The 84,089-nt window shown below is 67.8% G+C and carries 89 protein-coding genes, 1 tRNA gene and 2 pseudogenes (1 of these 92 running past the window's edge); 52 read left to right on the top strand and 40 right to left on the bottom strand.

Annotated elements, in window-relative coordinates; translation table 11 throughout:
* The 3 genes from ruvX to ACYQ8K_RS01095 all read right to left on the bottom strand — a co-directional run.
* A partial coding sequence (gene ruvX, locus ACYQ8K_RS01105) for a Holliday junction resolvase RuvX (RefSeq protein ID WP_459966507.1) occupies positions 1-439 on the bottom strand: 439 nt, incomplete at its 3' end.
* A complete protein-coding gene (alaS, locus tag ACYQ8K_RS01100; protein WP_459966506.1) occupies positions 440-3,154 on the bottom strand; it encodes an alanine--tRNA ligase in 2,715 nt (904 codons plus the stop codon).
* A gap of 129 nt (positions 3,155-3,283) precedes the next feature.
* Complete coding sequence (locus tag ACYQ8K_RS01095; RefSeq protein ID WP_459966611.1) at positions 3,284-3,673, bottom strand: secondary thiamine-phosphate synthase enzyme YjbQ; 390 nt, start codon at positions 3,671-3,673, stop codon at positions 3,284-3,286.
* Positions 3,674-3,838: 165 nt separating this feature from the next.
* On the opposite strand from ACYQ8K_RS01095, the gene ACYQ8K_RS01090 reads away from it, so the two are divergent.
* Positions 3,839-4,462 carry a hypothetical protein gene (locus tag ACYQ8K_RS01090; protein WP_459966505.1) on the top strand — a complete coding sequence of 208 codons (624 nt, stop codon included), beginning with the start codon at positions 3,839-3,841 and terminating at the stop codon, positions 4,460-4,462.
* Here ACYQ8K_RS01090 and ACYQ8K_RS01085 read toward each other — a convergent pair.
* Positions 4,459-5,820, bottom strand: coding sequence for a replication-associated recombination protein A (locus ACYQ8K_RS01085; RefSeq protein WP_459966503.1), 1,362 nt, complete (start codon positions 5,818-5,820; stop codon positions 4,459-4,461). The two genes, ACYQ8K_RS01090 and ACYQ8K_RS01085, sit on opposite strands and share 4 nt — an antisense overlap.
* Before the next feature lie 157 nt (positions 5,821-5,977).
* On the opposite strand from ACYQ8K_RS01085, the gene ACYQ8K_RS01080 reads away from it, so the two are divergent.
* The 3 genes from ACYQ8K_RS01080 to ACYQ8K_RS01070 all read left to right on the top strand — a co-directional run bounded on the left by ACYQ8K_RS01080 (position 5,978) and on the right by ACYQ8K_RS01070 (position 13,026).
* Positions 5,978-6,946: a hypothetical protein gene (locus ACYQ8K_RS01080; protein WP_459966502.1), complete on the top strand. Its 969-nt coding sequence runs from the start codon at positions 5,978-5,980 to the stop codon at positions 6,944-6,946.
* Between the two features lie 90 nt (positions 6,947-7,036).
* Entirely contained in the window at positions 7,037-10,366 is a 3,330-nt protein-coding gene (locus tag ACYQ8K_RS01075; protein WP_459966500.1) for a transglutaminase family protein, read from the top strand.
* Between the two features lie 53 nt (positions 10,367-10,419).
* The gene (locus ACYQ8K_RS01070) at positions 10,420-13,026 is read left to right on the top strand and encodes a circularly permuted type 2 ATP-grasp protein (protein ID WP_459966610.1); all 2,607 of its coding nucleotides are present in this window, start codon (positions 10,420-10,422) and stop codon (positions 13,024-13,026) included.
* 34 nt (positions 13,027-13,060) lie between these two features.
* Here the strand turns inward: ACYQ8K_RS01070 and ACYQ8K_RS01065 are convergent, their stop codons facing one another.
* Together ACYQ8K_RS01065 and ACYQ8K_RS01060 are read right to left on the bottom strand one after the other, a co-directional pair.
* The gene (locus tag ACYQ8K_RS01065) at positions 13,061-14,116 is read right to left on the bottom strand and encodes a zinc-binding metallopeptidase family protein (RefSeq protein WP_459966499.1); all 1,056 of its coding nucleotides are present in this window, start codon (positions 14,114-14,116) and stop codon (positions 13,061-13,063) included.
* Positions 14,109-15,068 carry a transglutaminase family protein gene (locus ACYQ8K_RS01060; protein ID WP_459966498.1) on the bottom strand — a complete coding sequence of 320 codons (960 nt, stop codon included), beginning with the start codon at positions 15,066-15,068 and terminating at the stop codon, positions 14,109-14,111. The genes ACYQ8K_RS01065 and ACYQ8K_RS01060 overlap by 8 nt, the downstream gene beginning before the upstream one ends.
* 110 nt (positions 15,069-15,178) lie before the next feature.
* Between ACYQ8K_RS01060 and ACYQ8K_RS01055 the strand changes: the two genes are divergently transcribed.
* On the top strand, positions 15,179-15,571 hold the full coding sequence (locus ACYQ8K_RS01055; RefSeq protein WP_459966497.1) for an MmcQ/YjbR family DNA-binding protein: 393 nt from the start codon (positions 15,179-15,181) through the stop codon (positions 15,569-15,571).
* 5 nt (positions 15,572-15,576) lie between these two features.
* On the opposite strand, the gene ACYQ8K_RS01050 is transcribed toward ACYQ8K_RS01055, so the two are convergent.
* From ACYQ8K_RS01050 to aspS, 3 genes are read right to left on the bottom strand one after another with little or no spacing between them, the layout of a single operon-like run.
* Positions 15,577-16,656: an FUSC family protein gene (locus ACYQ8K_RS01050; RefSeq protein WP_459966496.1), complete on the bottom strand. Its 1,080-nt coding sequence runs from the start codon at positions 16,654-16,656 to the stop codon at positions 15,577-15,579.
* A gap of 3 nt (positions 16,657-16,659) precedes the next feature.
* A complete protein-coding gene (locus ACYQ8K_RS01045) occupies positions 16,660-17,097 on the bottom strand; it encodes a nitroreductase family deazaflavin-dependent oxidoreductase (RefSeq protein WP_459966495.1) in 438 nt (145 codons plus the stop codon).
* Complete coding sequence (aspS, locus tag ACYQ8K_RS01040; protein WP_459966494.1) at positions 17,094-18,869, bottom strand: aspartate--tRNA ligase; 1,776 nt, start codon at positions 18,867-18,869, stop codon at positions 17,094-17,096. Before aspS ends, ACYQ8K_RS01045 begins: the two co-directional genes overlap by 4 nt.
* Positions 18,870-18,945: 76 nt before the next feature.
* Between aspS and ACYQ8K_RS01035 the strand changes: the two genes are divergently transcribed.
* From ACYQ8K_RS01035 to ypfJ, 3 genes are read left to right on the top strand one after another with little or no spacing between them, the layout of a single operon-like run.
* A complete protein-coding gene (locus ACYQ8K_RS01035; RefSeq protein WP_459966609.1) occupies positions 18,946-19,845 on the top strand; it encodes an oxidoreductase in 900 nt (299 codons plus the stop codon).
* A gap of 9 nt (positions 19,846-19,854) precedes the next feature.
* Entirely contained in the window at positions 19,855-20,352 is a 498-nt protein-coding gene (locus tag ACYQ8K_RS01030; protein ID WP_459966493.1) for an SRPBCC family protein, read from the top strand.
* A gap of 9 nt (positions 20,353-20,361) precedes the next feature.
* Positions 20,362-21,240: a KPN_02809 family neutral zinc metallopeptidase gene (ypfJ, locus tag ACYQ8K_RS01025; RefSeq protein ID WP_459966492.1), complete on the top strand. Its 879-nt coding sequence runs from the start codon at positions 20,362-20,364 to the stop codon at positions 21,238-21,240.
* On the opposite strand, the gene ACYQ8K_RS01020 is transcribed toward ypfJ, so the two are convergent.
* Both ACYQ8K_RS01020 and ACYQ8K_RS01015 read right to left on the bottom strand, forming a co-directional pair.
* Positions 21,237-22,124, bottom strand: coding sequence for a dihydrodipicolinate synthase family protein (locus ACYQ8K_RS01020; RefSeq protein ID WP_459966491.1), 888 nt, complete (start codon positions 22,122-22,124; stop codon positions 21,237-21,239). The two genes, ypfJ and ACYQ8K_RS01020, sit on opposite strands and share 4 nt — an antisense overlap.
* 36 nt (positions 22,125-22,160) lie before the next feature.
* Positions 22,161-22,946 (bottom strand): aldolase, encoded by a 786-nt coding sequence (locus tag ACYQ8K_RS01015; RefSeq protein ID WP_459966490.1) that lies wholly within the window; start codon positions 22,944-22,946, stop codon positions 22,161-22,163.
* Positions 22,947-23,022: 76 nt separating this feature from the next.
* Between ACYQ8K_RS01015 and ACYQ8K_RS01010 the strand changes: the two genes are divergently transcribed.
* The 3 genes from ACYQ8K_RS01010 to ACYQ8K_RS01000 are packed head-to-tail and all read left to right on the top strand — an operon-like array spanning position 23,023 to position 25,563.
* The gene (locus ACYQ8K_RS01010; RefSeq protein WP_459966489.1) at positions 23,023-23,574 is read left to right on the top strand and encodes a helix-turn-helix domain-containing protein; all 552 of its coding nucleotides are present in this window, start codon (positions 23,023-23,025) and stop codon (positions 23,572-23,574) included.
* Between the two features lie 49 nt (positions 23,575-23,623).
* The gene (locus ACYQ8K_RS01005; RefSeq protein WP_459966487.1) at positions 23,624-25,228 is read left to right on the top strand and encodes an MFS transporter; all 1,605 of its coding nucleotides are present in this window, start codon (positions 23,624-23,626) and stop codon (positions 25,226-25,228) included.
* A complete protein-coding gene (locus ACYQ8K_RS01000) occupies positions 25,225-25,563 on the top strand; it encodes a gamma-glutamylcyclotransferase family protein (RefSeq protein ID WP_459966486.1) in 339 nt (112 codons plus the stop codon). Before ACYQ8K_RS01005 ends, ACYQ8K_RS01000 begins: the two co-directional genes overlap by 4 nt.
* Here the strand turns inward: ACYQ8K_RS01000 and ACYQ8K_RS00995 are convergent, their stop codons facing one another.
* Positions 25,564-25,992 carry a hypothetical protein gene (locus ACYQ8K_RS00995; RefSeq protein WP_459966484.1) on the bottom strand — a complete coding sequence of 143 codons (429 nt, stop codon included), beginning with the start codon at positions 25,990-25,992 and terminating at the stop codon, positions 25,564-25,566.
* 88 nt (positions 25,993-26,080) lie between these two features.
* Between ACYQ8K_RS00995 and ACYQ8K_RS00990 the strand changes: the two genes are divergently transcribed.
* Together ACYQ8K_RS00990 and ACYQ8K_RS00985 are read left to right on the top strand one after the other, a co-directional pair.
* On the top strand, positions 26,081-27,682 hold the full coding sequence (locus ACYQ8K_RS00990; RefSeq protein ID WP_459966483.1) for a purple acid phosphatase family protein: 1,602 nt from the start codon (positions 26,081-26,083) through the stop codon (positions 27,680-27,682).
* Between the two features lie 54 nt (positions 27,683-27,736).
* Positions 27,737-29,368: a chloride channel protein gene (locus tag ACYQ8K_RS00985; RefSeq protein ID WP_459966481.1), complete on the top strand. Its 1,632-nt coding sequence runs from the start codon at positions 27,737-27,739 to the stop codon at positions 29,366-29,368.
* A gap of 1 nt (position 29,369) precedes the next feature.
* Here the strand turns inward: ACYQ8K_RS00985 and ACYQ8K_RS00980 are convergent, their stop codons facing one another.
* Together ACYQ8K_RS00980 and ACYQ8K_RS00975 are read right to left on the bottom strand one after the other, a co-directional pair.
* The gene (locus ACYQ8K_RS00980) at positions 29,370-30,398 is read right to left on the bottom strand and encodes an Rv2578c family radical SAM protein (RefSeq protein ID WP_459966480.1); all 1,029 of its coding nucleotides are present in this window, start codon (positions 30,396-30,398) and stop codon (positions 29,370-29,372) included.
* Between the two features lie 91 nt (positions 30,399-30,489).
* Positions 30,490-31,296, bottom strand: a complete 807-nt coding sequence (locus ACYQ8K_RS00975) for a class I SAM-dependent methyltransferase (protein ID WP_459966479.1) — start codon at positions 31,294-31,296, stop codon at positions 30,490-30,492.
* A 202-nt stretch (positions 31,297-31,498) separates the two neighbouring features.
* Between ACYQ8K_RS00975 and ACYQ8K_RS00970 the strand changes: the two genes are divergently transcribed.
* Both ACYQ8K_RS00970 and ACYQ8K_RS00965 read left to right on the top strand, forming a co-directional pair.
* On the top strand, positions 31,499-31,984 hold the full coding sequence (locus ACYQ8K_RS00970) for an SRPBCC family protein (protein ID WP_459966477.1): 486 nt from the start codon (positions 31,499-31,501) through the stop codon (positions 31,982-31,984).
* A gap of 128 nt (positions 31,985-32,112) precedes the next feature.
* Positions 32,113-32,337 carry a deoxyribodipyrimidine photolyase gene (locus ACYQ8K_RS00965; RefSeq protein WP_065026686.1) on the top strand — a complete coding sequence of 75 codons (225 nt, stop codon included), beginning with the start codon at positions 32,113-32,115 and terminating at the stop codon, positions 32,335-32,337.
* A 161-nt stretch (positions 32,338-32,498) separates the two neighbouring features.
* Here ACYQ8K_RS00965 and ACYQ8K_RS00960 read toward each other — a convergent pair whose 3' ends face one another.
* The gene (locus ACYQ8K_RS00960) at positions 32,499-33,011 is read right to left on the bottom strand and encodes a hypothetical protein (protein WP_459966476.1); all 513 of its coding nucleotides are present in this window, start codon (positions 33,009-33,011) and stop codon (positions 32,499-32,501) included.
* 841 nt (positions 33,012-33,852) lie between these two features.
* On the opposite strand from ACYQ8K_RS00960, the gene ACYQ8K_RS00955 reads away from it, so the two are divergent.
* Entirely contained in the window at positions 33,853-34,230 is a 378-nt protein-coding gene (locus ACYQ8K_RS00955) for a hypothetical protein (RefSeq protein WP_459966475.1), read from the top strand.
* Positions 34,231-34,292: 62 nt separating this feature from the next.
* Here the strand turns inward: ACYQ8K_RS00955 and ACYQ8K_RS00950 are convergent, their stop codons facing one another.
* The 6 genes from ACYQ8K_RS00950 to ACYQ8K_RS00925 form a co-directional block, all read right to left on the bottom strand.
* Positions 34,293-34,589 (bottom strand): hypothetical protein, encoded by a 297-nt coding sequence (locus ACYQ8K_RS00950; RefSeq protein WP_459966473.1) that lies wholly within the window; start codon positions 34,587-34,589, stop codon positions 34,293-34,295.
* 69 nt (positions 34,590-34,658) lie between these two features.
* Positions 34,659-36,158 carry a putative alpha/beta hydrolase gene (locus ACYQ8K_RS00945; protein WP_459966472.1) on the bottom strand — a complete coding sequence of 500 codons (1,500 nt, stop codon included), beginning with the start codon at positions 36,156-36,158 and terminating at the stop codon, positions 34,659-34,661.
* Positions 36,159-36,439: 281 nt separating this feature from the next.
* The gene (locus ACYQ8K_RS00940; RefSeq protein WP_459966471.1) at positions 36,440-36,676 is read right to left on the bottom strand and encodes a hypothetical protein; all 237 of its coding nucleotides are present in this window, start codon (positions 36,674-36,676) and stop codon (positions 36,440-36,442) included.
* A gap of 12 nt (positions 36,677-36,688) precedes the next feature.
* Positions 36,689-37,225: a hypothetical protein gene (locus tag ACYQ8K_RS00935; protein WP_459966470.1), complete on the bottom strand. Its 537-nt coding sequence runs from the start codon at positions 37,223-37,225 to the stop codon at positions 36,689-36,691.
* A 657-nt stretch (positions 37,226-37,882) separates the two neighbouring features.
* A complete protein-coding gene (gene hisS, locus ACYQ8K_RS00930) occupies positions 37,883-39,154 on the bottom strand; it encodes a histidine--tRNA ligase (protein ID WP_459966469.1) in 1,272 nt (423 codons plus the stop codon).
* Positions 39,155-39,157: 3 nt separating this feature from the next.
* Complete coding sequence (locus ACYQ8K_RS00925; RefSeq protein ID WP_459966467.1) at positions 39,158-39,823, bottom strand: MBL fold metallo-hydrolase; 666 nt, start codon at positions 39,821-39,823, stop codon at positions 39,158-39,160.
* Positions 39,824-39,939: 116 nt separating this feature from the next.
* On the opposite strand from ACYQ8K_RS00925, the gene ACYQ8K_RS00920 reads away from it, so the two are divergent.
* Positions 39,940-40,836 carry a peptidylprolyl isomerase gene (locus tag ACYQ8K_RS00920; protein ID WP_459966466.1) on the top strand — a complete coding sequence of 299 codons (897 nt, stop codon included), beginning with the start codon at positions 39,940-39,942 and terminating at the stop codon, positions 40,834-40,836.
* A gap of 134 nt (positions 40,837-40,970) precedes the next feature.
* The gene (locus ACYQ8K_RS00915; protein WP_459966465.1) at positions 40,971-42,713 is read left to right on the top strand and encodes a protein kinase domain-containing protein; all 1,743 of its coding nucleotides are present in this window, start codon (positions 40,971-40,973) and stop codon (positions 42,711-42,713) included.
* 7 nt (positions 42,714-42,720) lie between these two features.
* Here ACYQ8K_RS00915 and ACYQ8K_RS00910 read toward each other — a convergent pair whose 3' ends face one another.
* From ACYQ8K_RS00910 to ACYQ8K_RS00900, 3 genes are read right to left on the bottom strand one after another with little or no spacing between them, the layout of a single operon-like run.
* Complete coding sequence (locus ACYQ8K_RS00910; RefSeq protein ID WP_459966463.1) at positions 42,721-45,099, bottom strand: RelA/SpoT family protein; 2,379 nt, start codon at positions 45,097-45,099, stop codon at positions 42,721-42,723.
* A gap of 43 nt (positions 45,100-45,142) precedes the next feature.
* Entirely contained in the window at positions 45,143-45,673 is a 531-nt protein-coding gene (locus tag ACYQ8K_RS00905) for an adenine phosphoribosyltransferase (RefSeq protein WP_459966461.1), read from the bottom strand.
* A gap of 7 nt (positions 45,674-45,680) precedes the next feature.
* Entirely contained in the window at positions 45,681-47,375 is a 1,695-nt protein-coding gene (locus ACYQ8K_RS00900) for an ABC transporter substrate-binding protein (RefSeq protein WP_459966459.1), read from the bottom strand.
* 197 nt (positions 47,376-47,572) lie between these two features.
* On the opposite strand from ACYQ8K_RS00900, the pseudogene ACYQ8K_RS00895 reads away from it, so the two are divergent.
* The 11 genes and pseudogenes from ACYQ8K_RS00895 to xerD form a co-directional block, all read left to right on the top strand.
* Positions 47,573-48,127, top strand: a pseudogene (locus ACYQ8K_RS00895) (tetratricopeptide repeat protein); the annotation flags it as partial.
* Positions 48,127-49,149: an HAD-IIA family hydrolase gene (locus tag ACYQ8K_RS00890; RefSeq protein WP_459966458.1), complete on the top strand. Its 1,023-nt coding sequence runs from the start codon at positions 48,127-48,129 to the stop codon at positions 49,147-49,149. The pseudogene ACYQ8K_RS00895 and the gene ACYQ8K_RS00890, both read left to right, overlap by 1 nt.
* 23 nt (positions 49,150-49,172) lie before the next feature.
* The gene (locus tag ACYQ8K_RS00885) at positions 49,173-49,358 is read left to right on the top strand and encodes a hypothetical protein (RefSeq protein WP_459966457.1); all 186 of its coding nucleotides are present in this window, start codon (positions 49,173-49,175) and stop codon (positions 49,356-49,358) included.
* Between the two features lie 8 nt (positions 49,359-49,366).
* Positions 49,367-50,176: a TlyA family RNA methyltransferase gene (locus ACYQ8K_RS00880; protein WP_459966455.1), complete on the top strand. Its 810-nt coding sequence runs from the start codon at positions 49,367-49,369 to the stop codon at positions 50,174-50,176.
* On the top strand, positions 50,173-51,093 hold the full coding sequence (locus ACYQ8K_RS00875) for an NAD kinase (RefSeq protein ID WP_459966454.1): 921 nt from the start codon (positions 50,173-50,175) through the stop codon (positions 51,091-51,093). The genes ACYQ8K_RS00880 and ACYQ8K_RS00875 overlap by 4 nt, the downstream gene beginning before the upstream one ends.
* Positions 51,094-51,118: 25 nt before the next feature.
* Positions 51,119-52,879: a DNA repair protein RecN gene (recN, locus tag ACYQ8K_RS00870; RefSeq protein ID WP_459966453.1), complete on the top strand. Its 1,761-nt coding sequence runs from the start codon at positions 51,119-51,121 to the stop codon at positions 52,877-52,879.
* A 184-nt stretch (positions 52,880-53,063) separates the two neighbouring features.
* Entirely contained in the window at positions 53,064-54,245 is a 1,182-nt protein-coding gene (steA, locus tag ACYQ8K_RS00865) for a putative cytokinetic ring protein SteA (RefSeq protein WP_459966451.1), read from the top strand.
* Positions 54,246-55,190, top strand: a complete 945-nt coding sequence (locus ACYQ8K_RS00860; RefSeq protein ID WP_459966450.1) for a copper transporter — start codon at positions 54,246-54,248, stop codon at positions 55,188-55,190.
* Positions 55,191-55,312: 122 nt separating this feature from the next.
* Positions 55,313-57,064 (top strand): CTP synthase, encoded by a 1,752-nt coding sequence (locus tag ACYQ8K_RS00855; protein ID WP_459966449.1) that lies wholly within the window; start codon positions 55,313-55,315, stop codon positions 57,062-57,064.
* A complete protein-coding gene (locus ACYQ8K_RS00850; protein WP_459966448.1) occupies positions 57,057-57,680 on the top strand; it encodes an NUDIX domain-containing protein in 624 nt (207 codons plus the stop codon). The genes ACYQ8K_RS00855 and ACYQ8K_RS00850 overlap by 8 nt, the downstream gene beginning before the upstream one ends.
* Positions 57,677-58,618, top strand: coding sequence for a site-specific tyrosine recombinase XerD (gene xerD, locus ACYQ8K_RS00845; RefSeq protein WP_064953328.1), 942 nt, complete (start codon positions 57,677-57,679; stop codon positions 58,616-58,618). The genes ACYQ8K_RS00850 and xerD overlap by 4 nt, the downstream gene beginning before the upstream one ends.
* Positions 58,619-58,623: 5 nt before the next feature.
* Here the strand turns inward: xerD and ACYQ8K_RS00840 are convergent, their stop codons facing one another.
* Entirely contained in the window at positions 58,624-59,379 is a 756-nt protein-coding gene (locus tag ACYQ8K_RS00840; protein WP_459966447.1) for an O-methyltransferase, read from the bottom strand.
* A 221-nt stretch (positions 59,380-59,600) separates the two neighbouring features.
* Between ACYQ8K_RS00840 and ACYQ8K_RS00835 the strand changes: the two genes are divergently transcribed.
* From ACYQ8K_RS00835 to ACYQ8K_RS00805, 7 genes are all read left to right on the top strand, one after another.
* Positions 59,601-60,464: a ParA family protein gene (locus tag ACYQ8K_RS00835; protein WP_007775939.1), complete on the top strand. Its 864-nt coding sequence runs from the start codon at positions 59,601-59,603 to the stop codon at positions 60,462-60,464.
* Positions 60,461-61,288, top strand: coding sequence for a segregation/condensation protein A (locus tag ACYQ8K_RS00830; protein ID WP_459966446.1), 828 nt, complete (start codon positions 60,461-60,463; stop codon positions 61,286-61,288). Before ACYQ8K_RS00835 ends, ACYQ8K_RS00830 begins: the two co-directional genes overlap by 4 nt.
* Positions 61,285-61,980, top strand: a complete 696-nt coding sequence (gene scpB / locus ACYQ8K_RS00825) for an SMC-Scp complex subunit ScpB (protein WP_459966444.1) — start codon at positions 61,285-61,287, stop codon at positions 61,978-61,980. The genes ACYQ8K_RS00830 and scpB overlap by 4 nt, the downstream gene beginning before the upstream one ends.
* Complete coding sequence (locus ACYQ8K_RS00820) at positions 61,980-62,723, top strand: pseudouridine synthase (protein ID WP_459966443.1); 744 nt, start codon at positions 61,980-61,982, stop codon at positions 62,721-62,723. Before scpB ends, ACYQ8K_RS00820 begins: the two co-directional genes overlap by 1 nt.
* Before the next feature lie 56 nt (positions 62,724-62,779).
* Positions 62,780-63,463, top strand: coding sequence for a (d)CMP kinase (gene cmk, locus ACYQ8K_RS00815; protein ID WP_459966442.1), 684 nt, complete (start codon positions 62,780-62,782; stop codon positions 63,461-63,463).
* Positions 63,460-64,860, top strand: a complete 1,401-nt coding sequence (gene der, locus ACYQ8K_RS00810) for a ribosome biogenesis GTPase Der (protein WP_459966441.1) — start codon at positions 63,460-63,462, stop codon at positions 64,858-64,860. Before cmk ends, der begins: the two co-directional genes overlap by 4 nt.
* 190 nt (positions 64,861-65,050) lie before the next feature.
* Positions 65,051-65,127: transfer RNA gene (locus tag ACYQ8K_RS00805), tRNA-Pro, on the top strand.
* A gap of 95 nt (positions 65,128-65,222) precedes the next feature.
* Here the strand turns inward: ACYQ8K_RS00805 and ACYQ8K_RS00800 are convergent.
* Together ACYQ8K_RS00800 and ACYQ8K_RS00795 are read right to left on the bottom strand one after the other, a co-directional pair.
* The gene (locus tag ACYQ8K_RS00800; RefSeq protein WP_459966440.1) at positions 65,223-66,497 is read right to left on the bottom strand and encodes a tyrosine-type recombinase/integrase; all 1,275 of its coding nucleotides are present in this window, start codon (positions 66,495-66,497) and stop codon (positions 65,223-65,225) included.
* Positions 66,448-67,023 (bottom strand): DUF6214 family protein, encoded by a 576-nt coding sequence (locus ACYQ8K_RS00795; protein WP_459966439.1) that lies wholly within the window; start codon positions 67,021-67,023, stop codon positions 66,448-66,450. Before ACYQ8K_RS00795 ends, ACYQ8K_RS00800 begins: the two co-directional genes overlap by 50 nt.
* Positions 67,024-67,148: 125 nt before the next feature.
* On the opposite strand from ACYQ8K_RS00795, the gene ACYQ8K_RS00790 reads away from it, so the two are divergent.
* The 12 genes and pseudogenes from ACYQ8K_RS00790 to ACYQ8K_RS00735 form a co-directional block, all read left to right on the top strand.
* A complete protein-coding gene (locus tag ACYQ8K_RS00790; RefSeq protein WP_459966438.1) occupies positions 67,149-67,421 on the top strand; it encodes a helix-turn-helix domain-containing protein in 273 nt (90 codons plus the stop codon).
* Between the two features lie 426 nt (positions 67,422-67,847).
* Positions 67,848-68,882, top strand: a complete 1,035-nt coding sequence (locus tag ACYQ8K_RS00785) for an AAA family ATPase (protein WP_459966437.1) — start codon at positions 67,848-67,850, stop codon at positions 68,880-68,882.
* A gap of 305 nt (positions 68,883-69,187) precedes the next feature.
* A complete protein-coding gene (locus ACYQ8K_RS00780; protein ID WP_459966436.1) occupies positions 69,188-69,625 on the top strand; it encodes a hypothetical protein in 438 nt (145 codons plus the stop codon).
* 37 nt (positions 69,626-69,662) lie between these two features.
* Positions 69,663-69,962 (top strand): WhiB family transcriptional regulator, encoded by a 300-nt coding sequence (locus ACYQ8K_RS00775; protein WP_459966435.1) that lies wholly within the window; start codon positions 69,663-69,665, stop codon positions 69,960-69,962.
* A gap of 1 nt (position 69,963) precedes the next feature.
* A complete protein-coding gene (locus tag ACYQ8K_RS00770; RefSeq protein ID WP_459966434.1) occupies positions 69,964-70,314 on the top strand; it encodes a helix-turn-helix domain-containing protein in 351 nt (116 codons plus the stop codon).
* Positions 70,301-70,786, top strand: a complete 486-nt coding sequence (locus tag ACYQ8K_RS00765) for a hypothetical protein (protein ID WP_459966432.1) — start codon at positions 70,301-70,303, stop codon at positions 70,784-70,786. Before ACYQ8K_RS00770 ends, ACYQ8K_RS00765 begins: the two co-directional genes overlap by 14 nt.
* A gap of 13 nt (positions 70,787-70,799) precedes the next feature.
* A complete protein-coding gene (locus tag ACYQ8K_RS00760; protein ID WP_459966431.1) occupies positions 70,800-71,717 on the top strand; it encodes a hypothetical protein in 918 nt (305 codons plus the stop codon).
* Positions 71,718-71,750: 33 nt separating this feature from the next.
* Positions 71,751-71,951, top strand: coding sequence for a hypothetical protein (locus ACYQ8K_RS00755; RefSeq protein WP_459966430.1), 201 nt, complete (start codon positions 71,751-71,753; stop codon positions 71,949-71,951).
* Positions 71,952-72,244: 293 nt separating this feature from the next.
* The gene (locus tag ACYQ8K_RS00750; protein WP_459966429.1) at positions 72,245-72,466 is read left to right on the top strand and encodes a hypothetical protein; all 222 of its coding nucleotides are present in this window, start codon (positions 72,245-72,247) and stop codon (positions 72,464-72,466) included.
* A gap of 250 nt (positions 72,467-72,716) precedes the next feature.
* Positions 72,717-73,028, top strand: a complete 312-nt coding sequence (locus ACYQ8K_RS00745) for a hypothetical protein (RefSeq protein ID WP_459966427.1) — start codon at positions 72,717-72,719, stop codon at positions 73,026-73,028.
* The gene (locus ACYQ8K_RS00740; protein ID WP_459966425.1) at positions 73,028-73,354 is read left to right on the top strand and encodes a hypothetical protein; all 327 of its coding nucleotides are present in this window, start codon (positions 73,028-73,030) and stop codon (positions 73,352-73,354) included. Before ACYQ8K_RS00745 ends, ACYQ8K_RS00740 begins: the two co-directional genes overlap by 1 nt.
* A gap of 370 nt (positions 73,355-73,724) precedes the next feature.
* A pseudogene (locus tag ACYQ8K_RS00735) lies at positions 73,725-74,057 on the top strand (NUDIX domain-containing protein); the annotation flags it as partial.
* A gap of 21 nt (positions 74,058-74,078) precedes the next feature.
* Here the strand turns inward: ACYQ8K_RS00735 and ACYQ8K_RS00730 are convergent.
* Positions 74,079-75,251 (bottom strand): S1 family peptidase, encoded by a 1,173-nt coding sequence (locus tag ACYQ8K_RS00730; RefSeq protein WP_459966424.1) that lies wholly within the window; start codon positions 75,249-75,251, stop codon positions 74,079-74,081.
* Between the two features lie 115 nt (positions 75,252-75,366).
* Here ACYQ8K_RS00730 and ACYQ8K_RS00725 point away from each other — a divergent pair, with 115 nt between their 5' ends.
* Positions 75,367-76,110, top strand: a complete 744-nt coding sequence (locus tag ACYQ8K_RS00725) for a hypothetical protein (protein WP_459966423.1) — start codon at positions 75,367-75,369, stop codon at positions 76,108-76,110.
* Between the two features lie 38 nt (positions 76,111-76,148).
* On the opposite strand, the gene ACYQ8K_RS00720 is transcribed toward ACYQ8K_RS00725, so the two are convergent.
* Positions 76,149-76,598 carry a hypothetical protein gene (locus ACYQ8K_RS00720; protein ID WP_459966422.1) on the bottom strand — a complete coding sequence of 150 codons (450 nt, stop codon included), beginning with the start codon at positions 76,596-76,598 and terminating at the stop codon, positions 76,149-76,151.
* Positions 76,599-76,753: 155 nt separating this feature from the next.
* Between ACYQ8K_RS00720 and ACYQ8K_RS00715 the strand changes: the two genes are divergently transcribed.
* Positions 76,754-77,053 carry a hypothetical protein gene (locus tag ACYQ8K_RS00715; protein WP_459966420.1) on the top strand — a complete coding sequence of 100 codons (300 nt, stop codon included), beginning with the start codon at positions 76,754-76,756 and terminating at the stop codon, positions 77,051-77,053.
* Here ACYQ8K_RS00715 and ACYQ8K_RS00710 read toward each other — a convergent pair.
* The 5 genes from ACYQ8K_RS00710 to ACYQ8K_RS00690 all read right to left on the bottom strand — a co-directional run bounded on the left by ACYQ8K_RS00710 (position 77,050) and on the right by ACYQ8K_RS00690 (position 78,651).
* Entirely contained in the window at positions 77,050-77,232 is a 183-nt protein-coding gene (locus ACYQ8K_RS00710; protein WP_459966419.1) for a hypothetical protein, read from the bottom strand. The genes ACYQ8K_RS00715 and ACYQ8K_RS00710 overlap by 4 nt on opposite strands.
* Positions 77,229-77,351, bottom strand: coding sequence for a hypothetical protein (locus ACYQ8K_RS00705; protein ID WP_459966418.1), 123 nt, complete (start codon positions 77,349-77,351; stop codon positions 77,229-77,231). Before ACYQ8K_RS00705 ends, ACYQ8K_RS00710 begins: the two co-directional genes overlap by 4 nt.
* 328 nt (positions 77,352-77,679) lie before the next feature.
* The gene (locus ACYQ8K_RS00700) at positions 77,680-77,910 is read right to left on the bottom strand and encodes a hypothetical protein (RefSeq protein WP_459966417.1); all 231 of its coding nucleotides are present in this window, start codon (positions 77,908-77,910) and stop codon (positions 77,680-77,682) included.
* On the bottom strand, positions 77,907-78,332 hold the full coding sequence (locus tag ACYQ8K_RS00695) for a hypothetical protein (RefSeq protein ID WP_459966416.1): 426 nt from the start codon (positions 78,330-78,332) through the stop codon (positions 77,907-77,909). Before ACYQ8K_RS00695 ends, ACYQ8K_RS00700 begins: the two co-directional genes overlap by 4 nt.
* Positions 78,325-78,651 (bottom strand): hypothetical protein, encoded by a 327-nt coding sequence (locus ACYQ8K_RS00690; protein WP_459966415.1) that lies wholly within the window; start codon positions 78,649-78,651, stop codon positions 78,325-78,327. The genes ACYQ8K_RS00695 and ACYQ8K_RS00690 overlap by 8 nt, the downstream gene beginning before the upstream one ends.
* A gap of 800 nt (positions 78,652-79,451) precedes the next feature.
* On the opposite strand from ACYQ8K_RS00690, the gene ACYQ8K_RS00685 reads away from it, so the two are divergent.
* Positions 79,452-79,778 carry a hypothetical protein gene (locus tag ACYQ8K_RS00685; protein WP_459966414.1) on the top strand — a complete coding sequence of 109 codons (327 nt, stop codon included), beginning with the start codon at positions 79,452-79,454 and terminating at the stop codon, positions 79,776-79,778.
* Between the two features lie 9 nt (positions 79,779-79,787).
* On the opposite strand, the gene ACYQ8K_RS00680 is transcribed toward ACYQ8K_RS00685, so the two are convergent.
* Together ACYQ8K_RS00680 and ACYQ8K_RS00675 are read right to left on the bottom strand one after the other, a co-directional pair.
* On the bottom strand, positions 79,788-80,462 hold the full coding sequence (locus ACYQ8K_RS00680) for a DUF2510 domain-containing protein (RefSeq protein WP_459966413.1): 675 nt from the start codon (positions 80,460-80,462) through the stop codon (positions 79,788-79,790).
* Positions 80,463-80,529: 67 nt separating this feature from the next.
* Positions 80,530-80,667: a hypothetical protein gene (locus tag ACYQ8K_RS00675; RefSeq protein WP_459966411.1), complete on the bottom strand. Its 138-nt coding sequence runs from the start codon at positions 80,665-80,667 to the stop codon at positions 80,530-80,532.
* Between the two features lie 155 nt (positions 80,668-80,822).
* Between ACYQ8K_RS00675 and ACYQ8K_RS00670 the strand changes: the two genes are divergently transcribed.
* Positions 80,823-81,122, top strand: coding sequence for a hypothetical protein (locus ACYQ8K_RS00670; RefSeq protein WP_459966410.1), 300 nt, complete (start codon positions 80,823-80,825; stop codon positions 81,120-81,122).
* Positions 81,123-81,144: 22 nt separating this feature from the next.
* Here ACYQ8K_RS00670 and ACYQ8K_RS00665 read toward each other — a convergent pair whose 3' ends face one another.
* The 4 genes from ACYQ8K_RS00665 to ACYQ8K_RS00650 form a co-directional block, all read right to left on the bottom strand.
* A complete protein-coding gene (locus ACYQ8K_RS00665) occupies positions 81,145-81,579 on the bottom strand; it encodes a DUF4383 domain-containing protein (protein ID WP_459966409.1) in 435 nt (144 codons plus the stop codon).
* A gap of 76 nt (positions 81,580-81,655) precedes the next feature.
* Positions 81,656-82,234 (bottom strand): Crp/Fnr family transcriptional regulator, encoded by a 579-nt coding sequence (locus tag ACYQ8K_RS00660; RefSeq protein ID WP_459966408.1) that lies wholly within the window; start codon positions 82,232-82,234, stop codon positions 81,656-81,658.
* Between the two features lie 76 nt (positions 82,235-82,310).
* Positions 82,311-83,867: a succinic semialdehyde dehydrogenase gene (locus ACYQ8K_RS00655; RefSeq protein ID WP_459966407.1), complete on the bottom strand. Its 1,557-nt coding sequence runs from the start codon at positions 83,865-83,867 to the stop codon at positions 82,311-82,313.
* Positions 83,868-84,006: 139 nt separating this feature from the next.
* Positions 84,007-84,089, bottom strand: partial view of a GAP family protein gene (locus ACYQ8K_RS00650; protein WP_459966406.1) — the 3' end only. Its footprint extends 718 nt past the window's final position; only the last 83 of its 801 coding nucleotides appear in the window; its start codon lies beyond the right edge, outside the window; the stop codon is at positions 84,007-84,009.

Genomic DNA, 84,089 nt, shown 5'->3' with positions numbered 1-84,089 from the left:
CCCCCGCCCCCTCACCACCCCCCCCTGGTTCCTCCGGGCCCCCCCCCCGGGCCGCCCCCCCCCCCCGCGCCGCCGCCACCGTGGTGAGCCGCTCGTCGGCCAGCCGCACCGGAGTGGGCGCGATCCGCTGGGCCAGCGCGTCGGCCACCTCGATCGCGTCGATCGCCGACGGGCCGGTGCGATCGGCCAGCGTGCGCGGCAGCCCGACGACCACCTCGACGACCTCGAGTTCGGCGGCCAGCGCGGCCAGCCGCCGCAGGTGTTTGCCGTTGCGGTCGCGGCGGACGGTCTCGACCGGGGTGGCCAGGATGGCGTCCGGGTCGCTGCAGGCCACACCGATGCGGACGCTGCCCACGTCGATGCCGAGCCGTCGTCCCCGGCCAGGGTCCTGATGGGGATCGCCGGGCCGATCAGGCAAGCGGTGCTGTGCGGCGACCACTCAGTCGACCCGCGCTATCGCGGCGATCTCGGAACGGAACGCGTCGAGCGCTGTGTCGATGCCCGCCGGATCCTTGCCGGAGCCCTGCGCCAGGTCCGGCTTGCCGCCCCCGCGCCCGTCGACGGCCGCGGCGAGCCGCTTGACCAGGTCGTTGGCGCGAAGCCCGAGGTCCTGGGCGGCCGGGTTGGCGGCGACCGCATACGGCACCGTTACGCCGCCGTCGTCCGCAGAAAGCACAGAGATCAGCGCGACCACCGCGGGATCGCCGCCCAGCTTGCCGCGGATGTCGCCGACCAGGGACCGCAGATCGCCCGCCGTCATCCCGCCCGACATCCGCTGCGCCACCACCCGCACGTTACCGATGCGCTCCGCGCCCGCCGCGGCGTTGGTGGCGGCGGCCCGCGCGCCGGCGAGCCGGGCGCGTTCGAGTTCCTTCTCCGCCGCCTTGAGCCGCTCCACCAGGTTGGCCACCCGGGCGGGCACCTCGTCGGACGGCACCTTCAGCGACGACGCCAGCCCCGCCATCAGCGCGCGTTCCTTGGCCAGGTGCCGGAACGATTCCAGCCCGACGTAGGCCTCCACCCGGCGCACCCCGGAACCGACCGAGGATTCGCCCAGGATGGTCACCGGCCCGATCTGCGCCGAGTTGTGCACGTGGGTGCCGCCGCAGAGCTCCAGCGAGAACGGGCCGCCGATCTCCACCACCCGGACCTCGTCGGGGTAGGCCTCACCGAACATGGCCATCGCGCCCATCGCCTTGGCCCGCTCCAGCTGCTCGGTGAACGTGTGCACCTCGAAGTCGGCCTGCACGGCCTGGTTGGTCACCTCTTCGACCTGGGTGCGCTGCTCCTCGGACAGCGGCCCCTGCCAGTTGAAGTCGAACCGCAGGTAGCCCGGCCGGTTCAGCGACCCGGCCTGAACGGCGTTGGGCCCCAACACCTGTCGCAGCGCCGCGTGCACCATGTGGGTGCCCGAGTGCCCCTGGGTGGCGCCCCGGCGCCACTGCGGGTCGACCGCCGCGACGACGGTGTCGCCCTCCACGAATTCGCCGGACTCGACGTTAACCCGGTGCACCCACAGGGTTTTGGCGATCTTCTGCACATCGGTGACCGCGGCGCGGGCGCTCTGTCCGGCGCCCGTCCCGCTGATCGTGCCCTCGTCGGCGATCTGGCCGCCGGCCTCCGCGTACAGCGGGGTGCGGTCAAGCACGAGTTCGACGCGGTCGGCCCCCTCGGCGCCGTGAGTGACCACCGGAACCCGCTTGCCGTCCACGAAAATACCCAGAATCTTTGCCTCGGAGGTCAGTTCGTCGAAGCCGGTGAACTCGGTTGGCCCGGCGTCGACCAGCTCCCGGTAGGCGGTCAGGTCGGCGTGCGCGTGCTTGCGCGCGGCGGCGTCGGCCTTGGCGCGGCGGCGCTGCTCGGCCATCAATTCGCGGAAACCGACCTCGTCCACCTGCAGGCCGGCCTCGGACGCCATCTCCAGCGTCAGCTCGATCGGGAAGCCGTAGGTGTCGTGCAGTGTGAAGGCGTCCGAACCCGAGATCGCTTTCGCGCCAGAGGCTTTGGTGGTCCCGGCCACCTCGTCGAACAGCTTCGAGCCCGCCGTCAGCGTGCGATTGAACGCGGTCTCCTCGGCGACGGCGATGCGCCGGATGCGGTCGAAGTCGGCGACCAGCTCCGGATACGACGGGCCCATCGCGTCGCGCACGGTGGCCATCAGGTCGCCGACGATGGGGCCCTCGATGTCGAGCAGCCTGGCCGAGCGGATCACCCGGCGCAGCAGCCGGCGCAACACGTAGCCGCGGCCGTCGTTGCCGGGCGTGACGCCGTCGCCGATCAGGATGGCCGCGGTGCGGCTGTGGTCGGCGATGACCCGGTAGCGCACGTCGTCGTCGTGGTTGCCGACGTCGTAGCCGCGCGGCGCCCGCGCGGCCGCGGTGTCGATGACCGGCCGCAGCAGGTCGGTCTCGTAGACGTTGTGCACGCCCTGCAGGATGAAGGCGACCCGCTCCACACCCATGCCGGTGTCAATGTTCTTGCGGGGCAACGGCCCCAGGATCTCGAAGTCGGCCTTGCCGGTGCCCTCGCCGCGCTCGTTCTGCATGAACACGAGATTCCAGATCTCGATGTAGCGGTCCTCGTTGGCGATCGGGCCGCCCTCGACGCCGAACTCCGGCCCGCGGTCGTAGTAGATCTCCGAGGACGGGCCGCACGGGCCGGGGATGCCCATCGACCAGTAGTTGTCCTCCATGCCGCGGCGCTGGATGCGGTCCTCGGGCAGCCCGGCGATCTCCTGCCACAGCTGCACGGCCTCGTCGTCGTCGAAAAAGACCGTCGTCCAGATGCGTTCGGGATCCAGGCCGTAACCGCCCTGCTCGACGCCGTTGGTCAGCAGGGTCCAGGCCAGTTCGATGGCGCGGCGCTTGAAATAGTCGCCGAACGAGAAGTTGCCGGCCATCTGAAAGAACGTGTTGTGCCGGGTGGTGATGCCGACCTCGTCGATATCCGGGGTGCGGATGCACTTCTGGATGCTGGTGGCGGTCGAGAACTCCGGGGTGCGCGCGCCCAGGAAGTAGGGCACGAACTGGACCATGCCCGCGTTGACGAACAGCAGGTTGGGGTCGTCGAGGATCACCGATGCGCTCGGCACCTCGGTGTGGCCCGCCTTCACGAAATGATCAAGAAACCGCTTCCTGATCTCGTGTGTCTGCACTTTCGAGTCCGCTTCTTTCCGTTACTTCGAGGTCTGGCTCCCAGCCTATTCGCCGGGGCACGGCAAGCCCGTCTCACGACGCATTTCGACCGCTCACAGTACCTGCCCCGGCGCGCCGGCCCGGGGCCGCTAGCCCTCAAGAAAGCTCAGCCGGACCGAGCGTTGCGGGTTGTCCCGGTTCAGGTCGACCAGGACGATGCTCTGCCACGTCCCCAGCATCGGCTCACCCCCCGAGACCGGAACCGTCACCGACGGGGCGACGAGCGCCGGCATCACGTGGTCGGCGCCGTGGCCTTCCGAGCCGTGGGAATGCCGGTAGCGATCGTCGCGCGGCAACAGCCGTTCCAGCGCGTCGACCAGGTCGTCGTCGGAACCGGCACCCGTCTCGATGATGGCGACCCCCGCCGTGGCGTGCGGGACGAACACGTTGCACAGGCCGTCCCCCCGCGACCAGCAGAACCCGCGCACCGCCTCGGTGAGATCGACGATGCGGCGGCGGGAGGTGTCCACGTCCAACACATCGGTATGCATCCGGTCAAGCCTACGGCGCCGGCCTCGCGACCAGCCAATCCATTGTGAGCGCTGCCACAGTTGGGCATTGCGGCGAGCAACCGGCAGGAGGAAGGTAGCGAGTGGGACCGGTGGCGCCACCGGGGCGCCGCCCCGACATAGGAGGGGTCGACCGTGTACGCACGCTCCACCACCATCCAGGCGCAACCCCTGTCGGTCGACATCGGCATTGCGCACGTTCGCGATGTCGTCATGCCCGCGCTCAAAGAGATCGACGGGTGTGTCGGACTGTCGCTGCTGGTTGACCGGCAATCGGGCACCTGCATCGCCACCAGCTCGTGGGACACCATCGAGGCGATGCGCGGCAGCGCCGAGCGGGTCGCGCCCATCCGCGACCGGGCCTCACTGATGTTCGACGGCAGTGCGCGGGTCGAGGAATGGGACATCCCGTTGCTGCACCGCGACCACCCGTCCCGCCCGGGCGCGTGCGTGCGCGCGACCTGGCTCAAGGTGGTGCCGGATCAGCTCGACCGGTCGCTGGACTTCTACCGGATGGCGGTGCTGCCCGAGATGCAACGCCTCGACGGGTTCTGCAGCGCCAGCCTGATGGTCGATCACCCCGCCTGCCGCCGCGCCGTCACCTGCTCCACGTTCGACTCGATGGAGGCGATGGCCCGCAACCGCGACCGCGCCAGCGAGCTGCGCAGCCGGCGCGTGCGCGAGCTCGGCGCCGAGGTGATCGACGTGGCCGAGTTCGAGCTGGCGATCGCTCACCTGCGGGTGCCCGAGCTGGTCTAGCGCCTCTTGCGGATGATCGCGCGCAGCCGGTCCAGCCGGCCGGCCATCTCGCGTTCACCGCCGCGTCCGGTGGGCCGGTAGTAGTCGACCCCTGCCAGCTCGTCCGGCGGATATTGTTGTGCGACAACCCCATCCGGGTGGTCGTGGGAACACTTGTAGCCCTGCGCGTTGCCCAGCCCGGCCGCGCCCGAATAGTGGCCGTCGCGCAGGTGGGGCGGAACCAGGCCGGCCTTGCCGGCCCTGATGTCGGCCGTCGCCGCGGCCAGCGCGGTGGTGACCGCGTTCGACTTCGGCGCGGTGGCCAGATAAATCGTGCAGTGCGCCAGGGTGAGCTGCGCCTCGGGCATGCCGATCAGCGCCACCGTCTGAGCGGCCGCCACCGCGACCTGCAGCGCGTTCGGGTCGGCCATGCCGATGTCCTCGCTGGCCAGGATCATCAGCCGGCGCGCGACAAACCGGGGGTCCTCGCCGGCGACGAGCATGCGGGCCAGGTAGTGCAGCGCGGCGTCGACGTCCGAGCCGCGCACCGACTTGATGAAGGCGCTGATGACGTCGTAATGCTGGTCGCCGTCGCGGTCGTAGCGCACCGCGGCCTCGTCCAGGGACTGCTCGACGGCGCCGACGGTCAGCTCCCCACCGGGCTCGACCGCCCAGACGGTCTCAGAGGCGACCTCCAGCGCCGTCAGCGCGCGCCGGGCGTCGCCCGCGGCCAGCCGCACCAGCAGGTCGACGGCCTCGGGCGCGACGGCGATCTGGCCGCCCAGCCCGCGCGGGTCGTCGATCGCGCGCTGCACCACGGTGCGGATGTCGTCGGCGCTCAGCGGCCGCAACTGCAGGATCAGCGAGCGCGACAGCAGCGGCGCCACCACCGAGAACGACGGATTCTCCGTCGTCGCCGCCACCAGCAGCACCACCCGGTTTTCCACGGCGGACAACAGCGCGTCCTGCTGGGTCTTGGAGAACCGGTGCACCTCGTCGATGAACAGCACCGTCTGCTCGCCGGACAGCAGCGCGCGGCGCGCGGTGTCGATCACCGCCCGCACGTCTTTGACACCGGCCGACAGGGCCGACAGCGCCTCGAACCGGCGGCCGGTCGCCTGCGAGATCAGCGCGGCCAGCGTCGTCTTGCCGCTGCCGGGCGGGCCGTACAGGATGGCCGACGCCACGCCCGAGCCCTCGACCAGCCGGCGCAGCGGAGATCCCGATGCCAGCAGATGGTCCTGCCCGACCACCTCGTCCAGCGATGCCGGACGCATCCGGACCGCCAGGGGCGCCCCGCCCGACACGCCCAGCCCGTGATCGCTCGGCTGCGGCGCACCGGGGAGGTCAAACAGACCGTCGGACACGGTTTCAGGCATACCACGGCGGGCGGACGCCCGCGCCGCCACAGGCGTGCGGGCCGGCAATCCGCGCGCCCGGGCCGCATCTTTGCTAAGTTCGGCGTTTGCCAAGTTCTGCGCGCGTTGCCTCCTAGGAAACTTCGCCACCTGAGGAAATCCGACAGCAAGGACGAACATGAGCCAACCTCCCGAGTATCCGGGCATCCCGGCAGACCCCCAGGGCAGCAACCCTCCGGGCTACCCGCCGCCGGGCTACGGCGCACCGCCGCCTCCTCCGGGTTATGGCACGCCTCCCCCGCCGCCGGGTTACGGCGCACCCCCACCTCCGGGATACGGACCGCCCCCGGGATATGGCGCACCCCCTCCCGGCTACGGACCGCCACCCGGCTACGGGGGGCAGCCAGTGTTCAGCATCGGGGACGCGTTCGGCTGGGCCTGGAACACGTTCACCAAAAACGCTGTGGCGCTTATTGTTCCAACCCTGGTGTACGCGGTGTTGTTTGCCGTCGCCTCCACGCTGATCGGCCTGAGCCAGGACATGGGCACCACGACGAGCAACTCCGACGACGACTACTTCACCTTCACCGCGAACCTCAACGGCGGCGGTACGGCGCTGCTGATCCTGGGCTACCTCGTCGCCTACCTCGTTGGAGCGTTCGCCCAGTCCGCGTTCCTGTCCGGCTGCCTGGATCTGGCCGACGGCCGCCCGGTGACCATCGGGTCCTTTTTCCGGCCGCGCAACTTCGGCATGGTGTTCCTGGCGGCGCTGCTGGTCGGGATTCTCACCTCGATCGCCTCGGTGCTGTGCTTCCTGCCCGGCCTGATCCTGGGGATCTTTGCTCAGTTCACCATCCCGTACGCGATCGATCGGTCCGAGCAGCCCATCAAGGCGCTCACGTCCAGCTTCTCCACCGTCACGTCGAACTTCGGCAATGCCCTGCTGGTGTGGCTGGTCGAGGTCGCCGCCGTCGTGGTGGGTTTCCTGGCCTGTGGAGTGGGCGTGTTGGTCGGGGTCCCGGTCGCCGCCCTGGTCGGGATCTACGCGTACCGCAAGTTTTCCGGCGGCCAGGTCGCCGCGCCGCATCAGGCGGGATACCAGGCCGGCCCGCCGCCTGGCCCACCGCCGGGACCCGCACCGGCCTGACACTGCGCGCAGCTTTCTCGTATTACGGCGCGGTAAGCCGCAATTGCGGCGCGCTGCGCCGCACACGCGCGTGTGGTGGGATCAGCGACTATGAGCATCAAAGTTGCGCTGGAGCACCGCACCAGCTACACCTTTGACCGGCTGGTCCGGGTCTATCCGCACATCGTGCGGCTGCGCCCGGCGCCCCACACCCGCACGCCCATCGAGGCGTACTCATTACGCATCGAGCCCGACGAACACTTCATCAACTGGCAGCAGGACGCGTTGGGCAATTTCCTTGCCCGGCTGGTGTTTCCGAATCCGATGCAGCAGCTCAGCATCACCGTCGGGCTGATCGCCGACCTCAAGGTGATCAACCCGTTCGACTTCTTCATCGAGGACTGGGCCGAACGGTGGGTCCCCGCCGACGGGCGGCCCGGGCTGACCTACCCCAGGGAGCTGGCCGAGGACCTGGAGCCCTACCTGCGGCCGGTCGACGAAGCGGGCGACGGCTCGGGCCCCGGCGAGCTGGTGCGGGCCTGGCTGAACAATTTCTCGGTGCGCGTCGGCACGCGCACCATCGACATGCTGGTCGAACTCAACCGTGCGATCAACGCCGACGTCGCCTACAGCCTGCGGATGGAACCCGGTGTGCAGACACCGGATTACACGCTGCGCGCCGGGGTCGGCTCGTGTCGTGACTCGGCCTGGCTGCTGGTGTCGATCCTGCGCCAGCTGGGGCTGGCCGCCCGCTTCGTGTCCGGCTACCTGGTGCAGCTGGCCTCCGACGTCGAGGCCCTCGACGGGCCGTCGGGACCCGCGGCGGACTTCACCGACTTGCACGCCTGGACCGAGGTGTACATCCCGGGCGCGGGCTGGATCGGGCTCGATCCGACGTCCGGGCTGTTCGCGGGCGAGGGCCACATCCCGCTGGCGGCCACGCCGCACCCGACGTCGGCGGCACCGATCAGCGGCGGCACCGAACCCTGCACCTCGGTGCTGGAGTTCGCCAACACCGTCACCCGGGTGCACGAAGATCCGCGCGTCACGCTGCCGTACACCGACGACGCGTGGCGCACGATCCGCGACGTCGGCCGGCGCGTCGACGAGCGGCTGGCCGCGGCCGACGTCCGGCTCACGATCGGCGGTGAGCCGACGTTCGTGTCGGTGGACAACCAGGTCGCCAAGGAGTGGACGACGGCCGCCGACGGCCCGCACAAGCGGCAGCGCGCCTCCGATCTGGCCGCCCGGCTGAAGGCCGTATGGGCGCCGGGCGGCGTGATCCAGCGCGGACAGGGCCGGTGGTATCCCGGAGAACCGTTGCCCCGCTGGCAGATTGCGCTGCATTGGCGCACCGACGGGCGTCCGCTGTGGACCGACGAGACGCTGCTGGCCGACCCATGGAGCGGCAAGGCGCATCGCCCCGTCGACAACGAGGCGGCCGCCCAGGTGCTGGCCGGGATCGCCGACGGCCTGGGCCTGCCGGCCTCGCAGGTGCGGCCGGCCTACGAGGACCCGCTGCATCGGCTGGCGGTCAAAGTCCGTGAGCCCGAAGGGGATCCGGTGGACGCCGCCGACGACCTGGAAGCCGACTCCCCCGCCGGCCGCGCGGCGCTGCTGGCCCGTCTGGACGAATCCATCACGGCCCCGGCGGCATTCGTGCTGCCCCTGCACCGGCGCGACGATGACCTCGGGTGGGCCAGCGCCGACTGGCGGCTGCGCCGCGGCCGCGTCGTGTTGCTGCCCGGGGATTCTCCGGCGGGGCTGCGGCTGCCGCTGGATTCGGTCAGCTGGACACCGCCGCGCCCGTCGTTCGAGGCCGATCCCCTGACCGTCGGTGCCGGACTGTCGACGGAGTCGACCGGCGCCGCGCAGGTGGTCGACGCCGACGGCGCGCCACCCACCGCGTTGGTCACCGAGATTCGGGACGGGCTGCTCTATGTGTTCCTGCCGCCCACCGAAGGGCTCGAGCACTACGTCGATCTGATCGCCCGGGTCGAGGCGGCGGCGGCGAAGGCCGACTGCCCGGTGGTGATCGAGGGTTACGATCCCCCGCCCGACCCGCGGCTGCGCTCGACCACCATCACCCCGGACCCCGGTGTCATCGAGGTCAACGTCGCGCCCACCGCCAGCTTCGACGAACAGAACCAGCAGCTGGAGACGCTGTACGCGCAGGCCCGGCTGGCCCGCCTGTCCACCGAGTCCTTCGATGTGGACGGCACGCACGGCGGCACCGGCGGCGGCAACCACATCACCCTGGGCGGTGTGACGCCCGCGGACTCACCGCTGCTGCGCCGGCCCGACCTGCTGGTGTCGCTGCTGACGTACTGGCAGCGCCACCCGTCGCTGTCCTACCTGTTCGCCGGCCGGTTCGTGGGCACCACGTCGCAGGCGCCGCGGGTGGACGAGGGCCGCGCCGAGGCCCTCTACGAACTCGAGATCGCGTTCGCCGAGATCGCCCGGCTGGGCGGCGGCGGCGCCACCAAGCCGTGGGTGATCGACCGCGCGCTGCGCCACCTGCTCACCGACATCACCGGCAACACCCACCGCGCCGAATTCTGCATCGACAAGCTCTACAGCCCCGACAGCGCCCGCGGCCGGCTCGGCCTGCTGGAGTTGCGCGGCTTCGAGATGCCCCCGCACCTGCGCATGGCCATGGTGCAGTCGCTGCTGGTGCGCTCACTGGTCGCGTGGTTCTGGGACGAGCCGCTGCGCGCGCCGCTGATCCGCCACGGCGCCAACCTGCACGGCCGATACCTGTTGCCGCACTTCCTGATTCATGACATCGCCGAGGTCGCGGCGGACCTGCGTGCGCACGGCATCGCGTTCGAGACCAGCTGGCTGGATCCGTTCACCGAGTTCCGCTTCCCGCGCATCGGGACCGCGGTGTTCGACGGCGTGGAGATCGAACTGCGCGGCGCCATCGAGCCGTGGACCACGCTGGGCGAGGAATCCACCGCCACCGGCACGGCGCGCTACGTCGACTCCTCGGTCGAGCGCATCCAGGTCCGCATCATCGGGGCCGACCGGCATCGTTATGTGTTGACGGCCAACGGCTATCCGGTGCCGCTGCTGGCCACCGACAATCCGGACATCCACGTGGCCGGCGTGCGGTTCAAGGCCTGGCAGCCGCCCAGCGCGCTGCACTCCACCATCTCGGCCGACGGGCCATTGCGGTTCGAGCTGATCGATCTCACCACCGGCACCTCGCGCGGGGGCTGCACGTACCACGTCGCGCACCCGGGCGGGCGGGCCTACGACACACCACCGGTCAACGCCGTGGAGGCCGAGGCACGCCGCGCCCGCCGCTTCGAGGCGACCGGCTTCACCCCCGGCAAACTCGACCTGTCCGGCATCCGGGAGAAGCAGGCCCGGATCTTCACCGATGTCGGCGCGCCGGGCATCCTCGACCTGCGCCGCGTGCGTACCGTTGCGCAGTAATGACGTTTGCGGACATGACATTCGGCACCGGCGCAACGGCTGGGCCCGGCTCGATGGCCGGCGCCGCGCGCTACGACGCCGATCGCCTGCTGGCCGGATACCGCGCCGCGCGGGCCCAGGAGGCGCTCTTCGATCTGCGGCACGGCCCGGCGAGCGGCTATGACGAGTTCGTCGACCAGGACGGCAACGTGCGCCCGGCGTGGGCGGAGCTGGCCGACACCATCGCCGAGCGCGGCCGCACCGGGTTGGACCGGCTGCGCTCGGTGGTGCACGACCTCATCGACAACGACGGCATCACCTACACCGACGTCGAGCCCGGCGGCCGCGGCCAGGAACCCCGGCCCTGGCAGCTGGACACCCTGCCGATCGTGCTGTCCGCGGCCGACTGGGAGGTGCTCGAGGCCGGCCTGCTGCAACGGTCGCGGGTGCTCGACGCCGTGCTGACCGACCTGTACGGCCCGCGCAGCCTGCTCACCGAAGGCGTCCTGCCCCCCGAGCTGCTGTTCGGCCACCCCGGGTACGTGCGCGCGGCCAATGGCATCGAAATCCCGGGCCGCCACCAGCTTTTCATGCACGCCTGCGATGTCAGCCGACGACCGGACGGCGAGTTCGTCGTCAACGGCGACCGCACCCAGGCGCCCTCGGGAGCCGGGTACGCGCTGGCCGACCGGCGGGTCGTCGCGCACTCGATTCCCGACCTCTACGAGCGCATCGCACCGCGGCCGACGACGCCGTTCGCCCAGGCGCTGCGGCTGGCGCTGATCGACGCGGCACCCGATGACGCCCAGGACCCGGTGGTGGTGGTGCTGTCCCCGGGCATCTACTCCGAGACCGCGTTCGACCAGGCGTATCTGGCTACCCTGCTGGGTTTTCCGATGGTGGAAAGCGCCGACCTGGTGGTGCGCGACGGCATGTTGTGGATGCGCTCGCTGGGCACGCTGAAGCGCGTCGACGTCGTGCTGCGCCGGGTCGACGCCGACTACACCGACCCGCTGGACCTGCGCGCCGACTCGCGGCTCGGCGTCGCCGGATTGGTGGAGGCCCAGCACCGTGGGACGGTGACCGTGGTCAACACGCTGGGCAGCGGAATCCTGGAAAACCCTGGGCTGCTGCGTTTCCTGCCCGCGATGGCCGAGCACCTGCTGTCGGAGACGCTGCAGCTGCCCACCGCCCAGGTCTACTGGGGCGGCATCGCCGGCGAACGCTCACACCTGCTGGCGAACCTGTCGTCGCTGTTGGTGAAGTCTACCGTCGGCGAGAAAACCCTTGTCGGGCCCACTCTTTCGGCTCAGCAGCTGACACGGTTGGCGGCCCGTATCGAGCGGATGCCCTGGCAGTGGATCGGCCAGGAGCTGCCGCAATTCTCGTCCGCGCCCACCGACCATGCCGGCGTGCTGTCGTCGGCGGGCGTCGGCATCCGGTTGTTTACCGTCGCCCAGCGCGGCGGCTACGCGCCGATGATCGGCGGCATCGGCTATGTGCTGGCACCCGGGTCCGCCGCATATACACTGAAAACCATTGCGGCGAAGGATGTCTGGGTGCGGCCCACCGAGCGCGCCCGCGCCGAGGCGATCAGCCTGCCGACGCCGGAGCCGCCGGCGAAGACGGCGGCGGGCACCTGGGGCATCAGCTCGCCGCGTGTGCTGTCCGACCTGTTCTGGATCGGCCGCTACGGCGAGCGCGCGGAAAGCATGGCGCGGCTGCTGATCGTCACCCGCGACCGGTTCCACGTCTACCGCCACCACCAGCACAGCGAGGAAAGCGAATGCGTGCCGGTGCTGATGACCGCGCTGGGCCGCATCACCGGAACGCCCGACACCGGCGGCGACCACGCCGAGATGATCGCGACCGCGCCCTCCACGCTGTGGTCGCTCACCGTCGATCCGCACCGGCCCGGTTCCCTGGTGCAATCGGTGGAGGGCCTGGCGCTGGCCGCAAGGGCGGTGCGCGACCAGATGTCGAACGACACCTGGATGGTGCTGGCCGCGGTGGAACGCGCGCTCGCACTGGAAAGCGAACCGCCGGAATCGCTTTCCGAGGCCGACGCCCTGCTCACCGGGGCGCAGGCCCAAACTTTGGCCGGCATGCTCACCCTGTCCGGGGTGGCCAGCGAGTCGATGGTGCGCGACGTCGGCTGGACGATGATGGACATCGGCAAACGGATCGAACGCGGGCTGTGGCTGACGGCGTTGCTGCAGGCCACCCTGACGGTCGGCCGCGGCGCCGCGGCCGAGCAGACCGTCATCGAGTCCACCCTGGTGGCGTGCGAGTCGTCGGTCATCTACCGGCGCCGCACGGTGGGCAAGATCAGCGTGGCCGCCATGGCCGAGCTGATGCTGTTCGACGCGCAGAACCCGCGGTCGCTGCTGTACCAGCTGGAGCGGCTGCGGATCAACCTGCGGGACCTGCCCGGCTCGTCGGGGTCGTCACGCCCCGAACGGCTGGTGGACGAGATCGGCACCCTGCTGCGGCGCTCCCACCCCGCCGAGCTCGAACGGGTCGGCGGCGACGGCCGGCGCGCGGAGCTGGCGGAGCTGCTCGCCGCGGTGCACGGCGAGCTGCGCGACCTGGCCGAGGTCATCACCACCACCCAGCTGGCGTTGCCCGGTGGCATGCAACCGATTTGGGGTCCCGACGAGCGACGGGTGATGCCGGCCTAGCCGGGTGCGTTCGATGTCGCCCGCGAAGCGGCCCCTAGCCGGCCACCGAGGCGCGACCGCGGGCCTCCGACGTCACCTCATCGACCACGGTGTAGATGAACCGCATCTTCTCCAGCACCGCGACCGGCAGCACGAACGGGTACAAGTCGTCGTGGCCCATCGACCGGTTCACCATGTTCAGTGACCACGACAGGGGCAGCCACATGTCGATGATCGTCTGAAAAGCGCTGGGGCCCAAGGCGGGCCGGTCGAACGTGGCCGACGCCGGCGCCAGTCCGCACCACGCCGAGGTGTCCAGCGTGTCGCGGATGTGCAGATAGTGGGCGAACGTCTCGGCCCAGTCCTCGGCGGGATGCATGGTGGCGTAGGACGACACGAAGTCCTCCTGCCAGCCCTCGGGAGCGCCCTCGTTGTAGTGGCGGTCGAGCGCCTCCTGATAGTCGGCTTCGTGGTCACCGAACAGCTCGTTGAACCGCTGCACGTAGTCGGTGAACGGAGCGATCAGCCGGTAGTAGTAGTAATGCCCGATCTCGTGGCGGAAGTGCCCGAGCAGGGTCCGGTAGGGCTCGTCCATCTCGACGCGCAGCTGCTCGCGGTGGGCGTCATCACCCTCGGCCAAATCGATAGTGATGACCCCGTTTTCGTGTCCGGTCATCACCTTCTCGTGCGCGCTGGACAGCAGCCGGAACGCCAGGCCGTAGTCGGGATCCCGGTCCCGTCCGACGATCGGCAGCTTGAGCTCGCTCAGCTCGGCGATCAACCTGCGTTTGGCCGCCTCGGCACGGGCGAACTCGGCCATCCCGACGGTGTCGGCGTCGTTGGGCCGCTCGATCGTCAGCGCGCACGAGGGGCACAGCAGCCGGGGGGTATTGACGGGAACCAGCCAATTACATTCGGCGAGAAGTAGATTCGCGCACAGCTGATACTCGCTGGCGTGCACGAAGCCGGCGTGCTCGCCGGTGTCGTCCTCCGAAATCACCAGCAGCGCCATCTGGTCGAGTGAAAACCCCAGCGCGCTCCCGCAATTCAGGCAGGTGGAGTTCTCGAAGGTCAGTCGCTGACCGCAGTTGGGGCAGGTGAAGTCACGCATGCAGCACTTCGCCTTCGTAGGGCACCACGTCGACGGCGACGTCGATCACGCTGTGCTCCGAGTTGGTGTAGATGATGCCCCGCAGCGGCGGGACGTCCGCGTAGTCACGGCCCCGGCCCACGACGATGTAGCGCTCGTCGACCATCTGGTCGTTGGTGGGATCGAGTCCCAGCCATTCGAATTGGCCGGGCCGCTGCGCAGTCCACACCGCGGCCCAGGCGTGGGTGGCGTCGATGCCGATCATCCGATCCTTTCCGGGTGGCGGATCGGTGGCCAGATACCCGGATACGTAACTGGCCGCCAACCCGTTGGCTCGCAGGCAGGCGATCGCCAGCCTGGCGAAGTCTTGGCATACCCCTTCGCGGGCGGCCAGAACCTCATTGACCCCGGTGGAAATCGTCGTCGACCCCGACTTGTAGGTGAAATCGGTGAAAATGCGCGACGTCAGGTCTCCCAGCACCTCGATCAGCGGGCGACCCGGGGTGAAGCTGGGCGCCGCGTAGTCGCGGACGTCGTCGGTGATCTCGGGCGGATTGAGGTCCAGGGTGAACTCGGTCGCGAGCGCTCCGGCGGGCCCGGCCGGCCGGGCCGCCTCCCACGGCTGCGCCGCCGGCCCGCCGGTGTAGAGGTCCGCGCTGGGCGGATAGACGTCGACGATCGAGTCGCTGGTCACCTTCAGGACACCGTGCGGCTCGGTCACGTGGAAATAGGAGCTGATGTTGCCGTAGCTGTCCTCGCTGGTGGAGCTGTCGGCGGGCGCCGGGTCGATGATCAGCCGATGCGCGACACAGCGCTGCCGCAGCGAGTCGCGCGGAGTGAGAAATCCGCGGCCGTAAGAGCTGGTCACGACGTCGGAGTAGCGGTACTCGGTGCGGTGGGTCACCCGGTGACGGCGTGCGACCCCGGTTCCCGGTTCGCCTGGTTCTGCTGGCAAGCGCTTCCTCCTCCTCATCGCTGATCTCATCACATGCCGGACGGTTGCGTGGGGTCCGCCGGAAGCCCCGCCGCGTACCGTTTGCCGATCCGACGGCACTCGCGCCGAAACGGGAGCACAATCGTGTTGTGGCCACGTGGGGCGAGGTCGCCCGCATCGTTGGTGAGCTGGCACTCACCTCCGAGCCGTCACCGCATGACTGGCGGGTCGGCAAGAAACTGCTGGCCTGGGAGCGGCCGCTGCGGCCCTCCGAGCGCGAGGCGCTGGAGCGCGACGGTCCGCCGCCGCCGCCGCAGGGCGACATCCTCGGCGTTCGGGTGTCCGATGAGGGCGTCAAGTTCGCGCTGATCGACGACGAGCCCGGGACCTACTTCACCACACCGCATTTCGACGGCTATCCCGCGGTGCTGGTCAACCTGGCCAAAATTTCGGTGCGTGATCTCGAGGACCTGATCACCGAGGCGTGGCTGACCCAGGCGCCGCGAAAGTTGGTGCAGGAGTTCCTGGCCGACTCGCGCTGAAGTGCTCACGCGTGCCGAAGATCGATGACCCGTTGCAGGTCGTCCACGCATGCGCTGACGACGTCGGCGAGGATCACGTGCGTCTTCTCGCGCGCGCCGGACTGCAACTCCGCCGCGTGGTGACGCGCCGAGGCGGTGTATGCGCAGGCGCCGGCGGGATCGGTGTCGGCGAGCGCGGTCGCGGCCGCCAGCACCACCAGCACGGTGGGCACCGGCTGGGGAAGGCGCTCGCGGCCGCCGGCTGAGGTGGGCTCGGGGCCGGGCGAGACGGCGCGGGCCAGTTGCAGCACCGAGCCGGCCAGCAGAGCCACGTGCACGGCCTGATGGTCGGCGGCCTGAATGGCGGCCCGCAGGCCCCATCGTCGCGGCGCGATGGTGACGACGTGGCGCGCGGTGGTGCGCGCCTCGAGCAGCTCGCTGAGCTGTTCGTGCACCCGGTCGACGGCAGTCAGCGGCCAGTCCGGCGGCGGTTCCTTGCGGCCGACGGCGACGTCCGCGGCCCGGGACAGCACGTCGTGCAGCACCCCGAGCACGCCGGCGCGGGCGCTGCGCAGCACCGCCAGCGGGTCGGCGGGAAACAGCAGGACGGCGAAGACGATGGCCACCGCGCCGCCGATCAGCGCGTCGAAGATGCGTTCCAGCCCGACGCCGCCGCGGTAGAGCGCCAGCACCAGGATCGCCGACACCACGGTCTGGTTGGCGAACATCATGCCGTGACCGATGAAGCCGCCCCCGATGAACACCGCGGCGCCCAGCGCCACCAGCGCGGCCACCGCGATGGGCACCTCGCCGGGACCGAGCAGGCCCTGCACCAGCGAGCCCACCCCGATGCCCAGGGTCACCCCGATCATCATCTGGACGGCGCGTTGCGCGCGCAGCACGTTGCTGGTCGACAACGACACCGCGGCGGCGATCGGCGCGAAGAACGGCTGCGGGTGGTCCAGCACATCGTGCGCCAGGTACCAGGACAGGCCCGCGGCCACCGCGGTCTGCACCAGGTTGAACCAGACCAGCCGCAGCCGTTTGCTGCCCGCGCGCGCGGCGGCGAGAACCAGCGATGGGATCGCCCGCCGCGAAGCGCCCACCGGTTAGGTCCGGTTTAACTCGAAGAGCGGAATCACCCGGGTGGTCTTGGCCTGGTACTCGGCGAAGCCGGGCGCGGCGGCGGTGACCTTGTCGAAGAGCGCGCCCCGCTCGTCGGCGGGCAGCTCGTGGGCGGCGACGTCGAACGTGTCGGTGCCGATCTCCACCCGCGCCCGCGGGTTGGCCCGCAGGTTGTGCACCCAGGCCGGGCTGACCGGGGCGCCGGCGAAGGAGCCGATGATGATCAGCTTGCCGTCGATGCGGAAGTAGGCCAGCGGCGACACTCGGGGGCGGCCGGTTTTGGCCCCGGTCGTGTGGAGCAGCAGCAGGTCGGCGTTGGCGAACTGGCCGCCGACCTTGCCGTCGTTGGCGCGGAACTCCGCGATGATCTTCTCGTTGAAATCGTTGACGAATGCGGGGTCAAGGCTCTGTTGCTCAGTCATGCCCTGTCAACCTTCTCGGGCTTGGCGTCTATTCCGGACTCCTTGCGCTGCTGGGCGGTGATGGGCGCCGGCGCTTCGGTGAGCGGGTCGACGCCGCCGCCGGTCTTCGGGAAGGCGATCACCTCGCGGATGGAGTCGACCCCGGACAGCAGCGCGTTGATCCGGTCCCAGCCGAACGCGATCCCGCCGTGCGGCGGCGCGCCAAAGGTGAACGCCTCCAACAGGAATCCGAATTTCTCGTCGGCCTCGGCATGGTCCAGGCCCATCACCGCGAACACCCGCTCCTGGACGTCGCGGCGGTGGATACGGATCGATCCGCCGCCGATCTCGTTGCCGTTGCAGACGATGTCGTAGGCGTCGGCGAGCACGTTGCCGGTGTCGGTCTCGATCGCGTCTTCGTGGCCCGGCTTGGGTGAGGTGAACGCGTGGTGCACCGCGGTCCACGCCCCCGACCCGACGGCGACGTCGCCGGCGGCGGTCGCGTCGTCGGCGGGCTCGAACAGCGGCGGGTCCACCACCCAGACGAACGCCCACGCTTGCGCGTCGATCAGGTCCAGCCGGTGGGCGATCTCGCTTCGGGCGGCCCCGAGCAGGGCCCGCGACGGCTTGGCCGGCCCGGCCGAGAAGAAGACGCAGTCCCCGGGCTTCGCCCCGACCTGGGCGGCCAGCCCGTCACGCTCGGCGTCGGTCAGGTTCTTGGCGACCGGACCGCCCAGGGTGCCGTCGTCGGCGATCAGCACGTAGGCCAGTCCGCGGTGCCCGCGCTGCTTGGCCCACTCCTGCCAGCCGTCCAGCGTGCGCCGCGGCTGCGAGGCGCCGCCGGGCATCACCACGGCGCCGACGTAGGGGGCCTGGAAGACGCGAAATGTGGTGTCTTTGAAGAACTCTGTGCAGTCGACGAGCTCAAGCCCGAAGCGCATGTCGGGCTTGTCGGAGCCGAATCGCCGCATCGCGTCGGCGTAGCTGATCCGCGGGATGGGCGTCGGGATCTGATACCCGATCAGCGCCCACAGCGCGGACAGGATCTCCTCGGAGATGGCGATGACGTCCTCGGCGTCGACGAAGCTCAGCTCCATGTCGAGCTGGGTGAACTCGGGCTGGCGGTCGGCGCGGAAATCCTCGTCGCGGTAGCAGCGCGCGATCTGGTAGTAACGCTCCATGCCGGCCACCATCAGCAGCTGCTTGAACAGCTGTGGGCTCTGCGGCAGCGCGTAGAACGAGCCGGGGTGCAGGCGGGAAGGCACCAGGAAGTCGCGCGCCCCCTCCGGGGTCGACCGGGTGATCGTCGGGGTTTCGATCTCGACGAAGTCATGTTGCGCGAGCACCGACCGCGCGGCGGCATTCACCTTGGAGCGCAAGCGGATTGCCTCGGCCGGGCCGTCGCGGCGCAGGTCCAGGTACCGGTATTTCAGCCGCAGCTCCTCGCCGGCCGGCTCGTCGAGCTGGAACGGCAGCGGCGCGCTCTCGCCGAGCACGGTCAGCGTGGTGGCGTTGACCTCGATGTCGCCGGTGGCGATCTCCGGGTTGGCGTTGCCCTCGGGCCGGATCTCGACCACACCGGTGACCGCGACGCAGAATTCGGCGCGCAGCCGGTGCGCCTGGGCCAGCACGTCGGACTCGCGGAATACCACCTGGGCGATCCCGGAGGCGTCGCGCAGGTCGATGAAGATGACGCCGCCGTGGTCGCGGCGACGGGCCACCCAGCCCGCCAGCGTCACCTGCTGCCCGGCGTCGCTACTTCTCAGCGAACCCGCGGCGTGACTGCGCAGCACGAAACACTCCCCATTTCCTGATGTGGTTGCACCGGCCAGAACGAGTGCCCAGTCTAAAGGAGGTAATTTCGGTGGCATCGCCACAGACGCTGCTACCAACATCGCCCTGGTCGGTCCGGGCGCCGTCGGCACGACGGCCGCCGCGCTGCTGCACAAGGCCGGTCACTCGGTGATGGTGTGCGGTCGCACCCCGCGCGACGCCATCGAGTTGCGGCCCGACGGGGCCGACCCGATCGTCGTCCCCGGGCCGGTGCGCACCGATCCCGCCGAGGTGACCGCGCCGGTGGACGTGGTGCTGGTGGCCGTCAAGGCCACCCAGAACGACTCGGCGGCCGGTTGGCTGGCCCGGCTGTGCGACGTCCACACCATCGTCGTGGTGCTGCAAAACGGTGTCGAGCAGGTCGAGCAGGTGCAGCCGCACTGCCCGCTGTCCCCCGTCGTCCCCGGGATCGTGTGGTACTCGGCTCAGGCCCAGCCCGAGGGCTGGGTGAGGCTGCGCACCGAGGCTGCCGTGGTCCTGCCCAGCGGGCCGTCCGCGGAGACGGTCGCCGAGCTGCTGCGCGGCGCCGGCTGCCGGGTCGATTGCGACCCCGACATCCTCACCGCGGCCTGGCACAAGCTGCTCACCAACGCGCTGGCCGGGTTCATGGCGCTGGCGCGGCGGCGGTCCGGGATGTTCCGCCGCGACGACGTCGCCGCGCTGTCGCGGCGCTATGTCGCCGAGTGCCTGGCCGTGGCGCGGGCCGAGGGAGCCCGGTTGGGCGACGGCGTGGTCGACGAGCTGGTCGACATGTTCCGCAACGTCGCCGAGGACATGAGCACGTCGATCCTGACCGACGCCGAACACCGGCGGCCGATGGAATGGGACATCCGCAACGGCGTGATCGTTCGCAAGGGCCGGGCCCACGGCCTGGCCACGCCGATCAGCGACGTCATAGTGCCCTTACTCGCCGCGGCGAGCGACGGCCCCGGCTAAGTTGTTGTCATGTTCCCCTGCGAGCGCGTCGATACGAGCTTCACCGACACCGCACCGTTTCGGTTCAGCAACAGCGTCGACCTGGCCATCACGCCCGAGCAGCTGTTCGAGGTGCTTTCCGATGCTCAGTCCTGGCCGCGGTGGGCGAAGGTGATCACCAAGGTGACCTGGACCAGCCCCGAGCCGCGTGGCGTCCGGACCACCCGCGTCGTCGAGATGCGCGGCGGCATCGTCGGCAACGAGGAGTTCCTCGCCTGGGAACCGTTCACGCACATGGCATTTCGGTTCAATGAATGCTCGACCCGGTCCGTGGCGGCTTTCGCCGAGGATTACCGGGTCGAGGTCATCCCGGGTGGCTGCCGGCTGACGTGGACCATGGCCCAGAAACCGGCCGGGCCGGCGAAGCTGGCGATGGTCGTGGTGGGGCCGCTGCTGAACCTGGCCCTGCGCCGCTACCTGCGCAACCTGCGCAGCTACACCGACTCCCTTGCGACCCGGCAACGTTAGGAGAGCGTCATGACCTTCAACGAGGGCATGCAGATCGACACCAGCACCGCGTCCTCGTCCGGTGGGGGCGGCATGGGAATGGCCGTCGGGGGTGGCGGCCTCGGGCTGCTCATTCTGATCGGCGCGCTGTTCCTGGGCGTCGATCCCGGCCGCGTGATGAACTCCCAGCAGACGAACACCGGCGGCTACTCGGCACCCGGGTTCGACCTGAGCCAGTGCAAGACCGGCGCCGACGCCAACAAGTACGTCCAATGCCGCGTGGTCGCCACCGGCAACTCGGTGGACGCGGTGTGGCACCAGCTGCTGCAGGGTTACACCCGCCCGCACGTCCGGCTGTTCACCGGATCGGTGGAGACCGGCTGCGGGCACGCGACCACCGCGGTCGGGCCGTTCTACTGCCCGGTGGACAAGACGGCGTATTTCGACACCGACTTCTTCAAGGAGCTGGTGGATCGATTCGGTTCCAGCGGTGGGCCGTTCGCCCAGGAGTATGTGGTCGCCCACGAATACGGTCACCACGTGCAGAACCTGCAGGGCCTGCTGGGCCGCTCGCAGCAGGGCGCACAGGGCGCCGGCGGCAACGGCGTTCGCACCGAGCTACAGGCCGACTGCTACGCCGGAATCTGGGCGCACTACGCGTCCACGGTCAAGCAGGAGAGCACCGGCGTGCCGTACCTGGAACCGTTGAGCGACAAGGACATTTCGGATGCCCTCTCGGCCGCGGCGTCGGTGGGCGACGACCGGATCCAGAAGGAATCCACCGGCCGGGTCAACCCCGAGTCCTGGACGCACGGTTCGTCCGAACAGCGGCAGAAGTGGTTCACCATCGGATACCAGACCGGCGACCCGAACAAGTGTGACACCTTCTCCGCGCCCGACCTGGGCTAGGCCTTTGTCAGCAGGCCCCGCAGCTCGGCGCGGCCCTGTTCGTCGAGCGGCAGCAGCGGCGCGCGCGGGTCGCCGACTCCGAAATCGAGCAGCTCCAGGCCGGCCTTCACGGTGGTGGCCAGTCCGCCCGCGACGATGAAGGTGAGCAGCGGCTTGAGGTCGTCGTAGAGCTTCTGTGCGGTGTCGAGGTCTTGCGCACGCACCGCCTCGTACAGGCCGATGCACGGCTGTGGCCGCAGATTCGGTGCGGCCGTGCACCATCCGGACGCCCCGGCCTTCAGCGCGTCGAGCACCAGCGGGTTGCTGCCGTTGTAGAAGGGCAACCGGTTGCCGGAAAGTTCGGCGATGCGCTGCATCCGGGTCAGGTCGCCGGTGGATTCCTTGACCATGCGTACGTTGTCGATGCCTTCGAACATGCGCACCAGCAGCTCGGGAGGCATGTCGACACCGCTGGTGGCCGGGTTGTTGTAGGCCATGATCGGAATCGAGATGGCGTCGCTGATGCTGCGGTAATGCTGGAAGATCTCGCGCTCGGTGAGCTTCCAGTAGGACACCGGCAGGATCATCACCGCGTCGGCCCCGGCCTGCTGGGCATACGTGGCGCGCCGAATCGTCTTGGCGGTGGTCACATCCGACACCCCGACGATCACCGGGACGCGGCCGGCGACGGTAGCGATGGTGGTGTCGATGACGGCGTCGACCTCGGGTTCCTCGAGGTACGCCAGTTCGCCGGTGCTGCCCAGCGGCGCGATCGCGTGAACATCGGCGGACACCAGCCGCTCGACCAGTGCGGCCAGCCGTTGGGTGTCAATCCCCTTGTCGGAGAACGGGGTTACCGGGTAGGCGATGATGCCGTGGATCTTGGGCGTGGGCGTTCGCGCCACAGCGGGCTCCTCGAATTGGGTTGGCGGATAACGGGTTCAGCTGGTCAACACGTCGGGGTGCCGGGCCAGTGCCCGGCGGGCGTAGTAGGCGAAGTTGGCGCGGCTGCGCTGCGGTGACAGCGTCCAGTCGTGGGCCTCGCGGGCCAGTTCCTCGGGCAGTTCCTTGACGGTGCCGGCGGCCATGGCGGTCAGCTGCAGTTTGGCGGCGCGCTCGATGAGGATTCCCAGCGAGCACGCCTCCTCGACGCTGGCACCGGCGATGACGTGGCCGTGATGCGCCAGCAGCACCGCCTTCTTGTCGCCGAGGGCGGCGCTGATGATCTCCCCCTCTTCGTTGCCGACCGGCACGCCCGGCCATTTCGGCAAGAACGCGCAGTCACCGTAGAGCGGCGTGGTGTCCATGTGCGAGACGATCAGCGGGACTTCCAGCATCGACAGCGCCGCCACGTGAAACGCGTGCGTGTGCACGATGCATTGGACGTCGGGCCGGGCGCGATAGATCCAGCTGTGAAAACGGTTGGCGGGATTGGCGATTCCATCCCCGTCGAGGACGTTGAGGTCCTCGTCGACCAGCAGCAGGTTTTCGTCGGTGATTTCGTCGAACCCCAGGCCCAGCCGCTGGGTGTAGTAGGTGCCGTCGGCCTCGGCGCGGGCGGTGATCTGGCCGGCCAGCCCGGAGTCATGCCCGGCGTCGAACAACGCCCGGCACGTCAAGGCCAGCTTCTGGCGGGTGGTCAGCTGCGAATCGGCGACGTCGGCCGTCAGCTGCTCGGCAGCCCGGCGCATCAGTTCGGACTTCGACTCGGTGAACGTGCTGGCCATGATCGGCTCCCTCGGCGCGAACGTGTGACACAATAGTAGCACTGTAGGAAACATTGTGTCATGAGAGGGGCGCCCCATGACCGCACTGCTGCGCGCGGTCCGCAAGCAACGCGGCCTCACCCTGGAGGAGCTGGCCCGCCAGACCGGACTGACCAAGAGCTACCTGTCCAAGATCGAACGCCGTTGCAGCACACCGTCGATCGCGGTGGCCCTCAAGGTCGCCAAGGCCCTCGACGTCGACGTGGGCCGGCTGTTCTCCGAGGAGGCGGCGCAGGAGAAGATCACCGTCGAGCGCGCCCCCCGCGATGCCGAGGGTGAGCGCTACCGGGTGCTCGCCTCGTCACTGCTGGGAAAGTCGATGTCGCCGTTCGTGGTTCGCCCGACGGAGCAGCTTGCCGACGATCCCCATCCCGAACATGCCGGCCAGGAATTCATGTTCGTGCACGCCGGAACCGTCGAGCTCGACTACGGGGACCAGACGTTCACCCTCGGGCCGGGCGACAGCGCCTATTTCGACGCCTCGGTCAGCCACAAGATCCGCGCGGTCGGCGCCGAACGCGCCCAAGTGGTCGTCGTCGCGCACGACGAGCCCGGCGCCCGCAGCACCCGCGACATTTTTGTGTCCTAGACTGCTATCCCCGCAGCTTCCTCCCGCAGAACGCGAAAGGCGTTGCCGTATGCCGTCAACGGATGCCGAGGACCGGCAAGCGTCCGCCTGGGCACCGATGCGCAATCGCGTGTTTCGCGCGTTGTTCATCGCGCAGTTCGTCTCCAACGTCGGGACCTGGATGCAAAGCGTCGCCGCGCAATGGTTCCTGATCGAAGACCACAGCAGTGCCGTCATCGTGGCCCTGGTTCAGACCGCGAGCCTGGGGCCGACGCTGCTGCTGGGATTCTTCGCCGGGGCGCTGGCCGACCTCTTCGACCGGCGGCGACTGCTGATCTTCCTGCAGTCGTACGCGGTGGTGGTGACGCTGGCCCTGGCCGTGCTGACGTTCCTCGGCACCCTCACCCCGACGTCGCTGTTGCTGTTCACCTTGGCGGTCGGCTTCGCCTCCGCCCTGACCGCGCCGGCCTGGCAGGCGATACAGCCCGAGGTCGTCACGCGCGAGGAGATTCCGGCCGCGGCGACGCTGGCCAGCGTCTCGGTGAACATCGCCCGCGTGGTCGGGCCCGCGATCGGCGGCGTGGTGCTGGCCGCGACCGGTCCCGGAGCCGTCTTCGCCATCAACGCGATATCGTTCGCCGGCATCATCGTCGCCCTGGCGGCGTGGCGCCGACCCAGACAAGAGCCACCCGTCGAGCGAGAACACTTCAGCCAGGCCATCGTCACCGGCTTCCGGTACGTCGCCAACGGCCCGATTTTCCGCCGGATTCTCTTGCGCACAGCCCTTTTCGTGTTTCCCGCTTCGGCGCTGCCGGCGCTGTTACCGGTGGCAGCCGCCGACCGGTGGCACCTTGGGTCCGGTGGCTACGGGGTGGCCTTGGGCGCCATAGGTTTTGGCGCGGTGCTCGCCGTTGCGGTTCCCGCGCCGCTTCGCCAGAAGGTGCCGCCCAACGCCCTGCTGGCCATTTCGGCCGCCGCGTACGCCCTCGCACCGCTCGCCGTGGTGTGGCTGCCGTTCGCCGCGGCGGCGCCGCTTCTGGTGCTGTCCGGGACGACCTGGCTGATCACGTTGACGACGCTGAACGCCGCCGCGCAACTCCACCTGCCGCAGTGGGTGCGGGCCCGCGGATTGTCGGTGTATCTCGTGGTTTTCACGGGGTCCCAGGCATTCGGCTCGTACCTGTGGGGCGCCGTCGCCACCCGGGCGGGGCTTGATCTCGCGCTCATCGTGTCGGCCGCGTTCCTGGGCGCCGCCGCCCTCAGCGTCGCCGTTCTCCCCCTGCGGCCGTCCACCGGGAAGCTCAGCCGCGACATCTCCAGGGCATGGCCGTCGCCCGTGGTCGTATTCGAACCCTGCCCCAACGACGGACCGGTCCTGGTGGCCATCCGCTACCGGGTGGCGGCCGACAAACTTCAGGAGTTCGTCAACGCGATGAGCGCGGTGCGGCGATCGCGGCTGCGCACCGGTGGGCACAGCTGGCGGCTCTATCACAGCATCGAAGATCCCGACGCGGTCCTCGAGAGGTTCACCGTGCCGTCCTGGACCGAGTTTGTCCACCAGCACACCGAGCGCTGGCTCGAGTCCGACCACGACGGCCTGGCCACGGCGGTGAGCTACACCGTCGACAGCACCCGGCAGCACGAGTACTACCTGGCGCTGCGGGTGCACCGATGACCCAGCTGTTGTTCTCCTACGGCACGCTGCAGCAGCCCGAGGTCCAACGCGCGACGTTCGGCCGCGAACTCACCGGCCACCGCGACGCGATCGTCGGCTACCAGCTGGATTTCGTCACCATCACCGACCCGCACGTCGTCGCCACCAGCGGCAGCGACCGCCACCCGATCCTGCGCCCGACCGACCGGCCCGACGCGCACGTGGACGGGACGGTGTTCGCCCTCAGCGAAACCGATCTGGCGGCCGCCGACGAATACGAGGTGGACGACTACCGCCGCATCGAGGTGCCGCTGCGATCGGGCGCGACGGCGTGGGTGTACGTCTTCGCCGGCTGACTAGCCGAGTCGGCAGGTGACGGTGGTGGTGGCGTCCTGCTGGACGACCACCTGGCCGTCCACGGCGATCTCGCAGTGGAACTGGGCCGGACCGTTGCCCGAATCCGGCCAGTGCAGCATGCCGCTGGCGGTGATGCTCGCGAACTGGTTCGGGTTCGCCAGCGTGGCGGTGTAGGTGACCGGCGCTCCGCCGCTGAGCGGGGCCTGCACGCTGGTCGAGAACTTCGACGGGTCCGCGTTGAAAGCGGCCTGGCTGGGCGGGTCGGCGTTCACGTAGGAGACGTTTGCGGTCAGGTTGTTGGGGCTCGTGACGGTGTAGGTCACCTGGTGGCCATCCGCATGCGCCGCCGCCGGCGTCAGCGCCGTCGCCGCAGCCATTGCCAGCGTCACCGCCGAGATCGCGCTCGCTGTCCTTTGCACGTTCGTCATATCGAAAACGCTACCGGATTCGTTAGCGGCGGTTCGCTGTTTACCAGCAGCTGTGCCCGCGGTTGCCCGGCTCCGGTATGAAGCAAGCATGAGCGATGAGACGCGTCCGGCCCCGAAACGGGCCGATAGCGCCGACGAGCCGGTGACCCGCCGCCGGTTGCTGACGACCGGGGCGGTGTCGGCCGCCCTCGGGGTGGGCATCGGGGGCGGCGCCGTGCTGTTGTGGTCACGCCCGCGGGGCCCGATGGCCTGGCTGCAGCCCGACCGGCGCGGCGCACCGCCGGTCGGCGGGCTGCACCTGCAGTTCGGGAAGAACGCCGGCACCGAAGTGGTGGTGTCCTGGCACACCACCGACGCGGTGCGCAATCCACGCGTCCTGCTCGGGACGCCGACTTCCGGCTTCGGCCGCACCGTCGCCGCGGAAACCCGCACCTACCGGGACGCGAAGTCGGGCACCGAAGTTCGCGTCAACCATGCCCGGCTGACCGACCTCAGCCCGGACACCGACTACGTGTACGCCGCGGTGCACGACGGCGCGGAACCGGAGCAGGGCACCGTGCGCACCGCACCGACGGGCCGAAAACGACTGCTGTTCACCAGCTTCGGTGACCAGTCCACGCCGGCACTGGCCAAGCTGCCCGACGGCAGGTACGCCACCGACAACATCGGCTCACCTGCCGCGGCCGACACCACCATGGCGATCGAACGGATGGGCCCGCTGTTCAACCTGATCAACGGCGACCTGTGCTACGCCAACCTGGCGCGGGACCGGGTGCGCACCTGGTCGAACTGGTTCGAGAACAACACCCGCTCGGCGCGATACCGGCCCTGGATGCCGGCGGCCGGCAATCACGAGAACGAATTGGGCAACGGGCCAATCGGTTACGGCGCGTATCAGGCCTACTTCGCGGTGCCCGATTCCGGGTCGAGCCCCGAGACCCGCGGCATGTGGTACTCGTTCACCGCCGGCTCCGTGCGGGTGATCAGCCTGAGCAACGACGACGTCGCCTTCCAGGACGGCGGCAACTTCTACGTGCACGGTTACTCCGGCGGCGAGCAAAAGCGATGGCTGGCAAGTGAACTCGCTTCGGCCCGACGCGACCCGGAGATCGACTGGATCGTGGTGTGCATGCACCAGACGGCGATCTCCACCGCCGACAAAACCAACGGCGCAGACCTGGGCATCCGCGAGGAATGGCTGCCGTTGTTCGACCAGTACCAGGTCGACCTGGTGGTGTGCGGCCACGAGCACCACTACGAGCGCTCACACCCGTTGCGCGGCACGCTGGGCACCGACACCCGCACGCCCATACCCGTCGACACCCGAAGCGATGTCATCGACGCCACTCGCGGAACGGTGCACCTGGTGATCGGTGGCGGTGGCACCTCGGCGCCGAGCAACGCGATGTTCTTCCCCGATCTCCGGTGCCGCGTGGTGACCGGCGTGGGCGCCTTCGATCCCGGGCTGGGCCGCAAGGCCCCGATCTACGTCCTGGAGGACGCGCCGTGGTCGGCGTTTCGCGACCGTGAGAACCCTTACGGTTTCGTAGCTTTCGACGTCGACCCGGGCCAACCCGGCGGTAACACCTCGATCAAGGCGACGCACTACGCGCTGCGGGGCGCTTTCGGCGAGGTTGCCGCGATCGACGAATTCACGCTCACCAAGCCCCGCGGTGACAAGCCCGGCTAACCCGGCGCAGCAACGTGGCCACAGCGGATTTTATCCCTGTGAAATACTTCAGAAATGGTTGAATCGCCGGGTGGTCCGGTCACCGGGGGCCGCCTGGCGGACTTCGTGGTCGATCGGCGCATGCTGCTGATCACGGCACTCGCGGTGCCGATCGGTGCGCTCGCCGCGGGCGCGGCGTGGTGCCTGCTCCGGTTGATCGGGCTGGTCACCAACCTCGTCTTCTACCAGCGCTGGGCCGTCGGCCTGGTGGCACCGGGATCCCACCCTCATCCCTGGTGGTTGTTGCTGGGCGCCCCGGTCGCCGGCGGCCTGGTGGTCGGTGTCATGGCGCGGCTGGGCTCGGAGAAGATTCGCGGTCACGGCATGCCCGAAGCGATCGAGGCGATTCTCACTCAGGGCAGCCGCGTCGAACCGAAAGTCGCTATCCTCAAACCGATTTCGGCCGCGATCAGCATCGGCACCGGCGGCCCGTTCGGCGCCGAGGGGCCGATCATCATGACCGGCGGGGCGCTCGGGTCGATCCTCGCCCAACACCTGCATCTGACCGCCGACGAGCGCAAGATCCTGCTGGTTTCCGGAGCCGCCGGCGGGATGGCGGCCACCTTCAATTCGCCGCTGGCGTCCATCCTGCTGGCGGTCGAGCTGCTGCTGTTCGAATGGCGGCCCCGCAGCCTGATCCCGGTGACCGCGGCGGTCGTCGTCGCGACCGTCGTGCGCCAATTCATTCTCGGCGGCGACCCGGTCTTCCCGGTCGACGTTGCGCACCTGAGCCGCGTCGACTGGAAGATCGACCTGCTCGCGCTCGTCATCGGGGCGTGCGGCGCGGTGGTCGCCATCGCCGCCACGCGTCTGGTGTATCTGGCCGAAGATGCCTTCTCGCGCCTGCCGATCCACTGGATGTGGTGGCCCGCGATCGGCGGCCTGGTGATCGGGGCGGGCGGGCTGATCGAGCCACGGGCGCTCGGCGTCGGCTACGACGTGATCGACGCGCTGCTCACCGGCCGCGCCACCCTGTCCCTGATTGTCGGCATTCTCATCGTGAAGACCGCCATCTGGTCACTGTCATTGGGATCGGGCACATCGGGCGGCGTACTCGCGCCGGTGTTCATGATCGGCGGTGCGCTCGGAGCCCTTGTGGGACAAGGCCTGCCGCAGGTGTTCCCGGGTTTCTGGGCGATCCTCGGGCTGGCGGCCGTGGTGGGCGGCGTCATGCGGTCGCCGCTGACCGGCATCGTGTTCACCCTCGAGCTCACCCACGCCTGGCCCGCGCTGCTCCCCTTGATCGTGGCCTCGACCACCGCCTACGCCGCGTCCGTGATGATGCTCGACCGATCCGTGCTGACCGAGAAGATCGCCCGGCGCGGGTTGCACCTGACCCGCGACTACACCACCGACCCGCTCGAAGCGTTCTTCGTGGCCGACGTCATGCATCGGGAGCCGGCGGACATCCCCACGGGCGGCGACGTCAGCACCCGCGACACCCTGCGGCATGCCGCGAACATCCTCGCCGAGTCCGGCGGCCGCGCGCTGCGCGTCCTGTCGCCGGAGGGCACCGAACAAGGCCACCTGCTGTTGCAGGATCTGCTTGTCGCCCGCCTGCACGACATCAACGAAGACACCCGGCGCACCCGGCACTTCATCGCGTTCGCCCGGAGGCGTGCACGACGGGTCGCCGACCCCGACTAGCTCAAAACAGCGTCGCCTGAACGGGTTCCGGTGGCGGCGCGACCGAGACCACTCGCGAGAACGGTCGGTGGTCGCCGGCCAGTCGATGCTTGGCGATCAGCGGGGCAGCCCGCTCCCGCAACATGTTTCGATAGCCCTGCGGCAGGTAGGCGCCGCGCCGGTACAGCTCGCGATAGCGGCCGACCAGCTCGGGATGCGAGCGTGCCAACCACGCCATGAACCAGCCCCGGGTCGAGCTGCGCAGGTGCAGGCCGAACACCGTGACGCTGCTGGCGCCGGCCGCCGCGATCTGACCGAGCAGCCCGTCGAGATGCTCGACGGAATCGGTGAGGTGCGGCAGCACCGGCGCGACCATCACGTGACAGTCCAGCCCGGCGGCACGGATCGCGCTGATCAGGCCCAACCGCGCCTGCGGTGTGGGCGTGCCGGGCTCGACGTCCTTGTGCAGCTCGGGATCGCCGACGGCCAGCGACACCGCGACCGAAACCGGAACCTGCGCCGCGGCTTGGGTGATCAACGGCAGGTCGCGGCGCAGCAGCGTGCCTTTGGTCAGGATCGACAGCGGCGTGCCCGATTCAGCCAGGGCGCCGATGATGCCGGGCATCAGCGCGTAGCGCCCCTCGGCGCGCTGGTACGGATCGGTGTTGGTGCCCAGGGCGACGGTCTCGCGCTGCCAGGACGGCCGCCGCAGCTCGCGACGCAGCACCTCGACGACGTTGGTTTTGACGACGACCTGAGTGTCAAAGTCGTTGCCGCAGTCCAGCTCCAGGTATTCGTGGGTGGGGCGGGCGAAGCAGTACCGGCAGGCGTGCGAGCAGCCGCGGTAGCCGTTGACGGTGTAGCGGAACGGCAGCGCGGCCGCGTTCGGCACCTTGTTCAGCGCGGACTTGCACACCACCTCGTGAAAGGTGATCCCATCGAACTGCGGCGAGCGCACGGTGCGCAGGAAGCCGATGCGCTGCAGCCCCGGCAGCGCCCCGTCCTCGACCGGTGTCCCATTGACCGCGACGGCCTGGTTTGCCCACCGCATGCGCCTATTCGAACATTAGTTCGATCGCGAGTCAAGTGGCGCCGAAGACGGTGGCTCCGTTCCCCTCGCGCGCCGCCGCGGCGCACAGCCGTCAGCCGGATTTGTAGGCGAGCACGATGCGCTCAGCGGCGCGGCAGGAGAGGCCGAACCGCGCTGTCACATCTTGAGGGCCGAGATCCTCGACGACTCGGAATCCGCCGGTCGACAACAGGTCCGCGGTCTCCTGCGGTGTTGTCAGCGTAATGAACGGCTCACCGAGCGCCGCGACGGTGCGCACCACCCGCTCAGCGGCGGCGCGGAGGTCAGCGTCCCTGGCGGATTCCGGAAGGTTATAGGTGATCGCGGCCGCGCATGGCGGGAGGCCAGCGAGCGTCTCGGTGATGGCGGCGGGCGTCAGGTATGGGAGGACCCCCACCCAATTGACGAAGATCGGCCGCGTGAGGTCAACGGAGGATGTCCGCAGGGCTTCTGCAACTCGTTGCTCCTCGAAGTCGACCCCCGTCATGGTGAGCGTCGCGGGCTCGGAACCGCCGAGTTTTTCCAGACGCTCACGCTTCCAACCTTGCGTGGACGGGTGGTCGAACTCATGAACCTCGATCGCTCCCGCCTGCCGCCAGGCGAAGGTGTCGAGGCCGGCCCCGAGAATCACGTACTGCTCGGCCTTGCTCGTGGTCAGCCAGTCCTCCGAGATCCGCGTTCGCGCGGCAATCCACGTAGCAGCGTCCGCCCAGCGCTCGCCGAACAGTTCGTGTGCCAACTCGAGATTCGTCTCTGCGTAGGGGCCAAGGAGCGGCCACGCCATCCAATCTTGAAGCAGTGCGCGTGACCCGTTCAGCAGCAGGTGCGCCGCCCTGCCTGTCGCGATCAGCATCGCGGTGCGGCTCGGCTCGTTTCGCATCCAAAAAGCGTACGGTCGTGGCGAGCCAGGGAAGACTTTTTCACCAAACAGTTTGTGCGACAATAGCGATCACGTCTTGGAACATAGGTCCGCTTCGAAACCGGCGTACGACAGCGCGTCGACGCCGCCGCGACCTCACGGGGGCGTCGGGCCGGGGTTAAGCTGCGGTTCGTACCGTCCCTACGCCGGCCGCGAGGAAAAAATGACTGAACGCATCGAGACTTCCCGCACCATCGCCGCGCCCGCACCGGCCATCTTCGCCGTGCTCTGCGACCCGCAGGGCCACGTGGCGATCGACTCGTCCGGGATGCTCCAAGACGCCGAGGGCGAGCGGGTGCGCGCCGCCGGCGACCAGTTCATCGTTCACATGGATCGCGAGTCATTGAACGATTTCCCCGAGTTGGGCAAATACGACGTCACCGTCCACATCAAGGAATTCGAGCAGGATCGGCTGATTTCCTGGACCGTTCTCGGCCAGATCCAGCCGCCGATCGGCCACGTCTACGGCTACACGCTCACGCCCGCCGAAGACGCCGCGGCCACCGTCGTCACCTCGTTCTACGACTGGTCGAACATCGACCCGAAGTGGCGGGAAGCCGGGATTTTTCCGATTTTGTCCGAGGGCGCATTGCGCGCCACTCTGGGAATTCTCGACCGGACGGTGCGCCGCGGTTATCCGGGCGGATAAACCCCACGAGCACCAGCGCCACACGCCGTGCTGCTCATCGATTTTCGGGTGAGCGGGTAATTGGGACCGCGGTTTCGCGCGACAATTGTTCGGGTATCACCTCGGGGCCCCTCACGAAAGGACCTGTCATGTTGCACTCGGTGATCTTGGCGAGTTCGGACCCCGTCGCGGCCGGCTTCATCCTCCGTGGCATCAAAGGAATTTTCGTCGCCATCGGCAGCATTATCGCCGCAATAGTCTGCGGAATCATCGCCATGATGAAGGGCCGAAATCCCCTGGGTTGGGGAATTCTCGGGCTGTTCTTTTCGATCCTGACGTTGATCGTCGTCATCATCATTCCCAGCAAAAAGTAGCGCTTAGAACGGCGGCGGCACTCCGTCGCCAACGGCGTGGTTCAGTTCGGAAGCCCAGGCGTAAGACGGCCTTTCGATCTGGCGCGCGAGTCGATTGTGGTGCCTTTCGGTGGCGATACGAGCGGCGCGGTTCTGCGCCCGGGTGCCGCGACGCTTGGGCATCATCGCCGCCCGGTCACCGCACGGCTCGCCGTTGGTGGCCCGCCGCAGAGGAGGCGTGCCGGTGGGCCGGGATCAGCGACTCCACGGTGCTGAACGCCTTCACCGAGGCGTTCTGGCGCTTGGTGATCGCGTCGTAGAGGGTCTTGGCCGAGGCGTCGGAGAACCGTGCAGGGGTTGAGCTGGGCGCCGGTGACCGTCTTGGTCTGAATCTCGCAGTCGGAGGTGACGCCGCGAAGATCACCGACATTGCCGCCAAGGGTCTGCATCAGCGAATCGCCGGCCTCGATGGCCGCTTCGGCGCGTTCTAGCGTTTCCTTTTCTTCCAGGAATTGCTGGGCATTGCTCTCGTAGCGGGCGTAGGCCTGCTTCTCGGTGAAGCCCTTGGTCTTCAGATCGGCAACCCGATTGCTGATCCAAATGCCCAGTTCTTCGTTCGCCTTCTTGCGGGCGTCGAGTTGTGCTTTATTCATTTGTTTTCTGTTGTCTTTCGATTGATAGTCGTTGTGGCCCAAAGGGACCGGGACTACCAGCGGACGCACTTTATGCGGGTCACCGAAGTGAGCGGCGGGTGCGTCGGGTGGTGGGCTTCGTCCGTATGCGGGTCAATCTCGGCGGGTGTAAGGCGGCCTCGATGAGCGGCGGGGCAAGCCGATGAAGTCGCTGACGCGTTAGCAACTTCGTAAGTCTGTATTTTCGGGGCTCAGATGGCCCCTGCGGCATTTCGGCCGGTGGCTGTTGTGGTTGTATGGGCCGGGAGAGCCGGGGGCGCTAGTTTCGCCCCCGGCTCTCACCTAGGCTGATTGCGCCATGCGGTAGGAGCCGACACAGCCGCCGCCCCCATCGAGCTCGCTGGCACGCCAGGAGTCGGGACCATGGGCGCTGTAGCGGCCTAGCCCGTTAATGGCGATGGACCTGCCACATATCGGGCACGGTTGATGGTCGCGCTTGGGTTGTTGCGAGTTGGCCTGCCGCCGTTGGGATTGCGCGTAAGGGTGGCATCGCACTTCGGGCGGGAAGCAGGTTGGTACCTGGTCAATGAATCTCCTTTAGCATCAACGCATTTGGCGCGTACATCGGGCGGACCGAAATCTTCTGAAAGCGCCTGCGCGACAGTGCATCCCGCGCTATAGTCATAGGTGTGAACACCACCGCCCCCGAGGTTATGATCCGGCCAGAAATGGCCTCTGACCTGCGGGTTTGGGGTTCTCCCGAAATCCCCTGTGCCGCAATACATGCCATTACAGCTACATAGCCCGAAGGGTCGCGGAAGTGTTGTGCGGCTGGGGATTCCGACCCGCCCCTTACCCTCAACTGGATATGGCATGAGCGGCGATTGTCGATCACAATGTAGCGATGTCCACTCCTCAAGTACTCGCAGTACTCGGAATCGTGTGTGTCCTGATAGGGACGATCTCCATGGGCCTAGCCGCTTTGAAAGCACCCGAGTGGTTGTCAGACCCGGGTGTTCAAGGGGCGCGGAGGGATGTCATCGAGGCCGTTCGATTCCATCGAGAGATGGGCTGGGACAACTTCCCACCTGAGGAGCAAAAAGAAGCCATGGATAGGGCTAGGAAAAAGTACCGAGGGGATATGGCTGCGCTAGATCAAGAGATTGCAATGGCCTGGCATAAGGAACGCAATGCGTCGATCACTTTTAATTGGTGGGGGCTTGGATTCGTTTTCTTCGGATCGGTTTTCCAAGGTATTGCCATCGTGTTGGGAACTGGATGAGCCAAAACAATTGCCTGGCCTGCAAGCCTTCGTTTCGCTCAGAAAGAGGCGATACCAGGAGATCAGTGCGACGCGATGGCCGCGCGGGCTTGGTCCTGGCAGCCGTTCACGTAGTCCGTTGGGGAGTCCACTCTGGGGATCTTCCCGGTACGTAGAGAATCCTGCAGCAGGTTCCTGCAGTACGTCTCTAAGGTGCCGTCGTCTTTCAACTGAATGTGGAACTGGTTGACCTGCTGGTCTATGGCTTGCTTGCCAAGAAGATAGGACGGGGACTCTCCGTCAGCGGTGGCGATAGGCGAAACCAGCACAGCAACGGCGCTCATCGCCGCTGCAAGAACCATCCGCGCATTGGTGCTCACGAAAGCCATCTTACGTCTCAATTGGCACAGCATTCAGCAAATGCCCTCGATCAGCTGTTTCGCCGCAGGTCAGTGCTGGACGGTGAAGCTGGTGGTCCAGGTCTTGGGGTCGTAGTAAGACCCGTCTTGCCAGGTGCTCACCCGCAAGTTGACTGTCTCGAGTCCAGTGGCCGGGTCATAGGACAGGCCGGTAACCGTCGGCCCATACACCGTCGGCAGTTTGTCCACCAAGGTCACTGGGGATGCGCCCATGAGGCCCTCGGGCGTGGCGGCGCTTATCGCGGTCACGGGTCCACGATCAGTGGCTCCCGTCAGCATGAATCCGCCGCCTTGCAGTGCGACCAGTTGGCTCTCGCGATTGCCGGGAAGGTTGACATCACCGACACGGTGCAAGCTGCTCAGCCAGCCGTTGGGGTTAGCTGGGTCAACGGGATCAGAAACCCACATGCCCCGAGTTGAATCAGCTTCCTGGCCACTGCCGTTGCCGATGATCACCATTCGGCCCGTGGCGGGGTCGAACGCGCCGCTGCCCTGATAGATCTGCGGTAGGTCACCGACCTTCACCGGATGATTGGGGTCGGTGTAGTCCCAAACGGAACCGTTGCTTACCCAAGGACTTTGGCCTTGGGGGCGGGGCGAGTCAGGGTCGGTGGGGTGACTGAAGAACGCGTACCGCTTGCCATTGGGTCCCAGCGCGGTGCCAGTCGGCAGCGGGCGGGTACCGGGTGGCCCCGGGGCAAGTTCTGATGCCGGGCTGCGGGGTTGATGTGTGGGTGTCCCGTCTGGGTTGAAGAGCCGAGGATCGCCGCCGAAGACAGGGCCTTTGCCGTCGGGGAACTGGTCTTGTAGGTCGTAGCGATCTTGCTCGTATTGCGGGGGGCCGGCGGGACCGTTGATCCTGGGGTCACTGGGCGGCGGGCCTTGCCCCTCACCGAAGCCAGCAGGCTTGAACTCGCCCACCAGGCGAGCGTCCTGGGGGCTGAGATTCCCGTTTGCCTGCGCTTGGCGCAGCGACCGCGTGTACGTGTCGCGAATGGAGTTCATCCGGGTGAGTGCATCTCGGGTGTCGTCGGCAGCGTCGGCCTTCGCGTCGGCGATCAGCGTCTGCAGCGCGTGGCGACTCTTCGCATCGAGGGCAGGATCCTGCAAATCCTTCTTCGCTGCCACGATGAGCTTGTCGAGCAGTTGCAATTGCTTGTCCAACGTGGCGATCTCGGCGCCACCCTCTTTTTGCGCGGCGGCAAGCATGCTGGCAATGTTCTCCAGATCACTGCCGATCTTGGGCAGCTGTTCGGTCTGTAGCCCAAGGGATTTCGTCAGCCGCTGCACCTCGGCCGAGCCGTTGATCGGGTGATCGCCGTTCTGGTGGTTCCATGCCATGTCGAAGCGCTTGCGGGCCTGCTCGAATTCTTCTTGCGCTGCTGTGGAGCAGCGGCCAGCGGCATGAAACGCCTCCGCCAGCTGAGAAATCTGAAACGGGCTACCAGCCTGCAGGCTCTGGTTGATGGCCCAAGGATCGCCGCCAGCTTGAGCGATTAAATCGCCAACGCGCAACTCGATCAGTTGCATCGCGCCGCCCGCGAACCCACTAAATGAGCATATGTGCGGGCGAGTTCGATCGCACTTCACCGCAGCAGTTAGACATGGCTCTCGGTGGATTCTGGGGCCTGATAGCGCTGAATGCGTGCCCGCGGTGGCTCGTCGCGGGCGAACTGACGAGGCGATCTAATTCGCTCTCGGACAGGATCAGCACGTGATGGAATTGTCCGCGGAGAACGATGCCCTTCTCGGTATCGGTGCGCTTCTGGGCGACTACCGGGACGCGGTAGCGGTCGGTGATGACGACCGAATCACCCATTGAAAAGCTCAACAATCAAATCCGGCGACAGCTTCACAAGGGTGTCGATTAGCATGACGCCCAGATCGCGGGCTGCCTTCAAATCCATGGGAATGATGAACTTCTCGTCGTTCTTCGGCTCGACCAGGATCGCCACGACGGGCTCGCCGCGGGACGGCTTAGGGTCGACCAAAACGTCGAAATTGGCGTAGACGTTTTTGTAGTCGCGGCTGCGAATGGTCTTGTTCACGTTCTTCTTTCGTTAGTGGATAACGCGTGGGCACTGCAGGCCGGGGCAGTTGTTGACCACGCGACCGGCGCTGTTGACGTAGGGGGTGGACTTCTGGTTCTTGCGCCGTTCACCCAGTGGGCGCTCTTTCATTCGTGCCGCCAGGCAGAGCAGCTCGTGCTTCAGCTCGGCATCCTTATCGCGGCGAAACCACGAATAGCCGGGGACGGGAGCGAGCGCCACAACCTCGTGCGGGATCGGCTCACCGCAACGGGAACACGATGTATACGGCACGCCGCAGGCATCAAACCGCTCAATCCTCGCGATTGCATCGGGGTCGGCATCGGCGACGTTAACATCCACACGCGGCCGGTGTTCCGTTTTGTTGGAGATCAAGGCGTACAGCCAGACCTTCGGCATGGGAACGTGCTCGCCGTCCGACGTAAATAGCTTTACGTACAGATTGCCGCAATCGTCGGCGGTGTCCTCGATGATGTTGTTGCGGCCATATCGGAAGCGGCCGTGCTCGATGCGCATTTCATAGCCGGGCCGCAGAAACGGCAGCACCACGTCATTCCAAAGTTTGAGTCCCAATTATTTCTTCTCTGTGTTCTTGTCTTGTTGTCGTCGGGCTTGCCGAAAGTTGTTGTGCCCGTAGGTGAGGTACCCGGCCAAGCAACCAACTTGGCGACCCACTCGCTAACCGCAGTGGATATCTGTTTTCGAGTGGGTTGGGTGAGGGGCATGGAGAAGGTGAGTAGTGACTAACCTTTTCCAATTCCTCCCACCAACCGAAGTCGGTACAGAAGGGGCTCACCTACAGGTGAGGGCCGGATCACCTCGCGCCGCTCGATGATCCTGCGAGGTACTTCGTACTTCTCTATATCTAAGACGTTACGGCATGTCCTCGAAAAACCCTGTCGCAAAAGTGTCGGATTCCAGAAGAAAGTCATTACATCCGCGAAATTACCTGGTGGGCAACGGCGATAGCTGCCGCCCCCTCCTGCGCCTTGTACACCGTGACAGCCGATAAGAAAACAACTCAGCGATCGCCACCAACTGCGCCGCCGCTGCCGGAATCTCCGCCCGGGTGGCCGCACCGATCCGCTTCAGCAGATCCGCGGACACCGGCGTCGTCGACGGATAGCAACGCTCGAACTCCGCATCGAACCGAGCCCGCACCCCTTCGAACATGTGTTAGATACACCAGGACCGGCTGACCCGACCTCAGCGGCCGACCCGCCCAAGCACCTCGGCGACAACGGAATCCAGCGCGACGGGGGCCTGCTCCCCGGTCCCGAGGTCCTTCACCCCTACGGTGCCGGCCTCGAGGTCGCGGTCGCCGAGGACCAGCGCGATCCGGGCCCCGGAGCGGTCGGCCGCGCGCATCGCGCCCTTGAGTCCGCGGTCGCCGTAGGCGATGTCGACGCGCACACCGCCGGCGCGCAGCTGCGCGGCCAGCACCGCCAGCCGCAGCTTGGCCTGCTCGCTCAGCGGCACGCCGAACACGTCGCAGCGCGAGGTCTCCCCCACGCTCTTGCCCTCGGCGCGCAGCGCCAACAACGTGCGGTCCACACCGAGCCCAAACCCGATGCCGGACAGGTCTTGTCCGCCGAGCTGGCGCATCAGCCCGTCGTAGCGGCCGCCGCCGCCGATGCCCGACTGCGCGCCCAGGCCGTCATGCACGAACTCGAACGTGGTCTTGGTGTAGTAGTCCAGCCCGCGCACCATGCGGGGGTTGATGACATAGGGCACCCCCAACGCATCCAGGTGCGCCAACACGGTGTCGAAGTGTTGCTTGGCGGCATCGGACAGGTGATCGAGCAACACCGGGGCGGCGGCCGTCATGGCGCGCACCTCGGGCCGCTTGTCGTCGAGCACCCGCAGCGGGTTGATCTGTGCCCGCCGTCGCGTCTCCTCGTCCAGGTCGAGCGCAAACAGGAAGTCCTGCAACAGTTCCCGATACTGCGGCCGGCAGCTGTCGTCACCCAGCGAGGTGATCTCCAGGCGGAACCCGTCCAGCCCGAGCGAGCGGAAGCCGGCGTCGGCGATCGCGATCACCTCGGCGTCCAGAGCCGGATCGTCGACGCCGATCGCCTCCACGCCCACCTGCTGCAGCTGGCGATAGCGGCCGGCCTGCGGACGTTCGTAGCGGAAAAACGGTCCCGCGTAACAGAGTTTGACCGGCAGCGCGCCGCGGTCCAGGCCGTGCTCGATGACCGCGCGCACCACGCCCGCGGTGCCCTCGGGCCGCAACGTCACCGAGCGATCGCCACGGTCGGCGAACGTGTACATCTCTTTGGAGACCACGTCGGTGGATTCGCCGACGCCGCGGGCGAACAGGGTGGTGTCTTCGAAGATGGGCAACTCGATATCGCCGTAGCCGGCCCTGCGGGCGGCGCCGAGCAGGCCGTCGCGCACCGCGACGAACTGCGCCGAATCCGGCGGGACGTAGTCGGGCACGCCCTTGGGCGCGGAAAACGACGAGAACTCGCTCACGGGCTACAGGCCTTCGAGGAACGGGTTGAGGCGCCGCTCGGCGCCGATGGTGGTGGAGTTGCCGTGCCCCGGCAGCACCACGGTCTGGTCGTCGAGCACCAGCAGTTTGTCGACGATGGAGGTCAGCAGGTCACGGCCGCTGCCGCCGAACAGGTCGGTGCGGCCCACCGCGCGTTCGAACAGCGTGTCACCGGTGAACACGTAGTCTTTTGCGTCCTTGTCGGACGCCACCCGGAACACCACCGACCCGCGGGTGTGCCCGGGCGTGTGGTCGACGTTGACGGTCACACTGCCCAGGTCCAGCTTGTCGCCGTCGCGGTCCAGCTCGACGACCTGCTTGGGCTCCCGCCAGAAGGCCCCCGCCACCATCTGGGCCAGGCGCGGGCCCAGGCCGTAGATCGGGTCGGTGAGCATGAACCTGTCCTCGGGGTGGATGTAGGTCGGGCAGCCATAGGTGTCGGACACCTTCTGCGCCGACCACATGTGGTCGATGTGCCCGTGGGTCAGCAGCACCGCGGCCGGCGTCAGCCGGTTCTTGTCCAGGATGTTTCGCAGCGGGCCCATCGCCCGCTGCCCCGGATCCACGATGACGGCGTCCGTTCCTGGCCGCTCGGCCAGCACATAGCAGTTGCACTGCAACATGCCGGCGGGAAATCCGGTGATCAACACGGTTCCCAGTTTCCCATGGGCCCCACTTGACACGAGTCGCGGCGCCCACATTAGCCTGAGCTGGCACCTCTCCCGGTTTAAGGGACTCCGATCCACATCATGGAGGCATAGCGGCCGTGCCGACCAACGAACAGCGACGTGCCAACGCCAAGCGCAAGCTCGAACGGCAACTGGAGCGGCGCGCGAAGCAAGCCAAGACGCGCCGGATCGTGCTGATCGCGGCCGGCTCGATCGTGGCCGTGGCCGTGGTCGCGGCGGTGGTGATCACGATCGTCAACACCAAGCACGACGACCACAAGAGCAACACCGCGGCGTCGACGACCACCAGCAGCAGCAGCGCGCCCGAAACGACGGCGCCCGGGCAGCCGGGCCAGACCGCGCCGCTGCCGCCGTTCAAGCCGTCGGCCGACGTGGGCGCCAACTGTCAGTACCCGGCCTCACCCGAGCCGGCGGCCAAGCAGGTCAAGCCGCCGCGGACCGGCAAGGTGCCCACCGATCCCGCCCAGGTGAGCGCCAGCATGGTGACCAACCAGGGCCACATCGGCCTGATGCTGGCGAACAACGAATCACCTTGCACCGTCAACAGTTTCGCGAGCCTGGCCGGGCAGAAATACTTCGACAACACCAAGTGCCATCGGCTGACCACCTCGCAGGGCCTGGGCGTCCTGCAGTGCGGCGACCCGAAGGGCGAGGGCACCGGCGGCCCGGGCTACCAATTCGCGAACGAATACCCGACCGACCAGTTCCCGCCGAACGACCCCAAGGCGCAGGAGCCCGTCGTCTATCCGCGCGGCACCCTGGCCATGGCGAACGCCGGGCCCGGCACCAACGGCAGCCAATTCTTCTTGGTGTACAAGGACTCCCAGCTGCCGCCGCAATACACCGTGTTCGGCACCATCCAGGCCGACGGGCTGGCCACCCTGGACAAGATCGCCAAGGCCGGTGTCGCCGGCGGCGGCGAGGACGGGGCGCCCACGACCGAGGTGACCATCACCTCGCTGCTGCTCGACTAGCGTCGATCGCAAGCGCGGCGCGTGCGCCGGGCGCGGCGGGTCGGCGCCATCAGGACCAGGCCGAATCGACGCGAAACTCCCTCTGATCGGCGGGATTCGCCCGGCGCACAGCGCCGAGAGCTTATGGTCGTTGGGTGAATCTGGATCCAGACTCATTCGGTCACTACCGGATATTGGATTTGTTGGGGCGCGGCGGGATGGGACGCGTATACCGTGCCTACGACACCACCACGGACCGGGTAGTCGCCCTGAAAGTGCTTCCGCCGCATCTGGCTGAGGATCAAGACTTTCAGCAGCGTTTCCGCCGGGAGGCCCGGATAGCGGCGGCGCTCAACGACCCGCACGTGGTGCCCATCCACGGGTTTGGCGAGCTCGACGGGCGGCTCTATGTCGACATGCGGCTCATCGAGGGCCGCCACTTGTCCCAGTACATCAACGAAAACGGCGACCGGCTCAGCCCCGAGCAAACGGTCGCGGTGATCGAGCAGGTTGCGGCGGCGCTGGACAGCGCCCGCCAGGCGGGGTTGATCCACCGCGACATCAAACCGATGAACATCTTGGTCACCACCGCACACAATTTCGTCTATCTGATCGACTTCGGTCTGGCCCGCACGGAGGCCGACACCCAGCTCACGCAGACCGGTGCCACGATGGGCACCGTCGCGTACATGGCGCCCGAGCGTTTCAAAGGCAAAACGGATCACCGTGCCGACGTCTACTCGCTGGCCTGCGTTCTGCACGAGTGCTTGACCGGCAAGCGCCCCTACGCTGGAGAGAGCCTCGAAGAACAGCTCAACGCACACCTGAACGCCCCGCCGCCGCGACCGTCCGCGACCGCACCCGGTGTCCCCCCGGGCTTCGACGCGGTTGTCGCTCGCGGCATGGCCAAGGACCCCGAACAGCGGTACCAGACGGCGATCGAGCTCGCCGAGGCCGCCAGAGCGGTGCTGGTCGGCGGTGGCGCCACGACGACGCCGGGACCTCCGACGCCCTCGGCTGCCCCGCCGGGCAGCAACGCCGATCCGCGGTTGCAGCCCGCCCGCCCAACACATTCGCGGCGTTTGCTGGTCGGCATCGTCGGGGCGTCGGCGCTGGCGCTGACCGCGGTGGCGGCCCTGGTCATCGCGCTGGTCACCCAGAGTCACGGTTCGGCCGACAGCGCGGCATCGTCCACCCAGACCCGGGCGCGGGCGCCCGGCAGGACCGGATCCAACCCCGGTTTCACTGCGTCGGCGATGGTGCCGCCGTTGCCGGCGTTCGCGCCGCCGGCCGACCTGGGGGCCAACTGCCAATACCGTTCGGTGCCGGACCCGGCCACCAAGCCGGTGAACCCACCACCGTCGGGCCGGGTGTCCACCACTCCCCCGCAGATCGGTGCGGTCATCTCCACCAACTTCGGCGACATCGCCATCCAGCTCGCCAATTCCGAGTCCCCGTGCACGGTGAACAGCTTCATCAGCCTGGCCAAGCAGCAATTCTTCGACAACACCCAATGCGCCCGGCTGATCAGCTCCCAAGACGGCGGATCGCTGCTCTGCGGCGGCCCCGAGGTGGACGGGTCAGGCGGTCCCGGTTACGAATTCGGTGACGAGTACCCCACGGACCAATACAAGCCCGACGATCCCGCGCTGCGCGCGACGGTGGTGTACCCGCGCGGCACCATCGTGATGGCCACCGAGGGACCCAACACCAACGGCAGCCAATTCGCCTTGATTTATCAGGATTCCGAGATGGAGCCGCAGAGCACGGTGCTGGGCACCATCGACCAGGCGGGGCTGGAGACCCTGGACAAGATCGCCCGGGCGGGCATCGCCGGCAATCGTCAGAGCGGCGCTCCGACCAACCCGGTCAAGATCACCTCGGTGCGACTGAGCTAGCGCGGGTTCACGCCGCGGACGTGACGCGGTAGACGTCGTAGACGCCTTCGACGTTGCGCACGACGTTGAGCAGGTGGCCGAGATGCTTGGGGTCGCCCATCTCAAAGGTGAAGCGGCTGATCGCAACTCGGTCCCCGGAGGTGGTGACCGACGCGGACAGGATGTTGACCTTCTCGTCGGCCAGCACCCGCGTGACGTCCGACAGCAGCCGGTGCCGGTCGAGCGCCTCGACCTGGATGGCCACCAAGAACACCGACGACGGTGACGGCGCCCAGTGCACTTCGATAATGCGCTCGGACTGCTGCTGCAGCGAGGCCGCATTGGTGCAGTCGGTGCGGTGCACGCTCACGCCACCGCCGCGGGTTACGAACCCCATGATCTGGTCGCCGGGCACCGGGGTGCAGCATTTCGCCAGCTTGGTCAGCACGCCGGGAGCGCCGGGGACCGAGACGCCGACGTCGTCGCTGCTGCGCGGGCGGCGCAACATGGTTGTCGGCGTGGACCGTTCGGCGAGGTCCTCCTCGGCCTGGTCGATGCCGCCGAGTTCGGCCAGCAGCCGCTGCACGACGTGCCGGGCCGACACATGCCCCTCACCGATCGCCGTGTACAGCGCGGACACGTCGGTGTAGTGCAGCTCCCGAGCGACCGCCGCCAGCGTCTCGCCGTTGACCAGGCGCTGCAACGGAAGTCCGCCGCGACGCACCTCGCGGGCCATGGCGTCCTTGCCGGATTCGAGCGCCTCCTCACGGCGCTCCTTGGCGAACCACTGCCGGATCTTGGCCTTGGCACGTGGCGAGACGACGAACTGCTGCCAGTCCCGCGACGGCCCGGCGTTTGCGGCCTTGGAGGTGAAAACCTCGACGACCTCGCCGTTTTCCAGCTTGCGCTCCAGCGCGACCAGCCGGCCGTTCACCCGGGCGCCGATGCAGCGGTGCCCGACCTCGGTGTGCACCGCATACGCGAAGTCCACCGGCGTCGAACCGTTGGGCAGCGTGATCACGTCGCCCTTGGGGGTGAACACGAAGATCTCTTGTACCGCAAGGTCATAACGCAGGGACTCGAGGAACTCGCCCGGGTCCGCGGCCTCCCGCTGCCAGTCCAGCAACTGGCGCATCCACGCCATGTCGTCGATCTCGGCGGCGGCGTGCGGATGCGGAAGGCCGTTGCGCCCCTTGGCTTCCTTGTAGCGCCAGTGCGCGGCGATACCGTATTCGGCGGTGCGGTGCATGTCGCGGGTGCGGATCTGCACCTCCAGCGGCTTGCCCTCGGGCCCCACGACGGTGGTGTGCAGCGATTGGTAGACGCCGTACCGCGGCTGGGCGATGTAATCCTTGAACCGCCCCGCCATCGGCTGCCACAGCGAATGCACCACGCCGACAGCGGCATAGCAGTCGCGGATCTCGTCGCACAGGATGCGGATGCCGACCAGGTCGTGGATGTCGTCGAAGTCGCGGCCCTTGACGATCATCTTCTGGTAGATCGACCAGTAGTGCTTGGGGCGGCCCTCCACCGTCGCCTTGATCTTCGACGCGCCCAGGGTGCTGACGATCTCGGCGCGCACCTTGGCCAGGTAGGTGTCCCGCGACGGCGCGCGCCCGGCGACCAGCCGAACGATCTCCTCGTACTTCTTGGGATGCAGGATGGCGAACGACAGGTCCTCGAGTTCCCACTTGACACTGGCCATACCCAGCCGATGCGCAAGGGGCGCAATGACTTCCAGCGTCTCGCGGGCTTTGCGCGCCTGCTTCTCCGGCGGCAGGAACCGCATGGTGCGCATGTTGTGCAGCCGGTCGGCGACCTTGATCACCAGCACGCGCGGATCGCGCGCCATCGCGGTGATCATCTTGCGGATCGTCTCGCCCTCGGCGGCGCTGCCCAGCACCACCCGGTCCAGTTTGGTGACGCCGTCGACCAGATGGCCCACCTCTTCACCGAATTCCTCGCTCAGGGCGTCCAGGGTGTACCCGGTGTCCTCGACGGTGTCGTGCAGCAGCGCGGCCACCAAAGTCGTGGTGTCCATGCCCAATTCGGCCAGAATGGTCGCGACGGCCAGCGGGTGGGTGATGTAGGGGTCGCCGGAATGGCGTAGCTGGGTGGCGTGCCGCTGGTCGGCGACCTCGAAGGCGCGCTGCAGCAGCGACACATTCGCCTTGGGGTAGATCTCCCGGTGCACCGCCACCAGCGGTTCCAGCACCGGGTTGAGCGTGCTGCGCTGAGCCGTCATCCGGCGGGCCAGCCTGGCCCGGACCCGGCGCGACGCGCTGCTGGACGTTTTCAGGGACTCGGTCGGTGGCTCCGGGGCCTCCATCGGCTGCGTGATGGCCGGTGGCGCTGAGACTTTAGTGGGCGCGTCGAGCGCTTGCGCCGCGCTGTTTTCCTCCGCCACGTTGGTCACCTCCGAAATCGAGGATATCTCCAATGTAAGGGCACTACTCGCAAGTCAGGCTGTGCACCGCCAACGGCGCGACCGCTTCCCGGCCGCGCAGCACCCCGAGTTCGAACACCACCGCCGCCGCCAGCACGTTGGCCCCCGCGCGCTCGAGCAGCCGCACCGACGCGGCCAGGGTACCGCCGCTGGCGAGCACGTCGTCGATGATCGTGATGTTGCGCCCGCGCAGGTCCATCCCGTCGGCGGGGATTTCCAGCGTCGCGCTGCCGTATTCCAGCTCGTAACGCTCGGCGTGAACCGGGGGCGGCAACTTGCCGGCCTTGCGGATGGCCAGCACGCCGGTCTGCAGCCGGTCGGCGACGGCCGCGGCCAGCAAAAAGCCCCGGGCCTCGATGCCGGCCACCAGATCCGCACCGGACGCGATCTCGGCCAATGCGCCGGTGATCGCCGTCATCGCCGTCGCGTCCGCGAACACCGGGGTGAGGTCCTTGAACTGAATGCCGGGCTTGGGAAAGTCGGCCACCTTGCGCGTCAGCGAAGCGATCAGCTCGGCGACCGGCGCGCTCGTCATCGGCGGCTCACTGGATCAGCGCCCATCGATCCATGTTCCAGCCCGCGCCCCAGCGCGTCGGGTTCTTGCTGACCGCGTACATCTTCTTCGAAGTCAGCAGCGTGCGCTGCTGCCGATACAGCGGCAGGGTGGGCATGTCGCCCCACAGTACCGGGGCGGTTTCGGTCAGCAGCCGGACTCGTTCGGTGGCGTCGGCCGAGACCGCCAGCGCGCTGATCGCGTTGTCGACCTGCGGATTCGAGTACCCGGACAGGTTGTTGCCGTTGCCGGTGTGCAAGGCGTAGGCATCGAGCGCCGACGACCCCGTCGACCCGCTGCCGGTGGCGCCGCCGGTGCTGGCCAGCAATGCGTCGATCTTGCCGTCCCGCAGCGCCTGCGGGCCCGGCCCGTCCAGGATGACGCCGGTGACGGTGACACCCGCCGCGGCGCATGCCTTGGTGATGACGCCGACGTTGACCGCGAGTCGCGCGTTGGGCCCCTGGTAGCCGATCCGCACCGTCAGGGGCGCGCCGCCCAGCGCGTTGCGCGCCGCGACCGGATCGGCCTTGGCGAACGGCTCGGCCTCGGCGGCCCCGTCAGCGGCCGCCACGGCGTCATCGGTGGCCGGGTCCAGGCGCGAGTTGGCGATCGGCGTCCCCGCATCCTTGGCCAGCGAATCGCGGGGCGTGCACAGCGCGACCGCGCGCCGGGCCTTGGGTGCCGCCAGCGGGCCCTGCGGGGCGAAGATCAGCTGCTCGACGCCGTCCGACGGCCCGTCGGAGCGCTCGTAGTTGTCCGGCGTGGTCAGCGCGCCCGACGAGCCCGCGGCGACGTCGACCACGTCGACGCTGCGGCTGTTGACCCGGTCCTGGATGTCGGGCCCCTGCGACCACACGGTGACCCGCTTGGTGATGGCCTTGGGCCCCCACCACCGGTCGTTGGCGACGAGCACCACCGCGCCGCCGTCCAGCACGGATTCGATCTTGTAGGGCCCCGACGACGGGAAACGCTTGACGTCGACCCCGGGCTTGAGGTCCCAGATGGTGTTCCACAGCTTCGCGATCTGCTGCACCAGCGGCACGTTGTTGCTGAGCAGGGCCGCGGTCACGTCGACGTTGAGCTGGTCGGCGATGACGTGCGACGGCATCAGCGTGGTCGCGGTGAACAGCTGGGTGTAGTCGACGACGCCGCGGTCCGGGATGAAGGACACCCGGGCCTTCTTTTGCCCGGGCATGCATTCGACGTTGGCGATGTCGAGGTAGCCGGCCTGGGTGGCGGCATGGAAGTCGGGGAACTTGCCGGACTGGGCCGCCCAGGCGAGCACGATGTCGTCGCACGTCACCGGCTTGCCATCGGAGTAGACGGCGTTGTCGGCGATCTGGTAGTCCAGCACCAGCGGCGTGCCGCCGACCACCGACACAGTGCCGAAGTCGCGGTCGGCGACGGTTTGCCCGTCGGGGCCGTGATAGCTGAAGCCGGTGAGCGTGCGGGCGAACGCCTGCGCCCCGGCCGACGCGGCGCCGGCCACGGTGTTGGTGTTGTAGGTCGACAGGGGCCCGTCGACCACGTAGTCGATCTGGGAGGCGGCGCTGCCCGCGCAGGCGGTCAGCGTGGCAGCGGCCGCCAGCACCACCGCCAGTCCCGCGCCGATCCACCCCGCGAGGGCCCGACGGCCGATGAGCGCGCCACGATCGGCCCCAGTTCCCCGGTACCCGGTGGCCATGGGCCTACTTCCGGCCGACGTTCCGCTTGCCGGTGGGACGACGGGTCCCGGTCGGCCGCACGGGACGGGCGCCCGGCGCCGGCTTGCTCGGCGCCGGCTTGGACGGCTCGGCCGCCACTTCGTCCGCCTCCTCGGCGGCCTCGTCGTCGCCGGCGGGGGTGTCGGCAGCCCCCCGCCGGCCCGGGCGGGGCCCCCGCCACCTCGTGGCCGCGGGCGAACTGCTCGACGAGGACCCCGAGGCCGCGCTGCGGCACGCCCGGGCGGCGCGCGCCCGGTCCAGCCGGATCGCCACCATCCGGGAAGCGGTCGGCATCGCCGCCTACCACTGCGGCGACTGGGCGCAGGCGCTCGCGGAGTTGCGAGCGGCCCGCCGGATGGGCAGCAAGTCCTCGCTGCTGGCCTTGATCGCCGATTGCGAACGCGGGCTCGGCCGCCCGGAGCGGGCGATCGAACTCGCGCGCGGGCCGGAGGCCGCCGAGCTGTCCGGGGACGACGCCGACGAGCTGCGCATCGTCGCGGCCGGGGCGCGCGCGGATCTGGGACAGCTGGAACAGGCGCTCACCGTGTTGTCCACGCCGCAGCTGGATCCGTCCCGCACCGGCACGACGGCGGCGCGGTTGTTCTACGCCTACGCGGATACGCTGCTGGCGCTCGGCCGCGGGGACGAGGCGCTGCAGTGGTTCCTGCACTCCGCGGCCGCGGACGTCGACGGCGTCACCGATGCCGAAGACCGGGTCAGTGAACTCGGCTGATGACGAGTCCCGATCACACCAAAACCCTTGCGCAGCAATATGACTGCCTGCTGATCGACCTGGATGGCACGATGTTTCGCGGCCGCCGACCCACCGACGGCGCGGTGCAGGCGCTGGCCGAGGTGCGCAGCCGCGCGTACTTCGTCACCAACAACGCGTCGCGCAGCGCCGACGAGGTCGCCGCGCACCTGACCGACCTGGGTTTCACCGCCGTCGCCGACGACGTCGCCACCAGCGCGCAAAGCGCCGCGCGGCTGCTCGCCGACCAGTTGGCGCCGGGCTCGCCGGTGCTGATCGTGGGCACCAAGGCCCTGGCCGACGAGATCACGGCCGTCGGCCTGCGCGCGGTGCGCAGCTACGACGACGACCCGACCGCCGTCGTACAGGGTTTGTCCGAAACCATCGGGTGGCCGGAGTTGGCCGAGGCGGCGCTGGCCATCCGGGCCGGCGCGGTGTGGGTGGCGTCCAACGTCGACCTGACCCTGCCCACCGAGCGCGGGCTGCTGCCCGGCAACGGATCGTTCGTGGCCGCGCTGCGGGCGGCCACCGGCGGCGAGCCCCAGGTCGCCGGCAAGCCGGCGCCCGGACTGCTGCGGGATGCCGCCGCCCGCGGCGACTTTCACGCCCCGCTGGTGATCGGCGACCGGCTCGACACCGACATCGAGGGCGCCAACGCCGCCGGGCTGCCCAGCCTGATGGTGCTGACCGGGGTCAACTCCGCGCGGGACGCGGTGTACGCCAAGCCCGCCCAGCGCCCCACCTACATCGGCCACGACCTGCGCTCGCTGCACACCCGCGGCGAATCGCTCGCAGTCGGGCCGCAGCCGGGCTGGCGGGTCGAGGTCGCGGACACGACGATCACCGTCAGCGGTGACGGGTCGGACGGCGGGGACGGCCTGTCGATCGTCCGCGCGGTCGCCGCCGCGGTGTACGGCGCGGGCGAGCACGAGGTGCGCATCGAGGCCGCCGACGACCGGGCGCGCGCCGCGCTGCAACGCTGGTCTTTGGTGCGTACCGACTGACGGGTGACTAGCGTAGTAACGCGATGACTATCGATCCCGATGAGATTCGCGCTGAAATCGACGCCCTGCTCGCCCGGCTGCCCCAGCCCGGGGAGGGGGAGGACCCCGAGAAGGTGCCGTCGCTCGATGAGCTCGAAGAGATAGCACGCCGCCTGTCCGAGGCGCACGATGTGCTGCTGGCTGCGCTGGAGTCGGCGGAGAAGGGCTGAGTGCGCGGATGTCTCGACGCGCCCGCGTTGACGCCGAGTTGGTCCGGCGCGGCCTGGCCCGGTCCCGTCAGCAGGCCGCGGAGTTGATCGGAGCGGGCAAGGTGAGCATCGACGGGATGCCGGCGCGCAAGCCGGGCACCGCCGTCGCCGTCACCACGGCCCTGACCGTCGCCGAGGACGGCGAGCGTGGCTGGGTCTCGCGTGGTGCGCACAAGCTCATCGGGGCGCTGGACGCCTTCGACATCTCGGTCTCGGGCCGGCGCTGCCTGGACGCCGGCGCGTCGACGGGCGGCTTCACCGAAGTCCTGCTGGATCGCGGCGCCACCGAGGTGGTCGCCGTCGACGTCGGATACGGCCAGCTGGCGTGGTCGCTGCGCAGCGACGCGCGGGTGGTCGTCGTCGAGCGGACCAACGTTCGCGACCTGACCCCGGACGCGATCGGCGGACGCGCCGACCTCGTGGTCGCTGACCTGTCGTTCATTTCGCTGTCCACGGTGTTGCCGGCGCTGGCTGGATGTGCCGCACCCGACGCGGATATCGTTCCCATGGTGAAGCCGCAGTTTGAGGTGGGCAAGGGCCTGGTCGGTGCCGGGGGTGTGGTGCACGACCCCGGCCTGCGCGCCGACGCCGTGCTGGCGGTCGCCGGCCGCGCGGGTGAGCTGGGCTGGCACCCGGTCGGCGTCACCGCCAGCCCGCTGCCCGGCCCGTCGGGCAACGTCGAGTACTTCCTGCGGCTGCGCGCCCAGACCGATCGGCCGCTGGCCGGCGACGAGCTGGTGAGCGCGGTGCGGTGCGCGGTGGAAAGCGGGCCGCAATGAACGCACGCACCGTGTTGATGGTGGCCCACACTGGCCGAGACGAGGCCGCCGAGACCGCGCGGCGCGTGCAGAAAGTGCTGAGCGACAACGGAATCGAGCTTCGGGTGCTGTCCGCCGAGGCCGTCGACAAGGGGCCGATGCACTTGGCCCCCGACGACATGCGAGCCCTGGGTATCGAGATCGAGGTGGTCAACGCCGACCCACGGGCCGCCGAGGGCTGCGAACTGGTGCTGGCGCTGGGCGGTGACGGCACGTTCCTGCGGGCCGCCGAACTGGCCCGCAACGCCAACATCCCGGTGCTCGGTGTCAACCTGGGCCGCATCGGATTCATGGCCGAGGCCGAGGCCGAGGCCATCGACCGTCTACTGGAACATGTTGTCGCACAAGATTATCGGGTGGAGAACCGGTTGACGCTCGACGTGCTCGTGCGCCACGGCGGTGATGTCTCCGTGCACGGGTGGGCGCTCAACGAAGTCAGCCTGGAAAAGGGTCCCCGGCTGGGCGTGCTCGGGGTGGTCCTCGAGATCGACGGGCGCCCGGTGTCCGCATTCGGCTGCGACGGCGTGCTGGTGTCCACGCCCACCGGGTCCACCGCCTACGCATTCTCCGCCGGCGGCCCGGTGCTGTGGCCGGACCTCGAGGCAATCCTGGTGGTACCCAACAACGCTCACGCGCTGTTCGGCCGCCCCATGGTCACCAGCCCGGACGCCACCATCGCGATCGAGATCGAGGCCGACGGGTATGACGCCCTGGTGTTCTGCGACGGCCGGCGCGAAATGTTGATCCCGGCGGGCAGCCGGCTGGAGGTAAAGCGTTGCGACACACCGGTGAAATGGGCCCGGCTGGACAGCGCCCCGTTCACCGACCGGCTGGTGCGCAAGTTCCGGTTGCCGGTCACCGGGTGGCGCGGGAACTGACGACTCCAACGCAGGTGCTGACTGAATGCTGACCGAAATCCGCATCGAGTCACTCGGTGCCATCAGCGCCGCGGTCGGGGAGTTCGGCCGCGGCCTGACCGTGCTGACCGGCGAGACCGGTACCGGCAAGACGATGGTGGTGACCGGATTGCACCTGCTGGGCGGTGCGCGCGCGGACGCCACTCGGGTGCGGTCCGGAGCCGAACGGGCGATCGTCGAAGGCCGGTTCACCACAACCGATCTCGACGAATCGGCGATCGTGAAGCTGGATGAGATGCTGGACGCGTCGGGCGCCGAACGCGACGAGGACGGCAGCGTGATCGCGCTGCGTTCGGTCAGCCGTGACGGGCCGTCGCGCGCCTATCTCGGCGGTCGCAGCGTGCCGGCCAAGTCGCTGGGCGACTTCACCGCCGGGCTGCTGACCCTGCACGGGCAGAACGACCAGCTGCGGCTCATGCGGCCCGAGGAGCAGTGCGGCGCGCTGGACCGGTTCGCGAAGGCCGGCCCCGCGCTGGAGCGCTATTGCAAACTGCGCGACGCCTGGCTGTCGGCGCGGCGCGACCTGCTCGACCGCCGCAACCGGATGCGCGAGCTGGCGCTCGAAGCCGACCGGCTGAACTTCGCCCTCAACGAAATCGACGCCGTGGACCCGCAACCCGGCGAGGACGACGCCCTGGTCGCCGAGATCCTACGGCTGTCCGAACTGGACACCCTGCGCGAGGCCGCGGCCGGGGCCCGCGCGGCGCTGTCCTCGGATGAGGCGGACGGCTCCGGCTTCAGCGCGACCGACAGCCTGGGAAAGGCAAGGGCCGCACTGGAATCGACGGACGACGCGAAGCTGGTAGCGCTGGCCGGCCAGCTCGACGAGGTGCTGACGGTGGTCGTCGATGCGGCCGCAGAGCTGGCCGGTTTCCTGGAGGAGCTGCCGGTCGATGCCAGCGCGCTGGAATCCAGGCTGGCCCGGCAGGCCGAATTGCGCACGCTGACGCGCAAGTACGCCGCGGACATCGACGGTGTGCTCGCCTGGGCCGCCGAGTCGCGGGAACGGCTGAACCAGCTCGACGTCTCCGAGGAGGGCCTGGCCGCGCTGGCGGCGCGGGTCGACGAGCTGGCGCGTGAATTGGCGCAGGCCGCGGTCGATCTCAGCAACATCCGGCGCAAGGCCGCCAAACGACTCGCCAAGGAGGTCACCGCCGAGCTGTCCGGGCTGGCGATGGCCGACGCGCAGTTCAGCATCGACGTCTCCCTCGATACCGCGTCGGGCGCGGACGACGCGGCCACCCTCATGCTGCCATCGGGTGAGCTCGCCCGCGCCGGTGCGGACGGCATCGACCAGGTGGAGTTCGGCTTCGCCGCGCACCGCGGGATGGACCAGCTGCCGCTGGCCAAGAGCGCCTCCGGTGGCGAGCTGTCCCGGGTGATGCTGGCGCTGGAAGTGGTGCTGGCCGCTTCGCGCAAAGAGACAGTGGGCACCACCATGGTGTTCGACGAGGTCGACGCCGGGGTGGGCGGCCGGGCGGCGGTGCAGATCGGCCGGCGGCTGGCGCGGTTGGCGCGCACTCACCAGGTCATCGTGGTGACGCATTTGCCGCAGGTCGCGGCGTACGCCGACGTGCACCTGGTGGTGCACGGCGCGGGACCGAAGGGGACCAGCGTGGTGCGGCGGGTCGCCGACGACGAGCGGGTGGCCGAGCTGGCCCGGATGCTGGCCGGGCTGGGTGAATCCGACAGCGGCCGCGCGCACGCCCGTGAACTGCTGGATGCGGCGCAGAAGGATGAGATCTAGCGGAGGCTTCGCGGAGAGCATGCGTGTTTGCACGCCGACACGCCGCGAGGACCCTACAACTGCGCACCCTCACGCGACCGAGCCGTTAGCAGCTTGTGACTAATGGGACTCTAGATAACTTATGAGGCTAATGTTACGGCGCGCCTCCCGTCCTCGCCGCAGCTTCGCGGACAGAATCGCCCCCATGAAGATGTCAGGCCTGCTTTCCCGAAACCCCGCCCGGCCCGGCCTCGTCGGCACCGCCCGCGTTGACCGGAACATCGACCGCCTGCTGCGCCGGGTCTGCCCCGGCGACATCGTGGTGCTCGACGTCCTGGATCTGGACCGCATCACGGCGGACGCGCTGGTGGAGGCCGACATCGCCGCGGTGGTCAACGCCTCTCCGTCGGTGTCGGGCCGCTACCCGAACATGGGCCCGGAGGTGCTGGTCAACAACGGGGTGACCCTGATCGACGAGGCCGGACCCGACATCTTCAAGAAGGTCAAGGACGGCGCCAAGATCCGCCTGCACGAGGGCGGGGTGTACGCCGGCGACCGCAGGCTGGTCCGCGGGACCGAGCGCACCGACCACGACATCGCCGACCTGATGCGCGAGGCCAAGAGCGGGCTGTCGGCGCATCTGGAGGCCTTCGCCGGCAACACGATCGAGTTCATCAAGAGCGAGAGCCCGCTGCTGATCGACGGCATCGGCATTCCCGACGTCGACGTCGACCTGCGCCGCCGGCACGTGGTGATCGTCGCCGACGAGCCCAGCGCCGCCGAGGATCTGCGCTCGCTCAAGCCGTTCATCAAGGAATATCAGCCGGCGCTGATCGGCGTCGGCACCGGTGCGGACGTCCTGCGCAAGGCGGGCTACCGCCCCCAGGTCATCGTCGGCGACCCCGACCAGATCAGCACTGACGCGCTCAAGTGCGGTGCCCAGGTGGTATTGCCCGCCGACGCCGACGGCCACGCGCCCGGACTCGAGCGCATCCAGGACCTCGGCGTCGGGGCGATGACGTTCCCCGCCGCGGGCTCGGCGATCGACCTGGCCCTGCTGCTGGCCGACCACCACGGCGCCGCGCTGCTGGTGACGGCCGGCCACACCGCCAACATCGAGACGTTCTTCGACCGCACCCGCGCGCACAGCAACCCGTCGACCTTTTTGACCCGGCTGCGGGTGGGGGAGAAGGTGGTGGACGCCAAGGCCGTGGCCACCCTGTACCGCAACCACATTTCGGCGGGCGCCATCGCGCTGCTGGCGATGACCATGCTGATCGCGGTCATCGTCGCGCTGTGGGTGTCGCGCACCGACGCCGCGGTGCTGCACTGGGTCACCGACTACTGGAACCACTTCTGCCTGACGGTGCAGAAGTGGGTCACCTAGATGATCTCGTTGCGTCAACATGCCCTGTCGCTGGCCGCCGTCTTCCTGGCGCTGGCCGTGGGGGTCGTGCTGGGCTCCGGCTTCTTGTCGGACACCCTGTTGTCCAGCCTGCGCGACGAGAAGCGTGACCTGAACACCCAGATCAGCGGGCTCAATGACCAGAAGAACGTGCTGAACGAAAAGCTCAGCGCGGCAAACAATTTCGACACCCAACTGGCCGGCCGGATGGTGCACGACGCGCTGGGCGGCAAGACGGTGGTGGTGTTCCGCACCCCGGATGCCACCGACGACGACGTGGCCGCGGTGAGCAAGTTCATCGGTCAGGCCGGCGGGACGGTGACCGGGACGGTGTCGCTGACGAGCGAGTTCGTCGAGGCCAACTCGGCGGAGAAGCTGCAGACCGTGGTGAATTCCTCGGTGCTGCCCGCGGGTCAGCAGCTGAGCACCAAGCTCGTCGACCAGGGTTCGCAGGCGGGTGACCTGATGGGCATCGCCCTGCTGGCCAACGCCAACCCGGCGGTGCCGGCGGTGGACGACGCCGCGCGCAACACCGTACTGGCGGCGCTGCGCGACACGGGCTTCATCACCTATCAGGCGACCGATCACATGGGCGCGGCCAACGCCGCGCTCGTCGTCACGGGCGGCTCGCTGCCCCAGGACGCCGGCAACAAGGGCGTCAGCGTGGCGCGGTTCTCGGCCGCGCTGGCCCCGCACGGCTCGGGCACCCTGCTCGCCGGGCGCGACGGTTCGGCGACCGGAGGCGCCGCCGTGGCGGTGGCCCGTGCCGACGCCGGAATGAACTCCGCGATCAGCACGGTCGACGACGTCGACGCCGCGGCGGGCCGGATCACCGCGGTCCTGGGCCTGCACGACCTGCTGGGCGGCGGGCACGCCGGGCAGTACGGAACCGGTCACGGGGCGACGTCAATCACGGTGCCCCAGTAGCGGGCGTGTTAGCCGCGACACAGCGCGGTGGATGTTAGGGTGGGTTTCCGTGGGTCGGCAGGCCCATCTAGTTATTCGCTAGAACAATTTTCACGCCCTGCCCGTCTTCACGGAGGTCGCCTGTGCGAAAGCACCCGCAATCCGCCACCAAGCACCTCTTCGTCAGCGGGGGCGTCGCTTCTTCGTTGGGCAAGGGGCTGACCGCCAGCAGCCTTGGTCAGCTACTGACGGCCCGCGGGTTGTACGTGACGATGCAAAAGCTCGATCCGTACCTCAATGTCGATCCGGGCACCATGAACCCGTTCCAGCACGGCGAGGTCTTCGTCACCGAGGACGGCGCCGAAACCGACCTCGACGTCGGCCATTACGAACGGTTCCTGGACCGCGACCTGTCCGGCTCGGCGAATGTCACTACGGGGCAGGTCTATTCGACGGTCATCGCCAAGGAGCGGCGCGGCGAATACCTCGGCGACACGGTCCAGGTGATTCCGCACATCACCGACGAGATCAAAGCCCGCATCATGTCGATGGCCCAGCCCGACGCCCAGGGCAATCGGCCTGACGTGGTCATCACCGAGATCGGCGGCACCGTCGGCGACATCGAGTCCCAGCCCTTCCTGGAGGCCGCGCGGCAGGTTCGCCATGACGTCGGCCGGGAGAACGTCTTCTTCCTGCACGTCTCGTTGGTGCCCTACCTGGCCCCGTCGGGCGAGCTCAAGACCAAACCCACCCAGCACTCGGTGGCCGCGCTGCGCAGCATCGGTATCACCCCGGACGCGTTGATCCTGCGTTGCGACCGTCCCGTCCCCGAGGCGTTGAAGAACAAGATCGCGCTGATGTGTGACGTCGACATCGACGGCGTCATCTCCACGCCCGATGCGCCGTCGATCTACGACATTCCGAAGGTACTGCACCGCGAGGAACTCGACGCCTACGTGGTGCGACGGCTGAGCCTGCCGTTCCGGGACGTCGACTGGACCGAGTGGGACGACCTGCTGCGCAGGGTGCACGAGCCGCACGAAACGGTGCGAATCGCCTTGGTGGGCAAGTACGTTGACCTGTCCGACGCTTACCTCTCGGTGACCGAGGCGCTGCGCGCCGGCGGGTTCAAGCACCACGCCAAGGTGGAGCTGGTGTGGGTGCCCTCTGACGACTGCGAGAGCCCGGCCGATGCCGCGTCCGCGCTGGGCGACGTGCACGGCGTGCTGATCCCCGGCGGCTTCGGCATCCGCGGCATCGAAGGCAAGATCGGCGCCATCCAGTACGCCCGCACCCGGGGGCTGCCGGTGTTCGGCCTATGCCTCGGCCTGCAATGCATCGTGATCGAGGCGGCCCGCTCCGCCGGTCTGACCCAGGCCAACTCCGCCGAATTTGACCCCGAGACACCCGATCCCGTCATCTCCACGATGGCCGACCAGGTCGACATCGTCGCCGGCGAAGCCGACCTGGGCGGCACCATGCGGCTGGGCGCCTACCCCGCGGTGCTGGAGCCGGAATCGATTGTGGCCCAAGCCTATGGCGCGACCGAGGTGTCGGAGCGCCACCGGCACCGCTACGAGGTCAACAACGCCTACCGCGACAAGATCGCGGAGAGCGGGCTGAGGTTCTCCGGGACGTCTCCGGACGGCCACCTGGTGGAGTTCGTCGAATACCCACCGGACGTGCACCCGTTCATCGTCGGCACCCAGGCTCACCCCGAGCTGAAGAGCCGGCCCACCCGGCCGCACCCGTTGTTCGTCGCATTCGTCGGCGCGGCCATCGACTACAAGGCGGGCGAGCTGCTGCCGGTGGAAATCCCGGAGCAGTCCTCGAATGGCATCCAGCACCGGGACAGCGCTGCGCGGCCTATACCTGAGCCCGCGACCCGTGGCTGACCACGTCTTCGAGACGGCGTCATCCGAAACGCTGTACACCGGAAAGATTTTCGCGCTGCGCAGCGACCGGGTGCGGATGCCGGGCGGCAAGGTCGTCACCCGGGAGATCGTCGAACATTTCGGCGCGGTCGCCGTGGTCGCGATGGACGACGACGGCAACATCCCGATGGTCTACCAATACCGGCACGCGTTCGGCCGGCGGCTGTGGGAGCTGCCCGCCGGGCTGCTCGATGTCCACGGCGAGGCCGCCCATCTCACCGCGGCTCGCGAGCTGATGGAAGAGGCGGGGCTCAAGGCCGAGACCTGGGCGGTGCTGGTCGATCTGAACTCCACGCCGGGCTTCAGCGACGAGTCGGTGCGCGTGTATCTGGCCACCGGTCTTACTCGGGTCGACCGGCCCGAGGCGCACGACGAAGAAGCCGACATGACCTTGGAGTGGTATCCACTGGCCGACGCCGCCCGCAAGGTGCTCGGCGGGGAAATCGTCAATGCCATTGCCGTGGCGGGGATTTTGGCCGCCCACGCCGTGACGACAGGGTTCGTCCAACCGCGCCCGGTGGACAGCCCGTGGCAGGACAAGCCGACGGCGTTCGCCGCGCGAAAGGCCGCGCAATGACAACGGTGGCGCTGGACACGCAGTTGCAGGGCTACCTTGACCATCTCACGATCGAGCGCGGCGTCGCCGCGAACACCTTGAGCTCGTACAGCCGCGACCTACGCCGCTATACAAAACACTTGTCGGACCGCGGAATTCACGACCTGGCCAAGGTGGGCGAGAACGACGTTAGCGAGTTTCTGGTGGCGCTGCGCCGCGGCGATCCCGACACCGGGGTCGCCGCGCTGTCCGCGGTATCGGCGGCGCGGGCGCTGATCGCGGTACGCGGCCTGCATCGGTTCGCCGCCGCCGAAGGGCTGGCCGAACTCGACGTGGCGCGCGCGGTCCGCCCGCCGACGCCGGGCCGCCGGCTACCCAAAAGCCTGACCATCGACCAGGTGCTGGCGCTGCTGGAGGGCGCCGGCGGCGAGAGCCCGGCCGACGGGCCGCTGACGCTGCGCAACCGGGCGCTGCTGGAGCTCCTGTACTCCACCGGCGCCCGGATCTCCGAAGCCGTCGGCCTCGACGTCGACGACGTCGACACGCACGCTCGGTCGGTGTTGTTGCGCGGCAAGGGCGGCAAGCAGCGGCTGGTGCCGATCGGGCGTCCGGCCGTGGCCGCGCTGGATTCCTATCTGGTGCGCGGCCGTTCGGAGCTGGCCCGCCGCGGGCGCGGGACGCCGGGCATCTTCCTCAATGTGCGCGGCGGGCGGCTGTCGCGGCAGAGCGCGTGGCAGGTCCTGCAGGACGCGGCCGAGCGGGCCGGGATCACCTCGGGGGTGTCGCCGCACATGCTGCGGCATTCCTTCGCCACCCACTTGTTGGAGGGCGGTGCCGACGTGCGGGTCGTGCAGGAGCTACTCGGGCACGCCTCGGTGACAACGACGCAGATCTACACCATGGTCACCGTGCACGCGCTGCGCGAAGTGTGGGCCGAGGCCCACCCGCGGGCGCAGTAACGCTCTCAGTCGCCGAGGTAGTCGGACTCCAGCACCAGGTCGGACAGCATCGTCTGGTATTCCAGGTGCGCCTTGTGCTCGACGGTGCGAAACCGCTTGCCCTGCTGGCGGTGCATGTACTCGCGGTACTTCGGCGCGCCCGGCACCCGGACGTTGTCGGCGACCACGATCGAACCCGGATGCAACCAGCCGCGCTCCATGATGCTCGTCAGGTCGTCGAGGTAGGCGTCCTTGTCGTGGTCGAGGAACACGAAATCGAGTGTGCCCTCGGCGAATCCGTGCTCGTTGGCCAGTGCGTCCAGGGTGCGGCCGCCGTCGCCGACGGTGCCGACCACGCACGTCACCCGGTCGCCGACGCCGGCGTGCGCCCAGATCTGGCGGGCGTTGGCGGCGTTGGCCTCGGCGAGTTCGACCGAGAACACCTTGGCCCGCGGGGCGGCCCGGGCGATGCGCAGGGCACCGTAGCCGCAGTAGGTGCCCAGTTCGAGCGCCAGCGTCGGGTCGGCCCGCCGCACGGCGGCGTCCAGCAGCTGCCCCTTCTCGTCACCGACGTTGATCAGCAGTGATTTCTCGTAGGCGAACGTGTCGATGGTGGCCAGCACGTCGTCGATGTCGCCGGCCCGCGCGTTCTGCAGCACGTACTCGACGGCGGCCGCTTCGCGCCCGTCACCGATCTGGCCCGTGGTGGTGATGTTCTGAGCGCCGGCGGCCATGCGCCAGACCGACCAACGCAACAGCGGGATCCGTCGCTTGAGGTTCATAGACGCCACGATAGGCCGGAGGCGATGCCGGCCGGCCCCGTGCGAGGCTCCCACGCCCGGAAATTGGTGCTGTTGTGACTGAAGTGAATAGGCTGTCGGGATGTGCGTTCTACCACCGATTTTTCCCCATATTGGCTGGTTAATTGCCTGCGGGTCGCCGAGTTTCGCGCGATGAACCCGTTAGACTTTCCGACGATGTTCACCTCCCGAACACCCCCGCCATGACTGAGCAGCCGGACAACGGCGTCGAGCTCGGTCTGACCGGGCGGCCGCCGCGGGCGATCCCGGAGCCACAGCCGCGCACCTCGCACGGCCCGGCCAAGGTCGTCGCCATGTGCAACCAGAAGGGCGGCGTCGGGAAGACCACGTCGACCATCAACCTGGGTGCCGCGCTCGCCGAATACGGCCGCCGTGTGCTGCTGGTGGACATGGACCCGCAGGGCGCGCTGTCGGCCGGCCTCGGTGTTCCGCACTACGAGCTGGAAAAGACCATCCACAACGTCCTGGTCGAGCCGCGGGTGTCCATCGACGACGTGCTGCTGCAGACCCGCGTCAAGCACATGGACCTGGTGCCCAGCAACATCGACCTGTCGGCCGCCGAGATCCAGCTGGTCAACGAGGTGGGCCGCGAACAGACCCTGGGCCGCGCGCTGCACCCGGTGCTGGACCGCTACGACTACGTGCTGATCGACTGCCAGCCGTCGCTGGGGCTGCTCACCGTCAACGGCCTGGCCTGCGCCGACGGCGTGGTCATCCCCACCGAGTGCGAGTACTTCTCGCTGCGCGGGCTGGCGCTGCTGACCGACACCGTCGACAAGGTGCGCGACCGGCTGAACCCGAAGCTCGAGATCAGCGGCATCCTGCTGACCCGCTACGACCCGCGCACGGTCAACTCGCGCGAGGTGATGGCCCGGGTGGTGGAGCGCTTCGGGGACCTGGTGTTCGACACCGTGATCACCCGGACCGTTCGGTTCCCGGAGACCAGCGTCGCCGGCGAACCCATCACCACGTGGGCCCCGCGATCCACCGGGGCCATTGCCTATCGCGCGCTGGCCCGCGAGTTCATCGACCGATTCGGCGCGTGAACGCGACCGAAACCGGTGAGGCGCCACTGCAGAACGGCTACGGAGCTGGCTTCCAAGTCCGCCTGACCAATTTCGAGGGCCCGTTCGACCTGCTGCTGCAGCTGATCTTCGCGCATCGCCTCGACGTGACCGAGGTGGCGCTGCACCAGGTCACCGACGACTTCATCGCCTACACCCGCGAAATCGGTCCGCAGCTGGAGCTGGAGGAGACCACGGCGTTCCTGGTGGTCGCCGCGACCCTGCTGGACCTGAAGGCGGCCCGACTGCTGCCCGCCGGACAGGTGGACGACGACGAAGACCTGGCGCTGCTGGAGGTGCGCGACCTGCTGTTCGCCCGGCTGCTGCAGTACCGCGCGTTCAAGCACGTCGCCGAGATGTTCGCCGAACTCGAGGCCACGGCCCTGCGCAGCTACCCGCGCTCGGTGTCGCTGGAGGACCGGTTCACCGAGCTGCTGCCCGAGGTGATGATCGGCGTCGACGCCGAACGGTTCGCCCAGATCGCCGCGATCGCGTTCAGCCCGCGACCCGTCCCGACCGTGTCCGTCGCGCACCTGCACCAGGTCCAGGTCTCGGTCCCCGAGCAGGCCAAGAAGCTGCTGGCCATCCTGGAAGCGCGGGGCAGCGGGGCGTGGGCGACGTTCTCCGAGCTGGTCGCCGACTGTGAGGCGTCGATGGAGGTGGTCGGTCGCTTCCTGGCGCTGCTCGAACTGTATCGGTCCCGGGCGGTAGCATTCGACCAGTCAGAGCCGCTTGGCGTGCTCCAAATCTCGTGGACCGGGGAACGTCCGGCCACTGAAGCCTTGGTAGAAGTACGGGACGAATGACTGAAGAACTGCCCGAGATCGACCTGGATTCAGGCATCCCGGACATCGCCGAGGCCGCGCCCATGGAGTCCGAGGAACTCGGCTCCGTGCTCGAGGCGCTGCTGCTGGTGGTGGACACCCCGGTGACCGCGGAGGCGCTGGCGTCGGCCACCCAGCAACCGGTGTACCGGATCGCCACCAAGTTGCAGGAGATGGCCGAGCAGCTCACCGAGCGCGACAGCGGCATCGACCTGCGGCAAACCAGCGAGGGCTGGCGGATGTACACCCGCGCCCGGTTCGCGCCCTATGTCGAGAAGCTGCTGCTGGACGGCGCGCGGTCCAAGCTGACCCGGGCCGCGCTGGAGACGCTGGCCGTGGTCGCCTACCGACAGCCCGTGACGCGCGCGCGGGTGAGCGCGGTGCGCGGCGTCAACGTCGACGCCGTGATGCGTACGCTGCTGGCGCGCGGCCTGATCACCGAGGCCGGGGTGGACGACGACACCGGCGCGGTGACGTTCGCGACCACCGACCTGTTCCTGGAGCGGCTGGGGCTGACCTCGCTGGCCGACCTTCCGGACATCGCGCCGCTGCTTCCCGACGTCGACACGATCGAGGACCTCAGCGAATCCCTGGACAGCGAGCCACGTTTCATCAAATTGTCCGGCGGTCAGTCGTCCGACCAGGCGCTGACGTTCGACGTGGACCAGGATTGATGGACGAAGCCCAGGGGATCCGGCTGCAAAAAGTGTTGTCCCAGGCCGGGATTGCGTCGCGGCGGGCCGCCGAGAAGTTGATCATCGACGGCCGCGTCGAGGTGGACGGGCATGTTGTGACCGAACTGGGCACCCGCGTCGACCCCGGCTCCGCGGTGATCCGCGTCGACGGGGCACGCGTGGTGCTCGACGACTCGCAGGTGTATCTGGCCCTGAACAAGCCGCGCGGTGTGCACTCGACCATGTCCGACGACCGCGGCCGGCCCTGCATCGGCGATCTGGTCGAGCGCAAGGTTCGCGGCAACAAGAACCTGTTTCACGTCGGGCGGTTGGACGCCGACACCGAAGGGCTGATTCTGCTGACCAATGACGGCGAGCTCGCACACCGGTTGATGCACCCATCCCACGAGGTGCCCAAGACGTACCTGGCGACGGTGACGGGGTCGGTGCCGCGTGGGCTCGGCAAGAAGCTGCGCGCCGGGATCGAATTGGACGACGGGCCGGCCCGAGTCGACGAGTTCGCGGTGGTGGACGCCATTCCGGGCAAGACGCTGGTGCGGGTGACGCTGCACGAGGGGCGCAATCGCATCGTGCGCCGACTGCTTGCGGCCGCGGGATTCCCGGTGGAGTCGTTGGTGCGCACCGACATCGGGCCGGTCTCGCTGGGCAAGCAGCGGCCGGGGACCTTCCGGGCGCTGGCCCATCACGAGATCGGCCAGCTGTACCAAGCGGTGGGCCTGTGAGCGGAACGAGCGGAACTCGCGCAGCGAGTGACGGGAGTGGAGCGAACCATCAGGCTGTGAGTGACGTGGTGGTGGCCATCGACGGCCCGGCGGGCACCGGAAAGTCCTCGGTATCAAAGGGATTGGCGCAGGCGCTCGGCGCGCGCTACCTGGACACCGGCGGGATGTACCGGATGGTGACGCTGGCTGTGCTGCGTGCCGATATCGACCCGGCCGACGCCGACGCCGTCGCGCACACGGCGGAAACGGTGCAGATGTCGATCGACTATCACCCCGACGGCGACCGTTATTTCCTTTGCGGAGAGGACGTCTCGACGGAGATCCGCGGCGACCGGGTGACCGGCTCGGTGTCGGCGGTCTCCTCGGTTCCCGCCGTGCGCACCCGGCTCGTCGACCTGCAGCGCGAAATGGCCGGCGGCCCGGGCAGTGTAGTCGTCGAAGGCCGCGACATCGGCACCGTGGTACTGCCCGACGCGCCCGTGAAGATCTTCCTGACCGCGTCGGCCGAGACCCGGGCGCGGCGGCGCAACGACCAGAACGTGGCGGCCGGGCTGCCCGACGACTACGAGGCGGTGCTGGCCGACGTCCGCCGCCGCGACCATCTGGACTCCACCCGGGCGGTGTCGCCGCTGCGGGCGGCCCCGGACGCGGTGGTCGTCGACACCAGCGAGATGACCGAGGCCCAGGTGATCTCGTACCTGCGGGACCTGGTCAAGCAGCGAAGCGGAGCGGTGCGGTGAGTCAAGACGGCACGTGGAGCGACGAAAGCGACTGGGGCTCCTTCGAATTCGGCCCAGACGAACAGGAGGGGGCCGGCCCGGCGCCCGTGGTGGCGGTGGTCGGCCGGCCCAACGTCGGCAAGTCGACGCTGGTGAACCGGATCCTGGGCCGACGAGAAGCGGTGGTGCAGGACATCCCCGGCGTCACCCGCGACCGGGTGTCCTACGACGCGCTGTGGACCGGCCGCCGGTTCGTCGTGCAGGACACCGGGGGATGGGAACCCGACGCCAAGGGGCTGCAGCAGCTGGTCGCCGACCAGGCCTCGGTGGCCATGCGCACCGCCGACGCGGTGATCCTGGTGGTCGACGCCGTCGTCGGGGCCACCACGGCCGACGAGGCCGCCGCCCGGATCCTGCTGCGATCGGGCAAGCCGGTTTTCTTGGCGGCCAACAAGGTTGACAGCGACAAGGCCGAGGCTGACGCCGCGATGCTGTGGTCGCTGGGGCTCGGTGAGCCGTACGCGATCAGCGCAATGCACGGGCGCGGCGTGGCGGACCTGCTCGACGCGGTGCTGGCCGCGCTGCCCGAGGTCTCCGAGGTGGCGCCCACGTCCGGTGGCCCGCGGCGGGTGGCGCTGGTCGGCAAGCCCAATGTGGGCAAGAGCTCGCTGCTGAACAAGCTCGCCGGCGACCAGCGCTCGGTGGTGCACGATGTCGCCGGGACGACGGTGGACCCGGTGGACTCGCTGATCGAGCTGGGCGACAAGGTGTGGCGGTTCGTCGACACCGCGGGACTGCGGCGCAAGGTCGGCCAGGCCAGCGGGCACGAGTTCTACGCCTCGGTGCGCACGCACTCGGCCATCGACGCGGCCGAGGTAGTGATCGTGCTGATCGACGGGTCGGATCCGCTCACCGAACAGGACCAGCGGGTGCTGTCGATGGTCATCGAGGCCGGCCGCGCCCTGGTGCTGGCGTTCAACAAGTGGGACCTGGTCGACGAAGACCGCCGCGAGCTGCTGGAGCGCGAGATCGACCGCGAACTGGTGCAGCTGCGGTGGGCGCCGCGCGTGAACATCTCCGCCAAGACCGGGCGGGCGCTGCAGAAGCTGGTGCCCGCGATGGAGACGGCGCTGGCGTCGTGGGACGCGCGGATCCCGACCGGCCCGCTGAATTCGTGGCTCAAAGAGGTGGTGGCCGCCACGCCGCCGCCCGTGCGTGGGGGCAAGCAGCCGCGCATCCTGTTCGCCACCCAGGCCACCGCCCGGCCCCCGACGTTCGTGTTGTTCACCACCGGTTTTCTGGAGGCCGGGTATCGGCGCTTCCTGGAGCGACGGCTGCGCGAGACGTTCGGCTTCGAGGGCTCGCCGATCCGGATCAACGTGCGGGTGCGCGAAAAGCGCGGAGCCAGGCGGCGCTGAGCTGGTGGGGTTTTCGGTCTGGCGGTCTCGCCGGACCGATAGGTGCTTCCCAAATCCGCTAGCGTCGGCGCTACCGCGTTTGCGATTCACATCATGGTCGCCCCTCGCCCGCCACGCGGAGGTCGCCTGGCGAGTCGATCGCGCGTTTACGGTAGGCTTTCGACCTGCTGCCGGTGCACGCATCGGCGCGCGGGCTGTGGCGCAGTTTGGTAGCGCACTTGACTGGGGGTCAAGTGGTCGCAGGTTCAAATCCTGTCAGCCCGACCAGAGTTCTTGCAGGTAGACGACGCGCTGGCGGCCCCCGGCCGCCGCTTAGTCCGTACCGGCCGGGGGTATGTACAGCAACCGGTACAGCAACCCGCTCAGATTCCGAGAACACCGCTGAGCCCTTCCACCGCAGCTCGCGCAGCGTCGTCGCTTGTGTGGCCGTACACGTCACCGGTGATCGCGATTGACGAATGGCCGAGCAGATCGGCCACCGCCTTGATGTGCACGCCGGACTCCAACCACGCGACGGCCGCCGAGTGCCGCAACGTGTGCACCCCGACGCCCTCGACGCCGGCCGCTTTCGCGGCGACCTCAACGACGCGCAGAAAGCTACGAGGGTCCACGGGGCCGCCGAACTCAGTCGTGAACACCAGTCCCGAGTCCCGCCATTGATTGCCCGCGCGCAGTCTCTCGGCGGCCTGGGCCGCTTTGTGCTTGCGCAGCATCGCGACGACAGCGGGGGACAGCGGCACCGTGCGGCGGGCTCGGTCGGTCTTCGGCTCTGAGATGACTAGGCGGTCGCCTATGCGGCCGATCGTGCGGCGCACCTTCAACCAGCCTTCGTCGAGGTTCAACACGTCGCTGTCCCAGCGCAACGCGAGGCATTCGCCCTTGCGTAGTCCCGTCGACGCGATGAGCACCAGCGCAGGGTGGTAGCGCGATGTCTCAGCGGCCCGCAAGACCGCAGCCACGTCGGCCGCGTGTAGATGCTTGGCTTCACTGCGTTCGACGCCGGGCCGCTTCACCAGCGCCGCCGGGTTGCGGGCCAGTAGGCCGTCCCTGACAGCGCCGTCGAGAGCCGCGCGGAGCACGGTGTAGGTCTGGCGGATGGTCGAGTCGGACAGCGCCCTCACCGCTTCGGGTTCTGAACCGTCTTCTGCGTCGTGGGCACGCCTGCCCGGCTTGGTCTTGGCTCTCATCGTGAGGATGAGAGCCTCGACGTCAGACGGTTTGAGCCGGTCGAGCCGGATAGCGCCGAACGGCGCCGGCTCAAGATGGCTACGGCATAGCCGCGCGTACAGCTCGCGCGTGCTCTCTTTGCGGTCCGATGCGGCGAGCGTCGTTACTCGCCACTGCGCCAGCCACTCGCCTACAGTGCGGGTCGCATCGCGCACCGGCGCACCCGCCTCAAGCCGCTCACGGGCCGCTTTCAGCTTGTCGCGGACCTCTTGCCGGGTTCGGCCGTACACCGTGTGCCGTTTTGTCTTGCCGTCGGCGGCGTCGATGTAGCTCAGCGCGCCCTCGTACCGAACGACTTTGCCGTCACGGACCCGCTTGTAGATCGAACCTTCACCGTTCGCGTTCTTTGCCATCGGAAAATCACGCCTTCCGTTTACCGGGCGTCGTCGGAGGCAGTAGGCCCGCTTCACGGGCTTGCTGGACGTATCGCGCGGCGGTTCTGTGTTCCTTACCGAAGGCGAGTCGCACGGCTTCCGTGGGCCGATCATTGATGTGCTCGCGGTAAATCTCGGCCACCTTTTGCAGGTGTTCGGGGGACATGCGCGGCCGACCGGACCGCGCACGCCGCACATTCGCCATCGCCACACGACGGTCCGACGCTTTCTTCCGCACTCGTTTCGGCCGACCCGATTCGTCAAGCTCCACGGCCACCACTGAGCACGCGGCGACGATCTGCTCCAACCAATAGTCGAGGGGGAGGTCGAGGTCTTTCTTGCGCACGTCCGGTCCGTCGGGACGCGCTTGCAACGTCACGACGGTGTAGACCGGAATCCCTTGTCGCACTTCGATAGTCATTGTGAGATGGGGTTGATTGGGCATAGGCGAGTGCACCACTATCCGCCGGGGAATCCAGCGATCGCCGACTTCAACCCAGTCGCCGGCGCTATCGGCCTCGTACGTCGCAGTGCCGAAGTCGCCGAGGTTCACAATCGCCATTGCACCCCTACCTAGCCAAAAAGTTCCTCGTCACTGTCGAGGACATACTGGCATAGCTCCGTCCAGGCTGTCAATAACCGCTGAAACACAAGCGGATACAGCGAAACGACTGCGGAGGCTTGGAAATGGGTGAGATAACGCGGCGTTTGGTGCCAATACCGGACGCCAGAACAGACCTCGGAAACATCGGTCACACCACGCTCTACGAGCTGGTTAAGCGGAGCAAACTCGAAAAGGTCAACATCGGTAGACGGTCGTTCATCACGGCCAAAAGCCTTGATTCCTACATAGATTCGTTGACCGCAGACGGTGAACTTGAAGGCAACGCGGCCGAGGGGGAGCAGACAGAAGAACTCTCTGGCGCGGCGTTGCTGCACGCGTGCGGTTCTGATGACTGAACAGCACGGGCCGCCGAAAGAAGTCGAGGGCCGAACCCCGCACCACCGAGATCGACCCTCAACCAGCAGATACGACACCGCCGCTAACCGCACTGCACAGTCTAATGCTAAGAGCACGCAAACCCGATGGGCGCCGTGCACATGCGACTCGCCGCGAGATATCCACTCGCAATTGGAGCTCCGGCGCCAAGCGGCCAACCGCTCCGTGCCACTCGACTGCGGGTGCCGTGATTCGTGGCTGTGCCGGTGCACCGAACCGCCGCTGTCCGACCCCCAGCTCGACTCCTGGCGTGACGCCGCCGAGCACATCCTTGCTTCCGGTCTAATGCCGGCAGTTCCGATCGAAGTTCGCCGTGCCCTGTGGCGCCGGCCGGCCGACCGGCGACTCGCTGAACTGCTCCATCTGGGATGCGGTGAGGCAATCACATGACCGCCAACGGCCACCATCCCGACGATACCGGGTCACCTGAACCGACTGAGTCGCACAACGGTCACACGACCGCCGCGCATCTGCGCTACCCGACCTTGGATTGGGGGCGTGCTTTCGACCGGCTTCCCGAGGATGTCGACTGGCTTGTGCCTGACTTTCTCGTACGTGGATCGCTGTACTCCCTGGTGTCGCCAGCGAAAGCGGGCAAATCGCTACTAATGCTCGACACCGCCGCCGCGCTGGCCGCCGGACGGCCAGCACTCGGTCACCCGGCGCAAGAGCCGATTCACGTGCTGTACATCGACCACGAGAATTCACGTGACGACCTGACCGAACGACTCAGCGATATGGGTTACGGCCCAGAGCATCTCGCAAACCTCCACTACCTGTCCTTTCCGACGATGCCGCCGCTTGACCGCGCCGCCGGCGGCCAGGACCTCGCCGACGTCGCCGAACACTATGGCGCCGAGCTCGTCATCATTGACACGATTGCGCGTGTAGTCGCCGGCGAAGAGAACTCAGCCGACACATATCGCGACTTCTATCGCCACACGCTGCTTCCCTTAAAAGCGGCCCGCCGTGCCGTGGTTCGCCTGGATCACCGAGGGCACGGCAGGGACGGGGCGCGCGGGTCATCAGCCAAGAACGACGACGTCGATGTGGTTTGGCAGCTATCGCAATCGCCAGGCCCGAACGGCGAAGCCTATGTCTCGTTGAAGTTGGAGCGCCAGCGCGGTAACGCGCATCCCGACCTGATTCGTATCTTGCGAGATATCAACCCTCGGTTGCGACATGAAGCCAAGCCGGCGCAGCGAACCCTCGACGAAGAAGAACGAATACGGAACTGCGTCGACGCCATGAAGCGCATCGGGCTACCGCTCGACATGGGCGCCCGAAAAGCACGAACCGCGCTGCGGGACAGCGGCTATAAGGTCCGCAACGAGGTCGTGGCCGCTGCGGTGAAGGCCCGAAAGGCGATGTGTCCCCAGCCTTCGGCAAACGGCGGGGACACGTTGGAGATAGCGATATGACTGTGTCCCAAAGGGGTAAGGGACACACCCGACCAGCGGTTTCGCGGAAAGCTCAGCGGCGGGATACATCGACTGCACCCAGGCGTCATAACTGCGCAGATTGGAACGTTGGCAGGTCAGCGCGTGTCCCTTGCCGCGTTGGGACACACGGGGACACCCCCCGCCCCGACTGCCGCTCAACGTATCCCGGGGAGGGGGTCTTATAAAGACCCCTCCCGGGACGTGGCCAGGCAGGCGCAATCACACGACCCAGACGAGTGCCCCCACGAACAGGTCATCCCCTTGTCCCGGAAAGGAAACAACCCGTGAGCTACTACCGCCCTGATGGCCCCCACGCGACTCGATGGGAAACGCGCTCTGTAACTGCGCTGCCCACCGAGTGGACCAACGTCTTCTACAGCACTCACGAACGCGACGCCGGCCGCGATCCGTGGGATTTCGAACGGTGCCCCGCGATTCTGCTCGCGGAAAAGGTCGCTGATGTCGAAGCTAATCGTCACACCGCGATCTCTGGAACGCTCTATGACGACGCCGAACGGCCGATCATCCGCGAGACGGAAGTCCGATTCGCGACCGTGGGCGAGTTCGGTGACCTTGAACCTCTCGGGCTACTCCGCTATGAAGGCCCCTACCTGTGCACTGTTCCGGGCGGCAAACCTGACCAGGCCACGCGCGAAAAACTGCTACAGGTCGCTGTCGAAGACGGACTTATCAGCGCGCCGACCGAAGGCGTGTCGCAGTGACCGACCCCTCGAATGCAACGCCAAGGACGCCGGTCCAATGAGAGGTAAGCGGCCGGAAGGCGCGCTCATAAGCGGCTGGCCTGAACTTGTCGGTGCGATCCTGCGCGGTGTCCCATCGTTGCCGGGCGCGTTATGCCGCCAGCGTCCCGAGCTGTTCGACAGCGACGACGGCGAAACCGCAAGCCGCGCGGTCGCGATCTGCCGCCGTTGCCCGGCCTTGCAGCCATGCGGTGCTTGGGCCGGCGCGCTGCGGCACAACGAGGCGCGCGGCGTGCTGGCCGGCGAGCGACGCGAATGGGTGTCGCATCCCAGCACGATACGAAAGTGCGGCGAGTGACGTGTTTATCGACGACCCCGATGAACTGCGTTGGCTGTACTACTGCGTCGGCGCCGCTGTACGAGAGCGCGAGTTACGGCAGCGTCAGGTAACCCCGTGTCTACAAAGACTTTTCGCCCGCGCCGAGACAGCCATGTCCGACTCAGGACATGAATCCGGTTGCGAGGCGGAACAATCAGAACCAGATGTACCGATCACCGCGCGTGAGGCGGCGGACATCCTGGGGCTTTCCAAGCGCCAATGCCAACGCCTCGCCGCCGATCTTGACGGCCAGCTCGTCGGCGGCCGCTGGCAGTTCAGCAGAGCAGCCGTCGTCGAATACCAGAAGGGACGTGCGCATGGGGCAGCTTGACCCGTCCGTGGAACAGCAGCTCGCCAACCTGTCCGACGCGGAATGGTCTGCCTTGAGCGCCCGCGTCCGTGCACCCGACGGCCTTGAAGGACTGCGAGCCGCAGCGTCGCAACACCTTTCCGGCCCCCAACTCGACAGCTTCGTTCAGTGCGCCGACGTTTCGAAGTTCGCCAACGAGAACGGCGAAATCGACGCCGAAAAAGTCGGCCGCCACCTGACTGCGCTATACGGCGCGCCACCGGCATCGGCCGTCCAGAGTTCAGAGTGGGGCCGTCGCGATGGCGCCAGCGGCCGCGAAGCGGCGGCCGAGCGCCACGGCGTCAAAGCCGAATCTGAACCCGACGCGGTGATGCCCGCCGGCGGGCCAGGCGCCGCCGGCCGAGCGGCCGCCGCGATACGGCACGGTCAGCAAGCCGGCGGTGCCGGCGCTGCGGGTCGCGCCGCCGCCCAAGAGCGCCACCAACCCCTGTAGGAAAGGACGACTAATGCCGAATGCCGCTGGCCTCGCGGCCGTCGCACGGACAAACGAATACCTTCGCCGCGCACTTGAAGAATTCCCCGACTACGCCACGGCCGTCGAGCTTCGCGCCAAGGTCATACAGGCGCAGCGTGAATTGCGTGGCGTCAGCACAGTTCCCAGCCCGACCAACGTCGACGGCCTCGACGAGTTCTTAGCAGCGATCGAGCGGCGCACGGTCGACCAACTCGTTTTCAAGGCCAAGCACGGCGCGCTCGTGTCGTTGCGGGGCGAAATCGACAACCAGCTTCCCAGCATCCTCACGGTGCACTGCGATGCCATCCTCGGCTCGCTGGCCGCCGATTTCTCGACGCTGATGGCCGACGTCACCAGCGTCGCAACACAACTCAACGGTGCCCGCAACGCCAGCGAAGCCATCGCCCACGGGGCCGAAGACACCTGGCGCCGACTCCCCGCACTTCGCGACCAGTACGACCAGCTCCGCGCCGCCCAACAGTCAGTCGTTCTCACCGCATTCGAGCCGCACGTATTGGCAACGGCCAAGTCGGACTACATCGAAGACGAGTTGGCATCCGACTTGCACCTAGCCAACCTTGACGAAATCTTGCCGGGCTGGCGACGCCCCGACAATCGCGCGGCCACGAGCTTCGGCGAGCTGGGCGACCGCCGGCCCTGGCCCATCGACGACCCGCTCGCGCAACTCGTCTGGCTGGTTACGAGCGACGCCGAGCCGTGGCTACCGACCACCAAAGACCTGCGCGCGTTGCGCGCCAAGCGTCAAGCACGAACCGCAAAGGCCGGCCCAAAACCGCAACCTGTGCGCGAACAGCCCCGCCTACTCAACAAGCCAATCGCATCACACGAACGGATCGCGCCGACTTGGCAGGCAGTCTCGACGCGCCAGCCAATCGACATCGACGACTGACTCAACCGTCAAGCACGAACGAAAGGAACAACAATGGCCGATACATTCGATAACTGGACAACCGACCCGGCCAGCGTCTCACCGCTAGCCGCCGCGATCTGTGAAGGATGGCCGCGCGCAACCGCTTCCGGCGCCGCGATACAACCCGGCACGCCCAGCGAGCGGTCGATGCGCGCCATTGTCGATGCTGTCGAAACCCTCAACGGCCGCGTCGCCGCGCTCGAAGCCGGCTGAATGGACTTGGCGGCGGCCGGCGTGAACCTCCGGCAGCGAGTCAACGGAGCAAGGACGGCCATGACGGCGAATGCATGTCATATCGGGCCTGAGTCGTACCTGCGCCGCGCCGCCGCCAACACCCCACCTCGGAGACCGCCATGCCCCGAGCACCACGCCGATGCCCAGGCGACAACGGCAACTGCACCAAACTCATTCGCAACCGCAGATACTGCGACGACCACACGGTTGCATGGGCTGGTGAACGAACCGCATCGAGCCGCGTTACCAGCGAACGCAAGTGGAAAGACGAAGTGCGGCCGGCCATCCTGCAACGCGACGGCTACCAGTGCCAGATTCGCTACGTCGGCATCTGCACCGGATACGCGACCGTCGTCGACAAGCTCGCGCCGGCCGCCCGCCGGCCCGACCTCGCGTTCGACCCCGCCAACCATCAGGCCGCGTGCTGGGAATGCAACGACACCAAGGCACGCACAGCCGACCGTGGGCTTCCCGAACCACCACGAGCCGCGTAACCGAACGTCCTTGATGACTTCCCCATGCCAGCGCCGGCGGCCGGCGACCGGTGACCGTCGCGAGAGGGTGGCTCAGCGCCGGCGACCGACCCACGGCGCCGGCGACCCCCAACGGTCCACCCTCCCGGCGTACCTACTGAGACCGCCGGGGGGTTCTGAGAAATTAGTTGCCCGTAGGCATAAACGCACCGTTTCAACTGCCCTGAAAGGAACCCGTGTCGTGGCTAGATCGGCTGAGGCGCGAAAGTTGTTGGCGCAACTGGACTCATACCTCGCATCCGCGTCGCGCCGCCACGGCCGCAAGGTCGAATTCACCCCGTCAGAAGCGGCCCGGGTGACGATGATTTGCGACGAAATTGACAGGAAAGCGGGCCTGAAACGGCTTTACAGCCGGGCGGATACTGTCAAGGAGAAGATCAAGCTGGCGACGGAGGTCCGTCTACTCGAAGCGTCGATCGACCGGATGCTCCGGCATGTGAAGGTGGATATGCCGGCCGAGCCGAGTGCCCGGACTCGCAAGGCGCAGCACGCCGCGAATACTCGGTGGGGCGTGAGTTCCTGATGCCGCCCTGGTTCAGCGACGACGCGGTTACCCGGGACACGGCCGGCATTTATCGCGCGTTGCTTGAGCGTGAGCGTGAAGCGTGCGCGCGGATTGACCCTCGGACGCTTCCGCGATTGAACGCGGGGTCAGCCGCACCGAAGACTGTCGTCGAGTCCGGTGCGCGGTCAGGCGCATTGCTAGCCGCGCTTGAGGCTGGCGAACCTGTGCGGTTGGAGGGCCGGAATTTGCGGCGCTGGGTTGATCTGCGCCGCGATCAGGCGTTCGATTCGTTTGAAGTGCGGCCGGATGACACGGTGATGCCGTTAGGGCGGCTCGAAGCGTGAGCGCGCCTGCGCGGCAACCAACGTCCGTGACCGGCTGGCGCTTCTGGGTGGTGCGGCCCGGGCAAGACTTGTTGCTCTCGCCGTACGGCGCACCGCCCGTCGAGGGTATCAATGTGTTGAGGCGAGCGAGATTGCCTTACGGATGGTCACTCGTGAGGACTACGGGCAGACTTGCTTTCGGCGCGGATGGTCGCGACGTGCTCGACGAATCCCGGCCATCGGTCGCCGTCGCCGAACTGTTTCTGCGGTGTCTTCGCGGAGCGTACTGCCGAGCGTGCCCGCGCCCGGGCGCAGCGACACCAGCGCAGCGTGGGCGCCAACCTGATGCGGGCGTGGCGGCGTGGCGTCGCAATTCCGCCGGTATCGCTGGGAACACCGCGCGGCGTGGAGTCACCACGGCGGCACCTGGGGCCTGCCCGGCGGCGCCCGCGACAGCCACGAGACGCCCGAGCAGACCGCGCTCCGCGAAGCCCGCGAAGAAACCGGCCTGGCCGCCGATCAACTCGGTGTACGCGCCACTGTGGTCACGGCGCGGGCCGCCGGCGGTGGGTGGACGTACACGACGGTCGTCGCCGACGCCGACCACTTGCTTTCTGTCCGAATGGCTGTCGAAAGTCGCGAGCTGCGGTGAGTTGACGAGGTTGACGTCGCGGCCCTGCCACTGCATCCAGGATTCGCGGCCAGTTGGCCGGCGCTGCGCACCCTGCGATTTACCTAGCCCCGGCTATTCCAGAACCACGAGACCTTCGAAGCCGAGTTCTTCGATGGCACGAACTACTTGGCTGCCGGGAATGCCCCGATAGAACGGCGGCGAGTCGGCACCCGCGGAGTCCGACTCCGTATTGCCTTGTCCGCGAGCCGACTTGGGCCCGCTGCCTGGTCCGATGTCACGGGCGCTCGCGCTGGTTAGTCCGTAGCGCGCGTTTTCGACGACCAGACCAATTACTCGCCCATCGTTTGCGACGATCGGGCCGCCGCTGTTGCCGGGACGTGCAATCGCCGACGTCAGAAACGTTGGTTGCCGGGGGTAGCCGCCGACACCGGCGGCCTCGGTTGCAGGATTCACGATCTGTCCGCGTTCGACGGTGATGGGTCGCTCCGTGAGCCCGGGCACGTAGGGGTACCCGAATACGCAGACGTCGTCGTACCACTTCGGTTCGCGGAAAGCCATGCCCGGCACCGCCGGCAAGTGCTCGTTTTCCCCGAACTGCACCTCCATGACTGCCACGTCGATGTCACGGTGCGCGATGATCCGAGCTGGACGAGATGCCGGCTCAGCGTTGGGCGGCTTGTAGGACGGATGGACCTCGATCGCCTCGTCGAAAACGGTGGGACCGGGCAAGCCCGCGTCGAACGCGCTGGGACCGACCAAGCCTTCGATGACGTGGCGGTTCGTGACCATGTGCGTGCGATCCAGTACTAGCGCGGTGCCCACCGGTTTGCCTTCGCCGCCGCTGATGAGAAACGTTGCCGCCTTATAGGACTCAATGACCAGCTCGATGCCGAGAACTTCGGACAGCCACAGGTGACCGTCCGTCTGCGCGGATCGCACGCCTTGCGAGACGTAAAGCTGGCCGAACATCGGAACGCCCATCATCACGGGATTTGCCCACCAGCCGGCGCGCAACAGCAGGCCGGTACGTTCCATCTCGTTCAAGATCCGAATCATGCCGGCCGTCTCGCCGGTCGGCACGCCGCGCTTTTGGAGGTAGAGCGAGAAGTAGGCCAGCGGCCACGCGTTAGTTTTCCCGGCGTCGGCCGGTTGATCGATGAGTTTCGCAGTCTCGGCGTCATGGATGAGCCCGAAGAACCGGTGGGCCAGTGTTGCCACAGTGATGCGCCACGCAAGGCTGCCGGGTTCGAGGTCCGGCGTCGCCGGCGGGTCGGGATCGGCCACGGACTCAACGTTATCGCAGGCCAGGTATTTGACCGCGCTGTGCGGAGATGCCTTGTCCAACAGGCAGCGTCGATCCGCAAGATAGGCAGCCGTCGGTGCTTAAGATTGCCCACTGATGAATGACCTACAGCGGCGCGGCGCCGTCGTCCAATGGATTCGTAATGTAGGCGACCCATGGATCAAAACCGAGCAACCGCCGGCGCCGGGAAGTCCACTCGCCGGTGACGATAGCCTGCGGCCGGCAGTGTCTGAACTGGCCCGTTTTGGGATTGCGACCGCAATAGATCACCTCGGCCTGGTGGTAGATGCGATGGAATCCGACACGTCGTTTCGCCATTACGGGCCCTTGACGGCGCTTCGTACCGCGCTCCTTGCCTCCGCCCGAACCGTTTGGTTGTTGGAGCCGTCGGCCCGCGCGGCGCGACAGTTCAGGGCGGCCAGGATGGAGATAAAAAACCTGATCGAACAGCGCATAGCTATCAACGAGCTGACGGGCGATCAGATGTCGGCCGAGTTGGTTGCGGCTCGCGATCAGTCTGTGGCGCTGCTCAAAGAGAAAATCCAGGGCTTGAAGGAGCACGCGCTGACCCTTTGCCCTGGCGAGAAACTGGACATGCCGGACACTGTGTCGCTCATCCGCGACCTGGTGGACCCAGACACGTACGAGGGCCAGGGAATCCGCCACTTGTGGCGCACAGGATCGGCGGCCGCTCACGGTTATCACTGGGCCAACCTTGGGGGCGGCGAATTCGACGAACAGGCATTCAACATGTCGCTCTACGGCACGATGCTCATGGTCAAGGAGGCGCTTGAGCTATACGTGAATCGAGCCACCAATCACATCGGTGGCCTTGCATAACAACGGGGCGCGCAGATTGGCAACGCTTGCGCGCGCGTCTAGCTGTAAAGGGCGTGCCCGCCCGCGCCGCCAAGCGCCCCGATAGCGATCTTGGACAAGGCATCCCCCAACCACAGCGCGGCTTGCTTGGCCTTGCTCCGTTCAGGCTCGTCGCGGGTGTCGTCTTCGGCGACAGCTTCAAGTGCGGCGATCAGCCGTTCGACCATGTTCTCTGGCGTGGGCCACTGACCGGCTATACGTAACGCCTGTCCGGTTGGTGCACCGATGAAGGCAAAACCGGTCTGACCCTCGACGCTGCCTTCTGCCTTAAAAAACGGCTCGCTGTGCAGCGCCTTGAGGGCGCGCTGAATGGTGGCTTTGTCGAATTCGAGCATCCGTTCGATATCGCTTACGCGGATATTGGGTCGCTCGCCGTTCTCGTATATCTGCACGGCTGCACGCAATACCGGAAGGTCGCGGCTTGTCCACGTTTCTTCGTTAGATGTCATTAACCCATTGTCTGCAATATTGCCGCTTTCCTGGATTTGACACGGCGACACCGCAATAGGACTGCCGCCCGCCGGGCGCCGGATAGGTCTGTCGCGCCCGGGCGCGTAAGCTGGCGTACTTCGCCCCCGGGCGGAGTTCCCGAGAGGAACCCAGCGTGAGCCGCACCGACAAAACCAAACCGTTCTGGGTCAAACTCGCCCACGGTGACCTGGCTGTGGTCGAAAAGCATGACCACACCGCCGGCCCCTGCGACCTGCCCGACCCCTTCAACGCCTTCGCGTTCACCCGCCTCACGACCCACTGCCGGCGTGAGTTCGTCGAAACCGACACCCGCGTCTGTTGCTGTCCGATGTGCCACGGGGCCGACTACCCCGACCGCACCGAACCCCAGCGGCGGCGCCGCGAGCGTCGCCGGGCGAAACTGGCCGCCCGCGACTGGGCGAAGGACTACTAGAGTGACTCGTCGTCCGCGCCCGGGCCCGTGCCCTTCTCGAACGCGGCTTGAGCGATCTGTGCGGCGCGCTCATCAGTCATCCGCTCGCCATGGAAAACGAATTCCTCCGTGTCGAGGTCGATGTCGCTGACCTCTGCGTCGGCCAGCGATTCGGGGAACTTGGACGCTTTGCCCGTCATGGGTTATCGACCTGCTTCGGACACCGGGCTGGTCTAGCCGCGCGCTGGTCCCGGCCGGCCAGCTCGTCGGTGATCGCGAGCGCATCAGCTTCGGTGAAGCGTTCACCGTTGACGATCACGACCTCCTCATCCAGGTCGACGTCACAGACGCGGATTGTTGGCTTCTGTCTTGGCATTTCGTCGCCGCCTCTCTACTTGTCTCGGAATTCACGGGGCATCACGTGTCACACCAGCAGACAAACGTCGCCGCCGTCGTCGGTTTCGTCCATCGCCAGTTATCGACCCCGGTCGCGACGTAGGGCTCGCCGAGCCGCGCGCCGGTCCCGGCGGTGCGACTTCTGCTTGAGCTGTTTCCGTTGACCGGGACGCCAATTCAGTACACGCCGCCACCCGGTGAAGGCGTCGTGCTCGTCATCGCTATGCGGGTGCTCCCCACGCATCGCCGCGTCAAACCTGCTGCGCTGTGATGAACGTGCGCACGCTTTCGGGCCAGCTCCATGCGTATTCCGGCTGGGCTTCCCACTTCGTGCCAATCGGGCCCACCGGGCACTCGGTCCCCAGAAGGAGCTGAACCGTAGAAGCATCCATGCGGTCCAGCTCGGCCGCGTCTTTCAATGCGGCGCGTTGATCGCCCGATCGCTGATCCCACCATTTCTGCAAGTGGCTTTCGAGGGTCATGCACTTCTCCTGATCGGTTCTGTCTTCGACCAATGGTCAGCGGGCCGCCGTGCCGGCGTCGTTGGCCACCGGTTCATTACGTGGCCGGGCCGATCGGCCGGCGCCGGCATGGGGCGACCGGGGGATAGGCCGCGCTCGGCCGTCACGGCGCCGAGCATCTGCTGCCGGTACTCGTAGTCAGCCCGGGCGGCGATGGCCGCACGCCGACGCATCCGGCGGTCGACGACCACCATGCACACCACGACGAGCATCGGCATGAAGAACCACGGGTACGCCAGGATCACGCCGGCGACGGTATAGAGCGCCGGCAGGCCGACGAACACGCCGGTGCACACGGCGGCCGCCGGGTGCCGATCCGCCCAGGCGTCCCGTTTGGGCCGCCTGGGCTCGTAACCGCACCGCTCGCAGGCATGGCTAGCCATCGCGGCGACCGTCCGCTTCGGCTTCGTCCACGGCCGCCAGAATCGCCTCGCCCAGTGCCCGTGCTTGTTCCAAGGTGAGCGGATGGTCGGCGTGTGTCCGATGTATTAGAAGCTCGCGGTCCACCGTGCCGTCTTCGTACTGGGTGCCGGCGATCGCGACGTCGAGTCCCGGCCGCGCCGCGACCGTGCGAGTCGTACCGGTGAAGTAGCGCGATAGCTGGTCGTGTCCGGTTCTGGCGGGCGGCTCCCAGTCGTTCGCTTCGATTGCGCCGGCGGGGAGTGGGTTGCTCGGGCGCGAGGTGGTGGTAGCTGTGCTCATTTCCGTATGGCTCCTTGAGGTTTGGGGCGGATTGCCGTACAGCAACCGGTACAGCAACCCGCCAAAATTCTGGGGTGTTCGTGACTGTACGCAGATGTTCTGACATTGCGGTCTACCTGCATAAATGGGTCATCCACGGACCCCCGCGAACGTGGCAATTGAGCCTGGGGGTCAAGTGGTCGCAGGTTCAAATCCTGTCAGCCCGACACAGGTCAGATGAACTTTACGAGCGATGCCGTGCAGCCTCACGAAGCCATTCGAGCTCCAGGTCGGACGTGCAAAGGTCGCGGCCTGGGCAGTCGAACTCGGTGAAATCGTCGGTCCGGGCCGAACTTGCCTCTGAATCCCGCAAAGCGGTCGTTCTGCATCACGTAGATAAAGCCTCACGACTTTCTACTGGCCCGCGTCGCTACACCACTCACCCACACCACGGCGAGGGTTGGGCACCAATTGCCCGGTGAGCTGACTCATCATGTGGCAGGGCGGTTTGCACGTCACGGCAAAAGCACCACACGACCCGTCCTGGTCAGCCTTGCCCATATAACCCTCAGGCAGCACCAACGGCCACTGACTGGGGTCTTGGCAGATGCTGAGACGACCGGAGACCTGCGTACAACCCGGGCCAGCGTGCGCCGGTGTGGCCACCGCCAGAGGCGCGATGAGTAACGCGGCTGAGACAGCCACTGTTGCGATCTTCACGTGGACTCCTCAGTAGTGGGGCTGCTGGCCCGAGAGCCGGGCGACGGTGGGGCCCCCCTCGCCCGCAACCTCCGTCCGGCGCGATGAGAGCATGTCCTCCGATGACCACGCACACCTGCATGGGCTGCGGCCTGAAAACCCGCTACTCCTATTGGCGCAACTGCACTGGTTGCGGCCTGGACACCCGCTGTTCGTACGTCCGAGAGTGGCCGGATCGGTATCAGCAGGCCGCGGTGGCGTTCGCGAGGGTCGTGTCTCTCGGCGAGAAGCATCCGACGGCCGCGTTGGCGTTGCTGGTGCCGGGCTCGCTCATCGCCATGGCCGCGGTCGCCGCATACCCACTGGTGTTCGTGCCATCGCTGATCCTGCTCACCCTGGCTATGGGTGCGGCCGTCCGCTATGAGGACGCCCGCACCCCGCGGAAGTAGTAGAGCGGCCTACGGCTGAAAGGCCGGAAGAACATTGCCGGAGTCGCGGATCTCCCAGATGCTGGCCTTGCTGATGCCATCGAAGTTGATCTTGTCCAGCGTCGCCCGCGTATATGTAAGGTCGATGGCCACCTGGGTCGAAGTGTTGCCGTACGGGTCGGTCATCGGGAAGGTGCCCTGCACGTTCACCGCGGACGCGTTCGGATAGGCCGCTCGTGCGTATTTGAGGATGTCGATGGTGTCCAGCCGGGCGCCGTCTCGGATCAGCTGCTCGGTGTAGTTGTCGCGAATGGCGAACCTGGCGTCGACCACGTCACCGTTCGGGCCCGCAGCGGTGCTAAAGGTGACGCCCTCCGGCTTCTTGGGGCCGGCCGGTGTCGACGGCGCCGCCTCCGTCGGGCCCGCCGCGACCGAACTGCTCGACGAGGTCGAGTGATTGGCCTTTTTCGGGTCGAAGATCCAGCTCTTGCCCACGAGGATCAGGAGGACGAGGACGCACAGCGCCGCCAGTGCCAGGACCGCCTTTCCGGACAGACCCTTCTTCGGCGGCTCCGCGGAGAACGCCCACTCGCTGGTCCAGCTGGTGCCGTCGAAGTACCGCTGCAGCCCGTGGCCTACGGCGGGATCGGGGTACCAGCCCGGCGCCGATTTCGGCGGGGGCGGCGCCTGTTCAGACGGCGGCATCTATCCATTTTGGTCGTGCCAAAGCGCTCCGGGCTACCCGCCCCGGCGGCCGGTCGAGATGCACCATTCAGTCCTCGCGGTCCGGCTCGGTGAGTTCCGGCGCGTTCTCGCGGGTCGCCATCCCGCCTTCGCGCCCGTGATCCACCGGACCGGGGCGGCCACCCTTGGGTTCGTCGTCGTCCTCCTTCTCCGAATGCTTGCCCATCGCAACCTCCCTTCATCGACTGAACGACTACCCGCAGCCTAGGCGCCGAGCATCCCCGACGGCGACGCGCCGGAGAGGTGAACTCGAGATGGCCCCGTCGTGACGGTTCGGCGTTCGACGCGTCGGCGCGTCCGGTGCGGGATATGAATCTAGGCGTGAGCACCCACCACGTGAACCTGACCCCGCAGGAAAGCTCGCTGATCGGCGAGAGTCATCCCGCGGCTCTCACGCGCATGGACGTGAAGTCGCTGAAGGACTTACAGAACCGGCTGCGGCAAGCACGCGAAAAGAACTTCAGCCTCTTGCGGCGTCAGGGCGCGGCGCGGGTGGCGGCCGAAGGCGCCCGCGGCTCCGCTCAGCCGGCCAATGAAAAGCGCGGCGAAAAACTGGAGATCTTCGACGAGGCGCTGGCACGGGTCGGCGAGCGCCTTGGTGCGGTCGGCGGCAGCGAGTAGCGGCTGATCCAAAAGCCTTGTGTTACGGCGCTTTCCGGAGATCGGCGAGCGAGTTTCGAAGCCCACCATCCATCCGGATCTGAACGGCGGCGACGGCGACCATGATCGCGGCGGTCACCAAGTGCACCACCGCGTCAACCGTGTTGTTGGGAAAGTTGAACACGAACGCGACCTGATGCGAGAAGAAGGCCCAAATGCCCGGCAGCGCACCGGCTATCGCGGCGAGCAGCAGATACAGCACGGCCAACGACTTCCGCAGCGCGCACACGAGCCCCGGAGCGAACAGCGCCAGGCCGGCGACGGCGTGCCAGCCGTTGTAGTCCATGCCGAGTAGCTGCACGGTCGGCGCAGTGGGCCCGGTCGCGAAGCTCGGGTTGAGAATGAACCCGATCACCGCCTGAATGACATGAAAAACGCAGATGATCACCAGCCCGACCTGGGCGAAGCTCCACCTCACATTGCACCCCCTTGTGCGCGGCGAGATGCACGAATACTACGCCCGGTAGTAGATCGGGGTCAATGAATGCAGTGGATTACGCCGTGCCGTTCCGTTCGATCCAACCGGCGAGCGCATCCTCGAGCGCGGTCGCGACGTCCACACCGGCGCTGTTGGCGGCCCGCTCGAACCGCTCGACCAGGTCGGTGTGGACCGAGGCGCCCATCCGGGAGAACGGTGGCTTTGGCTTCGGCGGAAGGTCTACCGGCACGTGTCGCGCGACAGAGGCGTCAATGATTTCGCGTAGCGCCGGTATCTCGTCGAGTAACCCGTCGAGATCGTCGCGTTCAATCCGCAACAACTCGGCCGGCCCCATCGTCGTTACGGTCGCCGAACGCAGTCTCCCGCGGTGTAGCGCCGATTCGCCGATCACCTCGCCCGGCCCCAACGCGGCGACGCGGTCCCGGCCGATGTACACGCCCACCTCCCCGCTGAGCAGGATGTAGCAGGAGTCCGACGGAGTCTGCTCATGGATCAGCGGCAATGCCGCCGTTGTCGCGGTGCGATGAGCCACTCGGGCGAGACGCTGCAGCTGAGCGTCCGAGAAGTTAGCGAATGTGGCGTACCCGCGTAGCCGCCGAGCGTCTTCCTCATATTGCTTCGCGTCGGCCTTCATAGCGGACTCCTGACGTGCGATGTGCCGCTGACATCGGAGAGCGTAACGCGGATTTACGACCGGCCGCCGGCGAAATTCATTTTCTACCGGGAAGCTTCGACACCGTCCGCACGATGGGCAACAGCGACTTCTGCCACAGTTTCGGCGGAATGCCAAGGGGCGGATCGAGGTTGAACACGCGCGCGGTCGCGATCGTCTGCGATTCGGTGTACTTCAGCAGACCCTCGGGACCATGCCGGCGGCCGACGCCGGACTGGCCCATCCCGCCCATCGGCGCGCTGAGGCTGCCCCACGCGAACGCGTAACCCTCGTTGACGTTCACCGTCCCCGACCGCAATCGCGCGGCGACCCGCTCGCCCTCGGCCGACGACCCCGCCCACACGCTGGCGTTGAGCCCGTACTCGGTGTCGTTTGCCTTCTCGACGGCCTCATCCACATCGGCGACGGGATAGATCGAGACGACCGGCCCGAACGTCTCGTTGGCCGCGCACTCCATCTCCTGGGTGACGTCGGTCAGCACGGTCGGCTCGTAGAACAGCGGCCCGACGTCGGGCCGGGCTTTGCCGCCCGCAATCACCTTGGCGCCCTTGGCTTTCGCGTCGTCGACATGGTCCGTGACGGTGTCCAGCTGGCCCGCGGAGATCAGGCTGCCCATGTCGACCGAGAAGTCATATGCGGTGCCCAGCTTCATGTTTCGCACCGCGGCGCCGAACTTGCCGATGAAATCGTCGGCAATGTCCTTCTCCACGTAGATCCGCTCGATGGAGATGCACAGCTGGCCCGCGTTCGAGAAGCACGCGCGGGTGGCCGCCTTGGCGGCCTTGTCCAGGTTGGCCCCTCGCGTGACGATCATCGCGTTCTTGCCGCCGAGTTCGGCCGAGAAACCGATCAGCCGGCGACCCGCGTGTTCGGCGAGCTGCCTGCCGGTGGCGGTCGAACCGGTGAACATCAAGTAGTCACAGTTGTCGATGATCGCGGTGCCGACCACCGAGCCCGGCCCGGGCACGATCGCATAGAGCGCCCGCGGCAGGCCAGCCTCGTAGAGCAGTTCGGCGCACGCGAGCGCACAGTACGGGGTTTGGCTGTCCGGCTTGAGCACCACCGCGTTGCCCGCCAGCAGCGCGGGCACCGAGTCGGACACGGTCAGCGTCATGGGGTAGTTCCACGGCGAGATCACCCCGACCACGCCCTTGGGCTGGTAACCGACCGTGGTCTTGCCGATCCCGGGCAGCAACGCGGGCACCGGGTGGGGCTTGAGCAGGTCCGCGGCGACGCCGACGTAGTAGTTCGCGTTCGCCATCAGGTCGATGATTTCCTCCTGCGCCGCCCAGCGGGCCTTACCCGCCTCGGCCTGCAGGAGGTCCATCAGGAACTCGCGGTTCTTCACGACGAGGTCGCGATAACGGGCGATGACGGCGACGCGCTCGCTGACGGGGCGGTTCGCCCAGGCGGCCTGGGCCGCGCGCGCTTCGGCGAACGCGGCTTCTACGTCTTCGGCGGTGCCGACCGGGATCGTGGTCAGCGGCCTGCCCGTGAAGACCTCGTCGATCGTCTTCGTCTGGCGTCCGGTGATGTCTTTGATCGCGGCGAGCTGACGCAAACGGTCGAAGACCTCGGCTGAGGGTGCGGGCATGTCATTACCTCTCGAGCGGTGTCCAAACCACCAGCCTATGGGCTTCGGCTTCCGGCGAGGTCGTCGCGCTCATCGGTGGTCTCGAACGCGATCTGCGAATACGCGCGGCGAGCGCGTGATGCTCTGCGAGCACCGCCGCTCACAGGATGTGCAGGCCCTGGGCCAGCTGCGACACCCCGACCACCGTGAACAGCGCGACCAGGATTTGCCGGTGGTAGGTCC

It is taken from the genome of Mycobacterium sp. MUNTM1 (genome assembly GCF_054660795.1).
Note: the sequence above shows the minus strand (reverse complement) of the source record. Positions and strands in the feature narration are given on the sequence as shown.

Excerpts from the sequence above, each read along its gene's own strand:
- ACYQ8K_RS01045 (WP_459966495.1), bottom strand. The coding sequence starts at position 17,097 with ATGACTGAGCAACAGAGCCTTGACCCCGCATTCGTCAACGATTTCAAC.
- ACYQ8K_RS00985 (WP_459966481.1), top strand. The coding sequence starts at position 27,737 with ATGGTTGAATCGCCGGGTGGTCCGGTCACCGGGGGCCGCCTGGCGGAC.
- ACYQ8K_RS01030 (WP_459966493.1), top strand. The coding sequence starts at position 19,855 with ATGTTCCCCTGCGAGCGCGTCGATACGAGCTTCACCGACACCGCACCG.
- ACYQ8K_RS00905 (WP_459966461.1), bottom strand. The coding sequence starts at position 45,673 with ATGACGAGCGCGCCGGTCGCCGAGCTGATCGCTTCGCTGACGCGCAAG.
- ACYQ8K_RS00790 (WP_459966438.1), top strand. The coding sequence starts at position 67,149 with ATGGGTGAGATAACGCGGCGTTTGGTGCCAATACCGGACGCCAGAACA.
- ACYQ8K_RS01075 (WP_459966500.1), top strand. The coding sequence starts at position 7,037 with ATGAGCATCAAAGTTGCGCTGGAGCACCGCACCAGCTACACCTTTGAC.
- ACYQ8K_RS00765 (WP_459966432.1), top strand. The coding sequence starts at position 70,301 with ATGGGGCAGCTTGACCCGTCCGTGGAACAGCAGCTCGCCAACCTGTCC.
- ACYQ8K_RS00965 (WP_065026686.1), top strand. The coding sequence starts at position 32,113 with ATGTTGCACTCGGTGATCTTGGCGAGTTCGGACCCCGTCGCGGCCGGC.
- ACYQ8K_RS00945 (WP_459966472.1), bottom strand. The coding sequence starts at position 36,158 with ATGCAACTGATCGAGTTGCGCGTTGGCGATTTAATCGCTCAAGCTGGC.
- ACYQ8K_RS00860 (WP_459966450.1), top strand. The coding sequence starts at position 54,246 with ATGATCTCGTTGCGTCAACATGCCCTGTCGCTGGCCGCCGTCTTCCTG.
- ACYQ8K_RS00755 (WP_459966430.1), top strand. The coding sequence starts at position 71,751 with ATGGCCGATACATTCGATAACTGGACAACCGACCCGGCCAGCGTCTCA.
- ACYQ8K_RS00760 (WP_459966431.1), top strand. The coding sequence starts at position 70,800 with ATGCCGAATGCCGCTGGCCTCGCGGCCGTCGCACGGACAAACGAATAC.
- ACYQ8K_RS00980 (WP_459966480.1), bottom strand. The coding sequence starts at position 30,398 with ATGCGGTGGGCAAACCAGGCCGTCGCGGTCAATGGGACACCGGTCGAG.
- ACYQ8K_RS01080 (WP_459966502.1), top strand. The coding sequence starts at position 5,978 with ATGAGCCAACCTCCCGAGTATCCGGGCATCCCGGCAGACCCCCAGGGC.
- ACYQ8K_RS00955 (WP_459966475.1), top strand. The coding sequence starts at position 33,853 with ATGTCCACTCCTCAAGTACTCGCAGTACTCGGAATCGTGTGTGTCCTG.
- steA (WP_459966451.1), top strand. The coding sequence starts at position 53,064 with ATGAAGATGTCAGGCCTGCTTTCCCGAAACCCCGCCCGGCCCGGCCTC.
- ACYQ8K_RS00835 (WP_007775939.1), top strand. The coding sequence starts at position 59,601 with ATGACTGAGCAGCCGGACAACGGCGTCGAGCTCGGTCTGACCGGGCGG.
- xerD (WP_064953328.1), top strand. The coding sequence starts at position 57,677 with ATGACAACGGTGGCGCTGGACACGCAGTTGCAGGGCTACCTTGACCAT.
- ACYQ8K_RS01005 (WP_459966487.1), top strand. The coding sequence starts at position 23,624 with ATGCCGTCAACGGATGCCGAGGACCGGCAAGCGTCCGCCTGGGCACCG.
- scpB (WP_459966444.1), top strand. The coding sequence starts at position 61,285 with ATGACTGAAGAACTGCCCGAGATCGACCTGGATTCAGGCATCCCGGAC.
- ACYQ8K_RS00785 (WP_459966437.1), top strand. The coding sequence starts at position 67,848 with ATGACCGCCAACGGCCACCATCCCGACGATACCGGGTCACCTGAACCG.
- ACYQ8K_RS00840 (WP_459966447.1), bottom strand. The coding sequence starts at position 59,379 with ATGAACCTCAAGCGACGGATCCCGCTGTTGCGTTGGTCGGTCTGGCGC.
- ACYQ8K_RS00690 (WP_459966415.1), bottom strand. The coding sequence starts at position 78,651 with ATGAGCACAGCTACCACCACCTCGCGCCCGAGCAACCCACTCCCCGCC.
- ACYQ8K_RS00775 (WP_459966435.1), top strand. The coding sequence starts at position 69,663 with ATGAGAGGTAAGCGGCCGGAAGGCGCGCTCATAAGCGGCTGGCCTGAA.
- ACYQ8K_RS00720 (WP_459966422.1), bottom strand. The coding sequence starts at position 76,598 with ATGACATCTAACGAAGAAACGTGGACAAGCCGCGACCTTCCGGTATTG.
- ACYQ8K_RS01015 (WP_459966490.1), bottom strand. The coding sequence starts at position 22,946 with ATGGCCAGCACGTTCACCGAGTCGAAGTCCGAACTGATGCGCCGGGCT.
- ACYQ8K_RS00700 (WP_459966417.1), bottom strand. The coding sequence starts at position 77,910 with ATGACCCTCGAAAGCCACTTGCAGAAATGGTGGGATCAGCGATCGGGC.
- ACYQ8K_RS00660 (WP_459966408.1), bottom strand. The coding sequence starts at position 82,234 with ATGAAGGCCGACGCGAAGCAATATGAGGAAGACGCTCGGCGGCTACGC.
- recN (WP_459966453.1), top strand. The coding sequence starts at position 51,119 with ATGCTGACCGAAATCCGCATCGAGTCACTCGGTGCCATCAGCGCCGCG.
- ACYQ8K_RS00740 (WP_459966425.1), top strand. The coding sequence starts at position 73,028 with ATGCCGCCCTGGTTCAGCGACGACGCGGTTACCCGGGACACGGCCGGC.
- ACYQ8K_RS00900 (WP_459966459.1), bottom strand. The coding sequence starts at position 47,375 with ATGGCCACCGGGTACCGGGGAACTGGGGCCGATCGTGGCGCGCTCATC.
- ACYQ8K_RS01000 (WP_459966486.1), top strand. The coding sequence starts at position 25,225 with ATGACCCAGCTGTTGTTCTCCTACGGCACGCTGCAGCAGCCCGAGGTC.
- ACYQ8K_RS01010 (WP_459966489.1), top strand. The coding sequence starts at position 23,023 with ATGACCGCACTGCTGCGCGCGGTCCGCAAGCAACGCGGCCTCACCCTG.
- ACYQ8K_RS00975 (WP_459966479.1), bottom strand. The coding sequence starts at position 31,296 with ATGCGAAACGAGCCGAGCCGCACCGCGATGCTGATCGCGACAGGCAGG.
- ACYQ8K_RS00890 (WP_459966458.1), top strand. The coding sequence starts at position 48,127 with ATGACGAGTCCCGATCACACCAAAACCCTTGCGCAGCAATATGACTGC.
- ACYQ8K_RS00680 (WP_459966413.1), bottom strand. The coding sequence starts at position 80,462 with ATGCCGCCGTCTGAACAGGCGCCGCCCCCGCCGAAATCGGCGCCGGGC.
- ACYQ8K_RS00675 (WP_459966411.1), bottom strand. The coding sequence starts at position 80,667 with ATGGGCAAGCATTCGGAGAAGGAGGACGACGACGAACCCAAGGGTGGC.
- ACYQ8K_RS00970 (WP_459966477.1), top strand. The coding sequence starts at position 31,499 with ATGACTGAACGCATCGAGACTTCCCGCACCATCGCCGCGCCCGCACCG.
- ACYQ8K_RS01070 (WP_459966610.1), top strand. The coding sequence starts at position 10,420 with ATGGCCGGCGCCGCGCGCTACGACGCCGATCGCCTGCTGGCCGGATAC.
- ACYQ8K_RS01060 (WP_459966498.1), bottom strand. The coding sequence starts at position 15,068 with ATGAGGAGGAGGAAGCGCTTGCCAGCAGAACCAGGCGAACCGGGAACC.
- ACYQ8K_RS01085 (WP_459966503.1), bottom strand. The coding sequence starts at position 5,820 with ATGCCTGAAACCGTGTCCGACGGTCTGTTTGACCTCCCCGGTGCGCCG.
- ACYQ8K_RS00875 (WP_459966454.1), top strand. The coding sequence starts at position 50,173 with ATGAACGCACGCACCGTGTTGATGGTGGCCCACACTGGCCGAGACGAG.
- ACYQ8K_RS00990 (WP_459966483.1), top strand. The coding sequence starts at position 26,081 with ATGAGCGATGAGACGCGTCCGGCCCCGAAACGGGCCGATAGCGCCGAC.
- ACYQ8K_RS00885 (WP_459966457.1), top strand. The coding sequence starts at position 49,173 with ATGACTATCGATCCCGATGAGATTCGCGCTGAAATCGACGCCCTGCTC.
- ACYQ8K_RS00725 (WP_459966423.1), top strand. The coding sequence starts at position 75,367 with ATGAATGACCTACAGCGGCGCGGCGCCGTCGTCCAATGGATTCGTAAT.
- ACYQ8K_RS00685 (WP_459966414.1), top strand. The coding sequence starts at position 79,452 with ATGACCACGCACACCTGCATGGGCTGCGGCCTGAAAACCCGCTACTCC.
- ACYQ8K_RS00995 (WP_459966484.1), bottom strand. The coding sequence starts at position 25,992 with ATGACGAACGTGCAAAGGACAGCGAGCGCGATCTCGGCGGTGACGCTG.
- ACYQ8K_RS01065 (WP_459966499.1), bottom strand. The coding sequence starts at position 14,116 with ATGCGTGACTTCACCTGCCCCAACTGCGGTCAGCGACTGACCTTCGAG.
- ACYQ8K_RS00880 (WP_459966455.1), top strand. The coding sequence starts at position 49,367 with ATGTCTCGACGCGCCCGCGTTGACGCCGAGTTGGTCCGGCGCGGCCTG.
- ACYQ8K_RS00820 (WP_459966443.1), top strand. The coding sequence starts at position 61,980 with ATGGACGAAGCCCAGGGGATCCGGCTGCAAAAAGTGTTGTCCCAGGCC.
- ACYQ8K_RS00695 (WP_459966416.1), bottom strand. The coding sequence starts at position 78,332 with ATGGCTAGCCATGCCTGCGAGCGGTGCGGTTACGAGCCCAGGCGGCCC.
- ypfJ (WP_459966492.1), top strand. The coding sequence starts at position 20,362 with ATGACCTTCAACGAGGGCATGCAGATCGACACCAGCACCGCGTCCTCG.
- ACYQ8K_RS00655 (WP_459966407.1), bottom strand. The coding sequence starts at position 83,867 with ATGCCCGCACCCTCAGCCGAGGTCTTCGACCGTTTGCGTCAGCTCGCC.
- ACYQ8K_RS00710 (WP_459966419.1), bottom strand. The coding sequence starts at position 77,232 with ATGACGGGCAAAGCGTCCAAGTTCCCCGAATCGCTGGCCGACGCAGAG.
- ACYQ8K_RS00795 (WP_459966439.1), bottom strand. The coding sequence starts at position 67,023 with ATGGCGATTGTGAACCTCGGCGACTTCGGCACTGCGACGTACGAGGCC.